Here is a 115343-nt window from a genome sequence, read left to right as displayed (position 1 = left end):
TAAAACCCTGATTGATCTGTTCCGGAAGGAGCAAACCATCACGCATGTCAAAGAGGGCTTTCTGGATCTGTTTGACGGCATGACCACCGGGGCCCGCAATATGATCGGCATCGGTGTTGCCACCGCAACCGCCGGTATCGTTGTGGGCGCGGTCACTCTGACCGGTATTGGCCTGGTGATGACCGAGTTCGTGGAATGGATTTCTGCTGGCAGTATCATTCTTATGCTGCTGTTCACCGCCATTATCTGTCTGGTGCTGGGCATGGGGCTGCCAACCACCGCTAACTATATTGTGGTGTCCACCCTGATGGCACCGGTTATCGTCACCCTGGGCGCACAGCATGGACTGATCGTGCCTCTGATTGCGGTCCATCTGTTTGTCTTCTATTTCGGTATTCTGGCGGATGATACTCCGCCTGTAGGTCTGGCTGCCTTTGCCGCTTCGGCCATCGCACAGTCGGACCCGATCAAGACCGGTATTCAGGGCTTCACCTACGATATCCGCACCGCGGTTCTGCCGTTTATGTTTATCTTTAATACCGAGTTGCTGCTGATCGGCGTTGACAGCCTGGCACAACTGGCGATTGTCGTCTTTGGTGCCATTGCGGCCATGCTGGTGTTTGCTACCGCCACCCAGGGTCACTGGTTAGTGAAAAACCGCTGGTACGAAACCCTGGGCATGATGCTGATCGCCTTTACCCTGTTCAGGCCTGACTTCTGGTGGGACAGGATTTACCCTCCCTATGAAACCCATGAAGGTCGTAACATTGTTGCCCAGGTTGAAGCACTGCCGGACCAGGCTGATGCACGCCTGTGGGTAGCAGGAGAAACCCTGGAAGGTAAATCGGTTAATCAGATGGTTATTCTCCCCGCTGGCGATCGGGCCTCTGCTGATGATCGATTCCGCCACATGGGGCTTGAAGTCCTGATTGATGGGGATGACCTGGTCATTGATATGGTTGACTTCAACAGCGAGGCCCAGCAGGCCGGTATTGATTTTGACTGGCAGATTCATCGTCTGGAAATTCCGGCAGAGCGACTGCCAAAACAACTGACCTGGATACCCGCCTTTATTCTGCTGTTGTTGATTTTCCTTGGGCAAAGACGCCGACAGGGCCAGTGCAGCCAAAGAATTGTCGTGGAATAATTTCCGCATTGCAGAAAGCCGGTTGCTTTACTCCGCTGTCATTCCCTGGCCAGGATGACAGCGGAGTGAACCGGTGGGTTTTCCCTGCCTACGATGAAGGATTTTTGGCAAGGGCAAAGAGGATTTAATTTCTGTACCCAGGTTGAAATTTCATGTCATTGAAATCAGAAAATGGTAGCAGATCTAAAAGGTTTTCCCTCACCAAGTCATTGCCTATCCAATGGTCATTCACCAGAAGTAAATTGAAGAGTTCCAAAACACTGCATTTCACTTGATCAGCATCGTTGATGATGCCTTTGCCTGAATGCCTCTTGGCGACGAAATCCAACATTTTCAGGTTGATGGGATTGTCCTTGACAGCCTGGTCATCGCTGGAACCTGACCAGCCCTGTCTCAGGCAGGGTATCCTCAGGAAGGTTAACGCGTCCTCAAATTCAGGTAAATTGCCCTGTTTGTCCATCTTTTGGAGGTGGTTCATCACCTCCCGGACCTGCTCATGAGGTATGGTGGCTCCGCATCGTAAACCATTGGCATAACTCGCCCGTTCACTACTGATTCTCACGCTCAGGTCATTCAGGGACTGGTTTTCCATTGGCTCCGCTTCGGCCGGTCTTTCGGTAAAGCCCGCCCCGGATGGATCACTGGTGCTGGCAACCTGTCGCTCTATTACCGGCGCGGTGGCAGGCGGTAGTGCTTGCCCATACCCTGAAGTCGAGGGTAAGGCCCGACATGAAGGTACTGTTGTTTGTTCTACTGTTTGTTCTACTGCGTAACCTGCCATCTGGCCCTCTTGTACCGCTGCGGGTGTGTTGTGGGGAGGAGGTCCTGAAACTGGCCCGGAAGAAGGAGCAGCATTAAGCGACGTTGATGTAGGCATTGCCATTGTTTTAAGTCTCCTGCTTGGAGTAAATAACCATATTTTGTTGAATACACCCGGAAGCAGTCCGGACAATCTGGTCGTTTAGACAAGATAAATTGAGTAAAGTTCAAACCGGCACAAGAGAAACGCCTCAGGCCTACCTTTCGCGACAACTTCTCACGAGTTAAAAAGGACAAGCTTCGTATCACTGACCGACTCGAGCATATGTTCCCTGTTTTTCGGAAACCAAACTATAGTACATCCAAGCCTTAATACCCATGCTGAAACGGTTGAGAAACTGAAGCAGCTTCTACCCTGGGCAGTGAAGGCATCTCAAGAATAAGCCGATCCGGCGGGGTTGGCTATTAGACTGGTTGAATTAGCGTTTACGTTCTATTGTTGTCATCCCCAGACGATTCTCCAACTGTAAACAGGTAATCCCCGAAGAAACCATGCAGTCACCTTCCTCCTCAGTAACCGCAGACACGGCATCCCCGTTAACATCCACTAAAGCCAGAAGGCACCGGCCAGCAAACAGCAGAAAACAAGATAGAAAGCGATCCATGTCAGGTTACCAGGTGGAACAGACGACAACGGGCACTGCAACATTTCCACCGCATCAACTGCAATCTGAATCCGGGCCCATCCCACCCATAAAGCGCAGGCGTGTTACTGACAACAGCAGGCGTATTGTGTGTTCTGCAACTTCGCTACCTGCTAATCCGGAGCCAATGGAGACCGAACCGGCCATGCCTGCTGACCCAGCTTCCAGGCTTCCGGGAGTGATCAGTTTCCTATCAAGAAATCTACCAACCCTCAGCGACAACAGCCTATTAACTGGCAATGAACATACCTCAGCGATGGTGCAGGTCATGCCTGAACCAATGAAGGATGTACCCCTCACTACAGAAATTAACAGTGAAACATCAATTTCAGAATTTTCTGTAAGCCAGCAAAATGAACTGCGAACACATTTAAATAATCAAGACATTCAAGCAATATTAACGAATGCCGGGACTCTTCTGAAAAACCTCAAAGACAGGAAAATCCAGTTAGCGCGAGACAGGGGAAAGCCGCCCGCACATTCCCTCTTTTCCAAGTTAAAAAACTTCAGCATTGTTAAAGATTCTCAGACTTTCAAAGGCTATTTTGCCAAGGCCAACACGTTCTTTTTAGCTGTCAATCCTCAGCAGATTACCAATACCAGCTGCCTTACCAGCATGCTCATATCGAAGACTCAGATAAAAAAGTTTGCAGAAGAAAGCGAGGAAAACATTCAGGCGGTTGCTGCTAACCCATGCTTGAAACAGATTGCCTCCATGTGTAATGGCAAAGGCTTGCCCGACAAAGCGAAGGTGGAAGCGCTCAAAGCGTGGGAGTGCTGGAAGGTGAACGGTGAATTCTGCCTGGAACTGCTGCGGGCCTTTTCCTCCATGATGAGCAGTAGGGGCTTGCCCGACAAAGCGAAGGTGGAAGCGTTCATGGCGTGGGAGTGCTGGAAGGTGAACGGCGAATTCAGCCTGGAACTGCTGCGGGCCTTTTCCTCCATGTGTAATGGCAAAGGCATGCCCGACAAAGCGAAGGTGGAAGCGCTCAAAGCGTGGGAGTGCTGGAAGGTGAACGGTGAATTCTGCCTGGAACTGCTGCGGGCCTTTTCCTCCATGATGAGCAGTAGGGGCTTGCCCGACAAAGCGAAGGTGGAAGCGTTCATGGCGTGGGAGTGCTGGAAGGTGAACGGCGAATTCAGCCTGGAACTGCTGCGGGCCTTTTCCTCCATGTGTAATGGCAAAGGCATGCCCGACAAAGCGAAGGTGGAAGCGCTCAAAGCGTGGGAGTGCTGGAAGGTGAACGGCAAATTCAGCCTGGAACTGCTGCGGGCCTTTTCCTCCATGTGTCATGGCAAAGGCTTGCCCGACAAAGCGAAGGTGGAAGCGCTCAAAGCGTGGGAGTGCTGGAAGGTGAACGGCAAATTCAGCCTGGAACTGCTGCGGGCCTTTTCCTCCATGTGTAATGGCAAAGGCATGCCCGACAAAGCGAAGGTGGAAGCGCTCAAAGCGTGGGAGTGCTGGAAGGTGAACGGCCAATTCAGCCTGGAACTGCTGCGGGCCTTTTCCTCCATGTGTAATGGCAAAGGCTTGCCCGAGAAAGCGAAGGTGGAAGCGCTCAAAGCGTGGGAGTGCTGGAAGGTGAACGGCGAATTCAGTCTGGAACTGCTGCGGGCCTTTTCCTCCATGTGTCATGGCAAAGGCTTGCCCGACAAAGCGAAGGTGGAAGCGCTCAAAGCGTGGGAGTGCTGGAAGGTGAACGGCGAATTCAGCCTGGAACTGCTGCGGGCCTTTTCCTCCATGTGTCATGGCAAAGGCTTGCCCGACAAAGCGAAGGTGGAAGCGCTCAAAGCGTGGGAGTGCTGGAAGGTGAACGGCGAATTCAGCCTGGAACTGCTGCGGGCCTTTTCCTCCATGATGAGCAGTAGGGGCTTGCCCGACAAAGCGATGGTGGAAGCGCTCAAAGCGTGGGAGTGCTGGAAGGTGAACGGCGAATTCAGCCTGGAACTGCTGCATGCCTTTTCCTCCATGTGTCATGGCAAAGGCATGCCTGACAAAGTGAAGGTGGAAGCGCTCAAAGCGTGGGAGTGTTGGAAGGTGAACGGCGAATTCAGCCTGGAACTGCTGCGGGCCTTTTCCTCCATGTGTAATGGCAAAGGCATGCCCGACAAAGCGAAGGTGGAAGCGCTCAAAGCGTGGGAGTGCTGGAAGGTGAACGGCGAATTCAGCCTGGAACTGCTGCGGGCCTTTTCCTCCATGATGAGCAGTAGGGGCTTGCCCGACAAAGCGAAGGTGGAAGCGCTCAAAGCGTGGGAGTGCTGGAAGGTGAACGGCGGGTTCAGCCTGGAACTGCTGCGGGCCTTTTCCTCCATGTGTCATGGCAAAGGCTTGCCTGACAAAGCGAAGGTGGAAGCGTTCGTGGCGTGGGAGTGCTGGAAGGTGAACGGCGAATTCAGCCTGGAACTGCTGCGGGCCTTTTCCTCCATGATGAGCAGTAGGGGCTTGCCCGACAAAGCGAAGGTGGAAGCGTTCGTTCAATGGCTACCCTCGGATGAAAATAAGAATATTCTGAAACTTTCTTGCCGAATATTTACAAGTTTTGGTTTGCCCTCAGGAGAAAAACTGACTGAAAATGAGAAAACACTTCGCCAATGTCTTAATCAGCATGGTTGTACCACTGAACATGGCGACGACAATAGTGATGAAGATCTTTTAGAGTCGAGTCAAATGAAAGCACTGGCTCTGTTCTTCTCTGGGCCCGCAAAATGGCACATGAAAATCGCCGAATTCCAACAATATCTGGCTGCCCACAAGAGTCCTCGACATGACAGAGTGGCTGTTCGTGCTGCGCTGAAATCATTGCTACCGATATTGGCTATCCATGGCGGAACTGGTATCCAGTTCTGGATGGAAAAATATCGTGAAAATCCACGCTGCAAAGGAGTACTCACTCAGGCATTAGCCATTCCTGCACCACTGGCTTTAACAAAATTTGCACTAACGCAACTCCCTGAATCTGAGAGGCAGGAATACCTTGAACTGTGCAGAAACCTGAAGCCAGCCCCGACTCAGGAACAGTGGTATGCATTAAAACCACTTTGCCAACAGCTTGGCCAGCAATTTGACTTCACGCAATCCAAACGCACGATGCTGGAGATTCTCTGGCAACAAACAGAAGATAACCGCTCAAAATACGCGGATAAGATGGATGAGCTATTCAAAACCTTGCCCACCATCTCACAGTGGCGCGGGTTACATCGGGTGCTTGGACCACACAAAATGCAGCAATTCATGGATGCCTGTCTTGACTATCAGGCTACACCTGAAACCGCTCCTGATGTCACGGTTCAGCAACGGTTGCTGGAAGGAATGCTGCTCACCAACCACGCTCTACCTGAACAAGGGAAAATACCGGATCTCTGCTTTTCAAACCGAGTGGCAACAGATGATAAAAGAGGGGTGATGGTCGGTGGTGATCCCGCCATGTCGGGCCAGGAACGCCTGTGGCGCTTTATCACGGCCATGTTAATTGAGCTTGAACAAACAGAATATCAATTCAAGAATCAAAGACTAACCGTTTTGCCAGACGATGGCGATCCGGTGGTACTCCAAAATCCAGAGTTTACCCCGAGAGATACCGGCTTTGTTATAAAGAACTGGACATTGCAACAGTTAACCGCCTTTTTCAAGGCAACCGAGTTCACAGAACAATGGTATAAAAAGCCTCAGGACAAGCGCGATCCCTATGCGATCAGGCTTGAGGCAAAATTAGCCCAAATGAAAGCGAGAACCAAAGAGCCCAAGAAAGCCGAGCCGAAAAAAATACCACACCTGGTGGCACCCTCTCTGATTATCAGCCTAATCAATTGCAATAAACCATTAAAGCCTGCGGTCTGGTCATCTCTTGAGCACTATGCCAGCAGCGGCCAGCTAAACGCCCGTTTATGCACGGCACTCAGCCCGGTTATCAAAGATGATCAAGACGGCATGGTTCCAGACCTCGTTAAGAAAGCGGTGGTTGCAAAGTTGGAACAGATTGAGGCAGCAAAAACGCCAGTAGTAACATCAAGCCCTCAGCAAGGACTTCCAGCAAGGGCAAGCATACCGACTCAAGGGAACCAGGTTGCCAACCGTCGCATGCAAGGGCCGCTATCTAACTTTGACGGGGCAATGGAAGCTCTGGGTCGTTTTCGCGAATTGGGAAATGCAGAACTTGAACTGCTGGAACCCCACCGAAGCCGAATGACTTATGTTGAATTAAGCACTGCTATCTGCAAAATGAGCTACGCAGTGGATTCAGAAACACGGAAAGAATGGCATGAAGCCAGCGAGAAAAGGAGAAGAGACCCACTTGGGCTTGATGAAATAGTGGCATGGGATTTGGATTCATTGGCGACATTGGATTCATTGGCGACAGAGTCAGAACTGGTCAACAACGATGACTGGATGGAAGAGTTCCTGCAAGGGCTGTGATATGCATTCACACGTTGCCGGTGAAAAACACCTTCTATAACCCGTATTCCAGAGGATGACACCCGTTCTTTAAAGTTGAACGGTCCTCGCAAGCTTCTCATGTACAAACACATCTCACAGCCGGAGTGCCTGACAAAACAGGTCAGCCTTGTTTGATACCGGCTGCCTGGAACTTTACCGGGCTGACCAAGTCAGTTCTATTATTGTCATCCCCAGACGATTCTCCAACTGGAAACAGGTAATCTCCGAAGAAACCATGCAGTCACCTTCCTACTCAGTAACCGCAGACACGGCATCCCCGTTAACATCCACTAAAGCCAGAAGGCACCGGCCAGCAAACAGCCGAAAACAAAAAAGAACGCGATCCATGTCAGGTTACCAGGTGAAACAGACGACAACGGGCACTGGAACATTTCCACCGCATCAACTGCAATCTGAATCCGGGCCCATTCCACCCATAAAGCGCAGGCGTGTTACTGACAACAGCAGGCGTATTATGTGTTCTGCAACTTCGCTACCTGCTAATCCGGAGCCAATGGAGACCGAACCGGCCATGCCTGCTGACGCAGCTTCCAGGCTTCCGGGAGTGATCAGTTTCCTATCAAGAAATCTACCAACAGTCAGCGACAACAGGCTATTAACGGGCAATGAACATACCTCAGCGATGGTGCAGGTCATGCCTGAACCAATGAAGGATGTACCGCTCACTACAGAAATTAACAGTGGAACATCAATTTCAGAATTTTCTGTAAGCCAGCAAAATGAACTGCGCACACATTTAAATAATCAAGAAATTCAAGCAATATTAACGAATGCCGGGACTCTTCTGAAAAACCTCAAAGACAGGAAAATCCAGTTAGCGCGAGACAGGGGAAAGCCGCCCGCACATTTCCTCTTTTCCAAGTTAAAAAACTTCAGCATTGTTAAAGATTCTCAGACTTTCAAAGGCTATTTTGCCAAGGCCAACACGTTCTTTTTAGCTGTCAATCCCCAGCAGATTACCAATACCAGCTGCCTTACCAGCATGCTCAAGACGAAGACTCAGATAAAAAAGTTTGCAGAAGAAAGCGAGGAAAACATTCAGGCGGTTGCTGCTAACCCATGCTTGAAACAGATTGCCTCCCTGTGTCATTGCAAAGGCTTGCCCGACAAAGCGAAGGTGGAAGCGTTCGTGGCGTGGGAGTGCTGGAAGGTGAACGGCGAATTCAGCCTGGAACTGCTGCGGGCCTTTTCCTCCATGTGTAATGGCAAAGGCTTGCCCGACAAAGCGAAGGTGGTAGCGTTCGTGGCGTGGGAGTGCTGGAAGGTGAACGGCGAATTCAGCCTGGAACTGCTGCGGGCCTTTTCCTCCATGTGTCATGGCAAAGGCTTGCCCGACAAAGCGAAGGTGGAAGCGTTCGTGGCGTGGGAGTGCTGGAAGGTGAACGGCGAATTCAGCCTGGAACTGCTGCGGGCCTTTTCCTCCATGATGAGCAGTAGGGGCTTGCCCGACAAAGCGAAGGTGGAAGCGCTCAAAGCGTGGGAGTGCTGGAAGGTGAACGGCGAATTCAGCCTGGAACTGCTGCGGGCCTTTTCCTCCATGTGTCATGGCAAAGGCTTGCCCGACAAAGCCAAGGTGGAAGCGCTCAAAGCGTGGGAGTGCTGGAAGGTGAACGGCGAATTCAGACTGGAACTGCTGCGGGCCTTTTCCTCCATGATGAGCAGTAGGGGCTTGCCCGACAAAGCGAAGGTGGAAGCGCTCAAAGCGTGGGAGTGCTGGAAGGTGAACGGCGAATTCAGCCTGGAACTGCTGCGGGCCTTTTCCTCCATGATGAGCAGTAGGGGCTTGCCCGACAAAGCGAAGGTGGAAGCGCTCAAAGCGTGGGAGTGCTGGAAGGTGAACGGCGAATTCAGACTGGAACTGCTGCGGGCCTTTTCCTCCATGATGAGCAGTAGGGGCTTGCCCGACAAAGCGAAGGTGGAAGCGCTCAAAGCGTGGGAGTGCTGGAAGGTGAACGGCGAATTCAGCCTGGAACTGCTGCGGGCCTTTTCCTCCATGTGTCATGGCAAAGGCTTGCCCGACAAAGCGAAGGTGGAAGCGCTCAAAGCGTGGGAGTGCTGGAAGGTGAACGGCGAATTCAGACTGGAGCTGCTGCGGGCCTTTTCCTCCATGATGAGCAGTAGGGGCTTGCCGGACAAAGCGAAGGTGGAAGCGCTCAAAGCGTGGGAGTGCTGGAAGGTGAACGGCGAATTCAGACTGGAACTGCTGCGGGCCTTTTCCTCCATGATGAGCAGTAGGGGCTTGCCCGACAAAGCGAAAGTGGAAGCGTTCGTGGCGTGGGAGTGCTGGAAGGTGAACGGCGAATTCAGCCTGGAACTGCTGCGGGCCTTTTCCTCCATGTGTCATGGCAAAGGCTTGCCCGGCAAAGTGAAGGTGGAAGCGCTCAAAGCGTGGGAGTGCTGGAAGGTGAACGGTGAATTCAGCCTGGAACTGCTGCGAGCCTTTTCCTCCATGTGTAATGGCAACGGCTTGCCCGACAAAGCGAAGGTGGAAGCGTTCGTGGCGTGGGAGTGCTGGAAGGTGAACGGCGAATTCAGCCTGGAACTGCTGCGGGCCTTCTCCTCCATGTGTAATGGCAAAGGCTTGCCCGACAAAGCGAAGGTGGAAGCGCTCAAAGCGTGGGAGTGCTGGAAGGTGAACGGCGAATTCAGCCTGGAACTGCTGCGGGCCTTTTCCTCCATGTGTAATGGCAAAGGCTTGCCCGACAAAGCGAAGGTGGAAGCGTTCATGGCGTGGGAGTGCTGGAAGGTGAACGGCGAATTCAGCCTGGAACTGCTGCGGGCCTTTTCCTCCATGTGTCATGGCAAAGGCTTGCTCGACAAAGCGAAGGTGGAAGCGCTCAAAGCGTGGGAGTGCTGGAAGGTGAACGGCGAATTCAGCCTGGAACTGCTGCGGGCCTTTTCCTCCATGTGTAATGGCAAAGGCTTGCCCGACAAAGCGAAGGTAGAAGCGTTCGTGGCGTGGGAGTGCTGGAAGGTGAACGGCGAATTCAGCCTGGAACTGCTGCGGGCCTTTTCCTCCATGTGTCATGGCAAAGGCTTGCCCGACCAAGCGAAGGTGGAAGCGCTCAAAGCGTGGGAGTGCTGGAAGGTGAACGGCGAATTCAGCCTGGAACTGCTGCGGGCCTTTTCCTCCATGTGTCATGGCAAAGGCTTGCCCGACAAAGCAAAGGTGGAGGCGTTCGTTCAATGGCTACCCTCGGATGATAATAAGAATATTCTGAAACTTTCTTGCCGAATATTTGCCAGTTTTGGTTTGCCCTCAAGAGAAAAACTGACTGAAAATGAGAAAACACTTCGCCAATGTCTTAATCAGCATGGTTGTACCACTGAATATGGAGACGACAATAGTGATGAAGATCTTTTAGAATCGAGTCAAATGAAAGCACTGGCTCTGTTCTTCTCCGGGCCCGCAAAATGGCGCATGAAAATTGCCGAATTCCAACAATATCTGGCTGCCCACAAAAGTCCTCGACATGACAGAGTGGCTGTTCGTGCTGCGCTGAAATCATTGCTACCGATATTGGCTATCCATGGAGGAACTGGTATCCAGTTCTGGATGGAAAAATATCGTGAAAATCCACGCGGCAAAGGAGTACTCACTAAAACATTATCCATTCCTGCACCACTGGCTTTAACAAAATTTGCACTAACGCAACTCCCTGAATCTGAGAGGCAGGAATACCTTGAACTGTGCAGAAACCTGAAGCCAGCCCCAACTCAGGAACAGTGGTATGCATTAAAACCACTTTGCCAACAGCTTGGCCAGCGATTTGACTTCACGCAATCTAAACGCACGATGCTGGAGATTCTCTGGCAACAATCAGAAGATAACCGCTCAAAATACGCGGATAAGATGGATGAGCTATTCAAAACCTTGCCCACCGTCTCACAGTGGCGCGGGTTACATCGGGTGCTTGGACAACACAAAATGCAGCAGTTCATGGATGCCTGTCTTGACTATCAGGCTACCCCTGAAACCGCTCCTGATGTCACGATTCAGCAACGGTTGCTGGCAGGAATGCTGCTCACAAACCACTCTCTACCTGAACCAGAGAAAATACCGGATCTCTGCTTTTCAAACCGAGTGGCAACAGATGACAAAAGAGGGGTGATGGTCGGTGGTGATCCCGCCATGTCGGGCCAGCAACGCCTGTGGCGCTTTATCACGGCCATGTTAATTGAGCTTGAACAAACAGAATATCAATTCAAGAATCAAAGACTAACCGTTTTGCCAGCCGATGGCGATCCGCTTGTACTCCAAAATCCAGAGTTTACCCCGAGAAATACCGGCTTTGTTATAAAGAACTGGACATTGCAACAGTTAACCGCCTTTTTCAAGGCAACCGAGTTCACAGAACAATGGTATAAAAAGCCTCAGGACAAGCGCGATCCCTATGCGATCAGGCTTGAGGCAAAATTAGCCCAAATGCAAGCGAGAACCAAAGAGCCCAAGAAAGCCAAGCCTGAAAAAATACCACACCTGGTGGCACCCTCTCTGATTATCAGTCTAATCAATTGCAATAAACCATTAAAGCCTGCGGTCTGGTCATCTCTTGAACACTATGCCAGCAGCGGCCAGCTAAACGCCCGTTTATGCACGGCACTCAGCCCGGTTATCAAAGATGATAAAGACGGCATGGTTCCAGACCTCGTTAAGAAAGCGGTGGTTGCAAAGTTGGAACAGATTGAGGCAGCAAAAACGCCAGTAGTAACATCAATCCCTCAGCAAGGACTTCCAGCAAGGGCAAGCATACCAAATCATGGGAACCAGGATTCCAACCGTCGCATTCAAGGGCCGCTATCTGACTTTGACGCGGCAATGGAGGCTCTGGATCGTTTTCGCGAATTGGGAAATGCAGAACTTGAACTGCTGGAACCCCACCGAAGCCGAATGACTTCTGTTGAATTAAGCACTGCTATCTGCAAAATGAGCTACGCAGTGGATTCAGAAACACGGAAAGAATGGCATGAAGCCAGCGAGAAAAGGAGAAGAGACCCACTTGGGCTTGATGAAATAGTGGAATGGGATTTTGATTCGTTGGCGACATTGGATTCATTGGCGACAGAGTCAGAACTGGTCAACAACGATGACTGGATGGAAGAGTTCCTACAAGGGCTGTGATATGCAAGGCTTGCATCGGTGTATACGACTGCTTCAATATTTATTCGACCGTTCAAATGACGACAAAGCTCGTCTGCACTCTGATTCTCCAGAATGCCATCAACCGTCTGATTATCGCGGTCTCTGGCTACCATGACCGGTATTTGTCGACACTCTGTCTTCTTCTCATTACATTTGTGGCTCTTTTCGGGTTACAGACTGCTCTGCAATGAAAATTGGCCAAAGGCCTTGATATACAATGCCTTCAGGAAACTGCTGGCTAAATATTGCCAAGCCATGCCACAGGAGGATTGCAGCCTGATTTATGAAATCAGCAGTCTGCAATACGAAAAGAGCCTTTATCGATTGGGGTCACAGTAGGAATGGCGGTCACCCGCCACCCCCTGCGCAGATCCGTACTTGCACTGCTAGCGCATACGGCTCCTACCTCGAGTATTTAACGTCAAACCGTTGCTCCGGCCATGGATGAAGAACTTTTACTTTGGGCAACACAGTGTTGATGAAGGCACCAAACTTCTTCCAGTTCAGTCTGCTTCTCTGGCTGCGCCGCTTCAAGGCTTTGTACCAAATCTTTTGCACTGCTGTCCTGAAGGCATTGATTCTCAGTCCATTGCCAGGCACCGAAAAGTAGTTCATGTGACCTTGCAGTACACGTCTCAACCACTTCAACTGCTCCGGCACGGGGTCATGCCTGTGTTTCAGGAGATAGTCTTTGATCTTGCTCAATGTCGCTCGCATTCGCTCTTTGCTGGTTCGTCTGACAATGTTGAAGTTTCCACTGCTTCGACTAATACCGCAGATATGAGTAAATCCAAGAAACGTAAACGTCTCCGGCTTTCCCTGCTCCCTTTTCTTCAAGTCAACTTTGGCAAAGCGACCAAAGCGTATCAATCGGGTTTTATCCTCATGCAAGGACAAACCAAACTGCCCAAGTCTTTTACCAAGCTCACTCAGGAAGACCTTTGCATCATGCTCACGCTGAAAGCCCAGCACACTGTCATCCGCAAAGCGAACCACAATCATTCGTCCAGAGGCTTCCCGCTTTCGCCATTGGTCAACCCAAAGGTCAAACACGTAGTGCAAATAAATATTTGATAATAGCGGCGATATCACCGATCCCTGTGGCATCCCTCTTACGCTTCGAACACGACGACCATCCCCGTCGTAGTGCCCTACTTGTATCCACTGTCTTATCAAGCGGATAATGCGCTTGTCCCTCACCCGATGCTCTAAAAACATGATCAGCCACTCATGTTCGACCTGTTCGAAGAATTTCCGAATATCCAGATCCAGCACCCAGTTCACCGGATTACGTTTGATTCCCACCGTCAGAGCATCCAATGCATCATGTTGGCTTTTCAAAGGTCGGTAACCGTAAGAAAAACCACGGAAATCATTCTCGTAAATCCCCTCCAATACCTTGACTACTGCCTGCTGGACTATCTTATCTTCCAGACAGAATACACTGATCGGACGCTCACCACCGTCAGCCTTCGGAATCATTATCCTTCTGGCCGCTCGGGGGCGATAGCTTCCTTTATGTAATCGTTCGTGCAAGGATGCCAGCCGGTTATCCAAATCCCGCTGATAGGTTTGCCATGTAACACCATCTACCCCCGCTGCCGACCTCCGTTTCAATTGAAAGAAACAGTCTTTCAACAGATAAGGTGTAATATGGTGAAACAAGGCCGTGAACTGTAAACGACGATCCTTTGCCGCAGCCTGACGTATACCCAACAGATTGGACATAGTGCTATTCCCGCGCTGAGTCGGGTCACGGACATCCTGTTGGATATTCCTCTTGGTCAAACCCCTTTCCTCCACAACCTCCGCCACAGATCTCTCTGCTTTGTTCGGCGCTTCTCAGGTACTATGGGCTTGTCCGACTTCCTGCCGACGACAATAGGCGTATGGCTATTAACCTTCCCTACTGCGTCTCCTATGGCTAAACAGGAGAAACCAGCAGGATCTCCCGAGTTCCGCACAAGATGCGTACCTGCATGCACAAGGTCTCCGACTGCGCGAGGCCCACAGGTCACTTGCGGTGTAGTGCAACCTGCAATATTGCTTTCTGCATCGCTTAACAACATCAGCACCTCGGATTATTGGATTTCGCAGCTCAATACTTAGCCTACAGGCTCCCCTGTCAACGCTTCACCGGATACCTTACGATATACGGCGCATGACTCGAGGCTGGGGCGACCCGCCAGTCTTACCCCACAGGGACTTTCACCCTTAACATCTTGCCGATTTATCTCGGCACACTAAGCGACACATTATCGGTGATAAATGCTGGTAAAATGGGGCCTCATTCAGAAAAAAACGACAATGCTGTGTTTTGGAACTCTTCCATATACTCATGATGAAAGAGCATTGGAAAGACAATGACCCAGCGGGGGAGAAACTTTTAGATCTGCTACCATTTTTTGATGTCAATGATAGGTAATTTCAACCTGGGTACAGAAAACAAAAAGTGTGGCAATCATGATGGAAGGGAGGAGATTACTTGCTGTTGTTTCTCTTCTTTTTTTTTCTTTTTGGTTTGCCGGTGTGCTCTTCTGAATGTTCTTCGTCGGTTAAGTGAAAGTAATCTGAGGGTTGCCTTCCTTTATCGGTGGTCATGTGTGCCTCATCTGCACGCCTTCTTTTAAGCCCTACAGAGGCAAGCCCTGGCAGCGAGGTGTCTACCCTGGTCTTTATGCGATCAATACATCGTTTCATGGAATCCCGGTTCCCAAGCTCGTTAACCGGGATTTCAATGACCTCAAATCCTGATTTTTGCAGCAGTGCGATTTTAAGCAGTGTCGAGCCATTCCTGGTTTTGAAATCACCACTCACGTAATGAGACGGTCCCTGAACTTCAATCACAATGTTGTGATCTGGCAGTAGCAGGTTTACCGGAGGTAATGTGTTCAGACTTTTTTCTTTTTTAATCCTCAAAGAGGGAATGCGTGATTGGAGTTGATCGTGGAAGTCGGCTTGAGTTTTTGACATGGTTGTCCGGTAATGGGGGACGAATGGACAAGGTTTCCCAAGCCAACTTGCGGCCATGGCAATGATGGATTGCTCATCTTCATTGTCCGGGAATGTATTTTCCATGCGAGTAAACAGGTCATCCAGGTGCTTTTCAAACACGTTATTTTTATTGGCATTGGGAACCAGAGACAACCTGGCACAGCATACCATTAGTCCCCAGAGAGACATTAATATGTCTTGCTGAGAGAGCTGAGGGTTTTCACTGATTTGGCAGACAAGCGATTCAAACGTAGAGGTAACCACGTTCAGCTCAACGAATTCACCCAGTTTCGCAATGGACGACAGCAGGTTGGCGATAGCCTGAGGAATAAATTGGTCTTTCTGTACGTTCACGCAGGGCAACAGCACGGCCACAGCCTGGTTGATATCTGGTGTCTGCTCCTGCCCACTGTCCAACAGTTTTGCCATGGCCCACAGCAGGTTGGCTATATGCTGAGGAATAAATTGGTCTTTATGGGCGTTCACGTAGGGTAACAGCACGGCCACGGCCTCTTTGAGCCGTGGTGTCCGCATCTGCCCATTGTCCACCAGTTTCGCCATGGCCCACAGCAGGTTGGCTATGTGCTGAGGAATAAATTGGTCTTTATGTGCGTTCACGTAGGGTAACAGCACGGCCACGGCCTCCTTGAGCCCTGGTGTCCGCACCTGCCCGTTGTCTACCAGTTTCGCTATGGCCCACAGCAGGTTGGCAATAGCCTGAGGAATAAATTGGTCTTTCTGTACGTTCACGTAGGGCAACAGCACGGCCACGGCATTTTTGAGCCCTGGTGTCCGCTCCTGCCCGTTGTCCACCAGTTTTGCCATGGCCCACAGCAGGTTGGCTATATGCTGAGGAATAAATTGGTCTTTCTGTGCGCTCACGTAGGGTAACAGCGCGGCCACGGCCGCGTTGAGCCATGGTGTCTGCGCCAGCCCGTTGTCCACCAGTTTCGCCATGGCCCACAGCAGGTTGGTGATTTCCTGTGGTTTAAAGTTAGCTTTCTGGGCGTTTACTTGGGGTAACAGCGCGGCCACGGCTTCTTTGAACTCAGGTGTTTGCTTCTGCCCATTGTCCACCAGTTTCGCCATGGCCCACAGCAGGTTGGCGATTTCCTGAGGTTTAAAGTTAGTTTTCTGCGCGTTTACGTGGGGCAACAGCGCGGCCACGGCCTCGTTGAGCTCTGGTGACTGCGTCTGCCCGTTGTCCACCAGTTTCGCCATGGCCCACAGCAGGTTGCCGACAGCCTGGGGAATAAATTGGTCTTTCTGTGCGTTCACCCGGGGCAGCAGTGCGGCTAAGGCCTCTTTGAGCCCTGGTATCTGCTCCTGCCCGTTGTCCACCAGTTTCGCCATGGCCCACAGCAGGTTGGTGATTTCCTGTGGTTTAAAATTAGCTTTCTGGGCGTTTACGTGGAGCAACAGCACGGGCACAGCTTCTTGGAACTCTGGTGTCCGCTCCTGGCCGTTGTCTGTCAGTTTCGCCATGGCCCACAGCAGGTTGGTGATTTCCTGTGGTTTAAAGTTAGCTTTCTGTGCGTTTACCTGGGGCAACAGCGCGGCCACGGCTTCTTTGAACTCAGGTGTTTGCTTCTGCCCACTGTCCACCAGTTTCGCCATGGCCCACAGCAGGTTGGCGATTTCCTGAGGTTTAAAGTTAGCTTTCTGCGCGTTTACGTGGGGCAACAGCGCGGCCACGGCCTCGTTGAGCCCTGGTGTCTGCACCTGCCCGTTGTCCACCAGTTTTGCCATGGCCCACAGCAGGTTGGCGATTGGCTGGGTGTCAATATCGCTGGCTCCGGGTTGTAGGTGGCACTTGAATATTATTGCATCAAGTAGCGTTGACAATAAGGCAGCTTGAGTATGCCTGACACCCTCATCCATGGGGTGATGAGGGGTAAAAGCACCTGCTGAAGTAAATGAATGAAGTGTTGTCGTCAGGCTTCGCCAATTCCAGCTCCGTGTTACTGTAAAATTTTGCAGAAAACGCATCAGCTGGCTTTGTTCCGCTCGATTTAACGGTCTTTTAGAAGCTGACGCGTATTTTTTAATGGTACTGGCAAATTGACCATGATTACTCCCATTATAGCGTTGAGCGAAACGAGCAGATTTACTCAACAGATCATGCATTATTTCCGGGTTGATAAGGGCATTAAAATCTTGAGCAGGGGTAGGGGTTACTGAACGACACTGTAGATTTTGAGAAGTGTATGCGCAAGAAGCAGGGTAAAATTCATTACGCCCCGGGATAGTGCGGTAGGAATTATCCCTCTGTCTTACCGTGTCATGTCTATATCGCCCAAGCCTTGAAGAAGCGGCCTGGTTATCCGGTTGGTGGTAATAATGGCCTGATCTTGCGTTAGCAGCAGAGGTTCTATGCATAGTTATATTTCATTAATTCACGAAAATATAATAAAGCAGACAGCTGTTCTGTGCAGAGGTTCATTTTGCTGCAATATCTAAACTAAGTTTCTGCCAAAATGGAATTACATGGTCGTACCAGTGGAAACAATAAATGTCGATTTTATTTCGGGACAATTACCTGGGAGGCTGAATGAGAAGAATAGCGCCCGTAACGAGGATGGCAGAAAATTGAGGATAAAAATTCGGTTTTTTGGGTCACAGTAGGAATGGCGGTCACCCACCCCCCCCTGCGCAGACCGTAGTTGCACTTTCAAGACCTTCTTCATGCATATCACAGCCCTTGCAGGAACTCTTCCATCCAGTCATCGTTGTTGACCAGTTCTGACTCTGTCGCCAATGAATCCAATGTCGCCAATGAATCCAAATCCCATTCCACTATTTCATCAAGCCCAAGTGGGTCTCTTCTCCTGTTCTCGCTGGCTTCATGCCATTCTTTCCGTGTTTCTGAATCCACTGCGTAGCTCATTTTGCAGATAGCAGTGCTTAATTCAACAGAAGTCATTCGGCTTCGGTGGGGTTCCAGCAGTTCAAGTTCTGCATTTCCCAATTCGCGAAAACGATCCAGCGCTTCCATTGCCGCGTCAAAGTTAGATAGCGGCCCTTGAATGCGACGGTTGGCAACCTGGTTCCCTTGAGTTGGTATGCTTGCCCTTGCTGGAAGTCCTTGCTGAGGGCTTGATGTTACTACTGGCGTTTTTGCTGCCTCAATCTGTTCCAACTTTGCAACCACCGCTTTCTTAACGAGGTCTGGAACAATGCCGTCTTTATCATCTTTGATAACCGGGCTGAGTGCCGTGCATAAACGGACGTTTAGCTGGCCGCTGCTGGCATAGTGTTCAAGAGATGACCAGACCGCAGGCTTTAATGGTTTATGGCAATTGATTAGTCTAATAATCAGAGAGGGTGCCACCAGGTGTGGTATTTTTTTCGGCTTGGCTTTCTTGGGCTCTTTGGTTCTCGCTTTCATTTGGGCTAATTTTGCCTCAAGCCTGATCGCATAGGGATCGCGCTTGTCCTGAGGCTTTTTATACCATTGTTCTGTGAACTCGGTTGCCTTGAAAAAGGCGGTTAACTGTTGCAATGTCCAGTTCTTTATAACAAAGGCGGTATCTCTCGGGGTAAACTCTGGATTTTGGAGTACCACCGGATCGCCATCGGCTGGCAAAACGGTTAGTCTTTGATTCTTGAATTGATATTCTGTTTGTTCAAGCTCAATTAACATGGCCGTGATAAAGCGCCACAGGCGTTCCTGGCCCGACATGGCGGGATCACCACCGACCATCACCCCTCTTTTATCATCTGTTGCCACTCGGTTTGAAAAGCAGAGATCCGGTATTTTCTCTTGTTCAGGTAGAGCGTGGTTGGTGAGCAGCATTCCTGCCAGCAACCGTTGCTGAATCGTGACATCAGGAGCGGTTTCAGGGGTAGCCTGATAGTCAAGACAGGCATCCATGAATTGCTGCATTTTGCGTTGTCCAAGCACCCGATGTAACCCGCGCCACTGTGAGATGGTGGGCAAGGTTTTGAATAGCTCATCCATCTTATCCGCGTATTTTGCGCGGTTATGTTCTGATTGTTGCCAGAGAATCTCCAGCATCGTGCGTTTGGATTGCGTGAAGTCAAATCGCTGGCCAAGCTGTTGGCAAAGTGGTTTTAATGCATACCACTGTTCCTGAGTTGGGGCTGGCTTCAGGTTTCTGCACAGTTCAAGGTATTCCTGCCTCTCAGATTCAGGGAGTTGCGTTAGTGCAAATTTTGTTAAAGCCAGTGGTGCAGGAATGGATAATGCCTGAGTGAGTACTCCTTTGCAGCGTGGATTTTCACGATATTTTTCCATCCAGAATTGGATACCAGTTCTTCCATGGATAGCCAATATCGGTAGTAGTGATTTCAGCGCAGCACGAACAGCCACTCTGCCATTTCGAGAACTCTTGTGGGCGGCCAGATATTGTTGGAATTCGGCAATTTTCATGCGCCATGTTGCGGGCCCAGAGAAGAACAGAGCCAGTGCTTTCATTTGACTCGATTCTAAAAGATCTTCATCACTATGGTCGTCTCCATGTTCAGTGGTACAAACATGCTGATTAAGACATTGGCGAAGTGTTTTCTCATTTTCAGTCAGTTTTTCTGCTGAGGGCACACCAAAACTTGTAAATATTCGGCAAGAAAGTTTCAGTATATTCTTATTTTCATCCGAGGGTAGCCATTGAACGAACGCTTCCACCTTGGCTTTGTCGGGCAAGCCTTTGTCATGACACATGGAGGAAAAGCCCCGCAGCAGTTCCAGGCTGAATTCGCCGTTCACCTTCCAGCACTCCCACGCTTTGAGCGCTTCCACCTTCGCTTTGTCGGGCAAGCCTTTGCCATGACACATGGAGGAAAAGGCCCGCAGCAGTTCCAGGCTGAATTCGCCGTTCACCTTCCAGCACTCCCACGCTTTGAGCGCTTCCACCTTCGCTTTGTCGGGCAAGCCTTTGCCTTGACACATGGAGGAAAAGGCCCGCAGCAGTTCCAGGCTGAATTTGCCGTTCACCTTCCAGCACTCCCACGCTTTGAGCGCTTCCACCTTCGCTTTGTCGGGCAAGCCTTTGCCATGACACATGGAGGAAAAGGCCCGCAGCAGTTCCAGGCTGAATTCGCCGTTCACCTTCCAGCACTCCCACGCTTTGAGCGCTTCCACCTTCGCTTTGTCGGGCAAGCCCCTACTGCTCATCATGGAGGAAAAGGCCCGCAGCAGTTCCAGTCTGAATTCGCCGTTCACCTTCCAGCACTCCCACGCTTTGAGCGCTTCCACCTTGGCTTTGTCGGGCAAGCCTTTGCCATGACACATGGAGGAAAAGGCCCGCAGCAGTTCCAGGCTGAATTCGCCGTTCACCTTCCAGCACTCCCACGCTTTGAGCGCTTCCACCTTCGCTTTGTCGGGCAAGCCCCTACTGCTCATCATGGAGGAAAAGGCCCGCAGCAGTTCCAGGCTGAATTCGCCGTTCACCTTCCAGCACTCCCACGCCACGAACGCTTCCACCTTCGCTTTGTCGGGCAAGCCTTTGCCATGACACATGGAGGAAAAGGCCCGCAGCAGTTCCAGGCTGAATTCGCCGTTCACCTTCCAGCACTCCCACGCCACGAACGCTACCACCTTCGCTTTGTCGGGCAAGCCTTTGCCATTACACATGGAGGAAAAGGCCCGCAGCAGTTCCAGGCTGAATTCGCCGTTCACCTTCCAGCACTCCCACGCCACGAACGCTACCACCTTCGCTTTGTCGGGCAAGCCTTTGCAATGACACAGGGAGGCAATCTGTTTCAAGCATGGGTTAGCAGCAACCGCCTGAATGTTTTCCTCGCTTTCTTCTGCAAACTTTTTTATCTGAGTCTTCGACTTGAGCATGCTGGTAAGGCAGCTGGTATTGGTAATCTGCTGGGGATTGACAGCTAAAAAGAACGTGTTGGCCTTGGCAAAATAGCCTTTGAAAGTCTGAGAATCTTTAACAATGCTGAAGTTTTTTAACTTGGAAAAGAGGAAATGTGCGGGCGGCTTTCCCCTGTCTCGCGCTAACTGGATTTTCCTGTCTTTGAGGTTTTTCAGAAGAGTCCCGGCATTCGTTAATATTGCTTGAATTTCTTGATTATTTAAATGTGTGCGCAGTTCATTTTGCTGGCTTACAGAAAATTCTGAAATTGATGTTCCACTGTTAATTTCTGTAGTGAGCGGTACATCCTTCATTGGTTCAGGCATGACCTGCACCATCGCTGAGGTATGTTCATTGCCCGTTAATAGCCTGTTGTCGCTGACTGTTGGTAGATTTCTTGATAGGAAACTGATCACTCCCGGAAGCCTGGAAGCTGCGTCAGCAGGCATGGCCGGTTCGGTCTCCATTGGCTCCGGATTAGCAGGTAGCGAAGTTGCAGAACACATAATACGCCTGCTGTTGTCAGTAACACGCCTGCGCTTTATGGGTGGAATGGGCCCGGATTCAGATTGCAGTTGATGCGGTGGAAATGTTCCAGTGCCCGTTGTTGTCTGTTCCACTTGGTAACCTGACATGGATCGCTTTCTTTTTTGTTTTCGGCTGCTTGCTGGCTGGTGCCTTCCGGCTTCAGTGGATGTTAACGGGGATGCCGTGTCTGCGGTTACTGAGGAGGAAGGTGACTGCATGGTTTCTTTGGGGATTACCTGTTTCCAGTTGGAGAATCTTCTGGGGATGACAACAATAGAGCTATTGACCTGGTCAGCCCGGTAAAGTTCCAGGCAGCCGGTATCAGGGAAGGCTGACCTGTTTTGTCAGGCAGTCTTATGAGATGTGTTACGGAATAGCGCACCGCTGGCTTTTACATTCCAGGGCAGGAGTGCTTCCAGCTTCTCAACCGTATCCGCATACGGCAGTTCCTCCAGTACGTAACAAATGTAATGAGAAGAAGACAGAGTGTCGACAAATACCGGTCATGGTAGCCAGAGACCGCGATAATCAGACGGTTGATGGCATTCTGGAGAATCAGGGTGCAGACGAGCTTTGTCGTCATTTGCACAGTCGAATAAATATTGAAGCAGTCGTATGCACCGATGCAAGCCTTGCATATCACAGCCCTTGTAGGAACTCTTCCATCCAGTCATCGTTGTTGACCCGTTCTGACTCTGTCGCCAATGAATCCAATGTCGCCAATGAATCCAAATCCCATGCCACTATTTCATCAAGCCCAAGTGGGTCTCTTCTCCTTTTCTCGCTGGCTTCATGCCATTCTTTCCGTGTTTCTGAATCCACTGCGTAGCTCATTTTGCAGATAGCAGTGCTTAATTCAACATAAGTCATTCGGCTTCGATGGGGTTCCAGCAGTTCAAGTTCTGCATTTCCCAATTCGCGAAAACGATCCAGAGCTTCCATTGCCGCGTCAAAGTTAGATAGCGGCCCTTGAATGCGACGGTTGGCAACCTGGTTCCTTTGAGTTGGTATGCTTGCCCTTGCTGGAAGTCCTTGCTGAGGGATTGACGTTACTACTGGCGTGTTTGCTGCCTCAATCTGTTCCAACTTTGCAACCACCGCTTTCTTAACGAGGTCTGGAACAATGCCGTCTTTATCATCTTTGATAACCGGGCTGAGTGCCGTGCATAAACGGGCGTTTAGCTGGCCGCTGCTGGCATAGTGTTCAAGAGATGACCAGACCGCAGGCTTTAATGGTTTATGGCAATTGATTAGTCTAATAATCAGAGAGGGTGCCACCAGGTGTGGTATTTTTTTCGGCTTGGCTTTCTCGGGCTCTTTGGTTCTCGCTTGCATTTGGGCTAATTTTGCCTCAAGCCTGATCGCATAGGGATCGCGCTTGTCCTGAGGCTTTTTATACCATTGTTCTGTGAACTCGGTTGCCTTGAAAAAGGCGGTTAACTGTTGCAATGTCCAGTTCTTTATAACAAAGCCGGTATCTCTCGGGGTAAACTCTGGATTTTGGAGTACAACCGGATCGCCATCGTCTGGCAAAACGGTTAGTCTTTGATTCTTGAATTGATATTCTGTTTGTTCAAGCTCAATTAACATGGCCGTGATAAAGCGCCACAGGCGTTCCTGGCCCGACATGGCGGGATCACCACCGACCATCACCCCTCTTTTATCATCTGTTGACACTCGGTTTGAAAAGCAGAGATCCGGTATTTTCTCTTGTTCAGGTAGAGCGTGGTTGGTGAGCAGCATTCCTGCCAGCAACCGTTGCTGAATCGTGACATCAGGAGCGGTTTCAGGGGTAGCCTGATAGTCAAGACAGGCATCCATGAATTGCTGCATTTTGTGTGGTCCAAGCACCCGATGTAGCCCGCGCCACTGTGAGATGGTGGGCAAGGTTTTGAATAGCTCATCCATCTTATCCGCGTATTTTGAGCGGTTATCTTCTGATTGTTGCCAGAGAATCTCCAGCATCGTGCGTTTGGATTGCGTGAAGTCAAATCGCTGGCCAAGCTGTTGGCAAAGTGGTTTTAATGCATACCACTGTTCCTGAGTTGGGGCTGGTTTCAGGTTTCTGCACAGTTCAAGGTATTCCTGCATCTCAGATTCAGGGAGTTGCGTTAGTGCAAATTTTGTTAAAGCCAGTGGTGCAGGAATGGCTAATGCCTGAGTGAGTACTCCTTTGCAGCGTGGATTTTCACGATATTTTTCCATCCAGAACTGGATACCAGTTCCTCCATGGATAGCCAATATCGGTAGCAATGATTTCAGCGCAGCACGAACAGCCACTCTGTCATGTCGAGGACTCTTGTGGGCAGCCAGATATTGTTGGAATTCGGCAATTTTCATGCGCCATTTTGCGGGCCCAGAGAAGAACAGAGCCAGTGCTTTCATTTGACTCGATTCTAAAAGATCTTCATCACTATTGTCGTCTCCATGTTCAATGGTACAACCATGCTGTTTAAGACATTGGCGAAGTGTTTTCTCATTTTCAGTCAGTTTTTCTGCTGAGGGCAAACCAAAACTTGCAAATATTCGGCAAGAAAGTTTCAGAATATTCTTATTTTCATCCGAGGATAGCCATTGAACGAACGCTGCCACCTTCGCTTTGTCGGGCAAGCCTTTGCCATGACACATGGAGGAAAAGGCCTGCAGCAGTTCCAGGCTGAATTCGCCGTTCACCTTCCAGCACTCCCACGCTTTGAGCGCTTCCACCTTCGTTTTGTCGGGCAAGCCCCTACTGCTCATCATGGAGGAAAAGGCCCGCAGCAGTTCCAGGCTGAATTCGCCGTTCACCTTCCAGCACTCCCACGCTTTGAGCGCTTCCACCTTCGCTTTGTCAGGCAAGCCTTTGCCATGACACATGGAGGAAAAGGCCCGCAGCAGTTCCAGGCTGAATTCGCCGTTCACCTTCCAGCACTCCCACGCTTTGAGCGCTTCCACCTTCGCTTTGTCGGGCAAGCCCCTACTGCTCATCATGGAGGAAAAGGCCCGCAGCAGTTCCAGGCTGAATTCGCCGTTCACCTTCCAGCACTCCCACGCTTTGAGCGCTTCCACCTTCGCTTTGTCAGGCAAGCCCCTACTGCTCATCATGGAGGAAAAGGCCCGCAGCAGTTCCAGGCTGAATTCGCCGTTCACCTTCCAGCACTCCCACGCTTTGAGCGCTTCCACCTTCGCTTTGTCAGGCAAGCCCCTACTGCTCATCATGGAGGAAAAGGCCCGCAGCAGTTCCAGGCTGAATTCACCGTTCACCTTCCAGCACTCCCACGCTTTGAGCGCTTCCACCTTCGCTCTGTCGGGCAAGCCTTTGCCATGACACATGGAGGAAAAGGTCCGCAGCAGTTCCAGGCTGAATTCGCCGTTCACCTTCCAGCACTCCCACGCTTTGAGCGCTTCCACCTTCGCTTGGTCGGGCAAGCCCCTACTGCTCATCATGGAAGAAAAGGCCCGCAGCAGTTCCAGGCTGAATTCACTGTTCACCTTCCAGCACTCCCACGCTTTGAGCGCTTCCACCTTCGCTTGGTCGGGCAAGCCCCTACTGCTCATCATGGAAGAAAAGGCCCGCAGCAGTTCCAGGCTGAATTCGCCGTTCACCTTCCAGCACTCCCACGCTTTGAGCGCTTCCACCTTCGCTTTGTTGGGCAAGCCTTTGCCATGACACATGGAGGAAAAGGCCCGCAGCAGTTCCAGGCTGAATTTGCCGTTCACCTTCCAGCACTCCCACGCTTTGAGCGCTTCCACCTTCGTTTTGTCGGGCAAGCCTTTGCCATTAACACATGGGGGAAAAGGCCCGCAGCAGTTCCAGGCTGAATTCGCCGTTCACCTTCCAGCACTCCCACGCTTTGAGCGCTTCCACCTTCGCTCTGTCGGGCAAGCCTTTGCCATGACACATGGAGGAAAAGGTCCGCAGCAGTTCCAGGCTGAATTCGCCGTTCACCTTCCAGCACTGCCACGCCACGAACGCTTCCACCTTCGCTTTGTCGGGCAAGCCCCTACTGCTCATCATGGAGGAAAAGGCCCGCAGCAGTTCCAGGCTGAATTCGCCGTTCACCTTCCAGCACTCCCACGCCACGAGCGCTTCCACTTTCGCTTTGTCGGGCAAGCCCCTACTGCTCATCATGGAGGAAAAGGCCCGCAGCAGTTCCAGGCTGAATTCGCCGTTCACCTTCCAGCACTCCCACGCCACGAACGCTTCCACCTTCGCTTTGTCGGGCAAGCCTTTGCCATGACACATGGAGGCAATCTGTTTCAAGCATGGGTTAGCAGCAACCGCCTGAATGTTTTCCTCGCTTTCTTCTGCAAACTTTTTTATCTGAGTCTTCGACTTGAGCATGCTGGTAAGGCAGCTGGTATTGGTAATCTGCTGGGGATTTACAGCTAAAAAGAACGTGTTGGCCCTGGCAAAATAGCCTTTGAAAGTCTGAGAATCTTTAACAATGCTGAAGTTTTTTAACTTGGAAAAGAGGGAATGTGCGGGCGGCTTTCCCCTGTCTCGCGCTAACTGGATTTTCCTGTCTTTGAGGTTTTTCAGAAGAGTCCCGGCATTCGTTAATATTGCTTGAATTTCTTGATTATTGAAATGTGTTCGCAGTTCATTTTGCTGGCTTACAGAAAATTCTGAAATTGATGTTTCACTGTTAATTTCTGTAGTGAGCGGTACATCCTTCATTGGTTCAGGCATGGCCGGTTCGGTTTCCATTGGCTCCGGATTAGCAGGTAGCGAAGTTGCAGAACACACAATACTCCTGCTGTTGTCAGTAACACGCCTGCGCTTTATGGGTGGGATGGGCCCGGATTCAGATTGCAGTTGATGCGGTGGCAATGTTCCAGTGTCCGTTGTTGTCTGTTCCACCTGGTAACCTGACATGGATCGCTTTCTTTCTTGTTTTCGGCGGTTTGCTGGCCGGTGCCTTCCGGCTTCAGTGGCTGTTAACGGGGATGCCGTGTCTGCGGTTACTGAGGAGGAAGGTGACTGCATGGTTTCTTCGGGGATTACCTGTTTCCAGTTGGAGAATCTTCTGGGGATGACAACAATAGAGCTATTGACCTAGTCAGCCCGGTAAAGTTCCAGGCAGCCGGTATCAGGGAAGGCTGACCTGTTTTGTCAGGCAGTCTGGCTGTGAGATGTGTTACGGGATAGCGCACCGCTGACTTTTACATTCCAGGGCCGGAGTGCTTCCAGCTTCTCAACCGTATCCACATACGGCAGTTCCTCCAGTACGTAAAATGTACTCGAAAGGCTCCAGTCCATTGTCTTTGGCACTTTCGATCAGGCTGTAATAAATGGCGCTGGCCCGGGCACCATCAGGGGTATCGGCAAACAGCCAGTTGCTGCGTCCCACAGTCAAGGGGCGAATTGCATTCTTAATGCATATCACAGCCCTTGTAGGAAGTCTTCCATCCAGTCATCGTTGTTGACCAGTTCTGACTCTGTCGCCAATGAATCCAATGTCGCCAATGAATCCAAATCCCATGCCACTATTTCATCAAGCCCAAGTGGGTCTCTTCTCCTGTTCTCGCTGGCTTCATGCCATTCTTTCCGTGTTTCTGAATCCACTGCGTAGCTCATTTTGCAGATAGCAGTGCTTAATTCAACAGAAGTCATTCGGCTTCGGTGGGGTTCCAGCAGTTCAAGTTCTGCATTTCCCAATTCGCGAAAACGATCCAGCGCTTCCATTGCCGCGTCAAAGTTAGATAGCGGCCCTTGAATGCGACGGTTGGCAACCTGGTTCCCTTGAGTTGGTATGCTTGCCCTTGCTGGAAGTCCTTGCTGAGGGCTTGATGTTACTACTGGCGTTTTTGCTGCCTCAATCTGTTCCAACTTTGCAACCACCGCTTTCTTAACGAGGTCTGGAACAATGCCGTCTTTATCATCTTTGATAACCGGGCTGAGTGCCGTGCATAAACGGACGTTTAGCTGGCCGCTGCTGGCATAGTGTTCAAGAGATGACCAGACCGCAGGCTTTAATGGTTTATTGCAATTGATTAGACTGATAATCAGAGAGGGTGCCACCAGGTGTGGTATTTTTTTCGGCTTGGCTTTCTCGGGCTCTGTGGTTCTCGCTTTCATTTGGGCTAATTTTGCTTCTTAAGGTAGACATTAAGCCCCACCCACCGCACAAAGGCCTAATCTTGTACGCCCTGAACAACCATCCCGCGCAGGGTGTTCTCGTTTCGCATTATCTCCCCAGAAGTCCAGCAGCTTCTTAATGCATGAGACCAATGACTTTCCTGCATTCATCAACGATGAAATTACATTACCAAACAGGTGAGTCCCGCTTTTCATTGCCTTGTGCGTCGAGATTTCCTCAATGCTCCCACTTTTACAGAGGTTCGCCTGTGCAGCATGGGCAAGGTACCTTTTCAAGGTCACAACCACGAAGGACCTCAGAATCAGGCTAAACACCAGTGTCGCTGATTTGGTGTTAAAACGATGCCACCCTGAGTAGGATTTGATCTCTTTGAAAATCAGCTCTATCTGCCACCGTAGACGATAGGCCTGAACCACCTCACTCAAGGTGAACTCCACCCGGTTCAGGTTGGTCACAATGAAGACCCACTTCTGTTTTTTGTCATTCCAGCGGACAACCAAACGGAATGGCCAGGCTCTGAATCCCGGCCATTCCACATCCAGGTCGAGGCATTGATCTTTGGGGAAGCCAGACAGCACATCCTTCAGTTTCTGTCCTTTGTAGCGATTGAGATTCTTGCCATCCTCCCGTACTGCGCTGAGTATCGTCGGGTTGATACTCTGAGGTGCCTTGCAGATAAAAGACCCCTCCCGGTCATCAATAGCTGCAAAGAGTTCCAGCTCAAAATAACCAGCACCCATCAGCATCAGAATATAGGCCATGGATGTTGGCAGTGACGGCAGACAGTCTCTTTCTGAACGGGTATCTTCAGTAAGCTGCACTCGCACCAGATTGTTGGTGAGAAGATCCATTGTCGTATGACCGACCTTCACCACCCCTTGGTAACATTTTGATTTTAAACGATTAAAAATCGTGCCAACCATATATTCGAATAGAATATATGCTTCAAAATCAAATGATTACGTTATTTTGGTGGTAAAAGTGGGTTATGAAGTTCGACGGCAGCAGGACTGACCGTTGAGAACCTACCGGGAAATGCTTCCTTCAGCGCATCATAGACAGCTTGCGATGAGCCGTCCTGAATAAGAATGTGCTCAAATTCTGAAAATGGACTGTCTTCATCAAACGCCATGACTTTGCGGGAAAATATTTCCAGACACTGTACCCACAGCCACAGGACAAGAGTAGGCAGCGCGTCTTTTTTAGCTTGATTTGTCCAGGAATGATAAGAGACATTCAATCCCGTCAACTCGTTAAATTTACGCTGTAGATCCGCTTGGGTATCACAGTTTCCATCACCCGCGAGGGCATCGATTAGTGAGAGGAAAAAATCCAAAGGACGGATATCTCGCTGTCGTATAGTAAAACCTAGCTGTTCCGCCATACTGAGGAGTTCTGACCGGTCGAAACAGGTCAGCAGTTTTTTTTAACTGATATACTATTTGCAGTACTCATCCTGTTCAGTCCACGATAGTGGTTTGAGAAGCTTCATTGTGGCTGTTCAGGATGAGTTTTGCACTGGTGGTATGCTTTCTTGGGCTTAATGTCTACCCTAAGAAGCACTGCTATCTGCAAAATGAGCTACGCAGTGGATTCAGAAACACGGAAAGAATGGCATGAAGCCAGCGAGAAAAGGAGAAGAGACCCACTTGGGCTTGATGAAATAGTGGAATGGGATTTGGATTCATTGGCGACATTGGATTCATTGGCGACAGAGTCAGAACTGGTCAACAACGATGACTGGATGGAAGAGTTCCTACAAGAGCTGTGATATGCATTAAGAAGGTCTTGAAAGTGCAACTACAGTCTGCGCAGGGGGTGGCGGGTGACCGCCATTCCTACTGTGACCCACAAAACCGAATTTTTATCCTCAATTTTCTGCCATCCTCGCTACGGGGTCGCCTAGACGGGCGCTGTTCTCGGTCAGCCTCCCAGGTAATTGTCCCGAAATAAAATCGACATTTAATGTCCCCACTGGTACGACCATGTAATTCCATTTTGGCAGAAACTTAGTTTAGATATTGCAGCAAAAAGAACCTCTGCACAGAACAGCTGTCTGCTTTATTATATTTTCGTGAATTAATGAAATATAATTATGCATAGAACCTCTGCTGCTAACGCAAGATCAGGCAATTATTACCGCCAACCGGATAACCAGGCCGCTTCTTCAAGGCCCGGGCGATATAGACATGACATGGTCAATTTGCCAGTACCATTAAAAAATACGCGTCAGCTTCTAAAAGACCGTTAAATCGAGCGGAACAAAGCCAGCTGATGCGTTTTCTGCAAAATTTTACAGTAACACGGAGCTGGAATTGGCGAAGCCTGACCACAACACTTCATTCATTTACTTCAGCAGGTGCTTTTACCCCTCATCACCCCATGGATGAGGGTGTCAGGCATACTCAAGCTGCCTTATTGTCAACGCTACTTGATGCAATAATATTCAAGTGCCACCTACAACCTGGAGCCAGCGAAATTGACACCCAGCCAATCGCCAACCTGCTGTCGTCCATTGCGAAACTGGGTGAATTCGTTGAGCTGAACGTGGTTACCTCTACGTTCGAATCGCTTGTCTGTCAAATCAGTGAAAACCCTCAGCTCTCTCAGCAAGACATATTAATGTCTCTCTGGGGAGTAATGGTATGCTGTGCCAGGTTGTCTCTGGTTCCCAATGCCAATAAAAATAACGTGTTTGAAAAGCACATGGATGACCTGTTTACTCGCACGGAAAATACATTCCCGGGCAATGAAGAAGAGCAAACCATTATTGCCATGGCCGCAAGTTGGCTTGGGAAACCTTGCCCATTCGTCCCCCATTACCGGACAACCATGTCAGAAACTCAAACCGACTTCCACGATCAACTCCAATCACGCATTCCCTCTTTGAGGATCAAAAAAAAGAAAAAAGTCTGAACACATTACTGCGCATTCCGGAGCATTCGGCCAATGCTTGCTGCTGTTGGTTGTGGCTCTTTGCCCGCCTGAATTCGCACCTGGTCACGAAGAGCATCATGCACCTTCTTCCATGTGCCATCTTGTTTCCAGATTCGGAAATAGGTGTAGACAGTACTCCATGGTGGAAAGTCAGAAGGCAGCATTCGCCACTGACAGCCTGTTTTAGTGAGATAGAATATGGCATTCAATATCAGACGATAACTCCAGTCACGTGGTCGCCCATTTTTTGGAGTATCATAGCCAGGGTCAGGGAATAGAGGCTTGAGGATTGCCCACTCGTCATTGGTCAGGCCGGATGGATACATAATTATCCTCCTTAAACTAATCAGATACTGTAGTTATAGACGACGTTGAGTTTTTATCCTGAGTTAATGGTCAGTAACTTTTACAACAGTCACTAAAGTTAAACTTCAAAAATCGTTTTCAATGCTTGAGATAGATCTTTGAACTCTACCTGGCTGCCAGTTGAGTTGATCTGTAAACGGGCGGGGTTGTTTGATGACTCAAACCGGTCAAATTCAATTTGAATTTTCTGACCGCTCTTGATGTTATGCAGTAAATTGATGGGGCCACTGCAAACCTTAAAGTTCTTTTTTGACAATAATGTGTCAATATCATCAGTTTCGTTGAGCCTTTTTAATTCATTGAGAATTTTATTGATGACGCTATCGAATTTTTTGGATGCTATTTTTTCAGGTTGTTCTGCTACTTCGCCACTAAGATTTTTCTGCATTTTTTCTGCGGTGTTAACAACTTCCTTCTGAAGTTCCTTCTGAAGTTCCTCCTGAAGTTTTTTCTTACTAGTGTTCAGAGCATCAGAAATCATCTTAAGCGAGCCTTGTAGAATCACATGTTCAATAATTCCCTCAATAAAGTCTAATGGTATTAGGCCAAAAGTGTCTTTAATTGGAGCCACAAAAAAATTACGCACCATTTTTGGCAGATCACAATCAACCAGACATACCTTTATATTCACAAAGACTCTGGCTTTTGATTGCTCTTTTTTGTCAATACTTTTTGCCGTAAAATACTTTCTTTCATATTCATCCAAGAATTCAATAATTTTACTTTTGGTGCCTTCAATATGGAAAGGATAACCATCCAGTATTAAATTATTATAAAATTTAAATCCAGGCTTAAAATGTATGGGAGTGTAGATTTGTTTCAGGCCTTTAGGATTTATGGTATTGAGGTTATCTCTAATTCCGGAATAGCCGAAAATTGCATCTTCATGGCTGCCTTTAATAATTTTATCAACAAAATCTTTTGCTAAAACAACAAAGGAGTTAACTTCAGGGCAAAGGATAAAATTCAAATCTGGATACTTTTCTTGAATTTTATCAAGGAGTTCAACTACGTCATCATTTATAAATACTTTTTCTTGATAGCGAATAGAACCATCTGATAAGTCATCTGGATTACTTTGACTGTGAGTATTTTCATTTTGGTCGTTGGTCTGACAGGCTTGTCCTTCAAAATATTTGTTGAGATAATACTCACCTTTATGTTTGCGTTCGCTGTCGTTGAGATTATTCCAGTCCTCCTGCAGAGCCTCTTGGCAAACAGAGTGTTTAGCCAAATCCAGGGGTTTATTGTTTTGCTTATCCTCAGCATTGATATCAACTGGGTGTTTTATTTGGTCTAGCAACCCTATCAGACACTTAATATTGTCTGCCTCGGCAGCCAAATGTAATGGTGTCTTGCCTTGGTTATCAGTAGCCTTGATATTAAGTGTGTCTTTTTTTTCTTCTAGCAACCTTTTCAGGCACAGAATACTGTCTGCCTCGGCAGCCAAATGTAATGGTGTCTTGCCTTGTTTATCACTGGCATTGATTTTAATTTTGATTTTAACTTTGCGTTTCTCTGGGTCTAGCAACATTTTCAGGCACTTAATATTGTCTGCCTCGGCGGCCAAATGTAATGGTGTCTTGCCTTGGTTATCGGGGGAGATTGATGTCTACGTCATCGAACCTGGAGAGTATGTGCTCAAGACATTTTTCATATCCTTGAACCTCCTTAGAACTATTGCAGTTCCAACATTTATCTATAATGACATAGTGCAAAGAAGCCATACCACTATGCTGAACTGTGTGATTGATATCTATTCTTTTGTTAAACTTTTCATAAAAAAACCTTTTCTCATCAAAAAACCTTTCCAGGCAATCATTTTTGCCATTAGCTGCAGCATACAGAAATAACCTCGAAAGCTGGTCAATATCTTGTATTACATTTTTGGTTTTGATCAGTTTTATCAGACCTTCGTTTTTGTTGTCATTATGAATGGTTAAAAGTAGTGGAGAAACACCTATTTTATTATTAATATGGAAATATTTATGTATAGTTTTACCTTCTTTTTCACAGATCACTTTCAGAAATCTTATATTACCGTTATAAGCTGCATAGTGCAGCGGAGTATTTTCGTCCATGTCAGGTCCAATAATATCTTTTTTAGAGTATTTGTTGTAATTTTCTGTCAGCCAATTAATTCTCTTCTCTGACATGGCTATACGATGCAGTAGCGTTATACCTTTGTGATTTTTCTCATGCACATCAGCTTTAGCCTCTATCAGCTCTCTTACGCATGCATCAGTAGCAGCCAGGAGCAGTGGCGTGTCACCATTTTCATCTTTAGCATTGATGCATGTTAATTTTTTGTGTTCTTTCTTCAGTAGTAGCTGAAGACAATTAATGTGTCCTTGTCCTTCTTCGGCTGCATAGTGCAGGGGTGTCCTCTTTCTGTGATCTTTAAGGATGATGGATTTTTCCAGGTTCCCTTCCTTTTTCGCTTTCTTCAGAAATTTTTCCAGGTAATTTATGTTGCCTTTTTCGGCAGCGTAGTGCAGGAGTGTTTTACCGTCAGTTTCGTCCTGATCTTTCAGGAGTATCCTATCAAACAGTTTCTTCTCTGCACTTTCGCTGTCATAATTTTTATCGATGGCTAATCGCAGGGCATGACTGATAGTATTGGGCGTGAAATACTGCTCTTTCTCACATAATTTTTCCAGACATTTCTCATCCTTATTTGAAATTGCATAATCTAGTGCTGTTTTTCCACTGTTGTCAGTTTGGTTCATATTCACGTCAGAGATTAGATCTTCCAGACATTTATGATGACGCTTCTCAACAGCATAATGCAGCGCTGTTTTCTCACTGTTGTCAGTTTTGTTGATATTCCCTTTAAAGCTTAGAGAAAGCACTTCCGAAGAGTCACCCTTCTCAGCCGCACGGTGCAGCTTTGTTTTCCCAAACTCATCAACGTCTTTGGCTTCCCCGGGGGGCAGATCTTCCTGCGGGAATACTATGCTGTCCTCCTCAGCAGCAGAATCAGCCAGAGCAGTTCTGTTTTCGCTGATAGCGGGTGACTCAATTGTTGACAGTTCCCGTGGTACCGGGTCAGTATCGGGGCCTTCATTGAATGACTTTTTACGAGAGTCAACCGCAGTTTTCCTATCAGTCGGGGCAGGATCGTTAGTGGCAACAGAGCCAGCCTGAGCTGTTTTGTCAGCTTTTTTTTTTGTATCGTCGATCTTCACGTTGGTTGTGAGCGTACTGTTGTCTTTTTCATGATCGGCCTGGGAAACAGCAAAGTACGTTGATACCTTGACGATCTCTTTGAGGCCCTTAGCTAAATCGAACGCCGTTTTGACATTCTTATCCTTAACTTTGGCCAGGGAGCGGCCAGCGGCCTGCAATGTCTGAATGGCCTCTGTGTGGCCTTTTTCAGCAGCTCTGTTGAGAGCTGTTTGGCCATATTTATTCTTCTCTTTGGCCAGGGAGGGGTCATAGTACAGCAATGTCTGAATGGCCTCTGTGTGGCCTTTACTAGCAGCTAAGTGGAGAGCCGTTTCGCCAAACTTATTCTTCTTTTTGGCCAGTGAGGAGGGGGCAAAGTCCAGCAATGTCTGGATGGCCTCTGTTTGGCCTTTAAGAGCAGCGGCGTGGAGAGCCGTTTGGCCATCGTTAGTCTTCTCTTTGGCCAGTGAGGGGTCAAAGTACAGCAATGTCTGGATGGACTTTGTTTGGCCTTTAAGAGCAGCGTCGTGGAGTGCCGTCCAGCCAAGCTTACTCTTCTCTCTGGCAAGTGAGGGGTCAAAGTCCAGCAATGTCTGGATGGCCTCTGTGTTGCCTTCAAAAGAAGCTGTGTGCAGAGCCGTTTGGCCATTGTTATCCTTCTCTTTGGCCAGTGCAAAGTCAAGCAATGTCTGGATAGCCTCTGTGTGGCCTTTACTAGCAGCTATGTGGAGAGCCGTTTCGCCAAACTTATTCTTCTCTTTGGCCAGTGAGGGGTCAAAGTCCAGCAATGTCTGGATGGCCTCTCTTTGGACTTTAAGAGCAGCGGTGTGGAGAGCCGTTTGGCCATTGTTAGTCTTCTCTTTGGCCAGTAAGGGGTCAAAGTCAAGCAATGTCTGGATGGCCTTTGTTTGGCCTTTAAGAGCAGCGTCGTGGAGTGCCGTCCAGCCAAGGTTACTCTTCTCTCTGGCAAGTGAGGGGTCAAAGTCCAGCAATGTCTGGATGGCCTCTGTGTGGCCTTCAAAAGAAGCTGTGTGGAGAGCCGTTTCGCCATTGTTATTCTTCTCTTTGGCCAGGGAGGGGGCAATGGTTAGCAATGTCTGGATCGCGTCTGTGTGGCCTTTACTAGCAGCTAAGTGGAGAGCCGTATCGCCATATTTATCCTTCTCTTTGGCCAGGGAGGGGTCAAAGGCCAACAATGTCTGGATAGCCTCTGTTTGGCCTTTAAGAGCAGCGGCGTGGTGAGCCGTTTGGCCAAACTTATTCTTCTCTTTGGCCAGGGAGCGGTCAAAGGCCAGCAATGCCTGGATGGCCTCTGTGTGGCCTTTTTCAGCAGCTTTGTGGAGAGCCGTCAGGCCAAGGTTGCTCTTATCTTTGGCCAGTGAGGGGTCAAAGTTCAGCAATGTCTGGATGGCCTCTGTGTGGCCTTTAAAAGAAGCTATGTGGAGAGCTGTTTGGCCATCTTTAGTCTTCTCTTTGGCCAGTGAGGGGTCAAAGTCAAGCAATGTCTGGATAGCCTCTGTGTGGCCTTCAAAAGAAGCTGCGTGGAGAGCCGTGCGGCCATTGTTATCCTTCTCTTTGGTCAGGGAGGGGGCAATGGTCAGCAATGCCTGGATAACCTCTGTGTGGCCTTCAAAAGAAGCTGCGTGGAGAGCCGTGAAGCCATTGTTAGTCTTCTCTTTGGCCAGTGAGTGGTCAAAGTCCAGCAATGCCTGGATGGCCTCTGTTTGGCCTTTACGAGCAGCGGCGTGGAGAGCCGTTTGGCCATTGTTATCCTTCTCTTTGGCCAGTGAGTGGTCAAAGTCCAGCAATGTCTGGATGGCCTCTGTTTGGCCATCATAAGCAGCGTAGTGGAGAGCCGTTTGGCCATTGTTATCCTTCTCTTTGGCCAGTGAGGGGTCAAAGTCCAGCAATGTCTGGATGGCCTCTGTTTGACCATCATAAGCAGCGTAGTGGAGAGCCGTTTGGCCATCGTTATCCTTCTCTTTGGCCAGTGAGGGGTCAAAGTACAGCAATGTCTCAATGGCCTCTGTTTGGTCTTTACGAGCAGCGGCGTGGAGAGCCGTTTGGCCATTGTTATCCTTCTCTTTGGCCAGTGAGGGGTCAAAGTCCAGCAATGTCTCAATGGCCTCTGTTTGGCCTTTAGCAGCAGACCAGTGGAGAGCCGTATCGCCAAACTTATTCTTCTCTTTGGCCAGGGAGCAGTCAAAGGCCAGCAATGTATTGATGGCCTCTGTGTGGCCTTTTTCAGCAGCGAAGTGGAGAGCCGTTTGGCCATTGTTATCCTTCTCTTTGGCCAGTGAGGGGTCAAAGTCCAGCAATGCCTGGATGGCCTCTGTTTGGTCTTTACGAGCAGCGTAGTGGAGAGCCGTCAAGCCATATCTATCCTTCTCTTTGGCCAGTGAGTGGTCAAAGTTCAACAATGTCTGGATGGCCTCTGTGTGGCCGTTACGAGCAGCGGCGTGAAGAGCCGTTTGGGCATCGTTAGTCTTCTCTCTGGCCAGTGAGGGGGCAAAGTTCAGCAATGTCTGGATGGCCTCTGTGTGACCTTCATCAGCAGCTTTGTAGAGCGCCGTCCAGCCATCGTCATCCTTCTCTTTGGCCAATGAGGGGTCAAAGTTCAGCAATGTCTGGCTGGCCTCTGTGTGGCCTTTAAAAGCAGCGACGTGGAGAGCCGTCTGGCCATATTTATCCTTCTCTTTGGCCAGGGAGGGGGCATGGGTCAGCAATGCTTGTATGGCCCCTGTTTCGCCTTTATGAGATGCGAAGTGGAGAGCCGTCCAGCTATCGTTGTCCCTCTCTTTGGCCAGTGAGGGGTCAAAGTTCAGCAATGTCTGGATGGCCTCTGTTTGGCCATTGTAAACAGCGTAGTGGAGAGGGATAGCCGTTTGGCCATTCTTATTCTTCTCTTTGGCCAGGGAGGGGGCAATGGTCAGCAATGCCATGATGGCCTTTGTGTGGCTTTTACGAGCAGCTAAATGAAGAGCCGTTTCGTCATCGTTATTTTTCACTTTTCCCAGCAGTGGGGAGCGGTCAATTTCCACCAATGCATTGACGGTCTCTGTGTGGCCTTGACGAGCAGCTTCGTGGAGAGCCGTATCACCATTGTTATTCTTGACATCAACCTGGATGCGCATGGAGGCAATTTCCTTAAATGCCCTGACGATCTCTGTGTGACCATTACGAGCAGCTAAGTGGAGAGGCGTACAGCCATCGTTCATCTGTTCATTGACTGGGGTTTCATAATTTTCCAGCAGCTCCTTGACGGACTCTATGTGGCCGTTCTGAGCGGCCATATGCAGGGGCGGAGCACCATCTGTATGTGTTTTGACATTGACATCCACTTTAAGCATTCGGGATTCACAATAAGGTGATTCGTCGTCATCGACGCTTTCCCCGTCCTTACCAATCAGTGGCAGTGCCGGTTGCCCGCATTCACTGCATCGGCGTTTATGAAGACTTGTTTCACTCTGCTCATCAAGGTGTCGGGTGATGCACCCCAGGTGGAAAACGTGGGGTTCCGGTTTGCAAGATGTTTCGACCAGTGAGTGTCCACCGAATTGTCCTCTGATATGTTCGTCATTTATACAGATAGAAGAACAATTAAAGCGGACATCTGCCCCGTTTCTACCGACACCATCCATCGCTTTAGCCTGCCATTTGACTCAAAACTTCGGGTAGGACAAAAAATCAGCAGGGTAAGTTCCACAAAAAAAAACAGATTTTTTTTTAACAAGAAGATTGTCGTTTAAATCAAAAGTCAGGCATTGAACCAATTTTCACTAGACAGTGATCGTTTATCAGGAATACAAGCAATGGCAGCCACAAATATCTGGCAAAAGTTCAAGACGCTGATTACTGAAGGGGCGGAAAACTCGGGTCAGGTTTTGATTCTTGACGCTTATTAATCCTGTTTTACTTTTATAGCTTCTTGATTATAAGCTGGGGGCATAAAAAGTGAGCAGACCATTGAGAATTGAGTACGCAATTAAGTTAAATTTTAAAAATTATCTCCAATGCTTCAGATAGATCTTTGAACTCTACCTGGCTGCCAGTTGAGTTGATCTGTAAACGGGCGGGGCTGTTTGATGACTCAAACCGGTAAAATTCAATGTGAATTTTCTGACCGTCCTTGATGTTTTGCAGTAAATTGATGGGGCCACTGCAAACCTTAAAATTATTTTTTGACAATAATGTGTCAATATCATCAGTTTTGTTGACCCTTTTTAATTCATTGAGAATTTTATTGATGACGCTATCGATTTTCTTGGATGCTGTTTTTTCAGGTTGTTCTGCTGCTTCGCTACTAAGATTTTCCTGCATTTTTTTTGCGGTGTTAACAACTTCCTTCTGAAGTTCCTCCTGAAGTTTTTCCTTGCTAGTGTTAACAGTATCTGAAATCATCTTAAGCAAGTCTTGTAAATTCGCATATTCAATAATTCCCTTAATAAAGTCTAATGGTATTACATCAAAAGTGTCTTTAATTGGAGCCACGAAAAAATTACGCACCATTTTTGGCAGATCACAATCATCCAGACATACCTTTACATTCACACTAACTCTGGCTTTTGACTGCTCTTTTTTGTCAATACTTTTTGCCGTAAAATGCAATCTTTCATATTTACCCAAGAATTCAATAATTTTACCTTTGGTGCCTACAATATGAAAAGGATAGCTATCCAGTATTAAATTGTTATAAGATTCAAATCCAGGAATAAAGTGTACGGTACGGTAGATTTGTTTCAGGTCTTTAGGATTTATGGTATTGCGATTCCCTCTAATTCCGGAATAGCCGAAAATTACATCTTCATGCCTGCCTTTAATAATTTTATCAACAAAATCTTTTGCCAAAAAAACAAAGGAGTTAACTTCAGGGCAAGGGATAAAATTCAAACCTGGATAATCTACTTTAATTTTATCAAGGCGATCAACTACATGATCATTTATAAATACTTTTTCTTGATAGCGAATAGAACCATCTGATAAGTCAACTGGATTACTTAGACTGTGAGTATTTTCATTTTGGCCGTTGGTCTGACAGGTTTGTCCTTCAAAATATTTGTTGAGATAATACTCACCTTTATTTTTGCGTTCACAGTCGTTGAGATTATTCCAGTCCTCCTGCAGGACCTCTTGGCAAACAGAGTGTTTAGCCAAATCCAGGGGTTTATTGTTTTGCTTATCCTCAGCATTGATATCAACTGGGTGTTTTATTTGGCCTAGCAACCCTATCAGGCACTTAATATTGTCTGCCTCGGCAGCCAAATGTAATGGTGTCTTGCCTTGGTTATCTTTGAGATTGATGTTTACGTCATCGAACTTGGAGAGTATGAACTCAAGACATTTTTCATATCCTTGAACCTCCTTAGAACTATTGTAGTTCCAACATTTATCGATAATGACATAGTGCAAAGCAGCCATACCACTATGCTGAACTGGGTGATTGATATCTATTGTTTTGTTAAACTTTTCATCAAAAAGCCTTTCCAGGTAATCGTTTTTGCCATAAGCAGCAGCATACAGAAACAACCTCGAAAGCTGGTAACTATCTTGTATTATATTTTTGGTTTTGATCAGTTTTATCAGGCCTTCATTTTTGTTGTCATTATGAATAGTTAAAAGTAGTGGTGAAACACCTTGATTATTATTAGTATCGAAATATTTATGTATAGTTTTACCTTCTTTTTCACAGATCACTTGCAGAAATTTTATATTACCGTTTTAAGCTGCATAGTGTAGCGGAGTATTATCGTCCATGTCAGGTTCATTAATATCTTTAGAGCATTTGTAATTTTCTTTCAGCCAATTAATGCTCTTCTCTGACATGGCTATACGATGCAGTAGCGTTATACCATTGTAATTTTTCTCATGCACATCAGCTTTAGCCTTTATCAGCTCTCTTACGCATTCATCAGTAGCAGCCAGGAGCAGTGGCGTGTCACCATTTTTATCTTTATCATTGATCCATGTTAATTCTTTGAGTTCTTTCTTCAGTTTGAGTTCTTTCTCCAGTTTGGGTTCTTTCAGTAGTAGTAACTGAAGACAATATCTGTGTCCCTTCTCGGCTGCGTAGTGCAGGGGTGTTCTCTCTCTTTTATCTTTAAGCTTGATGGATTCCAAGTTCTCTTCACGTATCGCTTTCACCAGAAATTTTTCCAAGTAATTTTTGTTGCCTTTTTCAGCAGCGTAGTGCAGGAGTGTTTTACGGTCAGTGTCGTCTTGATCTTCCAGGTGCATCCTATTGACCAGTATCTCTGTATATTTGTTATAATTTTCATCGATGGCTAATCGCAGGGCATGATTAATATTTATGCCCGAGAGATACATATAGTTTTCACATAATTTTTCCAGACATTTCTCATTCTTTTTTAAAATTGCATAATGTAGTGCTGTTTTTCCACTGTCGTCAGTTTGATTGATATTCTCTTTAGAGATTATTTCTTTTAGTGGTTTGAGATCCTTCTCAGTATAATACAGCACTTCAGCAGCATAATGCAGCGCTGTTTTTCCACTGTTGTCAGTTTGGTTGATATTCTCTTTAAAGCTTAGAGAATGCAGTTCCGAAATGTCGCCCTTCTCTGCCGCACGGTGCAGCTTTGTTTTCCCAAGCTCATCAACGTCTTTGGCTTCCCCTGGGTGCGGATATTCCTGCGGGAATACTATGCTGTCCTCCTCAGCAGTAGAATCAGCCAGAGCTTTTCTGTTTTCGCTGATAGCGGGTGACTCAATTGTTGACAGTTCCCGTGGTGCCAGGTCAGTATCCGGGCCTTCATTGAATGACTTTTTACGAGAGTCAACCGCAGTTTTACTATCAGACGGGGCAGGATCGTTAGTGGCAACAGAGCCAGCCTGAGCTATATTGTCAGTTTTTTTTTGTATCGTCGATCTTCACGTTGGTTGTGAGCGTACTGTTGTCTTTTTCATGATCGGCCTTGGAAACAGCAGCAAAGGACATTAATACCTTGGCGGTCTCTTTGAAGCCCTTAGCTAAATTGAGCGCCGTTTCGCAATTCTTATCCTTAACTTTGGCTTGGGAGCGGTCAAAGGCCAGCAATATCTGGATGGCCTCTGTGTGGCCTTTTTCAGCAGCTTTGTCGAGAGCCGTCAAGCCATCTTTATCCTTCTCTTTGGCCAGGGAGGGGACAAAGTCCAGCAATGTCCGGATGGCCTCTGTGTGGCCTTTAAAAGCAGCTTCGTGGAGAGCCGTGCGGCCATATTTATCCTTCTTTTTGGCCAGGGAGCGGTCAAAGTTCAGCAATGCCTGGATGGCCACTGTTTGGCCACTATAAGCAGCATAGTGGAGAGCCGTATCGCCAAACTTATTCTTCTCTTTGGCCAGGGAGGGGGTAATGGTCAGCAATATCTTGATGGCCTCCTTTTGGCCTTTAAGAGCCGCGGCGTGGAGAGACGTCTGGCCATATTTATCCTTCTCTTTGGCCAGTGCGGGGTCAAAGTCCAGCAATGTCTGGATGGCCTCTGTCTGGCCTTTAAGAGCAGCGTCGTGGAGAGCCGTATCGCCATTGTTTTTCTTCTCTTTGGCCAGGGAGGGGCAATGGTTAGCAATGTCTGGATGGCCTTTGTGTGGCCATTAGAAGCAGCTGCGTGGAGAGCCGTATCGCCATATTTATCCTTCTCTTTGGCCAGGGAGCGGTCAAAGGCCAGCAATATCAGGATGACCTCTGTGTGGCCTTTAAGAGCAGCGTCGTGGAGAGCCGTATCGCCATTGTTATTCTTCTCTTTGGCCAGGTAGGGAGCAATGTCCAGCAATGCCTGGACGGTCTCTGTGTGGCCTTTACAAGCAGCGGCGTGGAGAGCCGTATCGCCAAGGTTAGCCTTCTCTTTGGCCAGTGAGGGGTCAAAGTCCAGCAATGCCTGGATGGCCACTGTTTGGCCACTACAAACAGCATAGTGGAGAGCCGTTTGGCCATCGTTAGTCTTCTCTTTGGCCAGTGAGGGGGCAATGGTCAGCAATATCTGGATGGCCTCTGTTTGGCCTTTAAGAGCAGCGGCGTGGAGAGCCGTTCGGCCATTCATATCCTTCTCTTTGGCCAGTGATTGATCAAAGTCCAGCAGTGACTGGATGGCCTCTGTGTGGTCTTTTTCAGCAGACCTGTGGAGAGCCGTTTCGCCAAACTTATTCTTCTCTTTGGCCAGGGAGCGGTCAAAGGCCAGCAATGCCTGGATGGCCTCTGTGTGGCCTTTTTCAGCAGCTTCGTGGAGAGCCGTCCAGCCAAGGTTACTCTTCTCTTTGGCAAGTGAGGGGTCAAAGTCCAGCAATGTCTGGATGGCCTCTGTTTGGCCACTATAAACAGCATCGTGGAGAGCCGTTTGGCCATTGTTATCCTTCTCTTTGGCCAGGGAGCGGTCAAAGTCCAGCAATGTCTGGATGGCCTCTGTTTGGCCATCATAAGCAGCGTAGTGGAGAGCCGTTTTGCCATCGTTATCCATCTCTTTGGCCAGTGAGAGGTCAAAGTCCAGCAATGTCTGGATGGCCTCTGTTTGGCCTTTACGAGCAGCGGCGTGGAGAGCCGTTTGGCCATCGTTAGTCTTCTCTTTGGCCAGTGAGCGGTCAAAGTCCAGCAATGCCTGGATGGCCTCTGTGTGGCCTATAGCGGCAGACCAGTGGAGAGCCGTGTCGCCAAACTTATTCTTCTCTTTGGCCAGCGAGCAGTCAAAGGCCAGCAATGTATTGATGGCCTCTGTGTGGCCTTTTTCAGTAGCGTAGTGGAGAGCCGTTTGGCCATTGTTATCCTTCTCTTTGACCAGTGAGCGGTCAAAGTTCAGCAATGCCTGGATGGCCACTGGTTGGCCATTATAAACAGCATAGTGGAGAGCTGTTTGGCCACGGTTATTCTTCTCTTTGGCCAGTGTGCGGTCAAAGGCCAGCAATGTCTGGATGGCCTCTGTGTGGCCTTGAGCAGCAGACCAGTGGAGAGCCGTCCAGCCATCGTTATCCTTCTCTTTGGCCAGTGAACGGTCAAAGTTCAACAATGTCCGGATGGCACCTGTGTGGCCGTTAAGAGCAGCGGCGTGAAGAGCTGTTTCGTCATCGTTATTTTTCGCTTTGGCCGGCAGTGGGGAGCGGTCAATTTCCACCAATGCATTGACGGTCTCTGTGTGGCCTTGACGAGCAGCTTCGTGGAGAGCCGTATCACCATTGTTATTCTTGACATCAACCTGGATGCGCATGGGGGCAATGTCCTTAAATGCCCTGACGATCTCTGTGTGACCATTACGAGCAGCTAAGTGGAGAGGCGTACAGCCATCGTTCATCTGTTCATTGACTGGGGTTTGATAATTTTCCAGCAGCTCCTTGACGGACTCTATGTGGCCGTTCTGAGCGGCTATATGCAGGGGCGTAGCACCATCTGTATGTGTTTTGACATTGACATCCACTTTAAGCATTCGGGATTCACAATAAGGTGATTCGTCGTCATCGACGCTTACCCCGTCCTTACGAATCAGTGGCAGTGCCGGTTGCCCGCATTCACTGCATCGGCGTTTATGAAGACTTGTTTCACTCTGCTCATCAAGGTGTCGGGTGATGCACCCCAGGTGGAAAACGTGACCTTGTGGTTTACAAGAGGTTTCCACCAGTGAGTGTCCACCAAATTGTCCTCTGATATGTTCGTCATTTATACAGATAGAAGAACAATTAAAGAGGACATCTGCCCCGTTTCTACCGACACCATCCATCGCTTTAGCCTGCCATTTGACTCAAAACTTCGAATACGACAAAAAATCAGCAGGGTAAGTTCCACAAAAAAAACAGTTTTTTTTAACAAGAAGATTGTCGTTAAATCAAAAGTCAGATATGGAACTAACTGTCACTAGACTGTGATCGTTTATCCGGAATACAAGCAATGGCAGCCACAAATATCTGGCAACAGTTCAAGGGGCTGGTTAGGGAAAACTCGGGTCAGAAAACTCGCGAAACTCGAAACTCGCGGGTCATTGACGCTTATTAATCCTGTTCTACTTTTATAGTTTCTTGATTATAAGCTGGGGGCATAAAAAGTGAGCAGGCCATTGAGAATTGAGTACGCAATTGCGCTGTATCATGTGACTTCCCGGGGGGATGAACGTAAGTCTATTTATCGAGAAGAGTCTGACTTCAATCTGTTCCCGGATACCCTGGCTGAGGTTTGTGGCCGCTTTAACTGGGCAATTCATTCCTGGTGTTTATGACCAATCATTATCATCTGTTTGACGAAACTTAAAACCATTCGATTCAAGAATCTAGACCTGCCCCTTTCGTGGAAATCCTTTGCTAAAACAAAAAAGGAGTTAACTTCAGGCCAAAGGATAACATTCAATTCTGGATGCTTTACTTTACTTTACTTTCACCAAGGCAATCAACTACTTGATCATTTATAAATACTTTTTCTTGATAGCGAATAGAACCATCTGATAAGTCAACTGGATTACTTTGACTGTGAGTATTTTCATTTTGGTCGTTGGTCTGACAGGCTTATCCTTTAAAATATTTGTTGAGATAATACTCACCTTTATCTTTGCGTTCACAGTCGTTGAGATTATCCCAGTCCTCCTGCAGAGCCTCTTGGCAAACAGAGTGTTTAGCCAAATCCAGGGGTTTATTGTTTTGCTTATCCTCATCATTGATATTAACTGGGTGTTTTCTTTGGTCTAGCAACCCTATCAGGCACTTAATATTATCTGCCTCGGCAGCCAAATGTAATGGTGTCTTGCCTTGGTTATCAGTAGCATTGATAAAAAGTGTGCCTTTATTTTCTTCTAGCAACCTTTTCAGGCACCGAATATTGTCTGCCTCGGCAGCCAAATGTAATGGTGTCTTGCCTTGGTTATCAGCAGCATTGATAATAAGTATGTCTTTTTTTTTCTTCTAGCAACCTTTTCAGGCACCGAATATTGTCTGCCTCGGCAGCCAAATGTAATGGTGTCTTGCCTTGGTTATCTTTGAGATTGATGTCTACGTCATCGAACTTGGAGAGTATGTGCTCAAGACATTTTTCATATCCTTGAACCTCCTTAGAACTATTGTGGTTCCAACATTTATCTTTAATGACATAGTGCAAAGCAGCCATACCACTATCCGGAACTGTGTGATTGATATTTATTGTTTTGTTAAACTTTTCATCAAAAAACCTTTCCAGGTAATCGTTTTTGCCATTAGCTGCAGCATACAGAAATAACCTCGAAAGCTGGTCACTATTTTGTTGTATTATATTTTTGGCTTTGATCAGTTTTATCAGGCCTTCGCTTTTGTTGTCATTATGAACAGTTAAAAATAGTGGTGAAACACCTTGTTTATTATTAGTATGGAAATATTTATGTATAGTTTTACCTTCTTTTTCACAGATCACTTGCAGAAATCTTATATTACCGTTAAAAACTGCATGGTGCAGCGGAGTATTACCGTACATGTCAGGTTCATTAATATCTTTAGAGCATTTGTCATTTTCTTTCAGCCAATTAATACTCTTCTCTGACATGGCTATACGATGCAGTAGCGTTATACCTTTGTTATTTTTCTCATGCAGATCAGCTTTAGCCTTTATCAGCTCTCTTACGCATGCATCATTAGCAGCCAGGAGCAGTGCCGTGTCACCATTTTCATCTTTAGCATTGATGCATGTTAATTCTTTGAGTTCTTCCAGTAGTAACTGAAGACAATTACTGTGCCCTTGTCCTTCCTCGGCTGCATAGTGCAGGGGTGTCCTCTTTCTGTGATCTTCAAGCTTGATGGATTTTTCCAGGTTCCCTTGCCTTTTTGCTTTCTTCAGAAATTTTTCCAGGTAATTTATGTTGCCTTTTTCTGCAGCGTAGTGCAGGAGTGTTTTACCGTCAGTGTCGTCCTGATCTTCCAGGCGTATCCTATTGACCAGTAACTCTGTAGTATCTTTGTTGTAATAATCTTTATCGATGGCTAATCGCAGGGCATGACTGATATTTTCGGGCGAGAAATGCTTAACGTACTGCTTACATAATTCTTCCAGAAATTCCTCATGCTCGCATAAAATTGGATAATGTAGAGGTGTTTTTCCATTCTTGTCAGTTTGGTTGATATTCTCTTTAGAGAATAGTTCTTTCAGACATGATTTGAAGCCCTTCTCAGCAACATAATGCAGCGGTGTTTTCCCACTGTCGTCAGTTTGGTTCATATTCACTTTAGAGATTAGATGTTCCAGACATTTTTCATGGCCATTCTCAGCAGCATAATGCAGTGCTGTTTTTCCATTGTTGTCAGTTTGGTTGATATTCTCTTTAAAGCTTAGAGTAAGCAGTTCCAAATAGTCGCCCTTCTCAGCCGCACAGTGCAGCTTTGTTTTCCCAAACTCATCAACGTCTTTGGCTTCCCCGGGGGACGGACATTCCTGCGGGAATACTATGCTGTCCTCCTCTGCAGCAGAATCAGCCAGAGCAGTTCTGTTTTCGCTGATAGCGGGTGACTCAATTGTTGACAGTTCCCATGGTGCCGGGTCAGCATCGGGGCCTTCATTTAACAGTTCCCGTGGTGCCAAGTCAGTATCGGAGCCTTCATTGAACAGTTCCCGTGGTGCCGGGTCAGTATCGGGGCCTTCATTGAATGACTTTTTACGAGAGTCAACCGCAGTTTTACTATCAGTCGGGGCAGGATCGTTAGTTGCAACAGAGCCAGCCTTAGCTGTTTTGTCAGCTTTTTTTTTTGTATCGTCGATCTTCACGTTGGTTGTGAGCGTACTGTTGTCTTTTTCATGATCGGCCAGGGAAACAGCAAAGTACGTTAATAACTTGTTGGTCTCTTTCAAGCCCTTAGCCAAATTGGCGCCGTTTCGCAATTCTTATCCTTAACTTTGGCCTGGGAGCGGTCAAAGGCTGCAATGTCTGGATGGCCTCTGTGTGGCCTTTTTCAGCAGCTTTGTCGAGAGCCGTAAAGCCATCTTCATCCTCCTCTTTGGCCAGGTCTTTGGCCAGGTAGGGGGTAAAGTCCAGCAATGTCCGGATGGCCTCTGTGTGGCCTTTAAAAGCAGCTTCGTGGAGAGCCGTGCCGCCATTGTCATCCTTATTTTTGACCAGTGAGGGGTCAAAGTTCAGCAATGTCCGGATGGCCTTTGTGTGGCCTTTAAAAGCAGCTTCGTGGAGAGCCGTGCGGCCATTGTTATCCTTCTTTTTGGCCAGGTCTTTGGCCAGGAGGGGGAGAGTCCAGCAATGTCCGGATGGCCTGTGTGTGGCCTTTAAAAGCAGCTTCGTGGAGAGCCCTGCCGCCATTGTGATCCTTCTCTTTGACCAGTGAGGGGTCAAAGTCCAGCAATGTCCGGATGGCCTCTGTGTGGCCTTTAAAAGCAGCTTCGTGGAGAGCCGTGCGGCCATTGTTATCCTTCTTTTTGGCCAGGGAGCGGTCAAAGTTCAGCAATGCCTGAATGGTCTCTGTTTGGTCTTTACGAGCAGCGAAGTGGAGAGCCGTTTGGCCATCGTTAGTCTTCTCTTTGGCCAGTGAGGGGGCAATGGTCAGCAATATCTGGATGGCCTCTGTTTGGCCACTATAAGAAGCAGCATAGTGGAGAGCCGTATCGCCAAACTTATTCTTCTCTTTGGCCAGGGAGGGGCAGTGGTCAGCAATATCTGGATGGCCTCTGTGAGGCCTCCAAGAGCAGCGACGTGGAGGACCGTTTGGCCATTGTTATCCTTCTCTTTAGCCAGGGATCGGTCAAATTTCAGCAATGCCTGGATGGCCTCTGTATGGCCTTCAAAAGAAGCTATATGGAGAGCTGTTAGGCCTTTTTTAGTCTTCTTTTTGGCCAGTGAGGGGTCAAAGTCCAGCAATGCCAGGATAGCCTCTGTGCGGCCTTTAAAAGCAGCGTTGTGGAGAGCCGTCATGCCATGGTTGCTCTTATCTTTGGCCAGTGAGCGGTCAAAGTTCAACAATGTCTGGATGGCCTCTGTTTGGCCTTTAGCAGCAGACCAGTGGAGAGCCGTTTCGGCATTGTTATCCTTCTCTTCGGCCAGTGAGGGGTCAAAGTCCAGCAATGCCTGGATGGCCACTGTTTGGCCACTATAAAAAGCAGCATAGTGGAGAGCCGTTTGGCCATCGTTAGTCTTCTCTTTGGCCAGTGAGGGGGCAATGGTCAGCAATATCTGGATGGCCTCTGTTTGGCCTTTAAGAGCAGCGGAGTGGAGAGCCGTTTGGCCATCGTTAGTCTTCTCTTTGGCCAGTGAGGGATCAAAGTTCAGCAATGCCTGGATGGCCTCTGTGTGGCCTTCAAAAGCAGCGTGGTGGAGAGCCGTTTGGCCATATTTATCCTTCTCTTTGGCCAGTGAGCGGTCAAAGTTCAACAATGTCTGGATGGCCTCTGTTTGGCCTTTCGCAGCAGACCAGTGGAGAGCCGTATCGCGATATTTATCCTTCTCTTTGGCCAGTGAGGGGTCAAAGTCCAGCAATGCCTGGATGGCCACTGTTTGGCCACTATAAACAGCATAGTGGAGAGCCGTTTGGCCATCGTTAGTCTTCTCTTTGGCCAGTGAGGGGTCAAAGTACAGCAATGTCTGGATGGCCTCTGTTTGGCCTTTAAGAGCAGCGGCATGGAGAACCGTTCGGCCATTCATATCCTTCTCTTTGGCCAGTGAGGGGTTAAAGTCCAGCAATGTCTGGATGGCCTCTGTTTGGCCTTTAAGAGCAGACCTGTGAAGAGCCGTTTCGCCAAACTTATTCTTCTCTTTGGCCAGGGAGCGGTCAAAGGCCAGCAATGCCTGGATGGCCTCTGTGTGGCCTTTTTCAGCAGCTTTGTAGAGAGCCGTCCAGCCAAGGTTACTCTTCTCTTTGGCAACTGCGGGGTCAAAGTCCAGCAATGTCTGGATGGCCTCTGTGTGGTCTTTAAGAGCAGCGGCATGGAGAGCCGTTTCGCCATTGTTATCCTTTTCTTTGGCCAGTGAGCGGTCAAAGTTCAGCAATGCCTGGATGGCCTCTGTTTGGCCATCATAAGCAGCGTAGTGGAGAGCCGTTTTGCCATCGTTATCCTTCTCTTTGGCCAGTGAGGGGTCAAAATCCAGCAATGTCTCGATGGCCTCTGTTTGGCCTTTACGAGCAGCGGCGTGGAGAGCCGTTTGGGCATCGTTAGTCTTCTCTTTGGCCAGTGAGGGGTCAAAGTCCAGCAATGTCTGGATGGCCTCTGTGTGGCCTTTAGCAGCAGACCAGTGGAGAGCCGTATCGCCAAACTTATTCTTCTCTTTGGCCAGGGAGCAGTCAAAGGCCAGCAATGTATTGATGGCCTCTGTGTGGCCTTTTTCAGCAGCGTAGTGGAGAGCCGTTTGGCCATTGTTATCCTTCTCTTTGGCCAGTGAGCGGTCAAAGTTCAGCAATGCCTGAATGGCCTCTGATTGGTCTTTACGAGCAGCGTAGTGGAGAGCCGTCAAGCCATATCTATCCTTCTCTTTGGCCAGTGAGCGGTCAAAGTTCAACAATGCCTGGATGGCTTCTGTGTGGCCATTACGAGCAGCGGCGTGAAGAGCCGTTTGGGCATCGTTAGTCTTCTCTTTGGCCAAGGAGCGGTCAAAGGCCAGCAATGTATTGATGGCCTCTGTGTGGCCTTCATCAGCAGCTTTGTAGAGTGCCGTCCAGCCATCGTCATCCTTCTCTTTGGCCAATGAGGGGGCAAAGTTCAGCAATGTCTGGCTGGCCTCTGTGTGGCCTTTAAAAGCAGCGACGTGGAGAGCCGTCTGGCCATATTTATCCTTCTCTTTGGCCAGGGAGGGGGCATGGGTCAGCAATGCTTGTATGGCCCCTGTTTCGCCTTTATGAGCAGCGAAGTGGAGAGCCGTCCAGCTATCGTTATCCCTCTCTTTGGCCAGTGAGGGGTCAAAGTTCAGCAATATCTGGATGGCCGCTGTTTGGCCATTATAAACAGCGTAGTGGAGAGGGATAGCCGTTTGGCCATTCTTGTTCTTCTCTTTGGCCAGGAAGGGGGCAATGGTCAGCAATGCCTTGATGGCCTTTATGTGGCCTTGACGAGCAGCTAAATGAAGAGCCGTTTCGTCATCGTTATTCTTCTCTTTGGCCAGGTAGGGAGCAATGTCCAGCAATGCCTGGACGGTCTCTGTGTTGCCTTGACGAGCAGCTTCGTGGAGAGCCGTATCACCATTGTTATTCTTGACATCAACCTGGATGCGCATGGGGGCAATTGCCTTAAATGCCCTGACGATCTCTGTGTGACCATTACGAGCAGCTAAGTGGAGAGGCGTACAGCCATCGTTCATCGGTTCATTGACTGGGGTTTGATAATTTTCCAGCAGCTCCTTGATAGACTCTATGTGGCCGTTCTGAGCGGCTATATGCAGGGGCGTAGCACCATCTGTATGTGTTTTGACATTGACATCCACTTTAAACATTCGGGATTCACAATAAGGTGATTCGTCGTCATCGACGCTTTCCCCGTCCTTACCAATCAGTGGCAGTGCCGGTTGCCCGCATTCACTGCATCGGCGTTTATTAAGACTTGTTTCACTCTGCTCATCAAGGTGTCGGGTGATGCACCCCAGGTGGAAAACGTGGGGTTCCGGTTTGCAAGATGTTTCGACCAGTGAGTGTCCACCAAATTGTCCTCTGATATGTTCGTCAGTTATACAGATAGAAGAACAATTAAAGCGGACATCTGCCCCGTTTCTACCGACACCATCCATCGCTTTAGCCTGCCATTTGACTCAAAACTTCGAGTAGGACAAAAAATCAGCAGGGTAAGTTCCACAAAAAAAACAGAATTTTTTCAACAAGAAGATTGTCGTTTAAATCAAAAGTCAGGCATGGAACCAATTTTCACTAAACAGTGATCGTTTATCCGGAATACAAGCAATGGCAACCACAAATATCTGGCAACAGTTCAAGGCGCTGATTACTGAAGGGGCGCGGGCACTGTACACGACAATTTTCATGAGGCTCTCTCCCACCTGGTCTCAAAGAGCAGTGCTACAGCCCCAAATAGCTCTTCCAGCCACGTATCAACATGATTCAAAATCCGGGCAAGATAATCCAGCCCTGCTCGGAAGATAGATTGTGCTTTTCGCCCATGGCTTTTTACCTTGATGGGCGTTGTTTCATTTATCCACTCACCTGTCTTATATGCCCAGCAAAAGGCTAATGCCAGAGTGCATAGCAATTTCGATATTTTATCTCGATCCTTCAGATGCGTGTCCTCAAGGTTAAAGCCCCGTCCTTTCATAGCCTGGAACATGGTTTCTATCTGCCATCTCTGGAGATAGTCACTAATGGCACGCCAGGGTTCGGCGTTACAGATCACCACCATCGGATCGCTCCCTTTTTTGGAGGCGGCAAGGTATACCATTTGCCCCCAGACTTTTCGTGGCTGCCGGATTGCCATAGTTTCGCCTGTTGACAGTGAAAATATTCTGGTTACTGGCAGTAACCTGTTTTGATGCTTATTGGGAACAAGCGTATTGTTGGGAACTCTGATGCAGAAGGGCCAGTTACCATGAACCAGATATTTCAGCCATTGTTTTCCTTTAAACTCTCTATCCATTAACAGGCGCTGTATGGCTTGCTCAGGGAAAATTTTTCGGAACCTCTTCAGCAGCTCAACGCGTTCAGTCGTATTCGAGCAACCTTTTTTGGGCAGGAGTGTCCATAAAATCGGGATAGACATTCCCTTGTAGTTTATTGCCAGAAACAGGATGTTGATTTTGAATATTCCAAACATCCAGTTAGTCCGATCCATGCTGAGCTGCCACCTGCCTTCCGGGGCGAACAGACTGGCAATTAATGTGGCCATGATGCTTTCATCAAAAACCACCTCGAGAAAAAAACGCTGAATCCTTCGGTAACAGGAAAGGGTCTGCGACCTTCCGGGGAAGGTGGTTGCAAGACTTGTGAAGTTTACGGTCTGTTTTTCCAGCAGCCCAAGTACGAGGAAAGCAAGGACGTTCAGGCGACACTTGTTCCATTTCAAATAGGTTCTAAACTGCGTGATGAGTAAGTCGGCGGGTTCCATTGTCGTGGGTCTTTTGAGCTAAAAAACTCAAGATAGTGAATCCTGCTGGCTTACTCCTAATTTAATTTTTGTCGTGTACAGTGGGGCGCGGGTTGTAGCCACCATGACCGCTAATAACGGCAATGGCACCAGTCAGGCAGAGCTTCGGGATGGTTCGGTTATTAACGTCAAAGGTGAATCTGAACGACATAGTACAGAATGCTTTGGACGCTATGTCTATGCTGAAAAAGCCACAGTAAATCTTCATCCTATTACTTCTTTCAGCACTTGTCGTATTTCAGGGAAAGGCCAGCGGTTCCCACAAAGAAGTCATCTAACCTATTGATAAATAAAGATTAAACCCAAAAAAGACTGCGATACTGTGTTTAAATATTCCATTAAATATCAATGGGTTAGCCTATTTTCGGGAATCGCTGGGGAAAGGCTACCTTCGGAAAACTCGGGGCCGGTCTTGATTCTTGACGCTTATTAATCCTGTTCTACTTTTACAGCTTCTTGATTATAAGCTGGGGGCATAAAAAGTGAGCAGTCCATTGAGAATTGAGTACGCAATTGCGCTGTACCAGGTGACTCCCCGGGGGAATAAACGTAAGTCTATTTATCGAGAAGAGTCTGACTTCAATCCGTTCCTGGATACCCTGGCTGAGGTTTGTGACCGCTTTAACTGGACAATAAAAACTCTAAAGTTAAATTTCAAAAATCGTCTTCAATGCTTCAGATAGATCTTTGAACTCTACCTGGCTGCCAGTTGAGTTGATCTGTAAACGGGCGGGGCTGTTTGATGACTCAAACCGGTCAAATTCAATTTGAATTTTCTGACCGCTCTTGATGTTATGCAGTAAATTGATGGGGCCACTGCAAACCTCAAAATTCTTTTCTAACAACAATGTGTCAATATCATCAGTTTCGTTGAGCCTTTTTAATTCATTGTGAATTTTATTGATGACGCTATCGAATTTTTTGGATGCTATTTTTTCAGGTTGTTCTGCTACTTCGCTACTAAGATTTTTCTGCATTTTTTCTGCGGTGTTAACAACTTCCTTCTGAAGCTCCTTCTGAAGTTCCTCCTGAAGTTTTTTCTTACTAGTGTTAACAGCATCAGAAATTATCTTAAGCGAGCCTTGTAAATTCGCATGTTCAATAATTCCCTCAATAAAGTCTAATGGTATTAGGCCAAAAGTGTCTTTAATTGGAGCTACGAAAAAATTACGCACCATTTTTGGCAGATCACAATCAGCCAGGCATAACTTTATATTCACACCGACTCTGGCTTTTGATTGCACTTTTTCGTCAATGCTTTTTGCCGTAAAATGAAATCTTTCATATTTATCCAAGAATTCAATAATTTTATCTTTGGTGCCTTCAATATGGAAAGGATAGCCATCCAGTGATAAATTATTATTAAGTTCAAATCCAGGCATAAATTGTACGGGAGCGTAGATTTGTTTCAGGCCTTTAGGATTTACGGTATTGGGGTTTCCTCTAACTTCGGAATAGCCAAAAATTGCATCTTCATGGCTGCCTTTAATAATTTTATCAAGAAAATCCTTTGCTAAAACAAAAAAGGAGTCAACTTCAGGGCAAGGAGCAAAATTCAAATCTGGATGCTTTACTTTAATTTCATCAAGCCGATCAACTACTTGATCATTTATAAATACTTTTTCTTGATAGCGAATAGAACCATCTGATAAGTCAACTGGATTACTTTGACTGTGAGTATTTTCATTTTGGTCATTGGTCTGACAGGCTTGTCCTTCAAAATATTTGTTGAGATAATACTCGCCTTTATCTTTGCGTTCACAGTCGTTGAGATTATTCCAGTCCTCCTGCAGAGCCTCTTGGCAAACAGAGTGTTTAGCCAAATCCAGGGGTTTATTGTTTTGCTTATCCTTAGCATTGATATTAACTGGGTGTTTAATTTGGTTTAGCAACCCTATCAGGCACTTAATATTATCTGCCTCGGCAGCCAAATGTAATGGTGTCTTGCCTTGGTTATCTGGGAGATTGATGTCTACGTCATCGAACTTGGAGAGTATGTGCTCAAGACATTTTTCATATCCTTGAACCTCCTTAGAACTATTGTAGTTCCAACATTTATCTATAATGACATAGTGCAAAGCAGCCATACCACTATGCCGAACTGTGTGATTGATATCTATTGTTTTGTTAAACTTTTTATCAAAAAACCTTTCCAGGCAATCGTTTTTGCCATTAGCTGCAGCATACAGAAATAATCTCGAAAGCTGGTAACTATCTTGTATTATATTTTTGGTTTTGATCAGTTTTATCAGGCCTTCGTTTTTGTTGTCATTATGAATGGTTAAAAGTAGTGGTGAAACACCTTGTTTATTATTAGTATGGAAATATTTATGTATAGTTTTACCTTCTTTTTCACAGATCACTTGCAGAAATCTTATATTACCGTAAAAAGCTGCATGGTGCAGCGGAGTATTACCGTCCATGTCAGGTTCATTAATATCTTTAGAGCATTTGTAATTTTCTTTCAGCCAATTAATTCTCTTCTCCGACATGGCTATACGATGCAGTAGCGTTATACCTTTGTTATTTTTCTCATGCACATCAGCTTTAGCCTTTATCAGCTCTCTTACGCATGCCTCAGTAGCAGCCAGGAGCAGTGGCGTGTCACCATTTTCATCTTTAGCATTGATGCATGTTAATCCCTTGTGTTCTTTCTTCAGTAGTAACTGAAGACAACTACTGTGTCCTTGTCCTTCCTCGGCTGCATAGTGCAGGGGTGTCCTCTTTCTCTGATCTTTAAGGTTGATGGATTTTTCCAGGTTCCCTTCCCTTTTCGCTTTCTCCAGAAATTTTTCCAGGTAATTTTTGTTGCCTTTTTCTGCAGCGTAGTGCAGGAGTGTTTTACCGTCAGTTTGGTCCTGACCTTCCAGGCGTATCCAATTGACCAGTAACTCTGTACCTTTGTTGTCATAATTTTCATCGATGGCTAATCGCAGGGCATGATTAATATTTTTGGGCGAGAGATCCATATATTTTTCACATATTTTTTCCAGACATTCCTCATTCTTTTTTAAAATTGCATAATGTAGCGCTGTTTTTCCACTGTTGTCAGTTTGGTTGATATTCTCTTTAGAGAATAGATATGGCAGACATTGTATGTGGCCCTTATCAGCAGCATAATGCAGCGCTGTTTTTCCACTGTTGTCAGTTTGGTTGATATTCTCTTTAAAGCTTAGAAAATACAGTTCCAAAAAGTCGCCCTTCTCAGCCGCACGGTGCAGCTTTGTTTTCCCAAGCTCATCAACGTCTTTGGCTTCCCCGGGGGGCGGATATTCCTGCGGGAATACTATGCCGTCCTCCTCAGCAGCAGAATCAGCCAGAGCAGTTCTGTTTTCGCTGATAGCGGGTGACTCAATTGTTGACAGTTCCCGTGGTGTCGGGTCAGTATCTGGGCCTTCATTAAATGACTTTTTACGAGAGTCAACCGCAGTTTTACTATTTGTATGTGTTTTGACATTGACATCCACTTTAAGCCTTCGGGATTCACAATAAGGTGATTTGTCGTCATCGACGCTTTCCTCGTCCTTACGAATCAGTGGCAGTGCCGGTTGCCCGCATTCACTGCATCGGCGTTTATGAAGACTTGTTTCACTCTGCTTGTCAAGGTGTCGGGTGATACACCCCAGGTGGAAAACGTGGGGTTCCGGTTTGCAAGATGTTTCGACCAGTGAGTGTCCACCAAATTGTCCTCTGATATGTTCATCAGTTATACAGATAGAAGAACAATTAAAGCGGACATCTGCCCCGTTTCTACCGATACCATCCATCGCTTTAGCCTGCCATTTGACTCAAAACTACGAGTACGACAAAAAATCAGCAGGGTAAGTTCCACAAAAAATAGAATTTTTAACAAGAAGATTGTCGTTTAAATTAAAAGTCAGGCATGGAACCAATTTTTACTAGACAATGAACGTTTATCCGGAATGCAAACAATGGCATCCACGAATATCTGGCAACAGTTCAAGGCGCTGATTACTGAAGAGGCGCAGGTTGTAGCCACCATGACCGCTAATAACGGCAATGGCACCAGTCAGGCAAAGCTTCGGCGTGGTTCGGTTATTAACGTTAAAGGTGAATCTGTGGGTGTTGGCCAGGAGGCATTTATTCAGAAAAGATAAAGGTACTGTGCCGCGCCTGGCGCAGTATGAGGTGGAGGTTTGAAATAATCAAGAATCGGTTCTCCGCTCAATTTTATTGCTCACTTTAGAAGGCAGCTCAATGGTTGGGCTCCATAGTCTTCAAGAAAGTCTTCAAGAAAGTCTTCAAGAAAGTCTTCAAGAAGTTTCTTGCACTCTGTGCGGCCAAACATGATAGCCAAGTCGAGAGCCGTTTCGCCATATTTATCATTCTTTTTGGCCAGGGAGGGGTCAAAGCAATGTCTGGATGGCCTCTGTGTGGCCTTTAAAAGAAGCTATTTGGAGAGCCGTGCGGCCATTGACATCCTTCTCTTTAGCCAGGGAGGGGTCAATGGTTAGCAAGTTCTCGTCCAAAAACACAACCAATTGAAAACTGTAGATTTTATTCTGAAAAATTAAGTGGAGCCCTACTGCTATCTGGCGACTAAACTTCCCAAGACCAAGAAACATAAGGGATTGCCAAAAACAGAGGGCTCCAAATGCGCAAAAAACGCAATTTGCAGTGTAGTATGGAACTCCATTACGTACCTCATGAAATCTGCTCCCAGCTTTCCGGTATCTCGCAATGGCTTGATGCCCATCCACAGTTCAATGACTGGATTTATGAGGACTTAAGTTCTGGTGATAAACAGAACACTGGGCGGAACGGACTATCAGCAGAATCCGTTCTTCGTGCGGCACTTCTGAAACAGTATTTGAATTGTGATTATGACTACTTGTCGTTTGTTTTGATGGACTCCATGCTCTTTCGAGACTTTTGTCGCCTCGAACCAAACCAGCGCCCCAGTCGCTCCAGTTTGCATGGGCTCATCAGCCTTCTTACTGCATCTACATGGGAGCGGATTAATAACTGTCAGCTAATGACCGCTAAAGATCAGGGTATTGAAAAAGGGCGTACTGTGGCTATTGACAGCACAGTCACCGAATCGGATATCAAACCTCCCTGCGACAGTGATCTTTTAGCCAGTTCCGTTAAAGAAATTTGTCGTCTGCTGGAACGGGGACAAACACTGACAGCGACACCGCTTTATGAATATACCCATCACAACCGAGCCGTAAAAGATGCGGCCAGAAAATGCATCTACTCTGGTAAAGAAGAGCGGCAACAGCATTATAAAAAACTGCTGCAGTTGACCCGAAAATCCCGGAAGGTGCTTATCGAAGCCACTGTCAAGCTTGCAGACGCCCGTCAGCAGGGGCAGTGTCTCCTGGCTGATGATGCCGACAAGTGGCAGGCCGATGTGGATCACCTGTTACCCCTGGTGGATGTAATAGTCTCCCAGACAGAGCGCAGGGTCTTTAAGGGTGAAAAGGTGCCAGCCCAGGAGAAAGTGGTTAGCCTGTATGAACCCCATACGGATATCATCGTAAAAGACAGGCGACAAGTGCAGTACGGCCATAAACTGAACCTGGTTCAGGGAAAAAGTCGATTGATCCTGGACCTGGTTATTGAGGAAGGTAACCCAGCGGATTCGGACCGATTCATTCCGATGATGGAAAGACAAAAAGAAATTTATGGTCGTGTACCTCGCCAGACAAGCGGTGACGGTGGATACGCGTGTCGAGTAAATTTGGAAAAAGCCAAGGCTATGGGAATCAGCGATGTGGCTTTTAATAAGAAGCGCGGACTTGAAGTCGAAGAGATGACTAAAAGTCAGTATGTGTATAAAACGCTCTTTCGCTTCCGGGCAGGTATTGAAGCGGGAATTTCGTGGCTAAAGAGATGTTTTGGGCTATCACGTTGCCACTGCAAGGGTTCTGAGCGTTTTGACTCTCATTGTTGGTTATCGGTGGTCTGTTACAACCTGGTGATTCTGGCCAGGCACCCGGCACCATCCTGATAGCCACCTCCACGCTACATCAAAGTACCTTTCCAGCATGGTGGGAGGATGTTTTCTGCCTGCTTTTTGCGTTTTTCTCCAATATCCGTCCCAGATTAGAGAAAAAAAAGGAGGTTTTTTTCTGGATCGCTGGAATTTCAGGAAATATTAAAACGTACGTATAGTCCGATTATGATTGGCTGATGCGTTTTTGGACGAGAACTAGCAATGTCTGGATGGCCTCTGTGTGGCCCGAAAGAGCAGCTGTGTGGAGAGCCGTGCGGCCAATGCTATTCTTCTCTTTGGCCAGGGAGGGGGCAAAGTCCAGCAATGTCTGGATGGCCTCTGTGTGGCCTTTAAGAGCAGCGTCGTGGAGAGCCGTTTCGCCAGAACGATCCTTCTCTTTGGCCAGTGAGCGGTCAATCTCCAGCAATTTCTGGATGGCCTCTGTGTGGCCAGAAAGAGCAGCTGTGTGGAGAGCCGTGCGGCCATTGTTATCCTTCTCTTTAGCCAGGTAGGGGGCAATGGTTAGCAATGTCTGGATGGCCTCTGTGTGGCCTTTAAGAGAAGCTAGGTGGAGAGCCGTTTCGCCAACAAAAGGATCCTTCTCTTTGGCCAGGTAGGGGGCAATGGTTAGCAATGTCTGGATGGCCTCTGTGTGGCCGTTTTCAGCAGCTTTGTGGAGAGCCGTTTCGCCAACAAAACGATCCTTCTCTTTGGCCAGGGAGTTCTCAATCTCCAGCAATTTCTGGATGGCCTTTGTGTGGCCGTTTTCAGCAGCTTTGTGGAGAGCCGTCCTGCCAAGGTTATCCTTCTCTTTGGCCAGGGAGCGGTCAAAGTCCAGCAATGTCTGGATGGCCTCTGTGTGGTTCCCAGAAGCAGCTAAGTGGAGAGCCGTATTGCCACGTTTATCCTTCTCTTTAGCCAGTGAGGGGTCAAAGTTCAGCAATGTCTGGATGGCCTCTGTGTGGTCCCCAGAAGCAGCCAAGTGGAGAGCCGTACAGCCATCGTTCATCTGTTCATTGACTGGGGTTTGATAATTTTTCAGCAGCTCCTTGACGGACTCTACGTGGCCGTTCTGAGCGGCCATATGCAGGGGCGTAGCACCATCTATATGTGTTTTGACATTGACATCCACTTTCTTATCAAGCAGTTTTCTCAGGCAATCGGTTTGTCCCCAACAAGCGGCTAAATGCAATGCCGTATTGCCGCTGTTATCAGCAATATTGAAATCCGCTCTTTCAAGCAAATAAGTCAGGTGATCTGATTTGCCCCAAAGGGCCGCTATCATTAAAGGTGTGATACCGTCGTTATCACGGGCATTAAAGTCCACCCCTCTGTTATCAGTAAGCTCACGCAGACACCCAATGTCGTTTTCTTTTTCGATGGTATAGTGTTCGAAAGTTTGCCGTTAATAAGGGTTCCAGTGATATCTATGCCCATGGCAGCACATTGTTGACGGCCCTTGGTTTTGCTGATTTTGGTGGCTATATGCAGGGCTGTTTCGCCGTTATTATTGGTGGCATTTACCTTCGCTCCCTTTTCAATGAGTTTTTTCAGGCATGTTTTATCCCCATTGGCAGCGGTGATATGCAGCGGTGTTTGACCTTCCCCATCGGCGGCATTGACATCGGCACCGTGGTCGATCAAAGTCCGGGCTAAATCCGTATGCTGGTGCTTTAAGGCGACAGCTAACAGGTATTCAGGGTGACCGGTGAGCGCCGAGCGGTAAGGCTGGTTGGCCAACGTCTTGTCTTTGTCCAGATAACAGTTCAGCTTGCTCAGATTACCGCTACGGCAGACATTAAGCATTCGGGATTCACAATAAGGTGATTCGTCGTCATCGACGCTTTCCTCGTCCTTACGAATCAGTGGCAGTGCCGTTTGCTCGCATTCACTGCATCGGCGTTTATCAAGACTTGTTTCACTCTGCTCATCAAGGTGCCGGGTGATGCATCCCAGGTGGAAAATGTGACCTTGCGGTTTACAAGAGGTTTCCACCAGTGAGTGTCCACCAAATTGCCCTCTGATATGTCCATTATTTATACAGATAGAAGAACAATTAAAGCGGACATCTGCCCCGTTTCTACCGACACCATCCATCGCTTTAGCCTGCCATTTGTCTCAAAACTTCCTGTACGACAAAAAATCAGCGGGGTAAGTTCCACAAAAAAACAGAATTTTTTAATAATAAGATTGTCGTTTAACCGTTAAATAAAAAGTCAGGTATGGAACTAATTTTCACTAGACAGTAATCGTTTATCCGGAATACAAGCAATGGCAACCACAAATATCTGGCAACAGTTCAAGTCAAGGCGCTGATTACAGAAGGGGCGCGGGTTGTAGCCACCATGACCGCTAAAAACGGCAATGGCACCAGTTAGACAAAGCTTAGGGATGGTTCGGTTATTAACGTCAAAGGTGAATCTGTAGGTGTTGGCCAGAAGGCGTTTATTCAGAAGAGATAAAAGTTACTGCGCCACGCCTGGCGCAGTATGAGGTGGAGGTTTGAAATAATCGGCTCTTCAGGGATAACTGTGGGTAGAAATCAACAAATTTGAAAAAAAAAGCACCAGCGGCTGATTTCAGGTATGTTTTTATTTGCAGACAAAAACAAGAAGAAACGCCGCTGATGCTGATAAAAACTATCCTCAATAAAGTTCATAAACTCAAGTCATTTGTTTATCAGGATGTAAAACTCGGTCTCTATCAAGGCTCTGAAGTATTCAATGTCATCGTGGTCCCACGCAAGAACGGCCATGCTATTTGCTCAGGATGTCAGCAACCAGCTCCGGGCTATGACCGTCTTGCTGAACGTCGTTTCGAGTTTGTCCCTCTCTGGGGAATCAGGGTTTTTCTGCTCTACAAAATGCGTAGGGTTGAATGCAAGACATGTGGCGTAAAGGTTGAGCAGGTTCCATGGGCTGAAGGCAAGAAGGAACTCACCAAAGTTTACATGCAGTTTCTGGCAAACTGGGCTAGAAAGCTCTCCTGGAAGGAGGTCGCCCGTACTTTCAATACCTCGTGGGAGAAGGTCTTCCATGCTGTTGAGTATGTGGTTGAGTGGGGCAAGAAGCATCGTTCACTTGATAATATCAAGGCCATTGGTGTTGATGAGGTGGCGTATCAGATCGGCCATAAATACTTGACTGTTGTCTACCAGATTGATCGCGACTGTACACGGCTACTATGGGTTGGTCAGGAGCGTACCGAAGCTACGATTCGCAGCTTCTTCGCTTTCCTGGGTACACAGCGTAGCCAGCGGTTGGAGTATGTCTGTTCTGATATGTGGCAACCCTACGTAAAAGCGATTGCGGTGTTTGCCAGCCAAGCATTACATATTCTGGATCGCTTTCATATCGTTGCCATGCTGAATAAGGCCATTGATGAAGTCAGGACCACGGAACACAAACAGCTTCAGGCAGATGGTTATGAACCGGTGCTGAAAAAAACACGCTGGTGTCTGCTCAAGCGAAAAGAGAACCTGACCGAGAAAGAAGAGATCAAGCTGAACACAGTGCTTCAGTACAACCTCAAAAGTGTCAGAGCCTATCTTCTCAGAGAAGAGTTCCAAGTGTTCTGGGACTACATTTCACCACACTGGGCAGGAAAATACCTGGACCGGTGGTGTACAAGAGTGATGCGATCAAAGATAGAACCGATGAAGAAAGTTGCTAAAACTGTTCGACGACACAAGCCACTTATCCTGAACTGGTTCAAGGCGAAAAAGGCGTATTCCAGCGGTATCGTTGAGGGTCTGAACACCAAGATAAAACTCACTACGAGAAAATCATACGGTTTCAGAACCTACAGATGTGCGGAAATTGCGTTATATCATGCGCTTGGCAAGTTACCTGAACCGGAAATGACCCACAGATTTTACTGACGAGGCAATTTTATTGCTCACTTTAGAAGGCAGTCCGATGGTTGGGCTACATAGTCTTCAAGAAAGTCTTCAAGAAGTCTCTTGCACTCTGTGCGGCCAAACATGATAGCCAAGTCGAGAGCCGTTTCGCCATATTTATCTTTCTTTTTGGCTAGGGAGGGGTCAAAGCAATGCCTGGATGGCCTCTGTGTGGCCTTTAAAAGAAGCTATTTGGAGAGCCGTGCGGCCATTGTTATCCTTCTCTTTAGCCAGGTAGGGGGCAATGGTTAGCAATGTCTGGATGGCCTCTGTGTGGCCAGAAAGAGCAGCTGTGTGGAGAGCCGTGCGGCCATCGTTATCCTTCTCTTTGGCCAGGGAGCGGTCAATGGACTGCAATGGCTGGGTGGCTTCTGTGTGGACTGCAAAAGCAGTTGTGTTAACAGCAGCTGCGAGAGCCGTCCGGACTGACTTATCCTTCGCCTTCTTTTTGGCCAGGGAGCGGTCAATGGACTGCAATGGCTGGGTGGCTTCTGTGTGGACTGCAAAAGCAGTTGTGTTAACAGCAGCTGCGAGAGCCGTCCGGACTGACTTATCCTTCTCCTTCTTTTTTTTGGCCAGGGAGGAGGGAATGGTCAGCAATGTCTGGATGGCCTCTGTGTGGCCCCCAGAAGCAGCTAAGTGGAGAGCCGTATTGCCACGTTTATCCTTCTCTTTGGCCAGGGAGCGGTCAAAGGTCAGCAATGTCTGGATGGCCTCTGTGTGGCCTTTAAGAGCAGCGGCGTGGAGAGCTGTGCGGCCATTGTTATCCTTCTCTTTGGCCAGGGAGGGGTCAATGGTCAGCAATTTCTGGATGGCCTCTGTATGGCCTTTAAGAGCAGCGGCGTGGAGAGCTGTCTGGCCATATTCATCCTTCTCTTTGGCCACAATTTCCAGCAATGCATTGACGGTCTCTGTGTGGCCTTGACGAACAGCTTCGTGGAGAGCCGTATCGCCATTGTTATTCTTGACATCAACTCGGATGCGCATGGAGGCAATTTCCTTAAATGCCCTGACGATCTCTGTGTGACCATTACGAGCAGCTAAGTGGAGAGCCGGACAGCCATCGTTCATCTGTTCATTGACTGAGGTTTGATAATTTTTCAGCAGCTCCTTGACGGACTCTATGTGGCCGTTCTGAGCGGCCATATGCAGGGGCGTAGCACCATCTATATGTGTTTTGACATTGACATCCACTTTCTTATCAAGCAGTTTTCTCAGGCAATCGGTTTGCCCCCAACAAGCGGCTAAATGCAATGCCGTATTGCCGCTGTAATCAGCGATATTGAAATCCGCTTTTTCAAGCAAATAAGTCAGGTGATCTGATTTGCCCCAAAGGGCCGCTATCATTAAAGGTGTGATACCGTCGTTATCACGGGCATTAAAGTCCACTCCTCTGTTATCAGCAAGCTCACGCAGACACTCAATGTCGTTTTCTTTTTCGATGGTATAGTGTTCGAAAGTCTTGCTGTTAATAAGGGGTCCAGTGATATCTATGCCCATGGCAGCACATTGTTGACGGCCCTTGGTTTTGCTGATTTTGGTGGCTATATGCAGGGCTGTTTCGCCGTTACTATTGGTGGCATTTACCTTCGCTCCCTTTTCAATGAGTTTTTTCAGGCATGTTTTATCCCCATTGGCAGCGGTGATATGCAGCGGTGTTTGACCTTCCCCATCGGCGGCATTGACATCGGCACCGTGGTCGATCAGAGTCAGGACTACATCCGTATGTTGGTGCTTTAAGGCGACAGCTAACGGGTATTCAGGATGACCGGTGAGCGCCGAGCGGTAAGGCTGATTGGCCAACGTCTTGTCTTTGTCCAGATAACAGTTCAGCTTTCTCAGATTACCGCTACGGCAGACATTAAGCATTCGGGATTCACAATAAGGTGATTCGTCGTCATCGACGCTTTCCTCGTCCTTACGAATCAGTGGCAGTGCCGTTTGCTCGCATTCACTGCATCGGCGTTTATCAAGACTTGTTTCACTCTGCTCATCAAGGTGCCGGGTGATGCATCCCAGGTGGAAAATGTGACCTTGCGGTTTACAAGAGGTTTCCACCAGTGAGTGTCCAACAAATTGCCCTCTGATATGTCCGTTATTTATACAGATAGAAGAACAATTAAAGCGAACATCTGCCCCGTTTATACCGACACTATTCATTACTTTAGCCCGCTATTTGATTGACTTAAAACTTCGAGTAGGACAAAAAATCCGCAGGGTAAGTTCCACAAAAAAACAGAATTTTTTAACAAGACGTATGTCGTTAAATCCAAAAGTCAGGTACGGAACCGATTTTCACAAGACAGTGAACGTTTATTCGGAATACAAGCAATGGCATCCACGAATATCTGGCAACAGTTCAAGGCGCTGATTCCTGAAGGGGCGCGAATCATCGCCACCATTACCGCTAATAACGGCAATGGCACCAGTCAGGCAGAGCTTCGGGATGGTTCGGTTATTACGGTTGAAGAGGAGTCTGTGGGTGTTGGGGAAAAATATTTATTCAGGATGGGGAGATCAAAGGGGCTGCGCCGAGCCTGGCGCAGTATGAGGTGGAGGTTTGAAACAGTCAAGATTCAAGGCCCGGCACCGGTTTCTTGCTCCTTTTTTAATAAGGAGTTTTTGGCACGCGGGGTGACCATGGCTGTAAGCCAATTAAAGAGCCGTCTGGCCACCGTTATTTTTCCCATAGAGAGGATTGCAATATCTGGATGGCCTCTATGTGGCTTTCATCAGCAGCTAAGTGGACAGCCATCCGGCCTAAGTTATCCGTCTCTTTGACCAGGGAAGGGTCAATCTTCAGCAATGTCTGGATGGCCTTTGTGTGGCCTTGAGAAGCAGCTTTGTGGAGAGCCGTTTGGCCTTCGTTATCCTTCTCTTTGGCCAGGGAGGGGTCAATGGTTTGCAATGGCTGGGTGGCCTCTGTGTGGACTGCAAAAGCAGTTGCGTTAACAGCTGCTGCGAGAGCCGTCCGGACTGACTTATCCTTCTCCTTCTTTTTGGCCGGGGAGGATGGAATGGTCAGCAATGTCTGGATGGCCTCTGTGTGGCCTTTATAAGCAGCTAAGTGGAGAGCCGTCTGGCCATCGTTATCCTTCTCTTTGGCCAGGGAACGGTCAAAGGCCAGCAATGTCTGGATGGCGTTTGTGTGGCCAGAAAAAGCAGCTGTGTGGAGAGCCGTGCGGCCAATGATATTCTTCTTTTTGGCCAGGGAGTGGTCAAAGGCCAGCAATGACTGGATGGCCTCTGTGTGGCCTTTAAGAGCAGCATCGTGGAGAGCCGTATCGCCATTGTTATTCTTCTCTTTGGCCAGGGAGCGGTCAAAGTTCAGCAATGTCCGTATGGCCTCTGTGTGGCCTTTATTAGCAGCCAGGTGGAGAGCCGTATCGCCATATTTATCCTTCTCTCTGGCCAGGGAGCGGTCAAAGTCCAGCAATGTCTGGATGGCCTCTGTGTGGCCTTTAAGAGCAGCGTCGTGGAGAGCTGTATCGCCATTGTTATTCTTCTCTTTGGCCAGGAAGGGGGCAATGGTTAGCAATGTCTGGATGGACTCTGTTTGGCCAGAAAAAGCAGCTGTGTGGAGAGCCGTGCGGCCAATGTTATTCTTCTCTTTGGCCAGGGAGCGGTCAAAGGTCAGCAATGTCTGGATGGCCTCTGTGTGGCCTTTACCAGCAGCGTCGTGGAGAGCCGTATCGCCACTGTTATTCTTCTCTTTGGCCAGGGAGGGGCAATGGTTAGCAATGTCTGGATGGCCTCTGTGTGGCCTTTACTAGCCGCTAAGTGGAGAGCCGTATCGCCATATTTATCCTTTTCTTTGGCCAGGGAGCGGTCAGAGGCCAGCAATGTTTGGATGGCCTCTGTGTGGCCTTTAAGAGCAGCGTCGTGGAGAGCCGTATCGCCATTGTTATTCTTCTCTTTGGCCAGGGAGGGGGCAATGGTTAGCAATGTCTGGATGGCCTCTGTGTGGCCAGAAAGAGCAGCTGTGTGGAGAGCCGTGCGGCCATTTTTATCCTTCTCTTCGGCCACGGAGGGGGCAATGGTCAGCAATGACTTGATGGCCTCTGTGAGGCCTTGGCGCGCAGCCAAGTGGAGAGCCGTATTGCCATCGCTATCCTTTTCTTTGGCAAGGGAAGGGTCAATGATCAGTAATTGCCTGACCAACTTTGTGTTGCCATTGCGGATAGCACAGTGGAGATCATCAAGGTGCAGGGATCGGTCACTGTCCGACAAAACCTTGACTTTAACGGTCTCCGGGTGGTCATTAAGTGCAGCTAAGTAGAGATCAGTATTATATGGGTTTCCATTTTCTTCAATGAGTTCCTTGCACGCGTTGTGACCATAGTTTTTAGCCAAGTCGAGAGCGGTCAATCCTTTTTTATTCTTATCAGTGACCATGCGGTGGAGAACGTTCTGTGGACAAGCACTGATCAGCAATGCAACAGTATCAGTGTGGCCCTCAAAAGTAGCCAAATGGAAAGCCGTATCACCATCTTTATTTTTATCAATGGCCGTGATGGGGGTAATGTCCAGCAATGCCTTGACGGACTCTATGTGACCGTTCTGAGCGGCCATATGCAGGGCTGTTTCGCCGTTATTATTGGTGGCATTTACCTTCGCTCCCTTTTCAATGAGTTTTTTCAGGCATGTTTTATCCCCATTAGCAGCGGTGATATGCAGCGGCGTTTGACCTTCCCCATCGGCGGCATTGATCTCTGTCGGATTGTTCAGGTAATTGAAAAATTTCCAATCACCTTTTCTGGCAGCAGTGTGCACTACGGTAGTAGTATTTGCTCCTTCTTCGACCAGCACGGTTCGGCTCGGGTTGTTTCGTGCCATAATAGCTCGGTACAAGGCATGATCAAGATCAAGTTGGTTTGCACCCTTCTCGATCAGGAATCTAAGGCATTCCGTTTGCCCCCCCCTCGGCGGCAGCGCACAGGGCACCGTTGAGGTCTGGCGTTCGCTGTGAGACTTGCGGTGAGATCAGGGTTTCAAGGCACAGCTTTTGCCCCTGTCCGGCGGCTTCGCGCAGGGCACCGTTAATGTCGTATGCTCCTTTATTGATCAGGAGTATAAGGTACTGCGATTGTCCCTGTCCGGCGGCTTCGCGCAGAGCGATATTAAGGTTAGATTGGCTGAGTTCGGTGCTGATCAGGTATTCAAGCAGAGAATCATTGCCCTCCCGGACAGCGGTGCGCAGTACATTATTGATATTCGCCCCGGCCTCGATCAGGATACTGAAGACCTCGGTGCAACGCTGACGGGCAGCAATGAGCAGGGGCGTCTCACCCTGATGATCGGCGGCATTGACATCAGCACCGTGGTCGATCAGAGTCCGGACTAAATCCATGTGTTGGTGCTTTAAGGCGACAGCTAACAGGTATTCAGGATGACCGGTGAGCGCCAAGCGCTGACGGGCAGCAATGTGCAGGGGCGTCTCACCCTGATTATCGGCGGCATTGACATCGGCACCGTGGTCGATCAAAGTCCGGGCTAAATCCGTATGTTGGTGCTTTAAGGCGACGGCTAACAGGTATTCAGGATGACCGGTGAGCGCCGAGCGGCAAGGCTGATTAACCAACGTCTTGTCTTTGTCCAGATAACAGTTCAGCTTGCTCAGATTACCGCTACGGCAGACATTAAGCATTCGGGATTCACAATAAGGTGATTCGTCGTCATCGTCGCTTTCCTCGTCCTTACGAATCAGTGGCAGTGCCGTTTGCTCGCATTCACTGCATTGGCGTTTATGAAGACTTGTTTCACTCTGCTCATCAAGGTGTCGGGTGATGCATCCCAGGTGGAAAATGTGACCTTGCGGTTTACAAGAGGTCTCCACCAGTGAGTGTCCACCAAATTGTCCTCTGATATGTTCGTCATTTATACAGATAGAAGAACAGTTAAAGCGAACATCTGCCCCGTTTACACCGACACCATTCATTACTTTAGCCCGCTATTTGACTCAAAACTTCGAGTAGGACAAAAAATCAGCAGGGTAAGTTCCACAAAAAACAGATTTTTTTAACAAGACGTATGTCGTTAAATCCAAAAGTCAGGTACGGAACCGATTTTCACAAGACAGTAAACGTTTATCTGGAATGCAAGCAATGGCATCCATGAATATCTGGCAACAGTTCAAGGCGCTGATTCCTGAAGGGGCGCGAATCGTCGCCACCATTACCGCTAATAACGGCAATGGCTCAGGCAGAGCTTCGGGATGGTTCGGTTATTACCATCAAACGCGAATCTGTGGGTGTTGACCAGAAGGCATTTATTCAGAAGAGAAAAAGGTACTGCGCCGAACCTGGCGCACTATGAGGTGGAGGTTTGAAATAACCAAGAATCAGTTCTTCGCTCAATTTTATTGCTCACTTTAGAAGGCAGCCCGATGGTTGGGTTCCATAGTCTTTAAGAAGTTGCTTGCACTCTGTGCGGCCAAACATGATAGCCAGGTCGAGAGCCGTTTCGTCATATTTATCTTTCTTTTTGGCCAGGGAGGGGTCAAAGCAATGCCTGGATGGCCTCTGTGTGGCCTTTAAAAGAAGCTATTTGGAGAGCCGTGCAGCCATTGTTATCCTTCTCTTTGGCCAGGGAGGGGTCAATGGACAGCAATGTCTGGATGGCCTCTGTGTGGTCTTTAAGAGCAGCGGCGTGGAAAGCCGTGCGGCCATTGTTATCCTTCTCTTTGGCCAGGTAGGGGTCAATGGTCAGCAATGTCTGGATGGCTTCTGTGTGGCCTTTAAGAGCAGCGGCGTGGAGAGCCGTCTGGCCATATATATCCTTCTCTTTGGCCACAATTTCCAGCAATGCATTGACGGTCTCTGTGTGGCCTTGACGAGCAGCTTCGTGGAGAGCCGTATCACCATTGTTATTCTTGACATCAACCTGGATGCGCATGGAGGCAATTTCATTAAATGCCCTGACGATCTCTGTGTGACCATTACGAGCAGCCAAGTGGAGAGGCGTACAGCCATCGTTCATCTTTTCATTGACTGGGGTTAGATAATTTTCCAGCAGCTCCTTGACGGACTCTATGTGGCCGTTCTGAGCGGCCATATGCAGGGGCGTAGCACCATCTATATGTGTTTTGACATTGACATCCACTTTCTTATCAAGCAGTTTTCTCAGGCAATCGGTTTGACCCCAACAAGCGGCTAAATGCAATGCCGTACTGCCGCTGTTATCAGCAATATTGCCGCTGTTATCAGCGATATTGAAATCCGCTCTTTCAAGCAAATAAGTCAGGTGATCTAATTTGCCCCAAAGAGCTGCTATCATTAAAGGTGTGATACCGTCGTTATCACGGGCATTAAGGTCCACTCCTCTGTTATCAGCAAGCTCACGCAGAAACCCAATGTCGTTTTCCTGTTCGATGGTATAGTGTTTCGAAGGTCTTGCCGTTAATAAGGGTTCCAGTGATATCTATGCCCATGGCAGCACATTGTTGACGGCCCTTGGTTATGCTGATTTTGGTGGCTATATGCAGGGCTGTTTCGCCGTTATTATTGGTGGCATTTACCTTCGCTCCCTTTTCAATGAGCTTTTTCAGGCATATTTTATCCCCATTGGCAGCGGTGATATGCAGCGGTGTTTGACCTTCCCCATCGGCGGCATTGACATCGGCACCGTGGTCGATCAGAGTCCGGACTAAATCCGTATGCTGGTGCTTTAAGGCGACAGCTAACAGGTATTCAGGATGACCGGTTAGCGCCGAGCGGTAAGGCTGATTGGCCAACGTCTTGTCTTTGTCCAGATGCCAGTTCAGCTTGCTCAGATCACCGCTACGGCAGACATTAAGCATTCGGGATTCACAATAAGGTGATTCGTCGTCATCGACGCTTTCCCCGTCCTTACGAATCAGTGGCAGTGCCGTTTGCTCGCATTCACTGCATCGGCGTTTATTAAGACTTGTTTCACTCTGCTCATCAAGGTGTCGGGTGATGCATCCCAGGTGGAAAATGTGACCTTGCGGTTTACAAGAGGTCTCCACCAGTGAGTGTCCACCAAATTGTCCTCTGATATGTTCGTCATTTATACAGATAGAAGAACAGTTAAAGCGAACATCTGCCCCGTTTACACCGACACTATTCATTACTTTAGCCCGCTATTTGACTCAAAACTTCGAGTTGGACAAAAAATCAGCAGGGCAAGTTCCACAAAAAAACAGATTTTTTTAATAAAACGTATGTCGTTAAATCCAAAAGTCAGGTACGGAACCGATCCTCACAAGACAGTGAACGTTTATTCTGAATGCAAGCAATGGCATTCAGAATAAGAGGTGAAAAAATCATGCCCACACAATTCTTCGACTAAACAAAAGCATCATGAACCAACAGAACCCACAGGAATGGGCACCAGCATTTCCTGCAGGTTTACCTTGCCAGTGTCATCATACCCCCTGAAGCGCTTCTCACTGATCACCGCAAATCCTCTTTGCTCAAGCACTTGTTTTGCCAGGGGTGATTTCAGGGTTTGCTGGGTTAATGTGCCAAGGCTCATAAGTATCCCTTCGGATTGCAGTCGTTGCACCTCCTGGGCGATGGCCTCTTGTGTTGCCATGCTGAGCAGACTGAAACCCTGGCGACACTGCATCTTTTCCAGCCGGGTCATCCCTGTTGGCACCTGCACTTGCCTGAGGTCATGGAAGCTATTATGGATGCCACGGGTAATCCCATTTTGCCGGTCAGTCTTGCAGTCTTTATGGTCAGGGCTGGAACAGGTGTGAATGCCTGCACGGCTGGCAATAAAACGCCGGACATTATCATCCAGGCAGTTTTCCATGTTCTGCAGTGGCAAGGGGGTCAGTTCAAATTTCTCTTTGATGGCCGTCCTGTCAGTTTTGAGATGATACGTCTGGATATAGGAATCCGCCCGACAGTCTCTACTATGGCTGCCAGTGACCTGTAACAGATCAGCGGCACCATGCATGGCAGCTTCCAGTTGGCGTTGGAAGTCCGGTTTCAGGGCAGGCTCAGCGGTGAAATCCCTGGTGAGTTGCGACGGCAGATCCAAACGCCAGGGGTCAAACACTGTAAGCTGGTGTCGGCCTGGGCAGAATCCCGGGAACGAGGCATCAACCCCGCTGCATCGGATAAAGTCCATACGATCAGCAAAACGCAGTACCCGCAGATAACGGCGAACCGATGGGGAAATAGTCTGGTCGCTCTTGCCATGTACGTCGTCTTCCTTGCTGGCCAGCGCCTCGGCAATATCCTCCAGCTGTTGTTGTGGATACTGCCCCTGCAGATCCCGTTTGAAATAGTCAGCCGCCCTGGCTTCTTCATCTCGTTTGGGGACATCTTCCGCTGCGGCGTCATGATAGATGATGGCCAGCGACAACAGGTTCTTTTCAATGTCAGAGAACTGCATCGGATCGAATTTCTCCAGCAACTCGATATACCACAACAGATTGTTCCGGGCCCGCAATACATGACTGCAGCTGTGCGCAGGCTTCCACACCACGGGCAATGTCTCACGGCCAAGGCATTGGATGACTCGCTCTGGTCCGGGACGTCGGTAATAGTGCTGTAGGATTCTCAGAATGGTCTCTTCGTTATCTTTGGCATTGGGCAGAACCGGTGGTTGGCTGAAGGCGTCGACGATAAATTGCAACGCTGCTGGTTGCATCAATGAGGCAGGTTGGGCAGATTGGCTGCCGGTAAGGCCGAAGGACTTTCGCAGTTCGTCTATTTGTTGCCGCCCTTTTTTGATATTTTCTGGCCACTGCTGATAAAAGGGCTCTTGATCCCGCCGCTCCCAGAGTTCTTTAACCCATTGGATATAATCATCTGCACAAAGTGTTCCCAGGGATTGTTCAATGCCATTAGCGCTGGTGTCTGCTATTTTTTCCCTCACAGCGCTGAATATTTGCTCATCGGGTTCACCAAAACGAAACAGAGCCAACAAATAGTTCTTTAATTGGTCATAGGGGTGATACCCTTGAAAAGGTCGTCGAAGGACGTAGTGAAACACTTCTTGCAGTTTTGCTGAACTGAGTCTCCGGCAACGTTGATGAAATTCCAGCATGACAGCCGGATCATTAAAGAAGGGGGCATCAGTAATTAAAAACCATAAATTCCCCCCCCTTGTAAGATAATCCCAATGCCTTTAAACGACAGCACAGTCTAATCGAATAAAATTCCCTTAACAGATACTTGCCATTTTTTTCATCAAAAGACACCCCGCGTCTGGCCAGTTCAGTAGATAATTGGAAAAAAACATCTTCCTCGTCAGCTGTCTCTCCCGTATGCTCTTGTTTGTTATTATACAGAGACATACTACGTCGATGATCTTGTAACCATAACGTTGTTGCTGACTGGATTAACAAATCAAGTACTGTCTGCCACTTCCCCTTGTATAGAAACGTGTTTTGAACCGGGAAATCATGGTCTATTAATTTCCAGATCTGGTCTATTAATTCCCTTAAGTGTTGATGATTGAAGTCCGGGTTCGTTACCAGTTTTATCATGTCCTGACATGGATACTGCATCGCTGGCAGATGCTGTTGATTCAGGGTCTTTGCTCTTAACGGCATTGGCAGAAAATTCAATACCTGGTTGAAGGTATCTTCAGCAATGATATGGGATATCGCAAAATTAGTGAGCCTGGCTTTATGCAGCCCTGACAGATGACCACTGAGTTCATCCTCAAAATAAACCTCTGCCGAGCCGCTTTGCTGGGAATAAACCAGCCAGGGCAATGGGTCGATGCCAAAAGTCTCTTCTAACTGGTGTTTATCTTGCAAATGATCGGTAATGTCTTTGCCAAGGTCCTCTTTTACAGAAAGAAAGCACTTGATTTGTGATTTTTTATACCCGGTGGTTAGCCATTCTGAATGGCAGGTTAACTTTTTATAATCTTTTTCCCTGAATTCAGGCGGTTTGAATGTGCCATTCAAGCGCAGTTTACCGGATGAAGATCCCCTATAAACGGTACAGATCCGTTTAGCTCTCTCCTCCATTTTCTTTTGCAGTGAACTGTGGTCAGGCAGACATTTGGCAGAAAGCTCATCCGGCTTTACTGCATTGTTCTTTAAGTTGGAGGTAATGGCATTTTTTTTATAGGCAGCGAGCGTACCGGGTTTTATCAGACCAACAGTGACATGGTTCGGCCTTAATATCGTGGGTACATCTTCCATAATCAGGATGACGGGCCTTGGTCCTTTAGGTAACTTATCCTTATGGTCAAGATAATCCGACTCTTTTTTGAATCTTGCATGACCTGATTTCGCGGAGCTCATCCTGATCTGTCGAGCACCTAACGTGCCTGCCTTCACAGCATCGAGCAATTCCTGTCTTAGCTGTTCCCCTGTTACCCGTAGGCTGGCAGTTTGCAGTTTCAGGGTTTGACTGTTTGCCCGGTTGCGCCGGGCAACTCTCAGGGTTGGCAAACGCTGCTGTCGAGCATGAATTTGCTGCTTTTGGTAATGAATCCATATCAATAAAACTGACTGATAATGCCTTAACGTCTATGGTTAAAATTTTCTACCAGCTGACCAATAAAATTTTCCAGCCGGGCAATATCCATATCCGCCGTCAGCATCAGCAGGAAGCCAATCACATCGGCCAATGCCGGGTCGTTCTCAAATGAGTGCAGCGCCTGCTCCAGCGACTCCAGATCGCCCTGCTCAAAAGCAGTAATAATGGCATGAACAAAGCTGTCCATGTGCATCTCTTTGAGACTTTGCAGCAAAGCATTCTCATTCCACTCAGGTTTTGGCAGCGCGGTGACATAATCCACCCCCAGTAAACAGCGGATTTTATCAAACATCAGCCCGGCATCCAGGGGCTTGCCAATGTATTCGTCAAACCCCTGAATCAACAACCGCTCCCTGGCCTCATGACTGACACTGGCGGTCACCGCCACTGCTTTGACCGATACTTTTCCGGGCAGTTCACGAATTTTTCTGATCGCTGTCACCCCATCCATCACTGGCATGGAGATATCCATCAAAATCAGGTCAAAATCCACCTGCTTCACCGCTTCCACCGCCTGAAGGCCATTGCCGGCAGTATCAACCCTGAAACCGGCGGAGTCCAGCAACCCGGCCATCATATCCCGGTTACTTTCAACATCATCCACCACCAGCACCCGGACCCCCTGGAAGCGCTCATCCAAATGCACATAAATGGAACCGGGCAGTAGACGCTGATGCTCTTTCAGCGCTGCAAAACTGCCCAGAACCAGCGGCAGGACAAAAATAAAACGGCTCCCCTTGCCGGGCTCACTGATAACATCAAGCTCCCCACCCATGGCCGAAACCAGCCGCCGACTGATCGCCAGCCCCAGGCCAGTGCCACCGATCTGCAACCCCAGATGGACCTGCCGGAAAGGTTCAAAGACCCTCTCCAGGTCCTCATGGGCAATACCGACACCGGTGTCGCGGACTTCAAAGACAATATCATTGCCCGCCACGGAAACCCGGCATTCAACCCACCCCTTAACCGTGTACTTAACGCCGTTACTGAGCAGATTCAGCAGCACCTGACGAACCTTGATTTCATCCAGCATGACAATTTCCGGTAACGTGCCAATGGGCAACAGGCGTAAATCAAGCCCCTTGCTGACCGCCCTTTCCATCAGGATGTTGCGCACCCCGCGCAGTAACTCCAGCAATCGAACCGCCGAAGGGTGTAATTCAATCTTGCTGGACTCAATTTTGGTTAAATCGAGAATATCGTTAATCAGTGACAGCAAATGCTGGCCGCTGGCCTCAATGGTGTTCAGGCTTTTTCGCTGGGCCGATGATAACGAGAGGTTTCTTAACAACAGCTGGGCATTGCCAAGCACGCCATTCAGCGGAGTTCTCAACTCGTGGCTCATATTGGAGAGGAACAGACCTTTGGCCAGGTTGGCCCGCTCGGCCTCTTCCTTGGCCCGCATCAACTCATGCTCAATGCGCTTGCGCTCGGTGATATCACGAACCACCATGGAGATCAGCAATCCATCACCGGTTTTCAGGGGGTTGCTGGTAATTTCTACCGGGAAAATCCGGCCTTTACGATCAATACCCCGGGATTCATAACCCACCAGACACAACTGCTCCCAACTGGCTTTTTCCAGGTCACCCAACAGAGGGTGCCCCGGACGGTTTTCCAGTGGCGTCAGCAGGCTCAGGGGCATATTGACCAGGTCTTCCCGGTGAAAGCCAAACAGATCTTCCGTCCTGCTGTTGGCCATGCCGATAATGCCTTCCGGTGTGGCAATAATGGTTGCGTCCGGCGCACTGTCCAGTAGCAGCTTGAATTTCTTGGTATCGCTGACCCGATCGGTAATATCATTGGCCAGCCCTTCCACCAGATATTGCCTGTCTTCCAGATCCCCGATATCGCTCCAGAAAATTTCCAGCCTGCGGGTGCTGCCATTCAGATGCCGGATATCCAGCTCAAAGGTATCGCCCCATCGCCCCTGCTTGGCCTCACGAAACTGATCCCGAAAACACAATTTACTGTCCCGGTTAGCAAGATACCCGATCAATGGACGCAGAAACTCCTTCTGTGTGTAGCCCAGAATGGCCTCTATTGACGGACTGACATGGGTAACACACCCATCCTTATTTAGGTTGAAATAGAAATAGTTTCCCCTCAGCCGCTCCAGCAAATGACCGATATTGCTGGTTCTGGCCTGATGCAGTGCTTTTTCCCGGTCCGTCAGCCTGGTCACCAGTTGCTGGAAACTTTCGGTCAAACTGCCCATTTCATCCCGGCTGATATGGGTAATCACCGGCATGACCCGACGGTAGGTAAAATCATCCATGGCTCGCTTCAAACGGATAATCGGACGGGTAATTCTCACCGACACCAGGCTGGCACAAGTAAATATCAGTGTCAGGGAGAGTAGCATCAGCAATGCATTAATCTGCGCCTGGTCAATAACCGGAGCCAGTACGGTTTCCCTCGGGGCATAACTGATCATCCACCAGGAAGCCGATTTAATGGGTGCCCCCATCAACCAGTACTCATTCTGCCGCACCGGCACCCACTTATGCCGGAAAGCAGGCTCACCTCGCTCAATCAGCTCTTCCAGGTCATGCCATAACCCCGGTGAACCGTAATAGAACTGGCTTTGATGAATGCTGTTTAACTGGTAGCGCTTCGGCGTTTCACTGTCCGTCTGCAGGTACTCTCCTGCGCCATTAACAATGGAGAAACTGGCATTTCCCGTGGTGTTTTCCACCAGCTGCTGGCGCAGATCCGCCAGGCTGATATCCATCCAGAAATAGCCATAAAGGGTGTTCGCTGAAATGACCGGGACGATATAGCTGACAATCCACCCTTTATCCGCAGACCCTCTTGGCGATGTCCAGAATCCCTCTTTCTGCTGATCCTGATTAGCCCACCAGAACTGGGCAGGAACAGGCCGGTATCGACGCTCTCATCCAGCCGGACCCGACACTGATTCCTGTAGGCATGAAAAACATCCCAGTGCTGCAGGCTGCTGCCGAGCTTCACATAAGTAAAGCCGCGAACCAGAGAGTTTCTTGCCACCAGATCCGTGAGAAAGTGTTTGATCATGGCATGGTCAGTCACTGGCATCCGACTCAACATATCCCCCATAAACGAGGTCATGGTCATCAGCTGCCGGGTATGGCTGTCAATTTTGTCCGCATTATGCCAGACCTGCTCAATCAATCCTTTGGCGACCGCGTCCGTGGCCTGTTTGAGTGAGAGGTAGAGGTGGATTCCAAAGATCAGGTTGTACAGCAGCGTGACAGGCACGACAGTAAAAAAAATGATTTTTTTCCTGATAGAAAATTGCACTGGGTTCACTGCACACGGCCACAATGAACGCTAATGATAGACCAGCATTTCAGCAGTGAATGGAGATTCTGAACAACGCAACCTCAGCCTTTCAGAATATTCTGGCTGTGCCAGGGAAAGCTGGCTAGAAAGGCAGAAAAACGTTCAATATCAAAAGGTTCCCCGGACAGCCAGCGCTGTGCATGAGCCTTCGTTAACAACGCCGGCATGCGCTCAGCGATTAACATTAACGGTGGCATTGCCGGCATGGTTAACACGGCGCAGGAATCGAAAGAGAGAGTACTGTCCACCGTGAACCGCTCCCATAATCCGGCCATCAGTAGCAGCGAACCATCTTTTGCGCCGATACGCCACAGCTGACGACGGTCGCCCGGAGCCATATGCCATTGGTAGTAGCTATCTGCCAGAATCAGGCAACGCCTGTCCTGCCAGGCTTGTTTGAACATTCGTGACTCAACGGCGGTCTCCACACGGGCGTTGATCTGGGCCCGGGATAAATCCTGCAACCAGAAAGGGACAAGCCCCCACTTGGCCTGGGCGAGTTCAGGGGCACCACAGTCACTGTTCCGAACCAGCCACACCTGCTGCCCCGGCACCACCTGTTGCACGGGTTTCTGAGTTAACACATCGTTGATACCGAGAAAGCCAAGGTCAACCCTGGACAGGTTGAATGAGTAACGGCTGCACATAAATTACTCCAACTCACTTTAATCATTTGCGATCAAGAGCCTGATTATTGCAGATAAAGAGTGGCCAACTGATCCACCAGCTGCCTGGCTTTTTCCAGTTGAACCGCATTGAGCAGAGTCTCCAGCCTGGCTTTCTGGGCTTCGGCAGAGGCTGATATGTTCGACGGGGCCTGCAGACTGAGCTCGGTCCACATATAGGCCGCGATCAGATTGCGGTCCGTGCCTTCACCATTGAGATAGGCCCGTCCCAGCTCATACTGTGCTTCAGGATTCAGCCCTTCACGCCCGGCAGCCTGCTGGAAATAGTCAAAAGCCATGCCAATATCCTTGGCGGTTCCGGCAAGCCCGTCACGATAAGCCCTGCCCAGCCAGAGCATGGCTTCGGCCCGGGCTTGCTGATCGCCCTGGCGGGCAATGCGCTGCAAAGCATTAATGGCTTTAGTCGGGTTTGTTGCCTGGCCTGAGTGGAGGATTTGAATCGCCTCGCTTAACTGTCCCTGAACCTTACCAGAAACCGACGGCTCTTTTTGCTCTTTCTGAGCCACAACACCGCTAACAGGGGTGGCAGCCCAGACCGGCCCCGCCACCGTGACCAGCAATACCACCAAACTGACAGCACTTTTAAACTGCTTCAACATGAATAATCCCTGCCTGGCATTTTTATAAATGGTCAGGTTCCGGGAACCTGAAACCGGGATTATATGATGTTCGGGAACGGTTTGCAGGTATTCCTCACAGCGATTTCTATTCCAGCGATAAAAGTCACCCGGCAACCAATTCCACCTCCATTATCACTTCAATCGCACACATACTGATGAATAACCTCTGGTTTGCATCCTCCCTGCGCCTCAGTTACATTACGCGACAGTGTCTATACAGACCGGCAGTCAATCCATGAAATATAATAGCCCGTCGATCAATAACGATTTTTTCCTTATCTGACCTCAAAGCATTGGCACAAATGGAAGCTTTTGACGATATCCGCCCTTACCATGACCATGAGGTCCGGCCTACACTGGCTCGTCTGTTAACTGATAAAGACCTGCTCCAGGTGATGGCAAAGCACCGTTACCCCGGTTTAACCCGGCAGTTTTCCGGAGCCATGGCCTGGATCACCTCTCTGGCGTTAAAGTACAAAACACGGAATATCCATAATGTCCGGGATTTTCAGGCCATTATCGAGCCCTATCTGACCCGGGTGATCAAAACCACCACCCATAAGGTGTCTTTTTCCGGCATTGAGCACCTGAACAAGGACAAGGCCTACCTGTTTCTGTCCAACCATCGGGATATTGTTCTGGATCCGGCCCTGGTCAACTATGCGCTCTACCTTAACGATATGGAAACCTGCCAGATTGCCATTGGCGACAACCTGGTCAAACGCCCTTTTGTCAGCGACCTGATGCGTCTGAACAAAAGCTTTATCGTTAAACGCTCACTGTCCGGGCGACGGGAAAAGCTGCTCGCCTTCCAGAATCTTTCGGCCTACATTCATCACTGCATCGATGAAGGCCAGCCGGTCTGGATTGCCCAGAGCGAAGGCCGGGCCAAGGATGGTAATGACCAGACCGATCCGGCCATTATCAAGATGTTTAACCTGAGCCGTCGTGGCAGGCAGGGCGCTTTTGCTGACAATATTCGCTCACTGAATATTGTACCGGTCTCCATCTCCTACGAGTTCGACCCATGCGACTGCGACAAGGCCCGGGAACTCTATGAGAAACAACAGACCGGTCAGTATCAGAAAGCCGACGATGAAGATTTGAAAAGCATCGTCATGGGCATAGATGGTTACAAAGGGCATGTGCATGTTGCGTTTGGCAAACCGCTGACAGATGACTTTGAAGATCCCGCCTCGGTGGTTCAAGAGGTTAACCATCAGATTCACCATAACTATCAGTTGCAGCCATCCAACCTGTTTGCCTGGGAAGCGATCAGCAGTGAGATCAACCAGCATGAGCAGGTTATTCAGGTTCCGGGGATCGAACAGTTATTTCCGGCCATCGATTTGCAGAAAAAACGCGATGAATTTACCCGACACCTGCAACGCTGCCCTGAGCCATACCGCCCCTGGTTCTTAAAGATGTATGCCCAGCCGGTGATTAATCGTTTCCGCTACGGTTCATAAGCATGAAGGAATCATCGGCACAACGTGAAGCACACCTCTCTCACCAGTCTGCAACGCAGGTGTACAAAGTCTGTGTAATGATTCCTTCCCCCTGGCTTGAAACAGTCAAGGAGGCCCTGTTCGCTGCCGGTGCTGGTCGTTATGGAGCTTATGATTGCTGTTGCTGGCAAACCACGGGGACCGGCCAGTTTCGCCCCTTGCCGGGAAGCCAGCCCTTCTCCGGGCAACCCGGCGAAATCCATTCAGAAGAAACCTGGAAAGTAGAAATGCTTTGTCAGGAGCGGTTTTTAAAACCCGCCATTGAGGCGCTACTGCAGGCGCACCCTTATGAAATGCCTGCCTTCGATTTTCACCCGGTCAGTCTTGCCGCTGCGGAGGCGTGACATACTCAAGCCTCATGGGAAATACGCCTTCCCGGCGATCAGCAAAATAATAGCGAAGCGTCCGGCTTATGGTAGAAAATGCCAGTTGGTCCCAGGGAATCTCATCTTCTGCAAAGAGGGCCACCGCCAGACTCTCCTCCCCCGGGGCGAAATCCGGCCGTTCCAGTCTCGCCAGAAAAAAAGCCGACAGCTGACCGACATGCACCACATTAAACAGCGTATACAGTGACTCAATGGTAACATCCGCACAGGCTTCTTCGCGGGTTTCCCGTGCCGCTCCCTCTTCGATGGTTTCGCCCAACTCCATAAAGCCACCGGGCAGTGTCCAGAACCCTTTTCTGGGCTCAATCGCCCGTTTACACATCAATACCTTATCCCGGTATACGGGCAGGCAACCGGTGATCACCCGAGGGTTCTGATAATGGATGGTATGACAGTGACTGCACACATCCCGCAGGCGATGATCCCCCTCAGGCACTTTTCTTTGAGTCTTATGACCGCAGACACTGCAGTAATGCATAGAGGATCCTGTCATCAACGTTCACTCCTTGTTTCTGGCAGAGGGGTAAAAAGGACCATACCAGAGTAACAAACCCTCAGGGATGAACAAACTCTTTTACAGGATACACGACGAAGAGTTAATAAAAGGCAGAATGACCATTCACTCTGTGCACGTAACGAAACGTCAACAGGCCCTGAGAACACTGGATAAATCCGGCTGAGCTACTTATGATAAATTCAAGTCCCTTGCAAGGATGCCTCTGAAGTCACCATGATGTTGAACCAGGTTGAAGAACGGCTGCAAAACCACCAGCCCAGAACAATAAATGCCCAACTGCCAGAAGCCGCAGTGCTGATACCCATTACCAATGCACCGGAACCAGAGCTGGTGTTTACCCGGCGGGCCCCCCATATGAGCACCCACAGTGGCGAGGTTGCCTTCCCGGGAGGCAAGCGGGACCAGTCCGACAGGGACCTGGTCCATACCGCATTGAGAGAATCCTTTGAGGAGATCGCCCTGCCCCCGGAAGCCGTCAGAATCATTGGCCAAACCGGTTCGGTGGTCTCGCGCTTTGGTCTGGAAGTCACCCCTATTGTCGGGATTATTGCCGCAGACACACCACTAAGAGCCAATATGGCGGAGCTGGATCGTATTTTTAAAGTCCCGTTAAGCTACTTTCTGGACAAGGACAACCTGACGTTCAACCATTGGAAACTGCGCAACCAGGACTACATGATGCCGTCCTTTTACTATGGCGAGTATCTAATCTGGGGGCTGACTGCCGTGATGCTGGTGGAGTTCCTGAACATTACCCTGGATGCCGACATCTCACTGAACGCTCCTCACTTCAACAGCCACTTCCCCCGACATAAGTAGCTAACCATATGAAATCATATATTTCTGGCTACTTAAGGGATGATTTAGTCCTGTTCCAGGGCCGGGTGGTAGATCACCAGTCGTTGGTTTTTGTTCGGTGTGGTTATTATTGTTGATTCCCGGTCAGGTGCAGGCCACTCAATCACCAGTTTGTCAATGTTCCTGTCCCGCCCCAGGCCAAAGTGAGACTGCCGGGGGTTGGCGGATACGTAGTTGTTCTCAAAGCGCAACTCCCGATACTGTACCCCCTGATCAGTATGCAGATAGAGCTTGGCTCCCAACGCCTCGGTATTGCCCGGCAAACCCACCAGCTTTACCGATAGCCAGTCATTGTTGTCTGTATTGTTGTTGCGATAGAACGTTGGCCTGCCTTCCCAGTTGCTGATGACAATATCAATATCGCCATCCTGCTGATAATCGAAGCAGACAATGCCACGGCCATCATTCACCTCAGTTAACCCCCACGCGGCAGACTCCTCTGAAAATGTCATACCACCCTGGTTAATAAACAGCCTTGGTCTGGCATTATTAAATGCCTCGTGGCTTTGCAAAAACTGAAGGTTCTGCTGTTTCTCCAACCCGGAATTAAATACAGCGGTTTCCGGAAGGGCACCATAACCGGTGGCATGAAAGATATCCAGCAAACCGTCATTATTAAAATCAGCAGCACAACTGCCCCAGCCCCAGCCTCCTTTTTGCAAACCTGTTTTTTCGGTCGCTTCCCGGACGTTAAAATTGCCGATATTTTCATATAGCCGGTTTCCGGTGTATTTCCGATTCCGCTCAGCGCTGTAAATACTGCTTTCAAACCAATCCATGTCACCATCATTATCAAAATCGGCAATGGCTGCCCCCATGCCAAAACTGCCATTAATGACATTAATATCCGTAATATCCTGCAAGCCTTCAGATGTTGATTGCCAAAGCTGCGAGGTAAAAAAATCGGCTGTCAACAGCACATCCGGAACACCGTTATTATCAAAATCGACCATATTGGGGGTAAAGGTAAAATCACTATCCCCAAACAATGGCAGATCATGCTGCTGGTGAATCACGCCATCCCCATGCAATAACTCTCCATAGCTGCCCCTCAGCCCGGGATAGGCAATACCCTCAGGCCGCAGGTTACGATAGCCATGATTGCGCCACACCTGTGGCTGACGTGCTGACTTGTAACTACGCCAGAAGGCCATCACCATATCCAGATGCCCATCCTGATCAAGATCACCAAAACTGGCGTTTAACGTCGGCCCCTGAACATTGCTCAGCACCATGGGTGATGGCGCTTCGACCATATTGAAAATAATCTGGGGAAAGTAACTGCCACTGTTCCCGAGAAAGAGATCGGCCTTGTAGTCACCATCAATATCTGCCACCAGCGGAGTAATGGCACCGGTTGTGTTGATTTTTGGAAGCGGCAGCATCTCTTTGCGAAACCCACCGGATGGCTGCTGATAGTAGACAATGACATTCCCCTGATTATCATTGAAAATCAAATCATCCAGGCAATCGTTATCAATATCAAATGCCGACACGCCAGACCAGTTGACGATATCCATGATCCACCCGGGCTTAACCAGACCAATAACCCGCTGATGGTCCAGACCGCTGGACCGGGTGATATTCGTCAATGGTATGGTAACAGCATCAACAGATTTCATGTCGGTGGCATTTCTTGCACAGCCATGAACGGGAGGTGGTGCTACAGCCACCCGTTCACCTGATAATTCTGGCGCTGGAACCAAAGGCAGCGCCGATTGCTTTACATCATCCGTTTTAACCTGTTCCGTAATAATGGGCTGCCGGTCAACCAGATAGTCTATACACTGACGTTTATTCACACACGAGTCTGTCAATGTGTTAAGAAACGCGATTAATGCCTCAATCTGAGACGATTTCAAATGGTAAGGCAGCCGCAGGTAACCCGGGCCTTCCTTCGCTATATTGCGGATAGTCTGAGCTATGGATGACTTATTTTTTCTGTCAGCCATCTGCTGGAATTGCCAGTGCAGCGTATGCGCCTCTATTACCTGATAAAGAGACCCGGCTGAACCATTGTGAAAATAAGGCCCTGTCAAGGCAACATTCAGCAGACTTGGGGTACGGAACGAATAGGGCATCTGCCTGAAGTTGAAATTTTTACGACCGTAGTCCAGGCCGCGCCCATTCGCTCCCCGTCCGTAGGGCGCAACACCGATATTGTAAAACCGCTCATCGGACAAATGATTGCCACTATGGCACTCTGCGCAACCGGCACCACTGCGAACCAATGGGGTAAAAAAGAGCTTTAGCCCCTCTTTTTCCAGGGGTGTCAAATCACCTTTGCCTTTTACGTAACGAAAAAAAGCATTATCGATAAACAACAGGTGCCCCTGAAACCTGGATAATGCCTCGGTAACCCGGTCAATATGGATCATCTCCTGGCAAGTGGCTGCCTCTGACTCGGCAAACGCCTGCCGGAAAACGCTGCACCACTGCGGGTTAGACTGAAGTCGTTGTATGATGACTTCATAGAGTTCATGGTGATTGTAGTGCGCATCTTTCAGGCCCTTCATTTCGAAGGGAGAGACCATCGGCAGCCGGGCCTGTGCCTGCAACAGGTTCTTCTCCTCATAGCATTCCGGTCGCACATTGGAATAGCCATTACCAAGACGCACCAGCCGTCCATTACCACCCACACCACAGGCAGGTGAGGCCATGCCAGCGTCGGGTAACGCTTCCTGAAGGTACTGCAAACGACCATCCCAGAATAGATTCTCTCTGTACAGCGATGCATTAAATACCGTCGGTGAGTTTCTGGGGATCAGCAGCTCTTCGTATTGGTCCGGATACAGACCTTTCAGGGCATCCAGCCGCTTTTGCCCGAACAGCGTATGGTCATTAACAATCACACCGACGGGCAGTGCCAGACCATCACCGCCAGCAGTTTGGGGATGATGGCAACTGGCACAGGATACGGCACCACTGAGGCTTAAATCGGGGCTGAAAAATAACTTTTTGCCTAACTTCACCACTGGAGAGGTGAACGGCTCCACAGGTGTATCCGGCTCAGGTGTGCCGGTAATCTGATGGGATCGGAGCAACTTCCCGATGGATGCGTCTGAGATATCTGTTAACACGTCAGCATCTGCAAACCGGGAGAGCCCAAAAAAGACAACGCCAAGATAAAAGAATACGGTTTTATTGTTCATAGCAATCAGACTAATGAATTCCTTCATTAGCTATCATCGACAGAGCAATCAGTAACTTTTGAATGGGCGTTTACCGCTTACTCCCGATAAGCTGTTGCCGGAGTTGTGGGTAGGCGGTATTGTCTGAAAGCCAGATATCCAGAAAGGTTCTGGCCAACTGCACATCGTCAATCCTGCCCAGAAAACGGTGGCCGAAATAAAACCGTCCGCCGGATGCCGACAGCACAAAGACCAGGCGATCACCCGCACGAACGCCCTGCCATATTTTGCTGAGTTGCTTAAGCCAGCGTTTTCTATTCTCCCGGGATACCCCGAGGTGAGCCCACTGTTGGTCTGTGGCCGAAAGCAACCGTTTTTTACTGATCTTTCGTCGATAGTCGATAAGCAGCGCCACATCAGTGGAAGCGGGTTCAGCAACGTCATAACGGCCGGAGGGCGTTTTCAACTGGGCATCATAAATATCCCATAAGCCCCATTTCAAGGTTGAATGCCCAACCGTCTGCCACTGCTCCCAGACAGGATAATACTGTTTATCATTTTTTATAGTTTCCCGGGCAAAACTCTTTGCAGAGAACAGGGGTATCAAAAGAACCAGCAAAATGACTACGTTGGATAGACCGGCAACGTAGAACCTGACTCCATTTTTTTTCATGGCGAACCCTTTGCCTTATTATGAATAGCTATTATCAGGCTATACGAGTAAATACGCCAAAAGGATTCACAGGTTATTGGGCAAATACACTCTAATTTATCTTCTTAAAGGGCGACTCTTCACAGGGCAGCGGTTCCGTCGAAACAATAGAGGAATTAGCTGCACCTTTTGTCTTTTGGTCCTCGCCTTCACAGCAAACACCACTATTGAGAGCTTCATTAGCCTGGCTTACGTCAAGCACCGAGGTACTTCCTGGCTGATTCACCACTGGCAAATGATTGGGGGTGGCTTCATCAAGCACAGATATACTACGGTACCAGAGTAAATCTTCAGCCGCTAAAGCCGCACAAGTCCCACAGCCACCACAAGCACCGCCCAGACATAATGCTTTCAGGATTCCAGCATTTGTACACAAAGTGACCAGATACGCGGATGTTGCACCAGCGCCACATCCAGCGCCGATCATACCAGCGCTTATAGCCGCATATTCAATAGCATTCTGCCGCGCTGGCGTAATTTCCGGACAAGCACTTCGAATAGTTGCCATACAGCCTGTTGCATTCATAACCTCAACCTTACTTAAGTTTATTTACCTGAACTCTGACTACGGTGTTTGCATAAAGTTTCCCATTCTGTCAAAAAAAGAGAGTATTCTTCTCGACCCATCATCTCGGAAGAGCGGAGATTGCAGAATCAGAAAAACCCTTGAGCACTATTTCGCCATAAACATCCGGACACTCTTGATCCGGTTATCTTTCACCTGCAGGATCTCAAAACGGCAATTCTTGATTTTCCAACACACGCTGGCCTCGGGAATGGCTTCCATCTCTTCCGTAATCAGGCCATTAATGGTTCGGGCATCGTCCGTTGGCAGATTCCAGCCCAACGCCTTGTTAACATCCCGAATGGAGGCTGAGCCATCGATGATATAACTGCCATCCCCCTGGGGCGTAATATCCTGGCTGCTGTCGGAAACATCGGTGGTAAAGTCACCGACGATCTCCTCAAGAATATCTTCCAAAGTCACCAGGCCCATAATATCGCCGTACTCGTCCACAACCAGGGCGGTTCTCTCCTTGGCCTTCTGGAAATTGAACAACTGAGTATGCAGAGGCGTAGATTCCGGAACGTAATACGGTTCAGCGGTTTCCTGTAACAGCGTTGCCTTGTTGACCTTTTCCAGCGTCAGCAATCGGGCAATCTTGCGCATATGAAGTATACCGACAATATTATTGATATCACCGCGATACACCGGCAGGCGGGTATGCTGACAATCCCTTAGCTGGTGAATAATTTCTTTAATATCATCCTCAATATCGACACCGTAGACCTCATTTCTGGGTACCATAATGTCATCAACCCGCACTTTCTCCAGGTCAAGAATGCCCAGCAACATGCCACGGCGCTTTTTCGGCAGGCGCAGGCCGGACTCATTCACCAGCGTCCGCAATTCTTCACTGGTCAGCTGATCCTCACCTTCCTGGCCCGGCCGTATCCCTAACGGCCTCATCAGCAAAGCGCAGATCCAGTTCACCAGCACCACCATCGGATAGAGCACCTTCAACAGAGGAACCAGCACCATGGATGCAGGAAAGGCGACCTTTTCCGGATACATGGCGGCGATGGTTTTGGGCGTCACCTCACCGAAAATCAGCACAATAAAGGTCAACCCCAGGGTGGCAATAGCAATACCGCTGTCGCCCCAGAGGCGGACAGCAATAATAGTGGCCAGGGCTGAGGCCAGAATGTTAACAAAATTGTTGCCGATCAGAATGACTCCAATCAGTCGATCAGGCCTGTCCAGCAGGCTGCTGGTTCTTTTCGCTGCCCGGTTACCCTTGCGGGCAAGGTGCCGCAGACGATAGCGATTGATGGCCATCATCCCGGTTTCCGAACTGGAGAAAAATGCAGAAAACAGCAGAAGAAAAATCAGTGCGCCTATCAATGCGCTTAAGGGTGCTTCACTCAACGAGTTGTCGCCTTTTGTCAGAACCGATGCGGTAAAATCACCTATTTTACCTGCTTCAGGGCGAAGTCCCAAGCCCGGGTGTTTGCCAATATGAAGTGAGCCTGTACTTTTCTGACTTCGCATGGCTACCGAACCATGAAAAGCCAACAGGTGCATTGGACGCTTTGGCTGTAGAGGGAACTAATTATTGGGTGAACTGTCCAAATTATTATTAATTCGTTAATTCGGTTTGACTTAATCACATCAACACGGCATGGATTGCCAGAGGAGGTAACAAGCATGGATCCGCTCGGTATTAGAACACTCGACTTTAAAACAATAGATGCAACAATAGAAAAAGAGTTGCCTGATCAACGTTGTGTCAGTTTATCTAACCAGCTGGTTAAGACAGGCACCGCCTTTGCCAGAGACGTTGGAAAAAGCGAAGAGGTAATCCTGCCGGTTATTGGTTCTTCTAATCAGGCTTTGAAAACCAATGTTGATTTCACCAATAAGCCAGAGCCTATAGTCGCAGTCATTAATAACCCGGCTGTGAAAATCACTGAGACAGAACTGGCAACAGAGCCAACAAAAACCCCTCCGAAAACAGCTAAAGCCGAAACTGAGTCGTCCAACCTTCGGATCATTGATCAATCGTTGATTGACTCCAGTGATATCCCGAAAACGACCTTGCTACAGCATTATTTTCCATCAAGTCTCTCACCTGATGCCCAGCCCATTGCCCGCCCCGTTCATGGTGTCCAGCACAGTTGCCGGACGGCGATATGGGCCGTAGCCCTGTTGCAACAGCGCAAACAGCACGGCGATCCCCAGGCGCTGGCATTTCCCGACCACATGGTACCGCTGCTGATCAAAGCCTGTCTGTTTCACGACACCGGCCGTGAAGGCGATGGGCTCGATACGGAGGAGTGGGAGCGAGCCAGTGCTGACAACCTGATGGAACACCTGCGCAACTGTGGCATGGCGCAGTCTCTGGCCTGGCAGTGTGGTGAAGCCATTTGCCACAAGGATAACCCTGAGGGCTGCCAGCTTCTGCCAGAGGCGATACAGACCCTGCGCAGTCTGCTCCATGATGCGGATACACTGGAGGTTATGCGGGTAAGGGATTGTTTTTACATGGACCGGCTGGAGTGTTTTGCTGCCTGTCAGGATGACCTCCAGAGAAAAGAGTGGCGCAAGCTGGCCGAAGAAGTCTGCCGGGTGATTGCCAGGCAGGGTGATCTCTGGTTTCCGATCAAGTTGCAGGACAGCGCCACAGATCACGAACACTTCTTCAGCATCGGTGCCGCCAGCAAGTGTGAAAACAGGAAAAAACAGTGGGAACACCACCCTTCGCCATTCAGTTATCAGCTTCATAGCATAGGTGAACAGTCCGCTGTTATCCGGGCGTTAATCTCCCCTTATGCCGAACACCCGGCAGAACCACAGGCACCCTCCTTCTCCCTGGCACAACTGACTCCAACCGGTGCGGATATAAAAGAGTGCCAGGGCAGTTGGCCAAAGGGGCTGTATAGCGACCCCGTTAGCCAACAGGTCTATTACATCAAACCGACCAGCGGTGAGCTAAGTGCACAAAACCAGCGACTGATGGGCAATCTGGCCCAACTGCTGGGCATCACCGTACCCGAGAGCTTTGTCCATCAGGAACAGGGTCATTTTTATCTGGTCAGTCCCGTCCCCGAACAATGGCAGGGTAAACTCAAAGGCGGGGAGGAAACCCTGCGCTCGTTATCTTCCGAGCAGTGGGCCAGATTACTGCTGATCAATGTGATTGTCGGTAACGAAAATATGGTGAACAGTGACTGGGAGGGCATTGAACTAACCCCGGAAGGGGAGCCGGTGATGTTCCACTGGGACTTTGCCGGGATGGCAACTCGCTACCCGTGTCCTGAAAAACCAGAACCCGCCCCCAAAGCGGATGATTTTTCCTCCATGCCGGTGCTGCTGAATAAACTGCGGAACCCTCAGGCACCCTCCATGAACTCGCTGCCCATCCACAACCCCTGCGTCGATATTCTGGCACAATTGGATGATGACCTGCTGGGCCATACCCTGAAAGATATCTTGCACCAGCTTGACTGGCAGGCCCTGGACCGGCTGATCGAACACAGCGGTTATCTGCCCGGTGACCGCAGCTGGTTACGGCAGACCATTCACGATCGTATTGCCTGGCTGACCACCCGCCTGCCCCATACCGTGGCGGCAGATGAGCGGGTATCCATGGCGGAGTACCAGGCGATTGCGGCAGCGGGTATCCGTGGCGGTTGGCTGCCGGTGAAAGGCCGGGATATCCAGGGCGGACAGATCGGCATTAGCCAGTTACTGGATGCCAATGGCCAACCCATTACCCGGATGACCCTCCAGTTATCCCCGGAAGCCGGCAACAAACTGGCGGATAACCTGGCCCTGGAACGGGGATTACACCTTCTGGCCAGCCGGGTTAAATATGCCAACCATGCCCTGAACGGCAATTACCGCGACTGGCGCAGTGAGCTGACCAGCCTGGCCAATGACTGTGACGGCCTGGCCAGGCAGCTGACCTACGATAAAACACGATGGTGTAATGAGCATCACGATACCATTGACAAGACCGTGGTGACTCTGCAGGACATTGTTGACAAGTGCCGGGCAGCGCTAACGGCCGACGTACCGTCCATTGAAAAACTGCCATCAATTAAACTTCCCCTGCCTGCTCCTGAGTTTCCTGCACGAGTCAGCTCAAGAACCGGCGAAGAAGTTGATGCAAAAATACAACTGGCTGAATTCAGCCACGGTTTTGCCAAACTGACAGGCCAGAGCGTCAGTTACTTGAATCAGGAACAGCTGGATCAAGGCGGTCTGACTGCCTCACCGGTACATGGGGTTGAACTCGAAGCGGACGTCTGTGAGGGCGGCAGTCTACTGTTTTTTCCCTCCGAACCTGCCTGATGCCCTTACCTTTGAAAATCAACTGATCATCACCTTTCCAGGACACGATAAATCAGTGGTTGAGGCGTTGTTCAGGGAACTGGCAGGGCTGGGCGTTGATGGCGAGCGGCCAAATACTGTTGACCTGGAAGAGCAATGGCTGGACGCCCTGGCCGACTTCCACGGCTGCCTTGGTGATATGAACCTCGCCGTGGCAGCGGATACCAATATTCCGGTAAACACCAGCAAAAAAGCGTTTCTTAAACAGTCGCTGAACGTCAATGATGAACAACTGCTCGATTGCGACACCCATTCCCTTATTCGCGCAGGACGTCGGGTGCATAACCGCCCGGGGTTTCCCCATGGCATTGGGGCAGACCCGGCAAGGAAGTTCTGCCTCGGCCACAGTATAAACTTTTGTCCAGACCAGTACCGGAACAGTAACAAGTTTGTCAACGATAGCCTGCAAAATGAAGCTGCTCTGATCTCCTTTGGGCGACGTTCTCAGATAGGGATAAAACCGTCCGGGAATGCCGGGGGTATGTTCTTCAGAATAAATTTCAACACCAAACAAGTATTTACCCGAATCATGGACATAGAGCAGGCAAATAATCTGGCAGATCAGTCCAAAAAAGAGTACACAGGCGCCATGTCTATGGTCCTGCAACCTGAAACACTCCGCCGCCTGGATACAAAATTTTTTCGAAATCAACTGCCTTTTGATAAAGACCAATACCCCAAACTGAAAGCCTTCATCGACAATCAGAAAGTCATTCCGCAGTCAACGGATGATTACCAGAAATTGATCCAGGGAGGTAAGGATCAGGAAACCTGGTTTTCCAATCCTCTGTCCTTGCATGATGAGTTGAACAAACTTGAGATCAGTTCTCCTGAAGATCAGCAACAGCTGTTGCATACCCTGAAGAAACGCTATACCCACTGGCCCGACGGGCGACCGCTGGAACAGCTTTTTCAGCAATCCTGGTCCAACTGTTACCATGAGTTAACCTATCAATACGGCAAGGTTGACGAAAACATCAGAAATCTCATCAAGGCGTTTGGCGAAGAGAGCATTCAACGGCTGGTTGAACAAAATCCCCATCTGCTGGAGGGACGGCTGGATTCGCTGGATGGCTTGCAGCTGAAGGGTGATTATGAAATATATGGCATTGATTTTAGCAGCTGTTCCATGAACGGTACCGTGTTGCAATCCGTTAAATTCAATGAGTGTAAATTTGATACAGCGGTGTTAAACCGCGTCACTGTTGAAAATGTCAGATTTAATGCCTGTTATTTTGAAGGTAAGCAATTTTCATCGTCGGTATTGGACAATGCTTGCTTTGACCCGGACACCTCGATTGATGGCTGGGTATTTGAAAGTACAGACCTGCTTTCCCAAATCATATATCAGTCGTGTGTTAATCAGCAGGAAGAGTTCAATCTGGCACAATGGCTGGAGGTGATGATGAAAAATCATTTTTTACGGGGCCTCTCAACACCTTTGGACGATTTAAGCCGGGATATCCTGTCACAACACATGGAAGAAATTATCCGGGATTATCCACATCACCTTATTGGCATGATCAATGAATTGCTCAACATTAAATTCAAAAATATTGACCATGCAATACGGTTTATCAGGAATAATCGAGAATTCCATACTGGCGAAATCAACGATCTCAGAGATCTGTTCTTTGATTTCAGAACCGTCCTCCTGAAAGAAGGAAATTATCCCGGGGGGAAAAGTGGCCCACTGAATGAATTAATTGCCTTCACACCGGACAAGCACAATGATCTGCCCCGGGAAGCAGTTTTGCCGTTGATTTTAAATATTATTAACCTTGTGATGTTCCCTCAATCCGAAAATGAATACAGGGAATTTGGAGTCAATGTCAACAACGCAGATGATCACAACGATGACCGGAATAGCATGTCTGAGTACGGTAGCCAAAGCACAGAAAATAACACGACATCGTACCCGGTATCCGATGTCCTGCCTCTTTATAATCTGAGTAGTTACAGAGCCGGTCTTTGTCTGTATCACCTTAAAGATTATCGGGAATATATTGATCAACTCTGGGAAGAGTGCTCTGAAGAGCATAAATTAGCAATAGCCAAACACTGTTTAAGTCAGCACAATGTTGCCGTTAGCCCCCAGACCACAAGGGAATTTATGAAATTATTGTTGACAAATAATCCCGAAGAAAAACATTGGCTGGATAACTATAACGCCAACATGGCAAAGCATATAGAAAATCAGCAAGCGTGCAACCAGTTGATTACGGATCGTTTTGGCTCATGGTTGCGTGACAGGACGGTGATTGACACATCCCTGCCAAGCACGAATTAAGACGGCATCGGGGTTTAAGAGCTGAAATCGCGACGAAGGGTGATTGGCACAGTCTTTATTCAGGGTGTGGTGTTTACGCCCTTCGACTCCGCTCAGGACGAACGGAGTTTGGGTGCCATTGATAAAGAGAACCCATCAATGACATTGAAACCATACACCTGGTCTATTCTCGAACACCCCCCTGGCGACACTCCAGCACGCCCACCATCCCAACGCCTCCCCGTTTTTGATAGCTCTCCGGAATTTCTGCACCGCAGGATTGACCATCGGCTAATTTCACCTGGAAGTACTTATCGGATGGTGGCAAATTGACCTGAAAAATCCCGAAGCGGTCGGTGCGGACAAAGCCAACCTCACTTTGAATGGCGGCATTGACCAGCGCACCTCCCTGCCCATCCACCAGTTTACCCAGCAGCACAACCTCTTCTGCTGCTGAGAAATCAACCACCTCCACATTACCAGGGTAAAGTGTGATATTGCGCTCACCCTGATCGTAACGATAAAACTCATTACCCCGGGGACGAATGCCCACGCGGTAAATGCCATAGGGCGAAAGAGGAACAACGGTTTTACTATTACCTTTAGCAATACCCACCGCCGAACCATTGACCAGAACATCGAACTGAGCGGATGGACTGCCATCAATGGCCACCATCAAGGCACTGTCGGCACGATTTCCACCACCGAGGCCAGCTCCCTGACCATTGACGGCAAATGACGTATCAATACGACCATTGTAGTTAATATAGGAGTCCTGACTGCTCTGTTCCGGGGAAATATAATCCGCCATAAACTCAGCCTGGAAGCGGGCGTGTTCATATTTTACATTGCCACCGAGTATTTTCTGATCCCGGGCAAGATCTTCATAGCGCATGCCCAGCTCACCAGTTCCATTCAGTATGTCGTCACGGTACCAGCGGGAGTCCAGCGCATAGCCAAAGTCGCTTACAACATCCTGCTCCCGGTTATCTTCCCAGCGGTTTTCACCACGAATATTGACATCCCAGTTACGGGCATTGTGTCTTAAGGTAACACCAACAGTCGCGTTTTTATCCTCATCGCTTTCGGAGTAATCCATCTCCAGATCCAGATCAAAGTCATTAAACCGGCCCACATTACGGGACCAGGATAACGAATAAATAGTATCAGCATCATCAGGTGAGGAATTATCGGTCATCTGTCGGTTGTAAGAATAACTGCCCGACAAGCTCCCCCCCCAGAAACTCCATGGATGCGGATAAAGAGCGATTTTCATAGCTTTCCTCCAGGAGAGTTACCTGAGCGTCTTCTTCGGCATCCTGATCCAGCCTGAATTCATCATTCCATAGCCGCTGATGATAGTAACTCAAGTATACCGGCCCCACAGAAAATGCCGTCTCCAGCGCAAATCCCCTGGCCCGGTCACTGCCAGCCATACCCGTTATCGCAATATCCCACTCATCCCCCTGATGGAAATACTCTGCCTCAACCACCTGTTGTTCACGGGTGGCGGAGCTGCGCAGCTCAATGGATGAGTTGTCAGTAACCCGCCCGGCAGCACCGACTTTCAGCAGCCATTCGCCGATACTTTCTGGCAAGGTGTCCTGATTACGTTCAGTCATTTCACCACCTTCGAGGTACCAGATAATTTCATCCGACGGCGGGAGTCGTACTGATTTGGTAAAAAATCGGGTAATTTCCTGTTCCAGAACCGGGCCATCATAGATACGGATAGTGACCTGATAAGAACCCTGGGGAAAAGAGCCGGTATCAATCTCCTGACTGCCGGCATCCACAGAACCTGCAAAAATCAGCCGGTTATCCCGAAACACCTCTACCCGTCGGCGTCCAGTGGTGAAAATGCGAATGGGTGTGGAGTTAACATCAGCAATATCCAGACGGGAGTTCATGGAACTGCCCAGCTTCACCCCAAACACCTGCTGACTGCGGCTGAACTCCGGAGTCATCATACCGCTGTAGTCCAGATAACCGGCCCCCATTTGCAGGCCTCTGGCATCACGCTCCAGGTAAAATGCATCGATCTGGAAACGGCTGTCCTGGTTGTAATCCCAGTTCGCTACCAGGTGATTCTCCTGCCAGCCAAGCAGTGTATTGCCAAACAACGAGTAGCTGCTTTGATCATCATCAGATGCAGTGATACCACTGGTGACGGCTGACACCCCCTGAATAAGCCCCAGAGAGCTGCTGGAATCGGGCAAATACTTACTCTGATTGAGGGTCTGCACCTGCAGATAAGGCTCGGCGATAAAAATATCCCCGCGAAAACGACTGGCATCAAAAATAACCCCGGCAACTTCCGGGTTGAGTCGGCCACACCGGGTATCATCAGCCCTCCAGCAAACCTGCCCGGGGTTGGAAAAATCCTGCCCGATAAGGCGGCCTCCACCTTGTCCAGATGGCTTATCGTACCGATGCGCTCCAGCAATGCCCTCGGGTCAGTCAGGGTAATGGTATCCGGCGTATAGGTAACCATGGCCGAGGTGACGAATCGGCCACCATAATAAAATTCAGCCACTGTCGTTTGTGGTGCAGCCATGCCCCGGAACTCCTCCGGAATCTGGCTTGGCTCAAGCCCTGCCAGGGTCGGCCGGGTATTGCCAGGCGCTGCGCCCTCTGCAGCCAGCAGTGGCATGGACACCGGGGCAACGAATACCGAGCAAACAACCAGCAGAGCGACAGGACTTCGCTTACAGAAACAGGTTTTCATTGAGCTCTTACCCTGACCATCAAAATTCCCGAATAATGGCCGCCGGACACGGCCATAACCTCATTCTCAGGAATATTCAGCTGTACCCACAGGTTGCGACAGGCATCGCAGCTCGACAGTTTTTTTGACTGCTTTCGGGATAATCCAACCGGCGTCCACTTTTGTGGCTCAGTCCGTTGATACCCGCGCTCACGGCCACGGATACTGGCCTGGTATTCAATGGTTTCTCCGCCCTTGTTGCGCAACACAAAACCGGGCTGGCTGCCCTGCCCTTCAAGCCGCACATCAAATTTTGCTGCTTTCCCCGGGGAGTAGACACAGAAACTCTTTTCTTCAGTAAAGTGATTGGCCTGGTTTAGCAGAAAGCGATCACTGGGTGAGTAAATCCCTATGGCTGAACTGGTGCTTTTATAGGTCAGGGTAATGGTTTTATCTAAAGAGTTTCCGCCTTTAGTATCAACGCGGACATTCAGTTTGGCCTGGTAAAGCGTGCCAGGCTCGGCACCCTCATCAATGACCACAAAGGAGAAAGGCTTGCACACTCGTTCAGTATTGTTTCTCCGGTCCTGCCCCGGGCACTGTGAGTACTGACGGGTGGCCATGCGCCTTTTACCGGGCTCAACGGTATTCAGAGTATTTACCCGCCAGGCACCGCCCGGGGTAAGTTGCTCATAAGGAAAGTCAATATGAACCTTGACAGGGCTATGACCGGACCTATTTGGGGGGTAAAGATAAACAAAGCGCTGATCCCCCCTTTCAATACCGGACAGCACATTAACGGTGACATCAAACCAGGAAGCATCCTCCAGCTCCAGGTTCATCACTGCCTGCCCCGTGACATTCCGGTCGGATAAATTCAGCTGATGGGTAATCTCAATGCCCTCATCCCCTCTCAGCGAGGTTGAGGCAATAACCAGCAGGCTGAACACAAACAGCCAACGGCAGCGGTAATTGGCATTCTTCATTATCCCTGTCCCCGGGTCGGTCACCATCACGGTGCAATGCTGAAAACTGATGGCTCTTTATTGAGCCTGAACCGTTATGGTGAAGCTGGCGCTATATTCACCCGGTAATTGTGATTGCAGGTAATCCACGTTGTTATTGAACAGTGCCAGGGTATGGGTGGGCTGGCCTGCACCAAAAGCGGAGGTTGTCTGGCTTGCAATACCGGAGGCAGGTAATCGCTCAAGACTCTCCATACGACTGACTTCGCCTTTCGCCAGACCGGCATGGATATACATCTTTGCTTCCCCACCCTTCCGGGCAAGAAAATACTTTTTCCGCCGTTCCCCCTCGGAACTGCTAATCGTCAGCCGGAATCGTTTTGGTTTCTCCGCACTGGCACCATTACGATTGACCTGAAATGGAATCAGATCGGAGGCAAGCGTACCGTCCGTTAACATATTGAGCGTGATGTTGGCAGGCAGGCCGCTCAGGGCGATCAGCTCCGGAATATCGGCATTGACCTTCATTTCCATATCCGCCGTATCCTGATGACTGGCATGAACGAATAAGGGCAGCAAGATAAATAATACGGTGAGCAGGGGTTTAAAGGTTGATGACGTTGTTTTTGTTTGCATGGTTCACCGCCACAATGACAACTATCCAGCCTCAGCCGGCATTGCACTCTGAACGCTTCAGGAAAGTAAGCCAACCTGGCTTGAAGAAGTTCTGATAGTCGGGAGTCTGCATTCCCACACCAGGATGGGAATGCAGTATTTCATACCTACTTAGCAGCAACAGTCAATGTCAGGTTGTTTTTGTAGGTGCCTGCTGGTTTTGAATAATGATCATCTGGTTGAATTACAAAATCCAGTGATGTTCTTACTTCTCCTCTCAATCCATTTGAGGTTTTATATTCTACCGGTGTACCAGGGGTCATGGATGTAAACCCAAGGCCTTGGCCACCATGCTTATATTTAACCATCATAGGGATTTGAGCACCGCCTTCGGATTGCAAAATAAATCCACTACCACCAGTATGCGCTGGTTTTATCGTCAGTTCATAGCGCCTTGGGTCCACATCGGCATGACGCATTCTTACAACCATTTCTGCGGAACCAACGATACCACCCATGGGATTATTAGCATCTTCATACGTTAACTCAACGTTGGAACTATTCTTGATTTCCAACATGATCATATCTTTAACATACGCTGAAACGTCAATTTGCTCTTTAGCTTCTTTAATATCAGCAAGCGCAGAAACACTGACAGCAGCGGCAATGAAACTAACAGCAAACAATTTCATGGTTTTCATGATAATATGCTCCACGGCATTTATTATTTTTGAAGTCTTATTGTTTTGCATGGGTCTGAATGATCAGTCGAATCACTTTTCACTCAAACTTGGCGCTATCTTAAGAACAACAGCCAACGGTGGGTACTGGCAAAAATACCAGTTCTTGCTGAAACTTATTGACGCAGGACAATTTTACTTACCGAAAAGGCATTTTTACCTACCAGGTTAACCCTGAAATCTTCGCCCCGGCTTTTGACACCCGTAATTTTTTTTTGTTAGTGTCGGGCTTATCCGAACTGTAAGAACAATAAGGAGCATGCCCCCTCATGCCAGTCAAAAAAACACGATCCGGGTTGTTATCAGGACTTTTGTGTTCCATGGCAATCATCAGCACAGCGCCCAACACCCACGCCAGCGTGATGTCCGACTCAAAAAACCTGACCGTCAGCGTGGTGATCCCTCCCCGTTTAACGGCCAGAGTGCTAGCCCCCCATCAGAGTTCACCAGCCGATTATTCTTTGTGCATATCCGGCAAAGGGGTTGCGCAGTTTCGGATACAAAGTAATGACCGGTCAGCCGATCATCACCTGTCCGGTTATTCCAGCCCTTACCCTGTTAACACCAGTCAGGCTGAAAGTTGCACCAGGGAAACCGCTAACATCATTTCACTGCCAACAGCATCCGGCCACAGGCGGGTCATGCTTGCTGCCGAATAAGTCAGTGGTGGTCAATTTGATTAAAAATCGGTGCTTTTATTGAGGCTCGTCAATTGAGCCTTACAAAAACTGCTTTTCGTTTAACCGCCTCTTTTCGCCACCAGCCTTCTCATTTTATTCTCACTTACAGTTGCCATCAGCCGTTGGCTACTCTTTTTTTTTCGGTAATTACAAGCATCAAAAGCCGGAAGGTATCTCCAGCCATGAAACACACACGCTTTTTAGCCGGTATCGCCGGCCTGTTACTCTCCCAGTGCCTCTATGCCCAGTTGGCTATTGACCGGATTATCGTGGACTTCAATGAGGAGTCGCCAAACCGCGATGATGTGCAACTGGTCAATACCAGCGCAACGGAAACGTTATTTATCAATATCGAGGTACTGGAAGTAAATAACCCCGGAACTGAGGAAGAAACCCGGGTGATTACCGATGACCCGGCCAAAATCGGCCTGATCGCCACGCCGAACCAGGTTATTTTGCCACCAAACACCCGTCGTCTGGTTCGGCTGGTCAACCTGCTTCCCGCCGAGGGCCAGGAACGCATTTTCCGGGTGAATTTCTCGCCAGTATCCGATGAACTGGAAACCGGGAACAATGCAGTCAAACTGATGGTAGGCTATCAGGCCCTGATTATGGTTCGCCCGGAAAAAACCGTATTTGCCCTGGAAGGCCAGCGAAACGGCAACACCCTGACCCTGACCAATAACAGCAATACCAATGTCATGCTCAATAATATTCGGCAATGTACCGACCAGAGCAGAGATGACTGCACCCGCTATGTAGAGAGGCGTCTCTACCCTGGCAATGTATGGTCCATGGATTTAACCGGAGAAGGGCCGCTGTCGCTGACGGCGGCCGATGGTACTGCATTGCACAATATGACGTTCTGACTTATCAGCCAATCCCATGCCCGGCATGGGATTGCTGTTTGCGCTCGGCAAGCCCCTTCAAAAGCAGGACTGCCCGGAAACCACGCAGTCAAGCACCAGTCTCGAGCCAAAGTAAGCAAGTACCAGAAACAGGACACCGGCCAGAGTCCAGCGAACGGCTGTCTGTCCACGCCAGCCAAAGCGCCAGTGGCCAATCAACAGTGCGGCAAAAAGACACCAGGCGGTGATGGATAATATCGTTTTATGCACCAGCCGCTGGGCAAACATATCTTCCAGGAAGAGAAACCCACTGCCCAGCGAGAGTGTCAGCAAAATAACCCCGAGGACCAGAAACTCAAACAACAGCCGCTCCATGGTTTGCAACGGCGGCAGTGTTCTGATGGTATGCCGGTGAGTGCGCAGCTGGTGTTCCTGGTAGGAGAGCAGAATGGCCTGAAATGCCGCCACCATCAGAATGCCGTAGGCCATAACCGAAAGAAGCACATGGGAAACCATGGAGGATGCGGTATTCCAGACAATATGTTCAACCGGGGCCAGCAGGGCCAGCACGATGGCCAGCATGGTGACCGGCAGAATCATCACCAGCAGGCTTTCCGAGGGTTTTTTCAAACTGCTCAGGAGCACCATCATGGTCACCATCATAGAGGTCAGCGACCCCATGGTGAACACGCCAAGGTTGATGCCCCGATCAGTATGGATGGAGATGTATAACGCAATAATGTGGAAAATCAGGCCAAGGGCGGTAATCAACAGAACCAGCGATTTGGGCATTTCACGCCCACTGTTTCGCAACCCCTGCCCAACCGTGCCTGCCAGATAGCAACCAAGCGCACCCATACTGACGAACATGACACTCATTAGCGAAAGCCTATTTATCCCCAAAGCAGCAAAAAAAGCAGGAAGCCCTGTAAGACCACAGGCTTCAACGTAAAGCAGCATCGGCAGTTTGTCATATTACCCGGCGCTAGACAAACAACCTTTCACCGGATCCACTGAAATGGATGCCGCTTTAGTTTTGATTCCTATATAATGGCCGACATTCTGTGCGTTCAACCGCATAAACACCTTAGATCAGGGTAATTCCCAGAATGTTCGAAAATTTAACCGAACGCCTGTCCCGCACACTGAAAACCGTAACCGGGAAGGCCAAACTCACCGAAGACAATATCAAAGACACCCTGCGCGAAGTGCGCATGGCCCTGCTCGAAGCAGACGTGGCCCTGCCGGTGGTTCGAGAGTTTATCAACCGGATCAGGGACCGGGCCATCGGGCAGGAGGTTCAGTCCAGCCTCAGCCCGGGCCAGGCGTTTGTCAAAATTGTTCAGAATGAACTGATTGAGGTGATGGGTTCGTCCAACGACGAACTGAACCTGGCCACCCAGCCACCGGCCGTGATCCTGATGGCCGGTCTGCAAGGTGCCGGTAAAACCACCTCGGCGGCCAAACTGGGTAAATGGCTGAAAGAGCGCCAGAAGAAATCCGTTATGGTAGTCAGTGCCGACGTTTACCGTCCCGCGGCAATCAAACAGCTGGAAACCCTGGCCCAGGAAACCGGCCTGAACTTTTTCCCGTCGTCTGCTGAGCAGAAACCGGTGGATATTGTTACTGGCGCGATTCATGAAGCCCGCATCAAGCATGCGGATGTCCTGATTGTCGACACCGCCGGTCGTCTGCATATCGATAACGATATGATGGCTGAAATCCAGCAGCTGCACAGCGCCATCAACCCCATAGAAACCCTGTTCGTGGTGGATGCCATGACCGGTCAGGATGCAGCCAATACCGCCAAGGCGTTTGGTGATGCCCTGCCATTGACCGGGGTGATCCTGACCAAGGCGGATGGTGATGCCCGTGGTGGTGCCGCGCTGTCGGTGCGCCAGATCACCGGCAAGCCCATCAAGTTTATCGGTATGGGCGAGAAGACCGATGCCCTGGAGCCTTTCTATCCGGACCGTATTGCCTCGCGCATTCTGGGCATGGGGGATATTCTCTCCCTGATCGAGGAAGCCGAGCGCAAGCTGGACCGCAGCAAGGCGGACAAGCTGGCCAGCAAGCTGAAGAAAGGCAAAGGCTTTGATCTGGAAGATTTCCGTGACCAGCTGCAGCAAATGAAGAAAATGGGTGGACTCAGCGGCATGATGGACAAACTGCCCGGCATGGGCGGCATGGCACCACAGCTTCAGGGTCAGATGGACAACAGGATTTTTGTCCAGATGGAAGCCATCATCAACTCCATGACCCCCGCTGAACGCGCCAACCCGGACATCATGAACGGATCCCGCAAAAAGCGCATAGCCGCTGGCTCCGGCACCCAGATCCAGGACATCAACCGACTCATCAAGCAGCATAAGCAGATGAGTAAAATGATGAAAAAAGTCACCAAAAAAGGTGGCATGAGCAAACTGATGCGAGGCATGTCGTCCATGAAAGGCCAGCTACCCGGCGGCATGGGCGGAATGGGTGGCATGATGCCTCCCGGTGGCGGCAAAAAGTTTCCGTTTTAACAACCCATTAATGGCCAGCTCCAAAACAGGGCTGGCCATTTGAATTTAATAGCAATTTTCATTGAAATTGGTAATTTATTTCAATCCCGAATAATAAATAAAATCCACATTCCGAACATTTACGAATTTTTGCTGTCTAATTTTCTGCGTAATTAGAAATCAAGTCAGGTTAAGGACCTCTGTTTTTAATCACTGCTCCTGTTCAGAGACCCAAATCCGGGCAAATGAATAAGTCATTTATTTTAATAAACCAAAACGAGCAATGACCTTATAACAAATTAAATTTTGACCATCAGCATAATGGAGTATTCGAAGTGGATAAGATTACCCGGCCCAACCATGATTATTCAAGCTTGCCAGCAAGCCAAGCTGACCGGCAACATCAAGACTTAACACCTGACCGTCCTCGCAGCAACAGTATTTGCCTGGGTTCACTCGGCTTGACAAGAGATGGTGCCAACTGCACCGGCGAGGGTAATGTCGGTGACATTCCGATTCGAAATCGAATGATCGAAATTCCCGTTAACCAGCACACACCAACCGCCACCCCTGCTCCAAAGACTGATACCGGATCGGAAGAAGTATCAGCTAGCCCCAATCAAGACTCGCCCTCATCATCTCCTCCGGATAGCCCCCCCCCCCCCAACATCCATTAATGGCTCGCATCTTGCCTTCTATGGCTTAATGATGTGCTACACAGGAACTATCCCTCAAATACAAAAGCCTGATCCCAACAAGCCAAAGGTTGATCCGAAGAAGCCAAAAGCTGATCCGCAAGAGCGAAAGTCTGATCCGCAAGAGCAAAAGTCTGATCCACGAAAACAAACGCCTGTTCCAAAACCTCGAAAACCCATTGGCTCAAAATCTCACCCGCAGACGCAAAAACCTGTTCCGAAACAGCGAAAAAAATGCATCCCGCAAGAGCAAAAACTTCCCCAGAGAGATATGACCAAACGGGAGGGGCAAGGAGTTAAGGAGCCATCGGAGAGTCCAACCAGCGCGGCCTGCCCTTCTCCGACGCCACAGCTAATACACTCATTCGGCAATGTTTCATTAACCATGCATTCAGGCATCCAGGCAAAAAACAACAACTGTGCACTGGCTGCCTTTTTTATGGCTCTATCAAACAACGGAGCATTGAATTCATTGATTGACGAAATTCGTGCCGGAGCCAGTAAACTAAAATCGAAAGGTAAAATGCAAGATGCCAATACTCTGGATGAATTTTTACCGATATGCGAACATTTTCACTTTGATGAAAATAATAAAGGCTACATTGCCGATGAGGGCCTGGACCGCATAAGAACACTGTTCCAACTCCGCAATGGAACACTCAGCATGCCCCTTTCAATATCGGATATTATCACCACAATCCTCAAACGGATCTATGATTATCCGGATGCTGGAAAAGTCTCATCCGAAAATTTCGATATCCTTAAATATACAGAGTCCTCTTTGAAGCACAAAATAGTATCGATTACAGCCGGGGATGGCTTCGTCATTATCAGTGACACACAGGAACCAGTCAGCCGTCTCAGGGATGATAGAATTCCCTCAATTGCAACACCAGCAGGCCTGACCAAAGTAGTGAACAATAAAGAACAACCAAAAGGCCCCCCCCCCCCCTCCAACCCGCCAAAATTTTTTTGGACTGTCGACGAATACAAAAAGGGTGAGGAACTTGCCATAAAATGTACGGATAAATATGAAAGCAGCACAGGCAATCTGGTTGGTAGGAAATTTGTATATTTTGGTGACCCGGTGAATAAATCGAGGGAGATGGCAGCCGAGATTGAAGAACACTATCTCTATGGCGACTTTCCTCGTACCGTTAGTTCATCATTTATCAATAGCCAGGGAGTGCAGATATTCGTTAATCATAAGCTAACCGGCTTTAACAAAGACGAACCTGTAAGTGGCAGAATAACCATGACCTCTTCTCGCTTGGCAACAACCCTGCAAGAGCTGATCGATAATTGGCTCAGGAACACTAAGCAAGGAATGGAACTTGATGATTGTGCATTCAACGAGTTGTTACCTGATAACCATCACTTCCCGGAAGTGTTGTTGGTCACCATCCCCAACTTTGGAACCGAGATCAGACCCGAGCTGGAGTGGTGGAAAGATGTCTTTATTCCCACTGTCGATGGAAAAATGAAGGTTTACAGGGTCACTGGCGTGGTCACTATTGAAAAAGGCCATTTTGTGTGCTGGCGTAAAGAAGGCAACGTCCTTCATTATGCTGACTCCATGGGAAACATGGAAGGCACTGAGACAGTTCCCTTAGTCGTCAAAATGCCGCTGACCGGGGCTGAAGAAACTGCAGAAATGTTACAAGCCGCTAATAATGACAGTGAAAGTCAATTCGATGCCTATTGCTCGGCAAGCCGAAGGGTCACTAACCTGGGGAAATCAATAGCCCTGGTTATTCTGACACCAAAGCCTGATTCATAGGGAACATACTTATCACAGCATATTGCCTCCTTCCCTTGTTTTCCCTACAATATGCGCCCTTTATGATTGGCTTGAAGCCGATCATGGATTGGCTGGCGGATGATGAAAAAGGATCTTTCCTCGCTCAAATCTGTCTCAACTCTTCTGGGTTTCAGTCATACGCCCTGTGCGTCTGGCCAGTGAACACAGAAAACCAGTTGCCGGAAACAACTATAGGAAACCCTATTCCATGGTAACCATTCGTCTTGCACGTGGCGGCTCTAAAAAGCGTCCATTTTACCACCTGACCGTGGCTGACAGCCGTAACGCTAACGGCGGTCGTTTCATTGAGCGCGTAGGTTTCTTCAACCCTGGTGCTCGTGGCCAGGAAGAGCGCCTGCGGGTTGATAACGAGCGTGTAGAATTCTGGCTGGGCCAGGGTGCTACTGCATCTGACCGCGTTGCCCAGCTTCTGAAAGAAGCCAAAAAGGCTGCGTGAGGTTAACAACCCAGTGACAACGGCAGTAGAGGGCGCTGTGAAGCGCATTGCGTTAGGCCATATTTCCTCCGTATTCGGGGTCAAAGGCTGGCTGAAGATTCACTCCAACACCAGCCCGATGGAAAACATCCTCAACTACCCACGCTGGATTCTTGACCCTGCTGGTGCTGTCCATAAAAACAGCAGCGGTGAAGTTAAAACCGTTGAAATCGATCAGGCCCGGCCACACGGGAAAGGTCTGATTGCCCATATCGTCGGTTGTGACGATCGTGAGCTGGCCCGCAGTTACTGTGGTTACCAGATTACCATCAACGCCGATGATCTGCCCGAACCGGAAGATGACGAGATTTACTGGCATCAACTGGAATCGCTGGATGTTTTCTCCCGCAACGCTGAGGGAGACAATGTTCTGCTGGGCAAAGTCAGCCACCTGATGGAGACAGGTGCCAACGACGTACTGGTCATTCGCCCCACAAAAGGCAGCATTGACCGTCGAGAGCGTCTGGTACCCTGGCTTACCGGATCGGTGGTGCTAGACGTCAATCCTGAGAAAGGATTTATCCGGGTAGATTGGGACCCGGAGTTTTAACTGGCCATGACGACTCAACACTCACCCCTTGATGAGCCCGCCGGAGAAACACCGGCAGAAACTCATCAGGACACCGACAAGAGCGCCATGGACATCGGAATGTGGTTCGGTGTCGTCAGCCTCTTCCCGGAGATGTTCCGGGCCATAACCGGGCACGGTATTACCGGCCGCGCGGTTAAGGAACGGCTGATTGAGGTACAGACCTGGAATCCCAGGGATTTTACCCATGACCGGCACCGAACTGTGGATGACCGACCTTATGGCGGTGGTCCCGGCATGTTGATGAAAATTCAACCTCTGCGTGACGCCATCCATGCAGCCCGCAAAGCTGCAGGAACCGAGGCCAAAGTGATTTACCTCTCTCCCCAGGGTCGCATGCTCGACCAGAAAGGAGTGGAGGAGCTTGCCCAGAGCAAGAAACTGATCCTGGTCGCGGGGCGATATGAAGGTATTGACGAGCGGGTAATCCAGACCGAAATCGATGAAGAATGGTCTATTGGTGATTACGTGTTAAGTGGTGGCGAACTCGCTGCCATGACTCTGATTGATGCAGTATCACGCTTTGTACCGGGCACCCTGGGTCATAAGGATTCCGCTCAGGAAGATTCATTTGCTGATGGTCTTCTTGACTGCCCGCACTACACCCGTCCTGAGCTTTTTGAAGGACAGGAAGTGCCGCAAGTACTGTTATCAGGCAACCATGCTCTGATTGAGCGCTGGCGACTGAAACAGTCTCTGGGCAGAACCTGGCTGAGACGGCCTGACCTGTTGGAGAACCTTCAGCAAACCAGGTCACTGACCAGCGAGGAAGAAAGGTTGTTGTCGGAGTTTATTGCTGAACACTCAGCCAGGAGCGACGACTGTGCCTGAGAGTTTGACTCTCAAGCCAACCAGATTGTGCTATCGGCTTGTTTCGGATTGGTTTTGACCCTGCGTCAGCAATCTGAGTGAAACATAGCTTGAGCGGGACAGAATTGACTAACCAGGAGCAATTATCAATGAGCAAAAACAAAATCATTGCGCAGCTTGAAGCTGAACAAATGAACAAAGAGATCCCTGCTTTTAGCCAGGGTGACACTGTCGTCGTACAGGTTAAGGTAAAAGAAGGCAACCGTGAGCGTCTGCAGGCGTTCGAAGGTGTTGTCATCGGTAAGCGTAACCGTGGCCTGAACTCTGCTTTCACCGTTCGTAAAATCTCCAGCGGTGTTGGCGTTGAGCGTACCTTCCAGACTTACTCTCCGCTGATCGCTTCTGTCACTGTGAAGCGTCGTGGTGACGTTCGTCAGGCTAAGCTGTACTACCTCCGTGAGCTGAGCGGTAAAGCTGCTCGTATCAAGGAAAAGCTCAACTAAGATTCAGTTTAATTTTCCGGCAACTGATTTTTACACGAGTTTCTCAGAAGAGCGGATTGGTGAAACACCCGATCCGGGAAAAGCGGCGAAAGCCGCTTTTTTTTATCTGAACAAATCCTGTTTTTCGCTGTCTTAAAAAGCCAAGAAGCAGTTATAAAAGCAGTCATATTTATGCCGGATATTATCCAACCCTGCCATTCCAGCTTTGCCGCAAGAACAGCACCACTCAGTGACAATAACGCTGCAGATAGCACCAGTGCCAGCCACTTCCGGGAGTCAGACCTGCCCTCCACCAGAACCACAGTGACCAGCGGCATTGGTAGTTCGAACTCCACCAGAATCAGTCACAGGCACGTTTCGACTGATACCGCAACAAGCCACTCACCACTCCCGTCAACGGCAACTCAGGATATGGCAACACTGCCTGAAGGGGCTGACTTTCTTCTGCGCTTTCCCGAAGAACACCTTTTCCTGCTCTTTGCCGATCCGGATGCCATTATTTCCAATCGTTCCCCACAGAAATATGAAGATAAAGAGCCAGGATGCACAGCAGCCTGGTGCCGCTGTATGAGCCAGGTGTTAGAGTGGATTCAACATGACCCTGCGGATGCTCCCCTGATTTCCCGACAACGCTATATGCAGGTCAACGCCTTACTGACCAAAGGCGTGCAAAATATGCTTGACAGCCATATTCCCGGAACCGTACGAAAAAGGCATGTGGGTTACCCTTCCAGTGACCATACGCAAAAAGGCTTCATCCAGGCACTGCTGTACAAGCAACGACTGGAAGAAAGCTATGAGCTTTGCCGTGGCACCCAGGGTGCAACCATTGTCACTTCTCCGAAAGGGAGCATAATTTCTGATACCAGACTGATTGCAAATTATACCAACCTGAAAGGTGTCACCATTTCTTTCAGAGCATTAGGGCCTAATGGTCCAGTATCAGAAACAAACGGCGTTGATAAAATTTTGTTCAAATACCAACTCATGGCCCTTCTTGAGAAAGAAATATTCACGCCGCTGAATACACAACTGGAATCACTACAGCAGAAGAAAATCAAGAAGCCTGAACTGCTGGCAAAACTGATTGGCACACTTGCCACCTACTGGCCCAGACTTGAGCAGCTACATACACCGATGGATGGCACCTGCAGAACAAATTATATGTTAATGCAATATATTTTTATGAAATTTGGTTTCCCTCCGCCGGTATTAATGAATCCAAACTCAATTGACCTGGTTCATACATCGCTTTGTAAACGAATCATAGGCATTGGCTTAAAAAATTCACTTGAACTGATGAATAAAAGAGATCAGGCATCAGAAACAGAAGCCATTATCCATCAATACACAAAACGATATTTGAAAAATTCGTTTTGTCTTATCCGCTCATCGCAAAAATACGAAAAATACCTGATCCCGGATGAATTGAATTTTAACGATCATTACAAGACCCAAATGAAACATCTTACCAGAGAGTTCATGGAGGTACTGGCTCCCTACAGAACCACCACGCAAACCGGTACAAGACCACTGAAGACACCTTTACGCAGCCGGAAAAAATCATGATTTACAAAAACACCATTAAGCCCACTGCAAAAAGCTTATTGCACCACTGAATCAATCAGCTCAGCCGAACCAATCGCAATGGCAAGCTTTCCCCGGGAAAAATAAAACCATAGTTCATACAACAAAACCAGTCTTGTTGAATGAAAAAAAAGAACTGTAGTGTTGGAACTATTGATCAATTTTACGATCTGAATAAAAGTAAAATTATCAAAGTTCGTTAAAGTTTTAGTTATTGCCCAGCATTTCAGGTTCTCTTATGGCTTATACCAAAAGTAGTACCGTAGTAATGCATTATCAGGAAGTTCAAAGGTCAACAGGGAAACCTCAACAGGCTTTGAAAATACTTAATTAAAAAAAGGACCTGATAAATGTTTTATCTTGGCGTACTGATTACGAGTGTTGCAGATACAATTTCTTCAGCTCTTGCAACTGATCCACAGAATCCAACTACCGACGCAGCCAATGGTGACACCCTGGAGCTTCGCGGTGACTTCGGTCGTCGCGAGGTATGCTGGAAGTCATCGGCGAAAAACTCTATTTGCATTCCTCCGCCAGACTCACCATCGCTCCCTGGACAGAGTCTCGGGCAAAGAACCCTGTGGCCGCTCCATGTTGATATCACGATCACTGACACACCCTCCAGTGAAAAAAACGGGCAAGATGCGGCTGCAAGTGGTTCAGCTGAACTTGCTGAAGCCATAGATGCAGTTAATGCTGCCATTGATACTGCTCGATTACCCGAAGAAACGCCTGAAGCTGTTAGCCAGGATTCTACTGAATTGCACGAAGAAACGCCTGAACCTGTTGACCAGGATTCTACTGAATTGCTAGAAGAAACGCCTGAACCTGTTGACCAGGATTCTACTGAATTGCACGAAGAAACTCCTGAAGCTGTTGACCAGGATTCTACTGAATTGCTAGAAGAAACGCCTGAACCTGTTGACCAGGATTCTACTGAATTGCACGAAGAAACTCCTGGAGCTGTTGACCAGGGTTCTACTGAAGTGCACGAAGAAACTCCTGAAGCTGTTGACCAGGATTCTACTGAATTGCTAGAAGAAACGCCTGAACCTGTTGACCAGGATTCTACTGAATTGCACGAAGAAACTCCTGGAGCTGTTGACCAGGGTTCTACTGAAGTGCACGAAGAAACTCCTGAAGCTGTTGGCCAGGACTCTACTGAATTGCCCGAAGAAGCTGCTGCCGAAGAATCATTTGAATTTCGCACAATCACTCCAGAAGACGTTGCCATAAATAATACTGCTGGGCTACCCGGAGAAACTACTGAAACTGTTGTTATAGATGATACTAATGAACCACCAGTATCAAATTCAGATATTACTGCCCTCTTTGGCACAAACCATGAAGATACTTTTGCAATGCCGAACAATGACAGGTGGGTCCGTTATGACACAGGCACAGATACAGACACAACAACATTGCCACTAATTCCTTCACCTACACCTTCAGCTCCACCACCCGATTATGAGACTCTATATCCTCATGATGCATTATTTGAGGCAGCGAACAATTTTGCCCCATCAGAGGCAAACGGGATGAACAAAAATCCAATCCCGGACTACCCTGAAGGGGCATGGGCATGGCCACCAGTTACTGAGAAGCCAATAAGTCCGGAAGAATTCAATGACGCCTACTATGAAGCCTTAGCGACTGGTAACCTACATGCTATGGAGCACCTGAGACGAGATTATCCCCAGCGCATGATCAACCCTTTGCAATATCCGGAATCACGGAACTATTTATATCATCCCCTGCATATAGCTGCCGCAAAAAATCAGATGGCATCGCTAGAATTTCTTTGCCAGCTTCCGTGTATTGATATAAACGCCCCGTCACCTGAAAAGAATACTGCTCTCCACTTAGCTATCGATCACAATAACGTGGCAGTCGTAGAATTTCTCTGTCAACGCCATGATATTAATGTAAATCGGAAGAATAAAAGCGGCTTCACCCCTATTATGTTAGCCTGTTCAAAAAACGCAGACGCTCAGATAATAGATGCCTTATTGAATACTCAACCGGTTCTGGACGAGGAAAAACAAATCGAAACTGCACTTTCCTTCAGCGTTAAAAACAACAATCTGGAAACCACTAAAAAATTACTAGAATCGGGTGCAAAGGTTGACCAGAAACATGACGATGGAAAAAACAGCATATTTTATATTTCCTTCACTGAAGCCTCTGACGAAATCAGTATATTGCTACTGGATTCTCTGGAGGACGTAAATCAAGAAATATCCATCAATAATGCCCGGGTATTGCATCTGGCGGCTTTCACAGGTAAAGCTGATATTGCTGTTTATCTGATTGAAACTCTTAACGCTTCAAGATTTGTAACTAATAAAGGTAAATCAATGCCAGTCCATTATGCAGCGTTTGGAAATAATGCAACAACATTTCGCACATTGATTGATCATGGATGCAACATGCATGAAGAAAAAGGAAAAATAGAAAAAGACTTTTGGGAGATGGTAGAGACCTATCTGGCTGGACCTCAAATAGATGTAAATAAATATGGTAAAATAGGATACAGGTTATTTAGAGAGGGTGGCACACCTGCAGAATATTTTAGAGGCGATATCAAACAGATGGCAGCTCACCAGACAAAACGTGGCCATACAAAAGAATCAATTAAAGAAGCAAAAGCATTAGATAGAAAAAAAGCGCAAACTATAGAGGAAAATATTAGACGAAAAAAAGAACTGAAGAAGAAAAAAACAAACCAAGAAAGAAAATCAGAAATTCTGAAACAAAAAATTAGAATACTTGAAGAAAATAATAAAAAAACAACTGACAATGATGCTGCCACAGGCATTACATTAAGTACACCATCGACACCTGAACAGCCTGCTCCAGACTCAGATCTCTCTGCTCTTGCTTACACGCACCAAAGCGGAAATTTAGCAATGCACAGTGAGTTGACCTGTTATGATGTAAATGACAGGAGGTTTCCACCAGGGTTCACCAACATGGACGACGCGCCCGGGGCATCAACAATGCCAGCCATGATGGAGCAGCAATTAGACGACAAAGAATTCCAAAACATGTACCTTAATGCAATCCAGGCAGGTGATATAGACACTTTAAAATACCTGAAACAAACTCGTCCCGATTTAATGATAGATTCTCTGGTAGATCCAAACGATCGAAATGCATTTATTCATCCCTTACATCTGGCTGCCTCAAATAAGCAGTGGGTGGCGTTAAAATTTCTTTGTGCATTGGATGGAATTAATATCAATACTCGCATGAGTAATGGCGAGACAGTTCTTAATCTGGCAGTCTGCGAGAAAATGGAGGAGACTATACTTTTTCTCTGTCAGCAACCACTCATTAACGTCAATTTATCAGATTACGACAACAGAAATACCCCTATTATTTCTGCCTGTGAGTTAAATTTGAGTGATCAGGTTATAGAAGCATTATTAGCGCATAAACCGAGTCTGAAGCCGAATAATTACCAAAAAACTGCACTTGGATTCAGTGTTAGAAACCGTAACATTACCGTTACTAAAATGTTATTAGAGGCTGGAGCTGACGTTGGCAAGGTTGAAGAAGATGGGAAAGACTCCGTGTTCTATATCGCTTTCCAGGATGACAACGAAGAGATGAGTAAATTATTAGTGAGTTATTTACCCGACATAGATCAAGCAGTAACTAAAAAAGATGCTCGCGTGCTTCATTTAGCCTCTCTTTTAGGCAAAAAAACACTTATTAGGCACTTGATAGAGGATTGTGAAGCATCCAGATTTTAGAAAATAAAGATCATGCCAAGCCAGTTCATTATGCGGCACATGATGATCATTCACAAGCACTGTATGTATTACTCGAACTAGGATGTTCCTTGAACGAACGTTCTGGAAAAATAGAAGACGATTTCTGGCGAAAGAAAAATAATGGATTTTATTCTTTTTTGGCTGGACACGTGCCTCCAACTGTAGATTTTAAAAGTTACAATAAACCAAATGCGTGTCGTTTATACTACCATGGTGGTACACCTTCAGAGATTTATGGAATGTTTGATATAACTCAGTTAGAAAACTTTGAAAAATCACTAAATATAGACATAAATAAAGAAAAAAATAAGGACAAAGCAAGAATGGAGGAAAGACAAAAACAGCATAAGCAATACATAGAAGAAAAACAGAAACAGAAAAGAAATGAACAAAAACAAACAAAACAGGAAGAAAAGGAAACAAGTAAAGGAAAAAAACAACTGAAAAGATTAAAAAAAGAACTGAATAAACTGAATTTGGAAGGAGAAAAACTGAAGGAAGAAGGAGTAAAACTAGAGACAGAATTGCGTACCCCAGAGGGGAGGAAAAAGACAAACCCATTTATCAAAATTTTGAGAAAAATATGAGTACCTATTAGAACTTATATATTTGAGTGATTTAAAACTCATTACTCAGGTGCTATGCAAGTAGCAATGGTGTGCATAGTGCATCATGAGTTTGATATGTACAATCTCCGTTCACCCTGAGCACCCTTCGGCTCCGCTCAGGACGAACGGAGGTAATTTCTCAAAAACTGCTGCAAAGCCCACAGGATAGAATCTGGGAAGCTTTTTCAATCAAACTCTCCAGCCTCGGGAACAGCGCTGCTCCATTTAACCTGTCTGTCAGATAGTCCCAGAATGAAAGACCATACAGGCGACACGTTTTCTTCAGACTGGCAAGGTGTTGCGACTTTGCCGTCCTGCTTCGCTCCGCGTGCCGCCGCTAATCTTACGACGCTTGACGTATTCTCGTATCAGGCTTTCACTCAGGTTGTTATGTAACGGAAGGCTTGGGTCTTCCAGTACCAGCAACAGCTCTTTTTCTATGACAGCAAGGCCTGAGAGCGCTTGCTGGAGAGCCCTGCAATTTGTGCGTGTCTGGATTAGGGCTAAAAAGCCTAGTCGTACCTTCATGGCGTTCTCTTTGGAAGGCTCAGCCTTGAAGGCTTTCAGATCATCATAAATCGCCCAGAGCCATGTCCGGCACCATTTCTGGGCACTGGCTTGTTGCTCATTGACAGGATGAACCTTGTACAGCAACCGCTCTGCATGTACCCAGCACTGGGCGTGTTTGAACACATTGAACTGTTGTGCGCCATCGCTGAAGGTTGTCAGATGCCCTAAGCCATGTTCTATCAAACTGGCATAGATCAAGGCTTCACTGGCTTGTTGCAGGCGTTTTTTGCCTGTCAGGCCATGCTCTTTCATGCAGGCCTTCCAGGCTTCATAACTCAGGAAAGTCACTCCAACGTATGGCTGGAGTACACGCAGCCACTTTTGGGGATATTTGAGTGTCCTCAGGTAGTCCAGGGCATTCCCTGTCATCGCGTACGTCCGAAAAGGCCGGTGCAGAAGGCTTAGAAAATTCTCCCGGCTTTTGCTACCTGTGGTGGCATACCAGGCAAACGACTCATTACAGATGATGGTGCAGTAACCATTTTGTCCTTGATGCCTTGCCCCTGTGTCGTCTGTCTGAATGTAGCTTGAGCAACGAAGGCCTGCGACCAGGATCTCATCCTTCTCACTTTGAAACTGCTCATTCCCTTTAGTGATCAGGTTGCTCAGTTCCCCCGGCGAGATGGAGAGGCCAATATCCCAGAGCCATTCCAGCAGCTGCGGTTGGGTAACACCACAACCGAAATACTGGTGAAGAATGTAGGCTTGCAATGTCGGGCCATAATGGTGCCCGTGCAAATTCGCTGGAGGCTTGGCAGTGACTGTTTTCCCGTCCGGTGTTATCCATTGGTCAAGCAGATATTCGACACTGGTTGGCTTGATCACCAGATCTTGTACATAGAATGGGGTAGTGCCGTTCCAGGTAGATCCCGGAGGAACACCACAGGCCGGGACACGTATGCTCTTTTCAGGCGGTGGCTTTGTGGGTTGCTTGCGCTGATTACGAGTACTTTCATCCGGTTTGCTGACCTTATGTTTTGGGACATCATCCGGGTCAGCTTCATCACCTTGACCGGTTGCCGGTGGAGTACCGGGAGGGCCGTCTGAGTCATCAGGGGGCTTGGTATTTGGTTTGATGTCAGGCTTGGGAGGCAGCTTTTTAAGACGGCGGATTTCAGCCTCAAGGGCTTCAACTTTCTCCTGTAGCTGAGTGATCTGCTCTTGCTGCTGAACGCCTTGTGCCTGCAGCCTGGCAATCAACTCCTTCTGGAGAACGTTCTCTTTCTGGGACAGAGCCAATGCTTTCTGGGACAAAGCCAGCGACTCCTTGAGCAATGTGTTGTGCTGCTGGAGCTGAGCAAGATAATCCAAGACTTTTTGGCCTGGATGGTCATGCTGGACATTGGTTGCAGGAAAAGGAAAATTCATGGTGTAAAAGGATAGGCCAGAGACGTGTATTTTGCTTTATGTCAGCACTTTCTGAGAACTTACAAGAAAGCAGCATTTGAACTATTGATTAGTTTTACGGTCTGAACAAAGGCATTAATTAACAAAGTTCGTTAACGTTCAGTTTTTGCACGGCATTTCAGATTCTCTTATGGCTTATCCCAACAGTAGTACTACAGTGGTGCGCTATCAGGAAATTCAAAGGCCAACAACGAAACCGAAACAGGCTTTGGAAATACCCAATTAGACATAAGGCATGTACCATGTACTACTCCGTTGGCAATCCGGTTACTACTGTTACAGATACAGTTTCCTTTGCTACTTCAACAAATCCACAGAATCAAATTCCAGACACAACCACTAATACTGATAATGGTGCTCTCGGGAATTCAGGTGACTTCGAAAACCACCACATTTACGAAAGTTCATCTGCTAACTCACTCTTTGCTAATCTGCCAGATTCACAATCGCCCCCTCCTCAGGCGATGAGCATCGGGCAAAGAACCATGTTGCCGCATCCAGGTGATAGCACGATGACTATCCCGCCCTGCGGTCAAGAAACCGGGCATGATACTGCTGATGAATATCAACTACCGTCAGATCCACCGCCAGACTACCCCCACAGGTCTGACGGTTCATATTACAATCTGCCAACGTATGATCAGCTGTTCCCCTTGTTTCGAGGTCATGAGACAAACATGGTCATGCCCCGACCAGAAGAAGACGAGATTAACGAAAATCCTTTCCCGGACTACCTTGAAGGGGCATGTGCATTGCCACCCATCACTGCCAAGCCATTAAATCCGGATGAATTCAATAATATATTCTTTCATGCCTGTCTGAGTGATGATTTAGAGATAATTGTACAGCTGTTCCAGGCTGCTGATCCCAAGTCAATGAATAATTTTCTGACGCATCCGGACAACCCAACAATATCAGTTCATCCCCTGCATCTGGCTGCCGAACGTAATCAGACGAGAGTGTTAAAATTTCTCTGCCAAAATCCATATATTGATGTAAATGCTTGCGGGCCTGAAAAAAATACCGCTCTCCACTTTGCCATCAGAAATCACCAGGGGGCAGCCGTACACTTTCTCTGTCAACAACAAAAC

General features: G+C 48.5%; 82 protein-coding genes and 5 pseudogenes (2 of these 87 only partly in view). 31 read left to right on the top strand and 56 right to left on the bottom strand.

Annotation, left to right across the window (positions count from 1 at the left end; translation table 11 throughout):
- Positions 1 to 1147 carry the 3' end of a TRAP transporter permease gene (locus tag O3276_RS25095; protein ID WP_269673751.1) on the top strand. Its footprint begins 1460 nt before the window's first position, so 1147 of the gene's 2607 nt are visible here — the last part of the coding sequence; its start codon lies off the left edge, out of view; the stop codon is at positions 1145 to 1147.
- A gap of 124 nt (positions 1148 to 1271) precedes the next feature.
- On the opposite strand, the gene O3276_RS25090 is transcribed toward O3276_RS25095, so the two are convergent.
- Entirely contained in the window at positions 1272 to 2030 is a 759-nt protein-coding gene (locus O3276_RS25090; protein ID WP_269673750.1) for a hypothetical protein, read from the bottom strand.
- Positions 2031 to 2458: 428 nt separating this feature from the next.
- On the opposite strand from O3276_RS25090, the gene O3276_RS25085 reads away from it, so the two are divergent.
- Both O3276_RS25085 and O3276_RS25080 read left to right on the top strand, forming a co-directional pair.
- Positions 2459 to 7024 (top strand): hypothetical protein, encoded by a 4566-nt coding sequence (locus O3276_RS25085; protein ID WP_269673749.1) that lies wholly within the window; start codon positions 2459 to 2461, stop codon positions 7022 to 7024.
- Between the two features lie 148 nt (positions 7025 to 7172).
- Positions 7173 to 12188 (top strand): hypothetical protein, encoded by a 5016-nt coding sequence (locus O3276_RS25080; protein ID WP_269673748.1) that lies wholly within the window; start codon positions 7173 to 7175, stop codon positions 12186 to 12188.
- On the opposite strand, the pseudogene O3276_RS25075 reads toward O3276_RS25080, so the two are convergent.
- The 5 genes and pseudogenes from O3276_RS25075 to O3276_RS26020 form a co-directional block, all read right to left on the bottom strand.
- Positions 12137 to 12358, bottom strand: a pseudogene (locus tag O3276_RS25075) (IS1595-like element ISEnu2 family transposase); the annotation flags it as partial. The gene O3276_RS25080 and the pseudogene O3276_RS25075 sit on opposite strands and share 52 nt — an antisense overlap.
- A 253-nt stretch (positions 12359 to 12611) precedes the next feature.
- Positions 12612 to 13997 carry a group II intron reverse transcriptase/maturase gene (gene ltrA / locus O3276_RS25070; protein ID WP_269673230.1) on the bottom strand — a complete coding sequence of 462 codons (1386 nt, stop codon included), beginning with the start codon at positions 13995 to 13997 and terminating at the stop codon, positions 12612 to 12614.
- 693 nt (positions 13998 to 14690) lie between these two features.
- Complete coding sequence (locus O3276_RS25065; RefSeq protein ID WP_269673747.1) at positions 14691 to 17582, bottom strand: RAP domain-containing protein; 2892 nt, start codon at positions 17580 to 17582, stop codon at positions 14691 to 14693.
- Positions 17583 to 17895: 313 nt separating this feature from the next.
- Positions 17896 to 21777, bottom strand: a complete 3882-nt coding sequence (locus O3276_RS25060; protein ID WP_269673746.1) for a hypothetical protein — start codon at positions 21775 to 21777, stop codon at positions 17896 to 17898.
- A gap of 126 nt (positions 21778 to 21903) precedes the next feature.
- Positions 21904 to 22044 (bottom strand): annotated as a pseudogene (locus O3276_RS26020) (transposase domain-containing protein); the annotation flags it as partial.
- Between O3276_RS26020 and O3276_RS25055 the strand changes: the two are divergent.
- Positions 22035 to 22214 (top strand): annotated as a pseudogene (locus O3276_RS25055) (IS1595-like element ISEnu2 family transposase); the annotation flags it as partial. The pseudogenes O3276_RS26020 and O3276_RS25055 overlap by 10 nt on opposite strands.
- Here the strand turns inward: O3276_RS25055 and O3276_RS25050 are convergent.
- The 6 genes from O3276_RS25050 to O3276_RS25025 form a co-directional block, all read right to left on the bottom strand.
- Positions 22199 to 25309 carry a hypothetical protein gene (locus tag O3276_RS25050; RefSeq protein ID WP_269673745.1) on the bottom strand — a complete coding sequence of 1037 codons (3111 nt, stop codon included), beginning with the start codon at positions 25307 to 25309 and terminating at the stop codon, positions 22199 to 22201. The pseudogene O3276_RS25055 and the gene O3276_RS25050 sit on opposite strands and share 16 nt — an antisense overlap.
- 10 nt (positions 25310 to 25319) lie before the next feature.
- Entirely contained in the window at positions 25320 to 26528 is a 1209-nt protein-coding gene (locus O3276_RS25045; protein ID WP_269673744.1) for a hypothetical protein, read from the bottom strand.
- 208 nt (positions 26529 to 26736) lie between these two features.
- A complete protein-coding gene (locus tag O3276_RS26015; protein ID WP_442876551.1) occupies positions 26737 to 26898 on the bottom strand; it encodes a hypothetical protein in 162 nt (53 codons plus the stop codon).
- Positions 26899 to 26924: 26 nt separating this feature from the next.
- On the bottom strand, positions 26925 to 27620 hold the full coding sequence (locus O3276_RS25035; protein ID WP_269673743.1) for a hypothetical protein: 696 nt from the start codon (positions 27618 to 27620) through the stop codon (positions 26925 to 26927).
- Between the two features lie 30 nt (positions 27621 to 27650).
- Positions 27651 to 28493: a transposase gene (locus O3276_RS25030; RefSeq protein ID WP_269673742.1), complete on the bottom strand. Its 843-nt coding sequence runs from the start codon at positions 28491 to 28493 to the stop codon at positions 27651 to 27653.
- Positions 28494 to 28606: 113 nt separating this feature from the next.
- Positions 28607 to 29026 (bottom strand): hypothetical protein, encoded by a 420-nt coding sequence (locus O3276_RS25025; RefSeq protein ID WP_269673741.1) that lies wholly within the window; start codon positions 29024 to 29026, stop codon positions 28607 to 28609.
- A 204-nt stretch (positions 29027 to 29230) separates the two neighbouring features.
- Between O3276_RS25025 and O3276_RS25020 the strand changes: the two genes are divergently transcribed.
- The 3 genes from O3276_RS25020 (at position 29231) to O3276_RS25010 (ending at position 30558) form a co-directional block, all read left to right on the top strand.
- Complete coding sequence (locus O3276_RS25020; RefSeq protein WP_269673740.1) at positions 29231 to 29413, top strand: hypothetical protein; 183 nt, start codon at positions 29231 to 29233, stop codon at positions 29411 to 29413.
- A gap of 324 nt (positions 29414 to 29737) precedes the next feature.
- The gene (locus tag O3276_RS25015; RefSeq protein WP_269673739.1) at positions 29738 to 29893 is read left to right on the top strand and encodes a hypothetical protein; all 156 of its coding nucleotides are present in this window, start codon (positions 29738 to 29740) and stop codon (positions 29891 to 29893) included.
- Positions 29894 to 29916: 23 nt separating this feature from the next.
- Positions 29917 to 30558: a hypothetical protein gene (locus O3276_RS25010; RefSeq protein WP_269673738.1), complete on the top strand. Its 642-nt coding sequence runs from the start codon at positions 29917 to 29919 to the stop codon at positions 30556 to 30558.
- 5 nt (positions 30559 to 30563) lie between these two features.
- Here O3276_RS25010 and O3276_RS25005 read toward each other — a convergent pair whose 3' ends face one another.
- The 8 genes and pseudogenes from O3276_RS25005 to O3276_RS24975 form a co-directional block, all read right to left on the bottom strand.
- A complete protein-coding gene (locus O3276_RS25005; protein WP_269673737.1) occupies positions 30564 to 30905 on the bottom strand; it encodes a transposase in 342 nt (113 codons plus the stop codon).
- A gap of 98 nt (positions 30906 to 31003) precedes the next feature.
- Positions 31004 to 32551, bottom strand: a complete 1548-nt coding sequence (locus O3276_RS25000) for an ankyrin repeat domain-containing protein (RefSeq protein ID WP_269676058.1) — start codon at positions 32549 to 32551, stop codon at positions 31004 to 31006.
- Entirely contained in the window at positions 32538 to 37754 is a 5217-nt protein-coding gene (locus O3276_RS24995) for an ankyrin repeat domain-containing protein (protein ID WP_269673736.1), read from the bottom strand. The genes O3276_RS25000 and O3276_RS24995 overlap by 14 nt, the downstream gene beginning before the upstream one ends.
- A gap of 349 nt (positions 37755 to 38103) precedes the next feature.
- A complete protein-coding gene (locus O3276_RS24990; protein ID WP_269673735.1) occupies positions 38104 to 39807 on the bottom strand; it encodes an ankyrin repeat domain-containing protein in 1704 nt (567 codons plus the stop codon).
- Between the two features lie 24 nt (positions 39808 to 39831).
- Positions 39832 to 40704 (bottom strand): ankyrin repeat domain-containing protein, encoded by an 873-nt coding sequence (locus tag O3276_RS24985; protein ID WP_332328306.1) that lies wholly within the window; start codon positions 40702 to 40704, stop codon positions 39832 to 39834.
- Between the two features lie 268 nt (positions 40705 to 40972).
- Positions 40973 to 41470: an ankyrin repeat domain-containing protein gene (locus O3276_RS24980; RefSeq protein ID WP_332328160.1), complete on the bottom strand. Its 498-nt coding sequence runs from the start codon at positions 41468 to 41470 to the stop codon at positions 40973 to 40975.
- A gap of 54 nt (positions 41471 to 41524) precedes the next feature.
- Positions 41525 to 41653: pseudogene (locus O3276_RS26010) on the bottom strand (hypothetical protein); the annotation flags it as partial.
- A 20-nt stretch (positions 41654 to 41673) separates the two neighbouring features.
- A pseudogene (locus tag O3276_RS24975) lies at positions 41674 to 43515 on the bottom strand (ankyrin repeat domain-containing protein); the annotation flags it as partial.
- 612 nt (positions 43516 to 44127) lie between these two features.
- Here O3276_RS24975 and O3276_RS24970 point away from each other — a divergent pair.
- On the top strand, positions 44128 to 44298 hold the full coding sequence (locus O3276_RS24970; protein WP_269673731.1) for a hypothetical protein: 171 nt from the start codon (positions 44128 to 44130) through the stop codon (positions 44296 to 44298).
- Positions 44299 to 44581: 283 nt separating this feature from the next.
- On the opposite strand, the gene O3276_RS24965 is transcribed toward O3276_RS24970, so the two are convergent.
- From O3276_RS24965 to O3276_RS24935, 7 genes are all read right to left on the bottom strand, one after another.
- A complete protein-coding gene (locus tag O3276_RS24965) occupies positions 44582 to 44950 on the bottom strand; it encodes an ankyrin repeat domain-containing protein (protein ID WP_269676057.1) in 369 nt (122 codons plus the stop codon).
- Positions 44937 to 46880: an ankyrin repeat domain-containing protein gene (locus tag O3276_RS24960; RefSeq protein ID WP_269673730.1), complete on the bottom strand. Its 1944-nt coding sequence runs from the start codon at positions 46878 to 46880 to the stop codon at positions 44937 to 44939. Before O3276_RS24960 ends, O3276_RS24965 begins: the two co-directional genes overlap by 14 nt.
- Positions 46881 to 46884: 4 nt before the next feature.
- Positions 46885 to 47340, bottom strand: coding sequence for an ankyrin repeat domain-containing protein (locus tag O3276_RS24955; protein WP_269673729.1), 456 nt, complete (start codon positions 47338 to 47340; stop codon positions 46885 to 46887).
- Complete coding sequence (locus O3276_RS24950; RefSeq protein WP_269676056.1) at positions 47231 to 47671, bottom strand: ankyrin repeat domain-containing protein; 441 nt, start codon at positions 47669 to 47671, stop codon at positions 47231 to 47233. The genes O3276_RS24955 and O3276_RS24950 overlap by 110 nt, the downstream gene beginning before the upstream one ends.
- A complete protein-coding gene (locus tag O3276_RS24945) occupies positions 47581 to 50745 on the bottom strand; it encodes an ankyrin repeat domain-containing protein (RefSeq protein ID WP_269673728.1) in 3165 nt (1054 codons plus the stop codon). Before O3276_RS24945 ends, O3276_RS24950 begins: the two co-directional genes overlap by 91 nt.
- Positions 50746 to 50859: 114 nt before the next feature.
- On the bottom strand, positions 50860 to 50994 hold the full coding sequence (locus O3276_RS24940; protein ID WP_269673727.1) for a hypothetical protein: 135 nt from the start codon (positions 50992 to 50994) through the stop codon (positions 50860 to 50862).
- Complete coding sequence (locus tag O3276_RS24935; RefSeq protein WP_269671929.1) at positions 50991 to 52025, bottom strand: IS4 family transposase; 1035 nt, start codon at positions 52023 to 52025, stop codon at positions 50991 to 50993. The genes O3276_RS24940 and O3276_RS24935 overlap by 4 nt, the downstream gene beginning before the upstream one ends.
- 145 nt (positions 52026 to 52170) lie before the next feature.
- Here O3276_RS24935 and O3276_RS24930 point away from each other — a divergent pair, with 145 nt between their 5' ends.
- On the top strand, positions 52171 to 52392 hold the full coding sequence (locus O3276_RS24930; protein WP_269673726.1) for a hypothetical protein: 222 nt from the start codon (positions 52171 to 52173) through the stop codon (positions 52390 to 52392).
- Between the two features lie 361 nt (positions 52393 to 52753).
- Here the strand turns inward: O3276_RS24930 and O3276_RS24925 are convergent, their stop codons facing one another.
- On the bottom strand, positions 52754 to 55873 hold the full coding sequence (locus tag O3276_RS24925) for an ankyrin repeat domain-containing protein (protein ID WP_269673725.1): 3120 nt from the start codon (positions 55871 to 55873) through the stop codon (positions 52754 to 52756).
- A 165-nt stretch (positions 55874 to 56038) separates the two neighbouring features.
- Here O3276_RS24925 and O3276_RS24920 point away from each other — a divergent pair, with 165 nt between their 5' ends.
- Positions 56039 to 56224: a hypothetical protein gene (locus O3276_RS24920; RefSeq protein ID WP_269673724.1), complete on the top strand. Its 186-nt coding sequence runs from the start codon at positions 56039 to 56041 to the stop codon at positions 56222 to 56224.
- A gap of 249 nt (positions 56225 to 56473) precedes the next feature.
- Here O3276_RS24920 and O3276_RS24915 read toward each other — a convergent pair whose 3' ends face one another.
- Positions 56474 to 56596: an ankyrin repeat domain-containing protein gene (locus O3276_RS24915; protein WP_269673723.1), complete on the bottom strand. Its 123-nt coding sequence runs from the start codon at positions 56594 to 56596 to the stop codon at positions 56474 to 56476.
- 125 nt (positions 56597 to 56721) lie between these two features.
- On the opposite strand from O3276_RS24915, the gene O3276_RS24910 reads away from it, so the two are divergent.
- Entirely contained in the window at positions 56722 to 58083 is a 1362-nt protein-coding gene (locus O3276_RS24910) for an ISNCY family transposase (protein WP_269673722.1), read from the top strand.
- Positions 58084 to 58252: 169 nt separating this feature from the next.
- On the opposite strand, the gene O3276_RS24905 is transcribed toward O3276_RS24910, so the two are convergent.
- On the bottom strand, positions 58253 to 59395 hold the full coding sequence (locus O3276_RS24905; protein WP_269673721.1) for an ankyrin repeat domain-containing protein: 1143 nt from the start codon (positions 59393 to 59395) through the stop codon (positions 58253 to 58255).
- Complete coding sequence (locus O3276_RS24900; RefSeq protein WP_269673720.1) at positions 59353 to 60165, bottom strand: ankyrin repeat domain-containing protein; 813 nt, start codon at positions 60163 to 60165, stop codon at positions 59353 to 59355. The genes O3276_RS24905 and O3276_RS24900 overlap by 43 nt, the downstream gene beginning before the upstream one ends.
- A gap of 529 nt (positions 60166 to 60694) precedes the next feature.
- On the opposite strand from O3276_RS24900, the gene O3276_RS24895 reads away from it, so the two are divergent.
- Positions 60695 to 61948: an ISL3 family transposase gene (locus tag O3276_RS24895; RefSeq protein ID WP_269671896.1), complete on the top strand. Its 1254-nt coding sequence runs from the start codon at positions 60695 to 60697 to the stop codon at positions 61946 to 61948.
- 162 nt (positions 61949 to 62110) lie between these two features.
- Here the strand turns inward: O3276_RS24895 and O3276_RS24890 are convergent, their stop codons facing one another.
- The 4 genes from O3276_RS24890 to O3276_RS24875 form a co-directional block, all read right to left on the bottom strand.
- Positions 62111 to 64126: an ankyrin repeat domain-containing protein gene (locus tag O3276_RS24890; RefSeq protein ID WP_269673719.1), complete on the bottom strand. Its 2016-nt coding sequence runs from the start codon at positions 64124 to 64126 to the stop codon at positions 62111 to 62113.
- Between the two features lie 517 nt (positions 64127 to 64643).
- Positions 64644 to 65687 (bottom strand): ankyrin repeat domain-containing protein, encoded by a 1044-nt coding sequence (locus tag O3276_RS24885; RefSeq protein WP_332328304.1) that lies wholly within the window; start codon positions 65685 to 65687, stop codon positions 64644 to 64646.
- Positions 65600 to 66802, bottom strand: coding sequence for an ankyrin repeat domain-containing protein (locus O3276_RS24880; protein ID WP_269673718.1), 1203 nt, complete (start codon positions 66800 to 66802; stop codon positions 65600 to 65602). Before O3276_RS24880 ends, O3276_RS24885 begins: the two co-directional genes overlap by 88 nt.
- A 61-nt stretch (positions 66803 to 66863) precedes the next feature.
- Positions 66864 to 67904: an ankyrin repeat domain-containing protein gene (locus O3276_RS24875; RefSeq protein ID WP_269673717.1), complete on the bottom strand. Its 1041-nt coding sequence runs from the start codon at positions 67902 to 67904 to the stop codon at positions 66864 to 66866.
- A gap of 166 nt (positions 67905 to 68070) precedes the next feature.
- On the opposite strand from O3276_RS24875, the gene O3276_RS24870 reads away from it, so the two are divergent.
- On the top strand, positions 68071 to 68223 hold the full coding sequence (locus tag O3276_RS24870) for a hypothetical protein (RefSeq protein WP_269673716.1): 153 nt from the start codon (positions 68071 to 68073) through the stop codon (positions 68221 to 68223).
- Positions 68224 to 68464: 241 nt separating this feature from the next.
- On the opposite strand, the gene O3276_RS24865 is transcribed toward O3276_RS24870, so the two are convergent.
- The 8 genes from O3276_RS24865 to O3276_RS24830 all read right to left on the bottom strand — a co-directional run bounded on the left by O3276_RS24865 (position 68465) and on the right by O3276_RS24830 (position 78184).
- Positions 68465 to 69310, bottom strand: coding sequence for an ankyrin repeat domain-containing protein (locus O3276_RS24865; RefSeq protein WP_442876614.1), 846 nt, complete (start codon positions 69308 to 69310; stop codon positions 68465 to 68467).
- Positions 69303 to 70055: an ankyrin repeat domain-containing protein gene (locus O3276_RS24860; protein ID WP_269673714.1), complete on the bottom strand. Its 753-nt coding sequence runs from the start codon at positions 70053 to 70055 to the stop codon at positions 69303 to 69305. The genes O3276_RS24865 and O3276_RS24860 overlap by 8 nt, the downstream gene beginning before the upstream one ends.
- Positions 70056 to 70285: 230 nt before the next feature.
- Entirely contained in the window at positions 70286 to 71989 is a 1704-nt protein-coding gene (locus O3276_RS24855) for a hypothetical protein (RefSeq protein ID WP_269673713.1), read from the bottom strand.
- A 28-nt stretch (positions 71990 to 72017) separates the two neighbouring features.
- Complete coding sequence (locus O3276_RS24850; protein ID WP_269673712.1) at positions 72018 to 73403, bottom strand: hypothetical protein; 1386 nt, start codon at positions 73401 to 73403, stop codon at positions 72018 to 72020.
- A 20-nt stretch (positions 73404 to 73423) separates the two neighbouring features.
- Complete coding sequence (locus O3276_RS24845; protein WP_332328303.1) at positions 73424 to 75805, bottom strand: ATP-binding protein; 2382 nt, start codon at positions 75803 to 75805, stop codon at positions 73424 to 73426.
- Between the two features lie 236 nt (positions 75806 to 76041).
- Entirely contained in the window at positions 76042 to 76722 is a 681-nt protein-coding gene (locus O3276_RS24840) for a hypothetical protein (protein ID WP_269673711.1), read from the bottom strand.
- A gap of 83 nt (positions 76723 to 76805) precedes the next feature.
- On the bottom strand, positions 76806 to 77411 hold the full coding sequence (locus O3276_RS24835) for an SOS response-associated peptidase (RefSeq protein WP_269673710.1): 606 nt from the start codon (positions 77409 to 77411) through the stop codon (positions 76806 to 76808).
- Positions 77412 to 77455: 44 nt separating this feature from the next.
- Positions 77456 to 78184, bottom strand: coding sequence for a tetratricopeptide repeat protein (locus tag O3276_RS24830; protein WP_269673709.1), 729 nt, complete (start codon positions 78182 to 78184; stop codon positions 77456 to 77458).
- A 188-nt stretch (positions 78185 to 78372) separates the two neighbouring features.
- On the opposite strand from O3276_RS24830, the gene O3276_RS24825 reads away from it, so the two are divergent.
- Together O3276_RS24825 and O3276_RS24820 are read left to right on the top strand one after the other, a co-directional pair.
- Positions 78373 to 79539, top strand: coding sequence for a 1-acyl-sn-glycerol-3-phosphate acyltransferase (locus tag O3276_RS24825; protein ID WP_269673708.1), 1167 nt, complete (start codon positions 78373 to 78375; stop codon positions 79537 to 79539).
- A gap of 2 nt (positions 79540 to 79541) precedes the next feature.
- Complete coding sequence (locus O3276_RS24820) at positions 79542 to 79922, top strand: YqfO family protein (protein WP_269673707.1); 381 nt, start codon at positions 79542 to 79544, stop codon at positions 79920 to 79922.
- Here the strand turns inward: O3276_RS24820 and O3276_RS24815 are convergent.
- Positions 79897 to 80457 carry an NUDIX hydrolase gene (locus O3276_RS24815; RefSeq protein WP_442876550.1) on the bottom strand — a complete coding sequence of 187 codons (561 nt, stop codon included), beginning with the start codon at positions 80455 to 80457 and terminating at the stop codon, positions 79897 to 79899. The two genes, O3276_RS24820 and O3276_RS24815, sit on opposite strands and share 26 nt — an antisense overlap.
- A 237-nt stretch (positions 80458 to 80694) precedes the next feature.
- Between O3276_RS24815 and O3276_RS24810 the strand changes: the two genes are divergently transcribed.
- Positions 80695 to 81300: a CoA pyrophosphatase gene (locus O3276_RS24810; protein ID WP_269673706.1), complete on the top strand. Its 606-nt coding sequence runs from the start codon at positions 80695 to 80697 to the stop codon at positions 81298 to 81300.
- A 44-nt stretch (positions 81301 to 81344) separates the two neighbouring features.
- On the opposite strand, the gene O3276_RS24805 is transcribed toward O3276_RS24810, so the two are convergent.
- The 4 genes from O3276_RS24805 to O3276_RS24790 form a co-directional block, all read right to left on the bottom strand.
- Entirely contained in the window at positions 81345 to 84518 is a 3174-nt protein-coding gene (locus O3276_RS24805) for a cytochrome c peroxidase (protein ID WP_269673705.1), read from the bottom strand.
- 43 nt (positions 84519 to 84561) lie between these two features.
- The gene (locus O3276_RS24800; RefSeq protein ID WP_269673704.1) at positions 84562 to 85143 is read right to left on the bottom strand and encodes a chalcone isomerase family protein; all 582 of its coding nucleotides are present in this window, start codon (positions 85141 to 85143) and stop codon (positions 84562 to 84564) included.
- Between the two features lie 91 nt (positions 85144 to 85234).
- Positions 85235 to 85708 carry a hypothetical protein gene (locus tag O3276_RS24795; protein WP_269673703.1) on the bottom strand — a complete coding sequence of 158 codons (474 nt, stop codon included), beginning with the start codon at positions 85706 to 85708 and terminating at the stop codon, positions 85235 to 85237.
- Positions 85709 to 85855: 147 nt separating this feature from the next.
- A complete protein-coding gene (locus O3276_RS24790; RefSeq protein ID WP_269676052.1) occupies positions 85856 to 87112 on the bottom strand; it encodes an HlyC/CorC family transporter in 1257 nt (418 codons plus the stop codon).
- A gap of 279 nt (positions 87113 to 87391) precedes the next feature.
- On the opposite strand from O3276_RS24790, the gene O3276_RS24785 reads away from it, so the two are divergent.
- On the top strand, positions 87392 to 90040 hold the full coding sequence (locus O3276_RS24785; RefSeq protein ID WP_269673702.1) for a SidE phosphodiesterase domain-containing protein: 2649 nt from the start codon (positions 87392 to 87394) through the stop codon (positions 90038 to 90040).
- Positions 89997 to 92369 carry a hypothetical protein gene (locus tag O3276_RS24780; RefSeq protein WP_269673701.1) on the top strand — a complete coding sequence of 791 codons (2373 nt, stop codon included), beginning with the start codon at positions 89997 to 89999 and terminating at the stop codon, positions 92367 to 92369. Before O3276_RS24785 ends, O3276_RS24780 begins: the two co-directional genes overlap by 44 nt.
- A 163-nt stretch (positions 92370 to 92532) precedes the next feature.
- Here the strand turns inward: O3276_RS24780 and O3276_RS24775 are convergent, their stop codons facing one another.
- The 6 genes from O3276_RS24775 to O3276_RS24750 form a co-directional block, all read right to left on the bottom strand.
- A complete protein-coding gene (locus O3276_RS24775) occupies positions 92533 to 93624 on the bottom strand; it encodes a CS1-pili formation C-terminal domain-containing protein (RefSeq protein WP_269673700.1) in 1092 nt (363 codons plus the stop codon).
- Positions 93536 to 94471: a TcfC E-set like domain-containing protein gene (locus O3276_RS24770; protein ID WP_269673699.1), complete on the bottom strand. Its 936-nt coding sequence runs from the start codon at positions 94469 to 94471 to the stop codon at positions 93536 to 93538. Before O3276_RS24770 ends, O3276_RS24775 begins: the two co-directional genes overlap by 89 nt.
- On the bottom strand, positions 94426 to 95076 hold the full coding sequence (locus O3276_RS24765; RefSeq protein WP_269673698.1) for a hypothetical protein: 651 nt from the start codon (positions 95074 to 95076) through the stop codon (positions 94426 to 94428). Before O3276_RS24765 ends, O3276_RS24770 begins: the two co-directional genes overlap by 46 nt.
- Complete coding sequence (locus O3276_RS24760) at positions 95073 to 96041, bottom strand: hypothetical protein (RefSeq protein ID WP_269673697.1); 969 nt, start codon at positions 96039 to 96041, stop codon at positions 95073 to 95075. The genes O3276_RS24765 and O3276_RS24760 overlap by 4 nt, the downstream gene beginning before the upstream one ends.
- 57 nt (positions 96042 to 96098) lie before the next feature.
- Positions 96099 to 96656 carry a hypothetical protein gene (locus tag O3276_RS24755; RefSeq protein ID WP_269673696.1) on the bottom strand — a complete coding sequence of 186 codons (558 nt, stop codon included), beginning with the start codon at positions 96654 to 96656 and terminating at the stop codon, positions 96099 to 96101.
- A 146-nt stretch (positions 96657 to 96802) separates the two neighbouring features.
- On the bottom strand, positions 96803 to 97387 hold the full coding sequence (locus O3276_RS24750; protein ID WP_269673695.1) for a hypothetical protein: 585 nt from the start codon (positions 97385 to 97387) through the stop codon (positions 96803 to 96805).
- A gap of 257 nt (positions 97388 to 97644) precedes the next feature.
- Between O3276_RS24750 and O3276_RS24745 the strand changes: the two genes are divergently transcribed.
- Both O3276_RS24745 and O3276_RS24740 read left to right on the top strand, forming a co-directional pair.
- Positions 97645 to 98034: a hypothetical protein gene (locus O3276_RS24745; RefSeq protein ID WP_269673694.1), complete on the top strand. Its 390-nt coding sequence runs from the start codon at positions 97645 to 97647 to the stop codon at positions 98032 to 98034.
- 203 nt (positions 98035 to 98237) lie between these two features.
- The gene (locus O3276_RS24740) at positions 98238 to 98924 is read left to right on the top strand and encodes a fimbrial biogenesis chaperone (protein ID WP_269673693.1); all 687 of its coding nucleotides are present in this window, start codon (positions 98238 to 98240) and stop codon (positions 98922 to 98924) included.
- Positions 98925 to 98981: 57 nt separating this feature from the next.
- On the opposite strand, the gene O3276_RS24735 is transcribed toward O3276_RS24740, so the two are convergent.
- Positions 98982 to 99782: a cytochrome C assembly family protein gene (locus O3276_RS24735; protein ID WP_269673692.1), complete on the bottom strand. Its 801-nt coding sequence runs from the start codon at positions 99780 to 99782 to the stop codon at positions 98982 to 98984.
- Positions 99783 to 100012: 230 nt separating this feature from the next.
- Here O3276_RS24735 and ffh point away from each other — a divergent pair, with 230 nt between their 5' ends.
- From ffh to O3276_RS24685, 10 genes are all read left to right on the top strand, one after another.
- On the top strand, positions 100013 to 101428 hold the full coding sequence (ffh, locus tag O3276_RS24730) for a signal recognition particle protein (protein ID WP_269673691.1): 1416 nt from the start codon (positions 100013 to 100015) through the stop codon (positions 101426 to 101428).
- A gap of 314 nt (positions 101429 to 101742) precedes the next feature.
- Entirely contained in the window at positions 101743 to 102084 is a 342-nt protein-coding gene (locus O3276_RS24725; RefSeq protein WP_269673690.1) for a hypothetical protein, read from the top strand.
- A 457-nt stretch (positions 102085 to 102541) separates the two neighbouring features.
- Entirely contained in the window at positions 102542 to 103882 is a 1341-nt protein-coding gene (locus tag O3276_RS24720) for a hypothetical protein (protein WP_269673689.1), read from the top strand.
- 229 nt (positions 103883 to 104111) lie between these two features.
- Complete coding sequence (gene rpsP / locus O3276_RS24715) at positions 104112 to 104360, top strand: 30S ribosomal protein S16 (RefSeq protein WP_269673688.1); 249 nt, start codon at positions 104112 to 104114, stop codon at positions 104358 to 104360.
- Between the two features lie 13 nt (positions 104361 to 104373).
- Positions 104374 to 104949: a ribosome maturation factor RimM gene (gene rimM / locus O3276_RS24710; protein WP_269673687.1), complete on the top strand. Its 576-nt coding sequence runs from the start codon at positions 104374 to 104376 to the stop codon at positions 104947 to 104949.
- Positions 104950 to 105048: 99 nt separating this feature from the next.
- Positions 105049 to 105819 carry a tRNA (guanosine(37)-N1)-methyltransferase TrmD gene (trmD, locus tag O3276_RS24705; RefSeq protein WP_269676051.1) on the top strand — a complete coding sequence of 257 codons (771 nt, stop codon included), beginning with the start codon at positions 105049 to 105051 and terminating at the stop codon, positions 105817 to 105819.
- A gap of 128 nt (positions 105820 to 105947) precedes the next feature.
- Positions 105948 to 106301 (top strand): 50S ribosomal protein L19, encoded by a 354-nt coding sequence (rplS, locus tag O3276_RS24700; RefSeq protein ID WP_101745198.1) that lies wholly within the window; start codon positions 105948 to 105950, stop codon positions 106299 to 106301.
- A gap of 171 nt (positions 106302 to 106472) precedes the next feature.
- Positions 106473 to 107870 carry a hypothetical protein gene (locus O3276_RS24695; protein ID WP_269673686.1) on the top strand — a complete coding sequence of 466 codons (1398 nt, stop codon included), beginning with the start codon at positions 106473 to 106475 and terminating at the stop codon, positions 107868 to 107870.
- A gap of 368 nt (positions 107871 to 108238) precedes the next feature.
- Positions 108239 to 111646, top strand: coding sequence for an ankyrin repeat domain-containing protein (locus tag O3276_RS24690; protein ID WP_269673685.1), 3408 nt, complete (start codon positions 108239 to 108241; stop codon positions 111644 to 111646).
- A gap of 89 nt (positions 111647 to 111735) precedes the next feature.
- On the top strand, positions 111736 to 112254 hold the full coding sequence (locus O3276_RS24685) for a cell envelope integrity TolA family protein (RefSeq protein WP_269673684.1): 519 nt from the start codon (positions 111736 to 111738) through the stop codon (positions 112252 to 112254).
- Between the two features lie 303 nt (positions 112255 to 112557).
- On the opposite strand, the gene O3276_RS24680 is transcribed toward O3276_RS24685, so the two are convergent.
- Positions 112558 to 114156, bottom strand: coding sequence for an IS66 family transposase (locus tag O3276_RS24680; RefSeq protein WP_269673683.1), 1599 nt, complete (start codon positions 114154 to 114156; stop codon positions 112558 to 112560).
- Between the two features lie 338 nt (positions 114157 to 114494).
- Between O3276_RS24680 and O3276_RS24675 the strand changes: the two genes are divergently transcribed.
- On the top strand, positions 114495 to 115343 hold the 5' end (the start) of the coding sequence (locus O3276_RS24675; RefSeq protein WP_269673682.1) for an ankyrin repeat domain-containing protein. The gene runs 2088 nt beyond the window's last position; only the first 849 of its 2937 coding nucleotides appear in the window; it begins with the start codon at positions 114495 to 114497; its stop codon lies beyond the right edge, outside the window.

The organism is Endozoicomonas sp. GU-1, assembly GCF_027366395.1.
GTDB lineage: Bacteria > Pseudomonadota > Gammaproteobacteria > Pseudomonadales > Endozoicomonadaceae > Endozoicomonas.
The sequence above is the reverse complement of the archived record's forward strand: the minus strand, read 5'-3'. Positions and strand labels throughout refer to the sequence as shown.

What these genes read in the sequence shown, in the direction of transcription:
- O3276_RS24745 (WP_269673694.1), top strand. Translation starts at nt 97,645, where the DNA reads ATGCCAGTCAAAAAAACACGATCCGGGTTGTTATCAGGACTTTTGTGT.
- O3276_RS25090 (WP_269673750.1), bottom strand. Translation starts at nt 2,030, where the DNA reads ATGGCAATGCCTACATCAACGTCGCTTAATGCTGCTCCTTCTTCCGGG.
- O3276_RS24810 (WP_269673706.1), top strand. Translation starts at nt 80,695, where the DNA reads ATGATGTTGAACCAGGTTGAAGAACGGCTGCAAAACCACCAGCCCAGA.
- O3276_RS25065 (WP_269673747.1), bottom strand. Translation starts at nt 17,582, where the DNA reads ATGCATAGAACCTCTGCTGCTAACGCAAGATCAGGCCATTATTACCAC.
- O3276_RS25045 (WP_269673744.1), bottom strand. Translation starts at nt 26,528, where the DNA reads ATGCAGTCACCTTCCTCCTCAGTAACCGCAGACACGGCATCCCCGTTA.
- O3276_RS24930 (WP_269673726.1), top strand. Translation starts at nt 52,171, where the DNA reads ATGACCGCTAATAACGGCAATGGCACCAGTCAGGCAGAGCTTCGGGAT.
- O3276_RS24890 (WP_269673719.1), bottom strand. Translation starts at nt 64,126, where the DNA reads ATGAATAGTGTCGGTATAAACGGGGCAGATGTTCGCTTTAATTGTTCT.
- O3276_RS24855 (WP_269673713.1), bottom strand. Translation starts at nt 71,989, where the DNA reads ATGCTGGAATTTCATCAACGTTGCCGGAGACTCAGTTCAGCAAAACTG.
- O3276_RS24800 (WP_269673704.1), bottom strand. Translation starts at nt 85,143, where the DNA reads ATGAAAAAAAATGGAGTCAGGTTCTACGTTGCCGGTCTATCCAACGTA.
- O3276_RS24755 (WP_269673696.1), bottom strand. Translation starts at nt 96,656, where the DNA reads ATGCAAACAAAAACAACGTCATCAACCTTTAAACCCCTGCTCACCGTA.
- O3276_RS24785 (WP_269673702.1), top strand. Translation starts at nt 87,392, where the DNA reads ATGGATCCGCTCGGTATTAGAACACTCGACTTTAAAACAATAGATGCA.
- O3276_RS24775 (WP_269673700.1), bottom strand. Translation starts at nt 93,624, where the DNA reads ATGAAAATCGCTCTTTATCCGCATCCATGGAGTTTCTGGGGGGGGAGC.
- O3276_RS24845 (WP_332328303.1), bottom strand. Translation starts at nt 75,805, where the DNA reads ATGCTACTCTCCCTGACACTGATATTTACTTGTGCCAGCCTGGTGTCG.
- O3276_RS24860 (WP_269673714.1), bottom strand. Translation starts at nt 70,055, where the DNA reads ATGAATAGTGTCGGTGTAAACGGGGCAGATGTTCGCTTTAACTGTTCT.
- O3276_RS25010 (WP_269673738.1), top strand. Translation starts at nt 29,917, where the DNA reads ATGCGTTTTCTGCAAAATTTTACAGTAACACGGAGCTGGAATTGGCGA.
- O3276_RS24740 (WP_269673693.1), top strand. Translation starts at nt 98,238, where the DNA reads ATGAAACACACACGCTTTTTAGCCGGTATCGCCGGCCTGTTACTCTCC.
- O3276_RS24760 (WP_269673697.1), bottom strand. Translation starts at nt 96,041, where the DNA reads ATGAAGAATGCCAATTACCGCTGCCGTTGGCTGTTTGTGTTCAGCCTG.
- O3276_RS24690 (WP_269673685.1), top strand. Translation starts at nt 108,239, where the DNA reads ATGTTTTATCTTGGCGTACTGATTACGAGTGTTGCAGATACAATTTCT.
- O3276_RS25005 (WP_269673737.1), bottom strand. Translation starts at nt 30,905, where the DNA reads ATGTATCCATCCGGCCTGACCAATGACGAGTGGGCAATCCTCAAGCCT.
- O3276_RS25060 (WP_269673746.1), bottom strand. Translation starts at nt 21,777, where the DNA reads ATGCAGTCACCTTCCTCCTCAGTAACCGCAGACACGGCATCCCCGTTA.
- O3276_RS24765 (WP_269673698.1), bottom strand. Translation starts at nt 95,076, where the DNA reads ATGAAAACCTGTTTCTGTAAGCGAAGTCCTGTCGCTCTGCTGGTTGTT.
- trmD (WP_269676051.1), top strand. Translation starts at nt 105,049, where the DNA reads ATGTGGTTCGGTGTCGTCAGCCTCTTCCCGGAGATGTTCCGGGCCATA.
- O3276_RS24750 (WP_269673695.1), bottom strand. Translation starts at nt 97,387, where the DNA reads ATGCAAAACAATAAGACTTCAAAAATAATAAATGCCGTGGAGCATATT.
- O3276_RS24995 (WP_269673736.1), bottom strand. Translation starts at nt 37,754, where the DNA reads ATGGATGGTGTCGGTAGAAACGGGGCAGATGTCCGCTTTAATTGTTCT.
- O3276_RS24920 (WP_269673724.1), top strand. Translation starts at nt 56,039, where the DNA reads ATGGCATCCACGAATATCTGGCAACAGTTCAAGGCGCTGATTACTGAA.
- O3276_RS24825 (WP_269673708.1), top strand. Translation starts at nt 78,373, where the DNA reads ATGGAAGCTTTTGACGATATCCGCCCTTACCATGACCATGAGGTCCGG.
- rpsP (WP_269673688.1), top strand. Translation starts at nt 104,112, where the DNA reads ATGGTAACCATTCGTCTTGCACGTGGCGGCTCTAAAAAGCGTCCATTT.
- O3276_RS24695 (WP_269673686.1), top strand. Translation starts at nt 106,473, where the DNA reads ATGCCGGATATTATCCAACCCTGCCATTCCAGCTTTGCCGCAAGAACA.
- O3276_RS25025 (WP_269673741.1), bottom strand. Translation starts at nt 29,026, where the DNA reads ATGGCGGAACAGCTAGGTTTTACTATACGACAGCGAGATATCCGTCCT.
- O3276_RS24900 (WP_269673720.1), bottom strand. Translation starts at nt 60,165, where the DNA reads ATGGATGGTGTCGGTAGAAACGGGGCAGATGTCCGCTTTAATTGTTCT.
- O3276_RS24870 (WP_269673716.1), top strand. Translation starts at nt 68,071, where the DNA reads ATGGCATCCATGAATATCTGGCAACAGTTCAAGGCGCTGATTCCTGAA.
- O3276_RS24875 (WP_269673717.1), bottom strand. Translation starts at nt 67,904, where the DNA reads ATGAATGGTGTCGGTGTAAACGGGGCAGATGTTCGCTTTAACTGTTCT.
- O3276_RS24945 (WP_269673728.1), bottom strand. Translation starts at nt 50,745, where the DNA reads ATGGATGGTGTCGGTAGAAACGGGGCAGATGTCCGCTTTAATTGTTCT.
- O3276_RS25085 (WP_269673749.1), top strand. Translation starts at nt 2,459, where the DNA reads ATGCAGTCACCTTCCTCCTCAGTAACCGCAGACACGGCATCCCCGTTA.
- O3276_RS24925 (WP_269673725.1), bottom strand. Translation starts at nt 55,873, where the DNA reads ATGGATGGTATCGGTAGAAACGGGGCAGATGTCCGCTTTAATTGTTCT.
- O3276_RS24835 (WP_269673710.1), bottom strand. Translation starts at nt 77,411, where the DNA reads ATGTGCAGCCGTTACTCATTCAACCTGTCCAGGGTTGACCTTGGCTTT.
- O3276_RS24720 (WP_269673689.1), top strand. Translation starts at nt 102,542, where the DNA reads ATGGCTCTATCAAACAACGGAGCATTGAATTCATTGATTGACGAAATT.
- O3276_RS24910 (WP_269673722.1), top strand. Translation starts at nt 56,722, where the DNA reads ATGCGCAAAAAACGCAATTTGCAGTGTAGTATGGAACTCCATTACGTA.
- O3276_RS25015 (WP_269673739.1), top strand. Translation starts at nt 29,738, where the DNA reads ATGCATAGAACCTCTGCTGCTAACGCAAGATCAGGCAATTATTACCGC.
- O3276_RS24955 (WP_269673729.1), bottom strand. Translation starts at nt 47,340, where the DNA reads ATGGCGGCAGGGCTCTCCACGAAGCTGCTTTTAAAGGCCACACACAGG.
- O3276_RS24795 (WP_269673703.1), bottom strand. Translation starts at nt 85,708, where the DNA reads ATGAATGCAACAGGCTGTATGGCAACTATTCGAAGTGCTTGTCCGGAA.
- O3276_RS24805 (WP_269673705.1), bottom strand. Translation starts at nt 84,518, where the DNA reads ATGAAGGAATTCATTAGTCTGATTGCTATGAACAATAAAACCGTATTC.
- O3276_RS24940 (WP_269673727.1), bottom strand. Translation starts at nt 50,994, where the DNA reads ATGAAAATTGTCGTGTACAGTGCCCGCGCCCCTTCAGTAATCAGCGCC.
- O3276_RS25035 (WP_269673743.1), bottom strand. Translation starts at nt 27,620, where the DNA reads ATGAAAGCGAGAACCACAGAGCCCGAGAAAGCCAAGCCGAAAAAAATA.
- O3276_RS24815 (WP_442876550.1), bottom strand. Translation starts at nt 80,457, where the DNA reads ATGACAGGATCCTCTATGCATTACTGCAGTGTCTGCGGTCATAAGACT.
- O3276_RS24820 (WP_269673707.1), top strand. Translation starts at nt 79,542, where the DNA reads ATGAAGGAATCATCGGCACAACGTGAAGCACACCTCTCTCACCAGTCT.
- rplS (WP_101745198.1), top strand. Translation starts at nt 105,948, where the DNA reads ATGAGCAAAAACAAAATCATTGCGCAGCTTGAAGCTGAACAAATGAAC.
- O3276_RS24895 (WP_269671896.1), top strand. Translation starts at nt 60,695, where the DNA reads ATGCTGATAAAAACTATCCTCAATAAAGTTCATAAACTCAAGTCATTT.
- O3276_RS24735 (WP_269673692.1), bottom strand. Translation starts at nt 99,782, where the DNA reads ATGAGTGTCATGTTCGTCAGTATGGGTGCGCTTGGTTGCTATCTGGCA.
- ffh (WP_269673691.1), top strand. Translation starts at nt 100,013, where the DNA reads ATGTTCGAAAATTTAACCGAACGCCTGTCCCGCACACTGAAAACCGTA.
- O3276_RS24880 (WP_269673718.1), bottom strand. Translation starts at nt 66,802, where the DNA reads ATGGCACGAAACAACCCGAGCCGAACCGTGCTGGTCGAAGAAGGAGCA.
- O3276_RS25030 (WP_269673742.1), bottom strand. Translation starts at nt 28,493, where the DNA reads ATGGATCTTCTCACCAACAATCTGGTGCGAGTGCAGCTTACTGAAGAT.